The sequence below is a fragment of the Chlorobium sp. N1 genome, assembly GCF_004332115.1.
Taxonomy (GTDB): domain Bacteria; phylum Bacteroidota; class Chlorobiia; order Chlorobiales; family Chlorobiaceae; genus Chlorobium.
This window is the reverse complement of the sequence record NZ_SJPA01000006.1, coordinates 1-109983: the sequence shown is the minus strand read 5'-3', so window position 1 is coordinate 109983 and position 109983 is coordinate 1. Positions and strand designations below refer to the sequence as shown.

Here is a 109983-nt window from a genome sequence, read left to right as displayed (position 1 = left end):
AACGAGGACACTGAGAACTCGGTGCTGTCGGCGACGGGCAAGGCCATCTCCCCGGTGTTTGCGCCCTTCGGCGTGAGCGAGGAGAACTGGCCCGCCGCGGTTGGGCTCTTCACCGGCGTTTTCGCCAAGGAGGCCGTCGTCGGCACCCTCGACAACCTCTACGCCCGGATGGATGCCGATGAGGCGGCCGCGGCGGCGGGTGATGGAGGCCTCGAAGAGGAGGAGGCGTTCTCGCTTCCCGGGGCTTTCGCCGAGGCGCTCGGCACCATTCCCGATAACCTTTCCGGCGTGGCCGGTTCGATGCTCGACCCGCTCGGCATCTCGGTGGGGGATGTTTCGGATTCCGAGGCGTTCGCCGAGGAGAACGAGGTCGGTTCCTCGATCTTCGGTTCGATGGTGGGGCTCTTCGACGGCACGGCAGGCGCGTTCGCCTACCTGGTGTTCATCCTGCTCTACTTCCCCTGCGTTGCCGCCATCGCGGCGGTCTACCGGGAGACGAACCTCGCCTGGACCCTGTTTGCCGGAGCCTGGACGACCGGCCTGGCCTGGATCTTTGCGGTGCTCGCCTACCAGATCGGGACGTGGTCGGCCCATCCCGGCTCTTCGGCCGCCTGGGTGCTCTCCGTGGCGGCGGTGCTTGCCGGCTCCGTCGGCATCATGTATGCGGCCGGAAACGGCTGGTTCAAAAAGAGCGGAGCAGGGGCGAACTGAGACCCTCTTCCGCTTCCGGGAAGGGGCTCGTGTGTGGCCCCTTCCCGTTATTGTATCAACAAAACCTCGACCGCTTATGACTCTTTCGGCCATCAGGCAGTACCTCGCAGAGAACGGCGGCGCAACGCTGCCGGAGCTTTCCCGGCATTTCGATGCCGACCCTTCGCTCGTCGAGTCGATGCTCGAGCACTGGATCCGGAAAGGGCGCGTCGCCCTTGTACCTCCGAAGCCGTGCGGCCCGTCCTGCTGCGGAGGATGTTCCTCCCATGGCGCTGCGCGCTACCTGTGGTCGGGTGGAGAGGCGTGAGGGCAGGCTTTTTTTTGCCCGCCCCACTATTTATATAAAATCTAAATAAGAGGGCCCATGAACCAATCCTGTCAGTCGGGGGACCCGGATTCCGGCGTGCGCTGTTTCGTCAGCCGGTGTTCCTGCGGGGCTCATCATATCCACTACCGCCATGCGGTGGTGAAGGTCGGCCGCAACGCGCTCATGCGCATCATGGAGGAGTGCCTCCTGAGGGAGCGCAAGGGGCCCGAGCTCAACAGGGACGGCTATCGGCTTCCCTTCGTCATCATGCTGGGGATCGTGACGCTCAGCGTGCCCTGGAAGGAGTTTGCGCTCTTCAGCAGGGTCATCGGGGAGGCTGTTTCGGACGAGATCGGGATTGCCGAGCTCGCCGCCAGGCTCGCGATGCCCGGAAGCGGCATGGAGGGCTGAGTCCCGCCTGTACGGAGCGTTTTTTTTCAGACAACCATTGAACAACGAGAAACCATGAAAAGAACAGGGATTTTCTTCGGGACGCAGACCGGCAACACCGAGGCCGCCGCCAACCTCATCGCCGCGGCGTTGGGCGTCGGGGCGGCCGACGTGCGCGACATCGCTTCCGCTTCGCCGGAAGATTTTGCCGGCTACGACACGCTCATCCTCGGCACCTCGACCTGGGGGGCAGGGGAGCTGCAGGACGACTGGCGGGCGTTCCTTCCGGGGTTCGAGAGGATCGATTTCTCCTCCAGGACGGTCGCCCTTTTCGGGCTCGGGGACCAGTTCTCCTACGGCGACTGGTATCTCGACGGCATGGGGGCGATCTACGACCGGCTTGTCGAGCGGGGCGCGCGGGTCGTCGGCGCCTGGCCGGTGGAGGGATACGAGTACGCCGGGTCGCAGGCCGTGCGCGACGGGCGGTTCGTCGGCCTTGCCCTTGACGCCGACAACCAGGACGAGCTGACGGCCGACCGGGTCCAGCAGTGGGTCGGGCAGCTCCAGTCCCTTGTATAGTTCGCGCCGCGAGGCGGTTTTCTTCAACAATAAACCATGAACGCAATGCTCAAGGACACCATTCTCGAAAAACTGAACCGGCAGGTCAACCTCGAGGCCGTTTCGGCCCACCTCTACCTCCAGATGAGCTCGTGGCTGATCTCGCAGGAGCTCGAGAGCGCCGCGGCCTTCTTCCGGCGGCATGCCGATGAAGAACGCCAGCACATGATGAAGCTCTTCGACTACATCAACGAGACCGGCGCGCTCGCCCTCGTCGGCAATGTCGAGATCGCGGCCCCGACGTGGGCAACGCATATCGAACTGCTCGAGGCCGCATACGCCCATGAGCTCAAGATCACCGAAAGCATCAACGACGTGGTCGACACGGCCCTCGCGGAGAAGGATTATTCAACGTTCCAGTTCCTGCAGTGGTACGTGGCCGAGCAGCATGAGGAGGAGCACGTCTTCGGCACCCTGCTGCACAAGGCGCGCATCATCAACACCGTCGACGGCCGCGCGCTCTTCCGTTTCGACGAGGAGGTCCGCAAGTCGGTGCTCCGTCACGAGCACCACCGGCAGCAGCCGATGTTCCTGCAGATGGGTCCGGTTCCGGGGCGCCACGAGGCGCATGACGCCCATGACGGGCCGCACCATTGCGACCATCATACCCGTCGCTGAACCATAACCCGCAACGCTGCGGAGGGTCCCTGGGGCCCCCGCGGCCCTGCACAAGACAAAGGAGAATGTCATGAAAGTCCTCATCCACCACATCTACGAGTACCGCAAGGGGCTCCGCAGCCTCGTGATGCACACCCTGCCGGCTGCGTGTATCGGGGAGGCCACCGGGAAGCTCCGCCGTTTCGGCATCGAGTTCCATCTTCAGCCCTGCCTCCCCGACAAGGTCAATATCTATTTCGGGGCGCCCGAGTGCGTGGCCGTGGTGCGCGAGATCACTCGCGGCAAGAAGCTCGTGGAGATGACCCCCGAGGAGGATTTTGTCCTGGGTTCCATGCTCGGCTACGGCATCCGCAACCAGTGCGGGCGCTATCTGAAGAAGGTGGGGGCGGAGTCCGGCCCTGTCGCCATCCACCGCTGCGCCTGAATGATTTGCTTCATGCGTCCGGCGGGGAGTTTCTCCGTTTCCGTTGCCACGGCGCCTGGGGCCTTTCCCCCGGCTTCCCTCCTTTGTGCCGGGGGTGTTTTTTTTGAATACGCATAACACCGAATCCATATGCTGACAGAATCCAGCGAAATGTATCTCCAGGCGGTGTACCGCCTGACGGAAAAAACCTCCCAGACCTCGATCGGAGCCATCGCCCGGCATATGGGTTTCAGCCTCTCGACCGTTTCCGAAAAGGTCAGGCGGCTCGCCGACGAGGGCTTTCTCCGCCACGAGTGGCGGGAGCAGGTCTCCCTGACCGGGAAAGGACGGCTCCGGGCCCTCGGGACGCTCAGGAAGAGGCGGCTGCTCGAGACCTTCCTGTATGAAGAGGCCGGTTACGCCATAGAGGAGCTCCATGAAGAGGCCTGCCGCCTCGAGCATGTCATTTCGGACCGCCTGGCCGACGAGCTGAACCGGTTGCTCGGTTACCCTGAGCGCGATCCGCACGGCCACCCTGTTCCGACGCGGGACGGCTCCGTCGCCGATTCCGACCTGGCCTCACTTGCCGAAACCGGAGAGGGGGAGGAGGTCATGGTGGCGGAGCTCGGCACCTCGGATCCCGATCTGCTCAAATACGCCTTCGGCGTCGGGTTCATACCGGGCGCCCCCTGCAGGGTGTTGAAAAAGGCTCCCTTCAGGGGGCCGGTGACGGTCGAGGTGGGAGGTACTGTTGAGGCGCTCTCGTACGAGGTTGCCGAAATAGTCGGGGTGCAGGATCTCGGTAAAGGGGTGGGGAAAAAGACGGCGGAAGGGTAGGGGGCTGCCGCCGTCCCCTGTTCGGGACCGGCGGCCGTTGCCCTCGGCTTCATGCGCTTACGATGCATTCGGCCGGACAGACCGAAACGCATGCCGGGTTCTCGGCATACCCTTCGCACTGGGTGCAGGCCGCCGGATCGATCTGGTAGACGTCGTCGCCGGCGCTGATGGCGTTGACCGGGCATTCCGGTTCGCAGGCGCCGCAGTAGGTGCATTCGTTGGTGATGGTGAGTGCCATGGTCGTAATGGGCTGGGGTTGAATGGAGGCTTCGTTTTTCTTACGGTGGAAAGATACGCAGCCAACCGGCCGTTCGTCAATGGCGAAGAGAGGAAGGAGGCGGGCCGAACAGCAGGAAAGCCACCCTGATGGATGGCTTTCTCGCTTTACTGGTCCCGGCTCTCTGGAGTCCTTACTTGAAGAACTCGTCGAGCGAATAGGTCTGGCGGTCGATCTCGACGGCAAGCTGGCGCTTGATGCTGTCGTAGAAGACGGGGATGTCGCGCATGGTCCACTTGACGCCGCGGTTGTCGAAGTCGATGACGTAGCGGTTCTCGTTGTCGAGGATTTTCTGGCTGAGGTTGATGCCGATGTCGGGAAGGGTGCTCATGACGTAGAGGTCGATCTCTCCGTTCATGACCTTGTCGACCATCAGCTTGGTCGGGAGCAGTTTCCTGCGTCCTGCCGCGGGGCTGATGGAGAGTTGAAGGGCTCCGTTGCGGTCGCGCTTGGCGGAGGTGATGAAGTACTTCTCCACTTTGTGGACGGCGTTGCCGGACCAGGGGCCCGAAACGCTTGCACGAACCTGGTTGGGTGCGGTGAAGGGTCGGCTGAGCTGAGATTGCATCGCTGGTGCGGTTTGATTAGCAAAGTTGACGCCTTCTGTTCCGGCATCATGCCTTCAATAGCTTCTAAATTACTAAAACAGGAATAAATAACAAAGGGATTCCCGTAACGGAATCCCTTTGAAGGTACTGCGATGCCGGCGGCTTCGTTATTTTTCGTCGCCGTCGATCACCTCGTATTCGGCGTTCTCGACAGCGCCGTCCTGGCCTTTCTTCGAGCCGCCGTCGGACGGGGCCCCGCCCTCAGGAGCGCCGGCACCCGGTTCCTCGCCCTGGTAGAGGTTCGAGGCGACCTCGGCCCATACCTTCGAGAGCTCTTCCATCGCGCTTTTGATCGACTCGATGGTGCCGTTCTTGTGGGCGTCCTTCAGCTTCTCAAGCGCGCCTTCGACCTGGGGCTTCTTGTCGGCCGGGATCTTCTCGCCGAGCTCGGAGAGCTGCTTTTCGGTGCTGAAGATGAGTGCGTCGGCGGAGTTCTTGACCTCGATCTCCTCCTTGCGCTTCTGGTCCTCTTCGGCATGGAGCTTGGCGTCCTCCTTCATCTTCTCGACCTCGGCGTCGGAAAGCTTGCTGGAGGATTCGATCTTGATGCTCTGCTCCTTGCCGGTAGCCTTGTCCTTTGCCGAGACGTTCAGGATGCCGTTCGAGTCGATGTCGAAGGTGACCTCGATCTGGGGCATGCCGCGCGGCGCCGGCGGGATGTCGCCGAGGTGGAAGCGTCCGAGCGTCTTGTTGTCGGTGGCCATCGGGCGCTCGCCCTGCAGCACGTGGACTTCGACGGAGGTCTGGTTGTCGCCGGCCGTGGAGAAGACCTCCTGCTTGCGGGTCGGGATGGTGGTGTTTGCGTCGATGAGCCTCGTCATCACGCCGCCCATGGTCTCGATGCCGAGTGAAAGCGGGGTAACGTCGAGCAGCAGCACGTCGGTGACGTCGCCCTTCAGCACGCCGCCCTGGATGGCTGCGCCGATTGCGACGACCTCATCGGGGTTCACGCTCCTGTTGGGCTCCTTGCCGAAGAACTCCTTGACGAGGGACTGTACCTTCGGAATACGCGTCGAACCGCCCACAAGGACGATCTCGTCGATCTCCTTGAAATCCACCTTCGAGTTCTTCACCGCGCGGCGGCAGGGCTCGAGGATCTTGTCGAAAAGATCGGAACACATGCCTTCGAACTTGGCGCGGGTGAGGTTGATGACCAGGTGCTTCGGCCCCTCGGGGGTCGCCGTGATGAAGGGGAGGTTGATCTCCGTGTCGGTCCTCGAGGAGAGCTCGATCTTGGCCTTCTCTCCAGCCTCTTTCAGGCGCTGCAGCGCGATCGGGTCGTTGCGAAGGTCGACGCCCTCCTGTTTCTTGAACTCGTCGGCCAGGAAGTCGATGATCTTCTGGTCGAAGTCGTCTCCGCCGAGATGGGTGTCGCCGTCGGTGGACTTCACCTCGAAGACGCCGTCGCCGAGTTCGAGGATCGAGATGTCGAAGGTGCCGCCGCCGAGATCGAAGACCGCGACCTTCTCGTTGGACTGCTTCTTGTCGAGGCCGTAAGCCAGTGCGGCGGCCGTCGGCTCGTTGATGATGCGCTTGACCTCAAGCCCTGCGATGCGGCCGGCGTCCTTGGTCGCCTGGCGCTGCGCGTCGTTGAAGTAGGCCGGAACGGTGATGACGGCCTCGGTGACCTTTTCGCCGAGGAAGTCTTCGGCCGTCTGCTTCATTTTCTGCAGGATCATCGCCGAAATCTCCTGAGGGGAGTAGGTCTTGTCGTTGATCTTCACGCGGGCCTCGCCGCCCTCGTTGACGACCTCGTACGGTGCGATTTTCTTCTCATTGGGCACCTCGTCGAACTTGCGTCCGACGAAACGCTTGATCGAGAAGATGGTGTTCGTGGGGTTGGTGATGGCCTGGCGTTTGGCAGCCTGGCCCACAAGGCGGTCTCCGTTCTTGGTGAAGGCCACCATCGAAGGCGTGGTGCGGTTGCCCTCGGAGTTCTCTATGACGGTCGGCTGCGTACCCTGCATGACTGCGACGCAGGAGTTCGTGGTGCCGAGGTCGATGCCGATGATTTTTCCCATGATTCGTCTGTCCTTTCTGTTATGATGTTAAAACATGGGCCCCCTTTACTGCCGCGGGGGCCCTTCAGCGGTTTTCCTTTCCTCAGGAGATCGTGATCTCCTTGGTGCGGCGCACCGGTTGCGCTTTCGGCAGCGTCACGTGCAGCACGCCGTTCTGGAAGTCTGCCCCGATGTTCTCCTGGTCGATGATCTCGCCGAGGTTGAAGCTTCTCGAGAAGCTTCCGTAGGAGCGCTCGACCCTATGGTAGTTCTTGTCGTTCTCCACGCTCTCCTTCTTTCTTTCCGCTTTGATGGTGAGTACGTCGTCCTCGATGTTGAGCGCAATCTTCTCCTTCTCGATCCCGGGAAGTTCCGCGTCGAGGTGGAAGGCTTCGGCGCTCTCGGAAATATCGACCTTGAATGCCGGTGCTGCGGGCATCTGGCTTCCTGACCATATATCGTCGAAAAGCCTCAGGGGGTCTTTTGCCAACTGTACAAGCATATCTGTTCTCCTGTTTGGTTCAGCTGTTGGTGATCTTTTCTTTCACTTGATTCTGAGTACCTGACTCATCAGGAGTAATAGCTGCAAATGGCGTGCCAAACCCGATTCCGGGCTGTGATGTGTCATGTTTCGGGAGAGGTTGTCAGGTTTCTGACAGAAAAGTCCGACTTTCCTGTCAGTCGGAAACGAGTCGGGCGGCCACGTGGCCGCCCGGAAGTTCTGCTGTGGAGCTGGAGGGAGGGAGCTCAGCCGTTCATGTTGCTGTTGACCTTCTGCACCCAGCTGAGGCGGTCCTGGAGGTTTTCAACGACACTTTTCGAGATCAGGAAGCAGGCGTAGATGATGCTGTCGTCTGCGATGCGGTAGTAGCATTTGAGGCCTTCCTTGCGGCGGTTGACGACGCCGTTGTCGTGCATGAGGGCCAGGTGCTTGGAGATGTTGGCCTGGCTGGCCTGGACGGCGTTGACGATTTCCTGTACCGTGCGTTCGTTTTCACAGAGTACCCGCAGGATCTTGAGCCTCATCGGCTCGGAGAGCAGTTTGAAGCGGTTCGATACCGCTTCAAGCATTTCATCCGGCATGTTGAGGTTCCAGCGTTTTACCTCTTCTTCTGATATGCTGACCGTTTTGCTCATTTCAGGGCTGTTGTTGCGCGGCCCGTCTCCGGGCGCTGACTGTCTAGAGTGGTGCGGTTTCCCTTGTGCGGGTTTGCTTAGCTTATATAGCTATTAATTCATACAATTCAAACCAAAAAGGGATTTCGCTTCCTGCACGCTCGCCCTTCGGGGGGATCATTCGGATATCAGCGTTTTCTTTTCCTTCTTATCCATGGTGAAGGAGAGGTCCATGATGGAGTCGATGAGGGACTGGGGGGCCTTGAACCGGACGATCTTTTCCTTGACGATCATTTTTGTCTTTTTCGCCTCCTCGAACTCCCTTCTGCAGTCGCTGCAGTCGGCGAGGTGGAGGCGAAGCCCCTCTTCCTCCTTACCCGTGAGCTCTCCGTCAACTGCGGCGCTCATCAGTACGCGGGCTGTTTTACAATTCATAGATGGTTGGGTTGTGTCTGTATGGGTGTTGTGCGCTATCTGGCGGTATCGGTGTTGAAGCCGAACTTTTTCGCATACCCCTCGAGCTGCTCACGCAGCAGCTTGCGGCCGCGGTAGAGTCTGGAGCGGACTGTGCCGATGGGGCTTTCGACCATGTTGGCTATTTCTTCGTAGGTGAACCCTTCGATGTCGCAGAGCTGAATGACCTCCCGGAACTCTTCGGGGAGCGACTGCAGGGCCGTATAGACCTCTTCATGCAGCAGGGTGTGGAAATAGTCGGTTTCCGTTTCGCTCGAATCCCTGCGGGTATCCTTGATGGTATGGTAAAAATCCTTTATCAGGTCGTAATCAACTTTTCCGGGCTCCCTAGAATTCTTGCGGAAACGGTTGATGTAGTTGTTTTTCAGGATTTTGAACAGCCATGCCTTGCAGTTTGTTCCCCGCTCGAACGAGCTGAAGAATTTATAGGCCTTGAGGTAGGTTTCCTGTACCAGGTCGTTGGCGTCGTCGGGGTTCATCGTCAGGTGCAGCGCGTAGTTGTAGAGCGCGTTGAGGTGGACGACGGCCTCCTGCTGGAATTCCGACTGTTTTTTCTGTTCTTCGGGGCTGAGTGCGTTTTTTTTCTGTTCGGGGGAGCTTTTGCGGATCTGCTCTGTTCTGCTCATGTGGGTTCGGTCTTCCTGGTTCAGAAATCGTTTCTGGGAATCTGCAATTTGCTCTCAATGGTTAAAATAAATAAAATTAAATGATTTGTTTTCAGCCAGGTCCCCTGTCCACCCTTAAACTTACCCCCCATGAATGATTGCGATGCGGCTTTCGACGTCCTCGTCATCGGTGCCGGCATCGGCGGACTGACCGCCGCCGCCCTGCTCCAGGAAAGGGGGTTCAGGGTTCTCTGCCTCGAGCAGAGCCGCCACCCCGGCGGCAGCTGCTCGTCGTTCCGGCGGGAGGGCTACACATTCGACGCCGGTGCCTCGGTGTTCTACGGGTTCGCCGAAAACGGCCGGAGCGGTACGCTCAACCTCCATACGAGGGTGTTCCGCCGGCTCGGCGTGGAGGTTCCCTCGGTGCCCGATCTCGTGCAGATCCACTACCACCTGCCCGGTGGGCTCGACATCCGCGCGCATTTCCACCGGGATCGATTCCTCGGGGAGCTCACCGAGGCGTTTCCGCACGAGGCGGAGGGGATCGGCCGGTTCTACCGTGAGCTCGAGTCGGTCTACGACATCCTCAGCGCCCTGCCGGCCGGTTCTCTCGAAGATCCCCGGCACCTCCTTTCCGTCGGGGCCTCGCATCCGCTGAAGACCGGGGCGCTGGCCCTGAAGACCCTCCGCTCGATGGGCCGGGCCGCCCGCCGCCATGTCAGCGATCCGGAGCTGCTGCGCTTTTTCGATATCGAGGCCTACGCCTGGGCCCTGCAGGACGCCACGGCGACCCCGCTCGTCAACGCCGGAATCTGCCTTGCCGACCGCCACCACGGCGGGATCAACTACCCGCTTGGAGGATCGGGCTCGATCCCCGAAGCCCTCGTCGAAGGGTTCGGGAAGTTCGGAGGCCGGATCCGTTACGGGGCGAGGGTCGAGCGGATCCTCACCGAAGGTGGCCGGGCCGTCGGGGTACGCCTTGCCGACGGCTCGGAGCTCTGCGCCCGGGCGGTGATCTCCAATGCCACCATATGGGACACCTTCAACAGCCTCCTCGACGATTCCCGCCTGAGGGTGGAGGAGAGTCGCTTCATCGAGGCTCCGAGCTGGTTCCAGCTCTATCTCGGCGTCGAAGGCCGCTGCGTGCCGGAGGGGACGGAGGTCCACCACGTGCAGGTCGACGGGTGGGAGGGGTACCAGCGCCCCGGCGGGACGCTCTACTGTTCGGTCCCGAGCCTGCTCGACCCGTCGCTCGCTCCCGAAGGGCATCATGTGGTGCATGCGTTCGTCACCGACCGTGCGGAGCGCTGGAAGGGGCTCGAGCGGGGAAGCGAAGGGTACCGCCGGCGCAAGCAGGAGATGGCCTCGGAGCTCGTCGCGCGCCTGGAGAGGCTCATGCCCGGCATCGGCGGGGCGGTGAAGGTGAAGGTCTCGGCTTCTCCCTTGACCCACGAGCGGTGGCTCGCCCGTCGGCACGGCTCCTACGGACCGCTCCTGAAACCCGGCCGGAACATTCTTCTGAAGCCGCAGAACCGGACGCCGGTGAAGAGCCTTTTCGCCGTCGGGGACAGCACCTTCCCGGGCCAGGGGGTGATTGCCGTGACCTATTCCGGGGTGTCGTGCGCCTCGCTCGTCGCCTCACGGCTCGGACGGCCGCTCCGGCCCCTCGAGTAGCTTCTTCTCAGGAGGGCATGGCCCTGCCGGAGGAGGCCAGCAGCATGTCGATTTCGCGGTAGGGGAAGGGGGTGAGCCCCTCGAGGATCCTGCGCGTGACGTATCCCCTGTAGATATAGGTGCCTTTGCGGAGGCTGTGGCTCTTCCAGAGGATGTCGGAGACGGTTTCGTGCTCCGTCATCTTGAGCAGGAACGGCAGGAGCGTGTTGGTCAGGGCGAAGGATGCCGTCTTTGCGACGGCGGAGGGGATGTTCGGCACGCAGTAGTGGGTCACGCCGTGCTTGACGTAGATGGGGTTGGTGTGCGAGGTGTGCCGGCTCGTGGCGAAGCAGGCTCCCTGGTCGATAGAGACGTCGACGATGACCGATCCCGGCTTCATCGTCTTCACCACGGCCTCGCTGACCGGCGGGGTCTGCACCTTCTGCTTGGGGCTGAGCGCCCCGATCATCACGTCCGAGGTCCGGGCCAGTTCGGCTATGTAGTGGTCGTTGGCGATCGCCGTGACCAGATGGCGGTTGAAGAAGGCCTCGAACCGCCTCAGGCGGTTGATCTCCTTGTCGATCACCGTGACCTGCGCGCCGAGGCCGAGCGCGTCCTGCGCGGCGAAGAGCCCGACCGTGCCGGCTCCGATGATGGTGATGTGGGCAGGAGGTACGCCGGCGATGCCTCCGAGGAGGATGCCGCTGCCGCCGTAGCCGCTTTCGAGATACTTGGCCGCGGTCTGCACGGCCAGCGATCCGGCGATCTCCGAGAGGGTCCGCACGATCGGAAGCTCCCCGTCGCGGGTCTCGATGAACTCGAAGGCCAGCGCCGTGACGTTTTTCTCTATGAGGGTCTTCAGGAGGTTCTCCGAGAGGGTGCCGAGGTGGAGGGCGGAGATGAGCATCTGGCCCGGCATGAAGAGCGGCAGCTCTTCGGGGCGTGGAGGCGCGACCTTCACGATGAGGTTCGAATCCCGCCAGAGCTCCTCCGCACTCTCTGCGATCGCGGCTCCGGCCTCGCTGTAGTCACGGTCGGTGAAGTTGCAGTACTTTCCCGCACCCGTCTCCACGATTACCCTGACGCCCTGTTCCGTGAGAATCTGTACGCCGGCCGGAGAGATGGCCACCCGTCGTTCGTCCTGGGTCCGCTCCCTCGGGATGCCCATGACGATGTTCATCGTTTTCTCAGGCTTCAGGAGCCAGCGTTCGAGGGTCTTGACGCCGAGTTCGTACTCGATGCCGCCCATGTCGGAGGTGTAGCCCATCTCTAGCAGGGGATGGCGGGCGCCGTTCAGCGCCCGGAGATTGTTACCGTATGGACCGTGGCCTCTTCCCGGGGAGTGTGGCTCCGGCAGGTGCCGCCGGGAAGGTGCAGCGAGCCGCCGGTCACGCTGCAGAGCGTGTCGGAGGCCATGTCGTAGAGACCCTTCACTCCGCCCGCCGCCATCGAGATCGGGAGCTGCACGAAGGAGAAGGTCTCCATGAAGCTTGACGAAGCGAAGAGCGATGCGTAGCCGAGGCCGTTGCCGATCTTTCGGAGCGATTCGGCCGGGCTGAGCTCTCCCTTCCTGACCCTGTCGACGGCCGAGGAGGCGCAGGAGGGCAGCTGGTGGAGGACGTTGTAGCCGATGGTCTGGGCGTAGGTGATGAAGCCCGGGACGTTGAGGCCGAGCACGATGCGTCGGAGGTTCTCGGCGCGGGTGAGGACCCGTACGGTGCCTTCGCCGGTGATGACCGTCTGGCATGCGAGCCTTCCGCCCTCTGCAAGGAGCTTGTCGGAAATGCAGGCTTTCTCAACCTCGCTCAGGGGCGAGAGGTGCTCCATGCCTTCCTGCACATAGACGAAGCAGGACTGGCATATGCCGTTGCCTCCGCAGATGTAGCCGATGTGGCTTTTGTTGTGCTGGGCGACGCTGAGGAGGAGATCCCCCGTTTCGGCCTGGCAGGCCCTGTCGTTCACGTAGATGTTCATGGCTGCTTCCTGTGTTTGTCGGTTCCGGATCCGTTCCTTTCTCGAGGCTTCACTTCATGGGGGCGTCAGGGAAAATATAATCAATTTCACCGCACGCCCCACCGGCGGAGATTTTCCTTCTTCTGCCGGCATGCCGCTTTCTTCAGGCTGCCGAGCGCGTATCCTCTTTCGTCCGGCTGCCGCGTTCCTCTCTGGCGCAGTCTTCAGCGCACCCTTTCCCGTCGCTCCCTGCTCCGAAGAGCATGTGCCCGGCCAGCTCAATGGCTCCCGCCACCGCTCCGGCCATGTCCTGGAGGATGGCGATCGGGTTGAAGTGTCCTTCGATGGTGCGGCCGATCTGCATGGCGATGGTCGCCGGCAGGGCGACGAGGGCCTCCCAGCCCATCTTGGCCGAGTAGGCCGGAAGCTGCAGCGGATCGGATGCGGCCATTCTCCGTACCTCTTCAACGGCGGAGAGCAGGCGGATGGTGCCGGGTTTTTCGATGGTGGCCAGGCAGGCCATCCTGGTCCCCTCCTCAAGCAGACGCGCCGAAAGCATCGCTTTTTCCGGCTCCCCCGGAGCAGAGAGCAGCTCGGCGCCCTCGAGGACGGTGACGTAGCAGGTCTGGCAAGCTGCGTTGCCGCCGCAGAAGTAGCCGATGTGCGCGTGTCCGCGGCGTGCGACATCTATCAGGCGTTCGCCCTGTTCAGCTTCGTGTTCGCGGTCGTTTATGATGATTTTCATGGGGTATATGGTCTATTGTTCATGCAGTATGATCCAATAGAGACCCTAACCCGCCGCCGGCCGCAAAAAGTTGCGCGGCGGCGGCCCGATCAGTTCGATGCGGCGCTCTCTTTTTCTGCAGCGCTTTCGAGTTCTTGTAGAAGCCCTGTGTATCGGCGCAGCAGCGCCGGGGGCGCCGTGTCGGCTCCTGCCGGGTGGTGGAGGACGAGCTTCATCTTCTTCTCGAAGCTGAACGCCGGTGCATAGGGTTCGAGTACGGGCTCCTGCACGGCGGTGAAGAGGTGCTGCAGGAACGCCCTTCCCGCCAGTGGGCCCTCCTCCTTCGCTTCGGGGAGGAAGAGCGTTGCGGTTTTCGGCTGCAGGTCGATCTTTTCGAGCCCGAGCGGCGAGGCTGTGAGCTTGAGCTTCGTGAGGAGCAGGAGGGTCTGGACCTCTTCGGGCATGGGGCCGAACCGGTCGCGGAGCTCCCGGCCGATGGCGTCGACCTCCGCGGCGCCCGATGCCCGGGAGATCTTTTCGTAGAACATGAAGCGCTCGTGCGTGGCCGCAAGGTAGTGTTCGGGAATGAGCGCGTCGAACGAGAAGGCCATGTCGGTCGGCTTTTCCGGGAGGGCGGGCCGTGTCTCGCCGGTGAAGAGGTGGCTGAAGTCGCCCGACTTGAGTTCGGCGACCGTCTCTTCGAGCATCTTCTGGTAGAGGTCGAAGCCGAGGTCGTGGATGTAGCCGGACTGTTCGGCTCCGAGCAGGTTGCCTGCGCCGCGGATGTCGAGGTCGCGCAGGGCGATGGAGAAGCCCGATCCCAGCTCGGTGAAGCTTTCGATGACGGCCAGGCGCTGGACGGCCTCGCGCTTGAGGGTGTGCAGGGGAGGGGTGACCAGGTAGCAGTGCGCCTTGCGGTCGCTGCGCCCGACCCTTCCGCGGAGCTGGTAGAGGTCGGAGAGCCCGAACATGTCGGCGCGGTTGATGATGATGGTATTGGCGTTGGAGATGTCGATGCCGGAGCCGATGATGGTGGTCGAAATCAGCACATCCGCCTCACCCTGCATGACGTCCATCATGATCTTCTCGAGCTCGCGCGCCGGCATCTGGCCGTGCGCGAAGACGATGCGGGCCCGGGGGACCAGGCTGCGCAGCCGCTGCTGCATCTCCTCGAGGCCGCCGACCCGGTTGTGGAGGAAGAAGACCTGCCCGTCCCGAGAGATCTCGCGTTCGATGGCCGAGCGTATCAGCTCCTCGTCGAAGTCGGTGATGACGGTCTCGACCGGCTGGCGGTTCTTCGGAGGGGTGGAGACGATGGAGAGGTCGCGTGCGCCGAGCATGGAGAACTGCAGGGTCCTCGGGATGGGGGTGGCCGACATGGTGAGGGTGTCGACGCCGGGGAACTGTTCGCGCAGCTTCTCCTTGACCTCCACGCCGAAGTGCTGTTCCTCGTCGATGACGAGCAGGCCGAGATCGCGGAAGCGGACGTCCTTCGAGACGAGCCGGTGCGTGCCGATGACGATGTCGACCTTGCCCTCGCCGATCCGCTCGATGGCCTCCTTCTGTTCGGCCCTCGAAACGAAACGGCTGAGGATGACGATCGAGATGGGGAAGTTCTCGAAGCGTTTCCGGAAGGTCTCGAGGTGCTGGTGGGCGAGGATGGTCGTCGGGGTGAGCACGGCCACCTGCTTTTTGGATTCGACCGCCTTGAAGGCAGCCCGCATGGCGATCTCCGTCTTGCCGAACCCGGCGTCGCCGCAGATGAGCCGGTCCATCGGATGGGGGGCCTGCATGTCCTTCTTCACCTCTCCGATCGTCTTGAGCTGGTCGGGGGTCTCCTCGAAGATGAAGGAGGACTCGAACTCGCGCATGAAGATGGAGTCCTCGCCGAAGGCGAAGCCCGGCTGCATCTTGCGCTGGGCGTAGAGTTTGATGAGGTTGATGGCGATGTCGCGGATCTTCGAGCGGACCTTCTCCTTCTTGGCCGCCCATTTCGGGCTGCCGAGCTTGGAGAGGATCGGTTTCGAGCCTTCGGACGCTGCGTACTTGGAGAGCAGGTTGATGTTCTGGACGTTGACGAAGAGCTGGTCGCCACCCTCGTATTCCACCAGCACGCACTCCTGCTCGGAACCTCCTGCCGTGATGCTCTCCATCGAGCGGAAGATGCCCACCCCGTAGTCCTCGTGCACGACATGGTCGCCGACCTTCAGCTTCTGCAGGTCTTTCAGCGAGATTCCCCTGAGCTTGCGTTTCCTGCGCGCCCTGCGTGAGTGGAGCTTGCCGAAGATGTCGGCTTCGGTATAGAGGTCGATCTTTCCGAAGCGGAACCCGCTGTGGAGGTTGGCCGGCACCCATGCGATCTCCCGGAGGGTCTCTTCTCCGGCTTCAGCGGCTTCTTCGGTGAGGAAGTCGGCGAGCTCGCGGACCTCGCGTTCGGACGATGCGGCGAAGACGATCGTGCGTTCTGTTCCTTCGCGGCTGAGCCTCGTGGCGAACATGCGGAAGTTCGCGTTGATCTTCATCTGTTCGCTGGAGCCGAAGTCGACGGCGTCCTCCGCGGCAGGCCCCGTTTCGATGCGGGTGAAGCGCCGGAGAGCGTTTTCGAGCTGTTCCCCGTCCTCTTCGGCGAGGAGTTCCGAAGGGCTGTCGACGATGACGAGTGTTGCGGGGGGGAGGTAGTCGAGCATGGTCGCGCCGGCACCTTCCCCGCCGTCTGCGAGGTCCGCCGACAGTTCGGCCGAGGCGAGCGACCGGCCGGAGAGCTGGCTGTTGATGTCGAAGCTGCGCAGGGAGGTGACGGTGTCGCCGAAGAACTCGATGCGCACCGGCTCCTGCGTGCCGTAGGGGAAGACGTCGACGATGGAGCCGCGCACGGAGTACTCTCCCTCATCTTCGACGAACTCGCGGTGTTCGAAGCGGTTCTCCTCGAGGAACCCTTTCAGGGCCTCATAGCCGGCGTCCCGGTCCTTTTCAATCGCGAACACCCTTCCGGCGGCCTCTTCCGGCCGGCAGAGCGGGGTGCGCAGGTCGTCGAAGGAGGAGAGGATAAGCGGCCGGCCGCCGTTGCGCAGCGCGGCGATGGCCGCCGGCAGGCCGTCGGCGGTGCTGCAGGCCGGAGCGCCGGGCGCGAGGGCCGTGAGGTCGTGGTCGTAGAGATCGAAGGACTGGGCGCCGGCAAGCACCAGCACCGGAGCCTCGCACGCTTCGTGCAGGGCTGCGGCCAGAACGGGCCCGAGCGAGCTGCGGATGCCCGATGCCTTTACCGAATTTTTCTTCCCTCCGGCATGGGAGAGGGCCTTCAGGAGCAGGGCGAACGGTTCGGAACCGCTGACGGCTTCGGTGAGGAAGCGGGTTTTTTTTCTGACAAGCAGGGAGCTCGGGGGGGCTTGGCCCGTAATTGTTTTCATATGATGCAGACAAACCATATTTTCATCCATGATCCGCACCGGACAGGCCGTGGTGGTGCGCAACCGAGAGGGCGGGAAAGACTCCTATATATGGAAAAAATTCTGGAACTGAAAAACCTCAGGACCCACTACGCGACCGAGCGGGGCACGGCCCGTGCGGTCGACGGGGTGAGCTTCTCGATCGCCCGGAACCGCACGCTCGGTGTGGTCGGCGAGTCCGGCAGCGGCAAGTCGGTGACCGCACTCTCGATCATGCGCCTCATCCCTTCGCCTCCCGGTTTTTTCGCCGGAGGCGAGATCCTCTGGAAGGGCCGCGACCTGCTCCGGCTCCCGGAAGAGGAGATGCGCCGGGTCCGCGGCAACGAGATCGCCATGATCTTCCAGGAGCCCATGAGCTCCCTCAACCCCGTTTTCACCTGCGGACGGCAGATCACCGAGCAGATCCTCATCCACCGGGACATCCCGGCGGCTGAGGCCAGGGAGCGGGCCATCGAGCTCCTGCGCCAGGTCGGCATCGCCGATCCCGCACGTCGCTTTTCGGCCTGGCCGCACGAACTCTCCGGCGGCATGCGCCAGCGCGTGATGATCGCCATGGCGCTCTCCTGCAGCCCGTCGCTCCTCATCGCCGACGAGCCGACGACGGCCCTCGACGTCACCGTGCAGGCGCAGATACTCGACCTCATCGCCCGGCTGCAGGCCGATACCGGCATGAGCGTCATGCTCATCACCCACGATTTCGGTGTCGTTGCCGAACTCTGCGAGGATGTGCTGGTGATGTACGGCTCGAGGGTGGTGGAGAAGGGGCCGGTGAGGGAGATCTTCTCGAACCCGCTGCACCCCTACACCCGGGGGCTCCTCAAGTCCATCCCGAGGATCGGTTCGAAGGAGGAGCGGCTGCACGTGATCGAAGGGAGCGTGCCGAGCGCGGTCGACGTCCCGCCCGGCTGCCGCTTCGCGCCGCGCTGCCCGATGGCCGACGAGCGATGCCGCAGGGAGCTGCCGGAGCTCGTCTCATACGCTCCCGGCCACGAGACCGCCTGCTGGAAGGCCGGCTGAGGTCCATGGGCCGGGGTGGCGGGATAACGGAGGAATATGTGTACATTGGACTGCGAACCTAATCATCCCCCCTCTTATGCCTGATCCGCTGATTCTCGTTGTGGAGGACGACCGCAACCTGGCCAAACTGGTTGGATACAACCTGGAAAAGGCCGGATATAAATGCCAGTATTCTGAAAACGGCGAAGACGCCTTCGAGCAGCTCTCGCAGCGCAGCTTCGATCTCATCCTGCTCGATATCATGCTGCCGGGCATCGACGGCTTCGACGTCTGCCGCAAGATCCGACAGCACCAGATCTACAAGGACATCCCCATCATCATGCTGACGGCAAAGGGCGAGGAGATCGACAAGATCCTCGGCTTCGAGCTCGGCATCGACGACTACGTGGTCAAGCCATTCAGCCCGAGGGAGCTGACGCTGCGCGTCAGGGCGGTGCTGAAACGCGACCGGCGCCAGGGCGGCGTTTCCCGCGACGCGCTGCGTTCCGGCACGCTCGATGTCGATGTCTCGCGCCACGCCGTCACCCTCGACGGCCGCGAGCTGGTGCTGACCCTGATGGAGTTCAAGCTCCTCGTCGCGCTCCTCAAGCGCAAGGGGCAGGCGCAGTCGCGCGAGATGCTGCTCAGCGATGTCTGGGACGTCGACCGCAGCATCAACACCCGCACCATCGACACCCATGTCACCAGGCTCCGTGAGAAGCTCGGGGTGACGGGCGCCAGGATCAAGACGGTCCGGGGGCTCGGCTACAAGTTCGAAGAAGACGGGGACGGGGCGGATGCAGGCTAGGGTTTCCTTCCGGCTCGGTGCCGTTTTCGGCCTGATCGTCTTCATCTCCGTCATCATCAGCTACCTTGCGCTCGGCAGGCAGCTTCGCGAGGTGCTCTATGCAAGCATCGGCGCCGAGCTGCGCCGGGAGCTCGCGCTGAACCGCGAGATGCTCGACGATGCCTCCCTGCGTGCCCGGGTGGAGGCCGATCCCGATCTTTGGGCCGACCGGACCGGTGCCATTCTCGATCTTCGGGTTACCCTCATTTCCGTCGACGGCCGGGTCATCGGCGACTCCTACATCGACCGCGACAAGCTTTCGCGGATCCAAAACCACGCCGATCGGCCCGAGGTGCAGGGGGCGCTCTCATCGAGTTTCGGCGAGCATGCCCGGTACAGCAGCACCATCAAGGAGCAGATGCTCTATATGGCAGTTCCCGTCGGTTCTCCCCGCCCGTTCGCGGTGCTGCGTTTCGCCAAGCCGCTCTACGATATCCGGGCCTTCGAGGCGGGCATCAAGAAGGAGATGGAGCGCGGACTCTTTTTCGCCCTGCTCTTTTCGCTCGGCGTCGTGGTGCTGACCGCGTTCTTCATCGCCCGTCCGCTGCGCCGTATCGCCGAGATGGCCGAGCGGCGGATGCACGGGGACTTTTCCGGCTCCATCCCGGCGCATCGGCGCGACGAGATCGGCATGCTTGCCCGTGCCTGCAACTTCATGTCGGAAGAGGTCCGCAAGATGCGCCGGAGCGAGGAGTGGTACCGTGCGGTGTTCTCCGGAATCCGCGAGGCCATCGTGGTGACCGACGCCGCCGGCGACATCATCCTGCTCAATCCCGCAGCCTCGCGCATGTTCCGCCTCAGTGGAGCGATGTTCCAGTCCCGGCCGCTTTCGATGCTCGAGGACCCCGGCCTGCGGGGGATGATGGAGCGGGTGCACCGCGAGCGCACGGCCGTGGTGAAGTCGGAGATGGTGGTGACGACCGTCAAGGGAGAGCGGACCATGCAGGTCAGCTCCATGCCGGTCATCCGGGATGGCGGGTTCGACGGTTCCGTTTTCGTGCTCAACGACATCACCCGCCTGCGCAACCTCGAGCGGATCCGGCGCGACTTCGTCTCCAGCGTCTCGCATGAACTGCGCACCCCGCTCACCAGCATCAGGGGATACGCCGAAACGTTGCTCGACGGAGCCCTCGGCGATCCGGAGAACGCGCAGGCTTTCCTTCGCATCATCCTGCAGGAGAGCGAGCAGCTCACCGCGCTCGTCAACGACGTGCTCGATCTCTCCAGGATCGAGTCCGGCCGCATCGAGTACAGCTTCGCTCCGGTCGACCTCGGCCGGGTCGTCGGCCAGTCCATGGAGGTGCTCGGGCCTGCGATCGCCAAAAAAGCGGTGAAGCTCGACGTCAGCATCCCGCCGGGCCTTCCCCTCATCCACGCCGACGAGGCCTATCTCGGCATCGTCGTGCGCAACCTGCTCGACAACGCCGTGAAGTATGTCGACGCCGGCTCCGGCAGGATCCGGTTCAGCGCGTTCCGTACCGGTGATTCGGTGCAGTTCGATGTGGAGGACAACGGATGCGGCATTCCGCAGCAGGATCTCGGCAGGATCTTCGAGCGCTTCTACCGCGTCGACAAGGCCCGTTCCCGCGAGCTCGGCGGCACCGGCCTCGGCCTTTCGATCGTCAAGCACATCGTCCTGGCCCACCGGGGCGACATCAGGGTCCGCTCGCGGCTCAACCGCGGTACGACCTTCAGCGTGACGCTTCCGATGGCCACCGATTTTTCAAACGGGAAAACATGATTGACATATGATGCAGCCGATTTTCGACTTCTTCTCCTCCTACGGCATGGCCTCCGACATGGCCACACTGCTCTCCACCCTCACGGCATCGCTGCTGGCGGTCATATTCATCGCGGCCGTCGAGCTTGTCTTCAAGCGGGTGCTGCTTGAGACGATCAACCGTCTGGCCGCAAGGACGGTGACGACGTTCGACGATATCCTGGTCCGCCGCAAGGTGTTTTCCGGGCTCGCCCGCCTCCTGCCGCCGATCCTGGTGCACCTTCTCTCCGACCCTGTGCTCCATTACTATCCCGAACTGGTCTCCATCGTCAAGGACGTCGCCGTGCTCTACCTGACGTTCGCTGTCGTGCTGGTGGTCTTCGCCTCGCTCGACGCCCTGCAGGATTTTCTCGCAACCAGGCCATCGGCCGTGCGCCTTCCGGTGAAGAGTTTCATGCAGGTGCTCAAGGCCCTGGCCGTTTCGGTGGCGCTCGTCGTAATGGTCTCGAAACTGATGGGCAAGTCTCCGGTGGTCTTCCTCAGCGGACTCGGTGCGTTCACGGCGGTCCTCCTGCTGGTCTTCAAGGATTCGATCCTCGGGCTGGTGGCCGGCGTGCAGCTCTCGGCCAACAACCTCGTGCGGGTGGGGGACTGGATCGAGATGCCGCAGTACGGGGCAGACGGCGACATCATCGATATTTCGCTCGTGACGGTCTCGGTGCAGAACTGGGACAAGACCATCAGCACCATTCCGGCCTATTCGCTGATCTCCCAGGGCTTCAAGAACTGGCGCGGCATGAGCGAAGGGGGAGGGCGGCGCATCAAGCGTTCCGTGAACATCGACATGAACAGTGTCCGGTTCCTCGACGAGGAGCTGCTCGGGAGGCTTCGTGAGGTCCGGCTCCTTAAGGGGTACCTCGAGGAGAAGGAGCGGGAGCTCAGCGAGTGGAACGCGAAGTTCTCGGACGGCAACGTCTCGCCGGTCAACGCGCGCCGCCTTACCAACTTCGGCACCTTCCGGGCCTATCTTGCGGCCTACCTGAAAAACCATCCCAAGGTCAACACCTCGATGACGCTCATCATCCGACACCTCCAGCCGACGGCCGAGGGCATTCCGCTGGAGATCTATGTCTTCTCGAGGGAGAAAGAGTGGGCTGTTTACGAGGGGGTGCAGGCGGACGTCATGGACCATGTGCTGGCCGTCCTGCCTTCGTTCGGGCTGCGGGTTTTCCAGAATCCGGGCGGGTTCGATCTCGAGCGGGCCGGGCTGAGTCTCGGCGAGGCGCTCTCTTCCCGTCAGGAAAGCGGCCGGGCCTCAGCCTGAGGCCGACTCGCTCGCGCGGCGGTGCTCGTCGATGATCTGGCGGTGCAGCGGGATGCGCACTTCCGGCATGGCGTCCGGGGGGTAGAATCCCGCCTCGAACACTTCGTGGTTGATCCTGATGTTTTCGTGCGAGGCCGTAACGGCGTAGGCGACGGCGAGCAGTGAGCCGTACATGGTGCTTTCACGGTGGTAGACGCCGATGATGCGTTCCACGCGGCCCTCGATCGAAGTTTCCTCCATCAGTTCCCTGAGGCACCCCTCCTCGGGCAGCTCCCCCGACTCCAGGAACCCTCCCGGCAGCGCCCACTCGTTCAGGGCGGGTTCGTGCGCGCGTCGGATGAGCAGGATTTCGCCCTTGGGGTTCACGGTGCAGGCTATGGCCACCGGCAGCGGGTTGCGGTAGTGCACCCAGCCGCATTCGGGGCAGAGCATGCGCTCCCGGCCTTCGAGCAGTGCGGGGTTGAGGCCTTTTCCGCAGAGCGGGCAGTAGGTAAAGGGTTTCATAAGGATCTCCGGGTGTTCGGCGGGGAAACTTTTTGCGCCCCGGCCGTATTCTTACCAGTATAAATCATACAACCGCAAACATCAATAGTACAGCACTATGGCACTGCTTGAACCGGGCATGCCGGCCCCCCCTCTACACGGAAGGGACCAGGACGGCAAAGAGGTATCTCTCGAAGAGTACCGCGGAAGGAAGGTACTTATTTATTTTTATCCCAAAGACGATACGCCCGGCTGCACGGCCGAAGCTTGCGCATTTCGCGATAATTTGCCTAACTTTAACAGTGTCGGGGTGGATGTCCTGGGCGTGAGCGTGGATTCCGAGGCCCGGCACCGCAAGTTCGCCGACAAGTACCAGCTTCCCTTCCGCCTCCTTGCCGACACGGAAAAGTCGGTGGTTGAGGCTTACGGCGTCTGGGGCCCGAAGAAGTTCATGGGGCGTGAGTACATGGGGACCTCGAGGGTCTCCTACCTTGTCGACGAAGAGGGAAAGATCGAGAATGTATGGCCGAAGGTCAAGGCTGCGGATCATCCGCGCCAGGTCCTCGAATGGCTTGAATCCAAACAGTGATGGATGGGTGTTTTCAACGAATATGAGCGGCTCTCGGCAGGCAAGCTGCTGATCGCCTCGGCAAATCTTCTTGAATCGAATTTCAAGCGGACGGTGCTCATGATGTGCGAGCACAACGAAGAGGGTTCGCTCGGATTCATACTCAACCGCCCGATGGAGTTCCAGGTCCGCGAGGCCGTCACCGGCTTCGAGGAGGTGGAGGAGCCGCTGCATATGGGCGGGCCGGTGCAGTCCGATACGGTGCATTTCCTGCACCTGCGCGGCGACCTGCTCGACGGCTCGGAGGAGATCCTTCCCGGGCTTTTCTGGGGCGGAGACCGCGAGGAGCTCAGCTACCTGCTCAACACCGGCGTCATCAAGCCTTCCGAGATCCGCTTCTTCCTCGGCTACGCCGGCTGGAGCGCCGGACAGCTCGAGGCCGAGTTCGAGGAGGGCTCCTGGTACATGGCGGACGCCACCCCGGAAATGGTTTTCAGCGGGGAGTACGAGCGGATGTGGAGCCGCACGGTGCGCTCGAAAGGCGGGGAGTATCAGCTGATCGCCAACTCGCCCGAGCTGCCCGGGCTCAACTGAGCGGATCGGGCTCCTGAGGCATCACCCTCCGAAGAATACGAGCAGCACGATCAGCAGCAGCCAGGAGATGACCCCCCATAAGATGATCTTCTTTCCGTCGAGTTTTTTCAGGTCGGGGAATTGCATGGGGCTTTTCGGCGTTGTTTTGGTAGTGTATGCTGAAAAGTATATATACTATTGCCATACGGCAAGACGTTCTTTGATTTTACTGGGGATGACAGGCTTTCGACAGGGCAGGTGTAAGGTAAAGTTGCACTCCGAGTTTCAGCATGGATGGACTCGTTAAAGAAGTCTATGCAACCAATAGATGCAGACGATTATTCGTATGCAATGGCTGCCTGATTAGCAAAAGTTAATTAATCAGCCATCGTCCGGCGGCGGAGGCGCTTACTCTGAAACCGCAGGATGGCATAACCCGCGCTTGAGCTTCAGCTCGCGCAAGTAAGCCCCGTCTGTTTTCGCCCGAAGGGGCAGACGGGTACTAATTCGGGCTAGCGGAACGGCCTTTGCCGGTGCAGTTCCGGCCCGCGAAACTCCGAGCACCGGAGATGAGTGTGGTGGCTTTATCGAGCAATGTTCTGGACCCGGGTTCGACTCCCGGCATCTCCACAATCGACGGATCCAGAGACGTCTGGAAACGTCCGAAGAGCCCTGTCAACGCAGGGCTTTTTTGTTGGCTCGCTCCGGCGTGTGGCAAATGTTTTATATTTCCCATAGTTTCAAACATCGGGCGGCCGCGCCCAATGGTTTCGGTTGCTGTGCGCCCGAACCCTAAAACGAATCAGAAGGATGGAGGCGTAGTGATGAACAGGCAGCGAGCCCTGCAACTACTGGCCCATAGCAAGCCCGAGCTCCAGGCCCTTTTCGGCGTGACGCGTCTGGCTCTGTTCGGTTCCACCGCCCGTGACACGGCGAGCAGCGGAAGCGATGTCGATGTGCTGGTGGCGTTTGACGGACCGGCCACCTCCAAGCGATATTTCGGCGTGCAGTTCTATCTGGAAGACCTTCTGGGTTGTCCGGTCGATCTGGTCACAGAAAAGGCCTTGCGCCCTCAGTTGCGCTCCTCTATTGAACAGGAGCGGGTCGATGTCTGATGCCGGGCGGCGGGAATGGCGCTTCTACGTCGACGACATGATCGACTTCGCCGGAAAGGTGCTCGCCTATACCGACAGCCTCGATCAGGCGGGATTCGTGGCCAGCGGTCTCACCTACGATGCCACACTGCGGAACCTGGAGCTGATCGGCGAAGCCGCAACCCGTATTCCGGATGACGTTCGTCACACTCATCCCGAAATCCCCTGGCGGATGGTTATCGCCACCCGAAACCGCCTTATTCACGGCTATCTCGGCATCGACGACGACACCTTGTGGAGCATCATCTGCGATGACGTGCCCGAACTGCTGCGGCTGCTCAGTGCGCTGAAAGATGAGGAACGGCTATGAAGACTTCATTCTGAACTATTCAGTCAGCAGTCGAAATCAATTCCCGCATCCACACCGACGCCATCAAGACGAATGCCTGGCCAACCTCGAAAGTCTGAACGCCCATTTCGTTCACCAGGGACTGCCGCAGGCCGAGCGGCTGAAAATCCTGAACCAGACCGCCATTCAGCAGATGAAACGCCTGCTTGCCGACAGAAACGTCAAGCAGTTGGAGGACAAATAGCCATGCTGCAATACAACCCCGAACTCAACAGCGAGATTGACCAATTCTGGTACAGCGTATGTTGATGCTATGAAGGAACCCATTCCCTATACACTGAAGGTCAGCCGGCGGGCACGCAGCGCCCGGCTTCGGATGATGCCGCATGACGGGCTCGTGGTGGTGATTCCCGTCGGGTTCGACCGGCGCCCTCTTCCGGTATAAACTGTGCCGCCCTTCAGGAGGCCCGTCATCGAAACGGTTCCAGCCGGAGTGCGGCGGCGATCTTTCCTTGCTGGCGGGGGTCGACTCCCGACTCTTCTGCATACTCATTCCATTTTCCGACGACGGCACGGACCTCTTCGATGATGGTTTCCGCTCGTCCGCGCTTCATGGACGCGCTTTTGGCGCATGTCCTGAAATCTTCAAGCATGAATCCGCTCCGTTTGCCGTTGAGCGTCATTTGATGGGTGGCGGTCCATGCTCCCCCCGGCTGGTAACTGTAGGTGAGGTCAAACGCAGGGGCAAGCGACCAGTTGCCCGAACGGTCCATGAGAAAGGCGATGTTCTTGACATGGTCGTCCTGGTTGCGGGCCACAATGTTGAACACCATTCGCCTGAACTGCTCCTCGACGGCCGCCATCGGCAGCCCGAGCCGCCGGATGACCTGCAGCGCCTGTTCGTAGCCGTAAGCCCCGGCCTGGTTGAAGTCGTAATGGACCATGGCGGAGAGCGACTGCATGTGCAGTTTCGAGCCGTCTTCCAGCCGGTCGAAGCGCCTGGTCATGAAGTGTCGGCGACCGTTTTCCTCAAACAGGCGGCACGGAGTCATGGTGATGCCCGAATCCTGCGCCATGCGGTGATATGCGTGCTCGATTGCGCCATAGCCTTTCGGGTCTTCCAGCTCCTTGTCCCTGTTACCGCTTACTCCGTCGAACTTGAGCAGCCAGTATTCGAACCCCTTTCCGGCTTTTATCTGGCCCGAACGGACCTCGTTGGTTTCCGGGTTCCAGGCAATCACAGCCTTTGCCCTGGCTCCGCCAGCCGACGTCCCGACCCTGAGGATGTCCCTGAGTGCGGTCTCGCTGCCTTCGTCATGGAACCATGCCTGCAGGTCGTTTCTGTGGGTAAGGACCTCCGAGGCCAGTTCGACCAGTCCTTCGATTTCGACCGGGGCCGACTGCGGGCTTCCCAGTCGGACAGCCGGCGCGTACTCCAGGGCCCCCATTCCCCGGGCTCCCGTATAGCAGAGCCGTTCAACTGCATTCATGGAGCCGGGCGTTCGTCCGGAGCGCGCAAGCCATGCGTCGATCAGTGCATTGCCGAACCGGTCCGGCAGAGAGTCCGCCAGAAGGCCCGGAAGTCCGTGGAATGTTTCACGGCGCAGATCGGGAAACGTGTAGATGCGGCCGGACAGCGGCATTGAGATCGGGGCGATTTCGATGCCGCTTTCCGCGAAGTCCCGCTCGTACTCGAATGTGGCGGCCGGGGCGTCGCTGGCGATCGATACCGCTCCGATCCTGCGACCCCAGAGGTTTACCGTTGCAGTCGTGCTCATGACTCGTCACCCCATGTCCAGTTTTTTCTGTTTTCGGGGGTTTTCCTGCTTCGTGTCCGCTTTCGAGCTTTCCCTTCGAGTTTTACGAGATCCATCGGGCGCGGCCTTCTTTCTGGCACCAGTGCCTCCAGCCGTTCCAGGATGCCAAGGGTCCTCATGACCCTGATCATGGACGATATCTGTGTCGTGGCCCCCGATTCGATGCGCTCTACGGTCCGCTTCGATATGCCTGCCTGTTCGGCGAGTGTTTCCTGGCTGAGCTGAAGCTCCAGCCGCCGCCCGGCCAGCCGTCCGCCCAGTTCCCCGAGGATCGCCTCGTCGGTCAGCGTTCCTTCGATTTTCATCGATGCCTCTGTTTTTAACGCATTTATAAGTCGCAATATCTGACGATATATACATAAATATAGTCTTTATTCGCCATATTTGGCGAATAAAGATGCTTTGATGGGGCGCGGTGCTTCCCGTGATGGCTCCGAGCGTATCTATTCCTGTGTGCCGCTATTATTTTTCTCTGCCAGGGCGTATGTTGAGCCTATGAAGACTTCCATACCCTATACGCTGAAGGTCAGCCGCCGGGCACGCAGCGCCCGGCTCAGGATGATGCCGCACGAGGGACTCGTGGTGGTGATTCCCGTCGGGTTCGACCGGCGCGAGGTTCCCGCCCTCGTCGAACGCCACCGGGAGTGGGTGGAGCGGACGGCGGCGCGGCTCGAGCAGCACCGACGGCCTGAAGAGCCCCTGCTCGAGGGCGGCCTTCCCGGACTGCTGCGCTTCGGCCTCACGGGGGAGGAGTGGAGCCTTTCCTATGACGGGAGCCGGCGACGTCCGCTCGAGGACATCTGCTCGGCTCCCTTCGGCCTGGTGCTTCCCGTCGATCCTTCGGACGGCGAGGCAGCAATGGCGGTACTCCATCTCTGGCTGAAAAAGAGAGCCCGCCAGATCCTCTTCCCGATGCTCGGGGAGGCGGCCCGGCAGATGGGCTTCAGTTTCGTCTCCTCATCCGTGCGCCTCCAGCACTCCCGGTGGGGGAGCTGTTCCTCGAAGGGCCGCATCACGCTGAACATCAAGCTGCTCTTCCTCCCTCCGGAGCTCGTTCGATACATCATCGTGCACGAGCTCTGCCACACCGTGCACATGAACCACTCGAAAGCGTTCTGGTCGCTTGTCGCCCGTCACGAGCCCGAGTACGCGCGGCTCGACCGTGAGATGCGCCATGCGTGGAGATTCGTGCCGGCGTGGGTTGCGGCCTCATAGGCTTTTTTCAGGTGCGGTAACGTTTTTTTGCCAGGTCTCCGATTCCTGCAAAAAAGATGGCGCCGAGCGTTGTGAGGACGCCCCAGAACGCCGGGATCAGGACCGTAGCCGCGGCCGCCAGCGCTCCGTGCATGAAGGCGGATGCGGCGATTGCCGCAAGCCAGAGGAGTGCGGATGCGGCGAGCGCCGGTGTCCTGAAGCTCTTTTTTATCGCAGGGATCGAAACGGCCAAAAGAGCCAGGAAGAGAGCCGGCCACCACGATCCTTCAAGCATGAATGCAGGCATGGTCTTGTGTTTTCTGTTGCGGTTATGATGCCCTCCAGGGGGCGTTGTATCCAGGGTGTCGTTCCCGCCGAATCGGGTGTTGTTCGCCTCCGAAGCGTATATTGTGTTGTGGCGCCGAGAGCGAGCGCCTCTTCAATCCTCAACATCCAGTCATCATGAACATCGGCATCCCTCTCGAGATCAAGACGGGTGAAACCCGCGTCTCCTGCACACCTGCCGGGGTGCGCCATCTTGTCGCCGGCGGGCACCGGGTGGTGGTGCAGTCGGGGGCCGGCGCGTCGAGCGGCTTTTCCGATGACAAGTACCGCCGGGCCGGAGCCATGGTCACCGGTTCGGCCGACAAGGCCTGGCGCTGCGACCTGGTCGTCAAGGTCAAGGAGCCGCTCGAGGAGGAGTACCGCCATTTCCGCAAGGGGCTCGTGCTCTTCACCTACCTGCACCTGGCCGGCAACCCCGGACTGGCCTCGAAGCTGCTCGAAACGGAGGTCACCGCCATCGCCTACGAGACGGTGGAGGAGAACGGCCGCCTGCCGCTTCTCTCGCCGATGAGCGAGATTGCCGGGAAGATGAGCGTGCTCATGGGCGCCTACTTCCAGAGCAGCCGCTTCGGCGGCGGGGGCAAGCTGCTCGGCGGCGTGCCGGGCGTGCTTCCGGCCAGCGTCGTGGTGCTCGGCGGCGGATCTGCCGGCATGCATGCCGCCAAGGTGGCCGCCGGCCTCGGGGCCTCGGTAACCCTTCTCGAGCTCGGCCAGGAACGGATGCGCATGCTCGAGTCCTCCCTTCCCGCCCAGGTCCGTACCCTCTATTCGACCGCCCAGCATGTCGAGGAGCAGCTCGCCACGGCCGATCTCGTCATCGGGGCCGTGCTGGTGCCGGGTGCGGCGGCCCCGAAGCTGGTCACCCGCCCGATGCTCCGCCACATGAAGAAGGGGGCGGTGCTCGTCGACATCGCCATCGACCAGGGCGGTTGCTTCGAGAGCTCCCGTCCCACCACCCATGAGGATCCCGTCTTCGTTGAGGAGGGGGTGCTCCACTACTGCGTGACGAACATGCCTGCAGCCTACCCCGAGACCTCGACCGAGGCGCTGACGGGGGTGAGCCTGCCCTATGTCCGCCGGATGGCCGATCTCGGCCTGGAGAGCGCGATGGTCATGATGCCGGGTCTGGTAGGCGGTCTCAATACCTGGCAGGGCCGGCTGACCAACAGGGCGGTTGCCGAGTCGCTCTCTCTTCCGTTCGAGGAGAACCCGTTCGCCTGAAGCCTGCCTTTCAGGGTTCGAGCAGCTCGAAGCTCGAGCGTCATCGGCTTCGGCGGGCTCACCCGGCTCTCCTCCGGGCCGACGACGAGGCGGCTGCCTTTGTCGGCCGCTCCGACGGCAATCAGCGAGGCCCTCGCGATGCCGTGCTCTTCAGCGAAGGCTTCGATCTGTTCATGGAGGATATCGCCGTCTTCGAGGCGGATGACGAAGATTCTGCCGGTCCGGGCTTCGGAGTATTTCATTCGGGCGTGTCGTATGGTTCGGGGGTTCCTTTCCCCCCAAATCTAGCAAACCCCCCGGCGATCTTCAAGTGTCGGCTTCCGGCGTGTTCCGGTTGAGCCGGTAGATTCCCAGGTTGAGGTAGGTCGCGAAGAGCCCCCAGCCGAGATAGGGCAGGAGCAGCAGGGCCGCCGTGGTGCTGGCCTTCAGGAAGAGCGTGATCACGGCGATGAGGGTGAGGTCGAGAACGACGATGTCGGCGAGCGCCCAGAGGATGCGCTTGCGGCCGAAGAAGATCGAGGTCCAGCTGAACCCGGCCGTGAAGTGGACGAGGAGCAGGATGCAGGTCAGCGCGAAATGCGGCTTCAGGGGGGTGCTGAAGTAGATGGCGAGGGAGGTGAAGATAAGCAGGTAGAGGGCCCCCCAGACGGGCCCGAACACCTTCTTCGGCGGGGTGAGCGGAGGTTTTGCGAGGCTGTCGTACCAGGTCTGCATGGTTTCGGGGGACGGGGTTGGCGGTTCTCTTTTCCACAGGTCTGAACCCCGGATCCGGGGCTGATGGTTCCCCGGCCCTGGGTGTGCTGTCCTGTACCCTGGAGGGCTTAGTGGTCGAAAAACTCGATCTGCACGCTTTCGCCCTCCTGTTCCATGAGCCGGTAGGCCCCTTTCCGGGTGATGGCGATGCCTTTGCGGTCTGCGGCGGGGATGATGCTCTGTTCGATGTTTTCTGCGGTTTTCCTGGGGCACTCCCGGTTGAAGTAGAGGGAGACGGAGGGGCCCGTTTTGCCGAACTGGAGCAGGAAGTCGTTGTCGTTGATGAAGACGAGGTCGTCGTAAGCGTACGTCACTTCGTGGCCGAGCTCTTCGAGGAGCTGCATGACGGGGCCGAGCGGGCGGTAAGGGATGTCCATGGTTCGTATGCTCCTGTGTTTGATGTTGTATTGTTTCGGTTGGATCAGTATTCCTTTTTAATAATTTAAGTCAAAGGCTTATAGTTCCGAAATAAATAAAAAAAGACCGCTGTTGTCGCGGTCTTTTTCTGTTGCGGTTTCTGCCGGTTCCGTTCCGGATTGCGCTTCGCGTTCAGTTTTCGCTCTCCTCGCGTTTCACGGAAGGGACGAAGTTCCTCAGGCGGCCTTCTTTGGGGAGTCCGAGTGTTTCTCTTGCACGATCGAGCGCGTCGTCGATGTTGCCGAAGATGTTCTCTTCGCCGATCCGGTCGTAGAGGCCGTACTGCTGGAGTGCGAACATGGGCTGCGCGTGGACGCCCGAGAGGATCAAAAGCGTGCCGCTTTTCCGGCAGTCCTCGATCATGTCCTTGACCATGTTCAGGCCGGTGGCGTCGATCGACTGGACCTGGCGCATCCTGACGATGCGCACTTTCGGCGCTTTTTCGACGATGTGCATGGCGTCGCGGAACTTCGAGACGGCGCCGAAGAAGAACGGTCCGTTGATTTCGAAGACCTCGACCCCTTCGGGGACGCTTCGGGTGATGATGGTGTTCGGATCGTCTTCCTCGTCGCGATCCTTGAGCTCGCGGGTGATGACGCCGACGTTGGTGAGCTCGGCCATGCGGCGCATGAAGAGGATGACGGCCAGGAGCATGCCGATCTCGATGGCGACGGTAAGGTCGAAGAGTACGGTGAGGCTGAAGGTGGTAAGCAGGACGATGACGTCGCTTTTGGGGCTTTTCAGGAGCTGGCGGAAGACATGGTACTCGCTCATGTTCCAGGCGACGACGATGAGGATGGCCGCAAGCGCCGGCATCGGGATCAGTCCGGCCCACCGGCCGAAGAGGAGCATGATCCCGAGGAGCGTCAGGGCGTGGACGATGCCGGCGACCGGCGTCCTTCCGCCGTTCTTGATGTTGGTGGCCGTTCTTGCGATGGCACCGGTGACGGGGATGCCTCCGAAGAGGGGGGTGACGATGTTGGCTATGCCCTGTGCGATGAGCTCCATGTTCGACTTGTGCCTTCCGCCGATCATGCCGTCGGCCACGACGGCCGAGAGCAGTGCTTCAATCGCGCCGAGGATGGCGATGGTCGTTGCCGGCATGATGAGCTGGCGGACCGTCTGCAGGTCGAACGAGGGAAGCGCCGGGGCCGGGAGGGTGGAGGGGATCTCTCCGAACCGGCTTTCGATCGTGGCGACGTCGAGCTGCAGCGACTGGACGAGGACGGTGGTGGCGATGATGGCGACGATCGAGCCGGGGATCTTGCGCGATACTTTCGGCCAGAGCGCGATGATCGCCAGCGCCAGGGCTCCGGTGAGGGCCGTCGGGGGATCTATGGAGCGGATGTGGGCGGCGTAGGCGGCCCATTTTTCCAGGAAGTCGGGCGGAACCGAGGCGATGTCGAGGCCCAAAAGATCCCTGATCTGGGTGGAGAAGATGATGACGGCGATGCCGGTGGTGAAGCCGACGATGACCGGATAGGGGATGAACTTGATGAGGGAGCCGAACTGCGCCACGCCCATCAGGATGAGGATGACGCCGGCCATGACGGTGGCCACCATGAGGCCGTTGATCCCGTATTGCTGGACGATGCCGTAGAGGATGACGATGAACGCTCCGGTAGGCCCTCCGATCTGCACGCGGCTGCCGCCGAGGAAAGAGACAATGAAGCCGCCGATGACGGCGGTAATAAGGCCCTTTTCGGGCGAGACGCCCGATGCGATCGCGAATGCGATGGCAAGCGGAAGGGCGACGATGCCGACAAGGATGCCGGAGACGGCGTCCCTGGCGAGCTGTTCCTTCGTGAGCCCGGGGAGGACGGTAAAGAACTTGGGTTTGAACATGGTGTGCGCCTGGAAAATGAAAATGAACAGGCCCGCCGGCCGGTATCGTCCGGCGGCGGAAGGATTTCTATATAACTTTTTTATAAGGTTTTATCAATATAGCCGCATCCCGCCGCCGCAGTTTTTCCTCTGTCGCTTCCCTTCGGCTCTCCTTCGGGTGGGGTTTTCGCTCGCAAAGCGGTTCGGGTTTGCTGAATGTTGTTGGTATTTCAGTATGGAAAGAGTACCTATAAGTACAGGCGTCCGGCCCATTTCAGCCCGGACACCCTGCCTCTCTTCGAAAAACCTCTGCCGTTTATGCACGAATTCGACTTCCTCGGTGAACTGGTCCTGATCGGCGCCATGGCCGTGGCCATCATCCTGGTTTTCCAGCGGCTGAAGATCCCTCCGGTCATCGGACTGATTTTCACCGGCATCATCCTGGGCCCGTCTGGCATCGGTGTCGTCTACGACGAAAAGCTCATCTCGACCCTCGCCGAACTCGGTGTGGTGCTGCTGCTCTTCACCATCGGCCTCGAGTTTTCGCTCGACGACCTCAAGCGCCTCCGGCGCATCGTGCTCGTCGGCGGGGTGGTGCAGATCGTCATTACCGGTATGGCCGTCAGCTTCCTGGCCTACTGGCTGATGCTTGCCATAGGCCGCGAGATCTCGACCTCGGCCGCGATCTTCCTCGGGCTGGCCTTTTCGGTCAGCAGTACGGCCATCTGCCTGAAGATCCTGACCGACCGCGAAGAGCTTGAGCTGCCGCACGGCCGCATCGCTCTCGGCATCCTCATTTTCCAGGACCTGGCCATCGTGCCGCTCATGATCGGCATCAGTTTCCTCAATCCCGAGGTGGTCCCCTCTCTTGAGACGGTGTTCCGCAAGATCGGCTTCATCGCACTTTTCGCTTCGGGGATCTTCTTCGGCTTCCGCATCTTCATGCCGAGGATGGTGCGCATCATCGCCTCGCTGCATGCCCGCGAGGTGCTCGTCATCGGCGCGCTGGTGATCTGCTTCGGTTCGGCCTGGCTGACCTCCATGGCGGGACTTTCGCTCGCGCTCGGCTCGTTCGTCGCCGGCATGGTCATCGCCAGTACCGACGAGAGCCACCAGATCAGCGTGACGATCGACCCGTTCCGCGAGGCCTTCACCAGCATCTTCTTCATTTCCGTCGGCCTCCTGCTCGACGTCAGGATGATCGACCTGCCGCTGTTCGCGCTGATCGCCCTCGGCGTGCTGCTCGTCAAGGGGCTGCTCGTGACCATCGTCTCGGTCTTTCTCGGCAACTCGATACGGGTGAGCCTGATGGCCGGCATGGCGCTGGCCCAGATCGGAGAGTTCTCCTTCGTGCTCGCCGAGAGCGGGCTCAGCAACAACGTCATCGACCATGAGGTGTTCCAGGCGATGCTCTCCATCATCGTGGTCACGATGATCGTTACGCCGGCGATGATCGCCATCGCGCCGCGCCTGGCCGACCAGGTGGCTCCCGCCCTCGGCTTCATCCCCCTCGTCTCTCGCAATGCGCCGACGGCGCCCGTGCGTCCCGACGACAGCACCATCATCTGCGCCGGGGAGATCCATGCGGCCATCATCGGCTTCGGCGTCAACGGCCAGAACGTCGCCGCGGTGCTGCATGCCACGAACATCTCGTACTCCGTGCTCGAGATCGACCGCGAGATCGTCAGGAACATGCGCCGCAAGGGCGAGCCGATCTACTACGGCGACTGCACCGAGCGCAAGTCGCTCCTGCGCGCAGGCATCGACCATGCGCGCGCCGTTGTTCTCGGGATTTCGGATATGACGGCCGTCCGGCGCAGCATCGGCATGATCCGCCAGATCAACCCGAAAGCCTTCATTATCGTGCGCTCCCGTACGCTGGACCGCATCGACGAGCTCTATGCGGCGGGGGCCGACGTGGTGGTGACCGAGAAGTTCGAGACCTCCATCCAGATTTTCTCGCAGCTGCTCAACCACTTCACGGTCGATCCCGAGCTGATCCTCCAGCAGCAGGAGATCATCCGCCGCGAGTGCGAGAAGATCTTCCGCCACTCGCCCGGGATGCTGAGGTAGGGGGAGAAAGAGGGGTTCGGGTTTTGGCTCCGGTTCGTGTATATTACGGTAGCAGAAGCAGTTGATTCGTACACCAGACTCGACTCCACATGGCACAACTTCCCCCTTGCGCACCTCCCACCGAAAAATTCACCGCATACTGCGACCGCCTCCGCCGCCAGGCTGCTTCGGCCGACCGTGACGCTGCGCGCCGGGCCGCCTACGAGCTCGAGCTCGCCGAAGGCAGCCGGTTCATCGAAGTGAACGGCATCGTCCACCACTACCACGTCTCGGGGCCGGAGGATGCCGCCCAGACAATCGTTCTGGTTCATGGGTGGGACTGCTGGTGGATGTGGTGGCACCATGTGGTGCGCTCGCTCAACGAAGCGGGGGTGCGCACCATCGCCTACGACCTGCGCGGCCACGGCTGGTCGGCCAACGACCCCGAAAACCGCTACCGCATCGGTTCGTTCGCCCTTGACCTCTCGGCCCTGGTCGACGGGCTCAAACTCGAGCGTTTCCACCTGGCGGCGTTCTCGTTCGGCGCGCTCGTGGCGCTCGACTACGCCGGAAGCCATTCCGAGAGGCTTCGTTCGATGACCTTCTTCAACTTCGGCTACCTGCCCAACAGCGAGATGATCGCGGAGTTCGCTCCGAACGCCATCAACTTCGTCTTCAACATCATGCTGCGCAAGCTCACCTGGTGGTTTCCGGTCTACGTCTTCGCCCGCCTGGTGCTTGCCCGCAACACCGTGACGCTGCACGACATCCTGATCGGCTTCGAGAGCCTCGGGCTCTGTGATCCCGATGCCATCGAGCAGACCACCGGCCAGATCACTTCGCTGGAGACCACCGGGGCTGTGCCGGACATGGTGCGTTCGGTCGATGCGCCGATCCTGTTCGTGGCGGGGGAGGGGGATTCGATCATGACGGCCGAGAACGCCAGGAAGCTGCAGGAGATGACGGGAAAAGGCCGTTATGTCGGGGTTCCGCAGTGCGGCCACCTCATTACGCTCGAGCTTCCCGATACCGCCTCGGAGCTTATCCTCGGCCAGATGGCTTCCGTCGGCTGAAGCTCAGTTCCGGTCGGCGAGCCGTACCGCCCGGACGAAGGCCCGCATCGTTTCCGGATCCTTGATTCCCGGTGCGGACTCGACGCCGCTTGCCGTGTCGACCGCGTAGGGGCGTAGCCGTTCGACGCCTTCTGCGACGTTTCCGGGGTTCAGTCCGCCGGCAAGCACGCCGCGGCATCCTTCGGGAAGCGCGCCGAAGATCCTTCCGGCAACGCTCTCCTCCATCCGTTCTCCGGTCCCCCCTTCCATGCCCGGCCGGTAGGTGTCGAAAAGGAAGTCCTCCACTCCGGTACGCTCCCTGAAGCGGTCGACTGTTTCAGGGGTGAACTCCGCTTCTGGGCGGAACACCTTCAGCACCCTGACTCCACGCACGGCCGCCGTCTCAACCTCCCCGTACCGGCTGCCGTGCAGCTGCGCCAGCGTAAGGGATGCATGGCGGCAGATCCCGACGAGCTCTTCGGGTTCCTGATCGACGAAGACGCCGACCGCCGTGACGAACGGAGGGAGCCGGCGGACGATTTCGCGGGCCCGGTCCGGGCTGATGCATCGGGGGCTTGCCTGGCTGAAGTTGAAGCCCAGCGCGTCGGCTCCCGCCCTGCAGGCTTCGAGCGCATCTTCGGTCCGGGTGATGCCGCAGATCTTGATTCGGGTCATGGCGGAGGTGTTCTGGGGATGGTCGTTGCCCGGCGGTGTGTCCGTCAGGCGCAGTTTTTTGGAAAGATACCAGAAATGCCTTCCACTGCCAACCCCGCCCGGGGTTCGGGCTCCCCGCCCAGGTTGTGAATTTCAGCGAATATGCGTATACTTGAGCCCCGTTTTGGGGCGTCGCCAAGTGGTAAGGCATCGGCCTTTGGAGCCGACATCCGCAGGTTCGAATCCTGCCGCCCCAGCTCCTTCCCCAGCCTGCATGAGCGCAGTGGATATCCCGATTTGTCATGAAAACGGAAAAGGCGGCCCGAAAGCCGCCTTTTTCCGTATCCCCCCCCGGGGGGGGGATTGCTGTCATTCAACCTTAGTACCGGTAGTGCTCCGGCTTGAACGGGCCTTCTACCGGAACGCCGAGGTATTCGGCCTGTTCCTTGGAGAGGGTCGTGAGCTTCACGCCGATCTGCTCGAGGTGGAGGCGTGCGACCTCTTCGTCGAGCTGCTTGGGAAGGCGGTAGACGCCCACCTCGTAGTCGTTCTTCCAGAGTTCGATCTGGGCGAGCGTCTGGTTGGTGAACGAGTTGCTCATGACGAACGACGGGTGGCCGGTGGCGCAGCCGAGATTGACCAGGCGGCCTTCGGCGAGCATGTACATCGAGCGGCCGTCTTCGAAGACGTACTTGTCGACCTGCGGCTTGATGTTGATCTTCGTCGCACCCTTGAATTCGTTGAGCGCCTCGACCTGGATTTCGTTGTCGAAGTGGCCGATGTTGCAGACGATGGCCTCGTCGGGCATCTGCTTCATATGCTCGAGGGTGATGACATCCTTGTTGCCGGTGGTGGTGACGAAGATGTTGCCCTCCTTGACGGCACGGTCCATCGTGGTGACCTCGAATCCCTCCATTGCGGCCTGGAGTGCGCAGATCGGGTCGATTTCGGTCACGATCACGCGGGCGCCGTAGGAGCGCATGGAGTGGGCGCAGCCCTTGCCGACGTCTCCGTAACCGAGGACGACTGCGACCTTGCCGGCGATCATGACGTCGGTGGCGCGCTTGATGCCGTCGGCGAGCGACTCGCGGCAGCCGTAGAGGTTGTCGAACTTCGACTTGGTGACCGAGTCGTTGACGTTGATGGCGGGGAAGAGGAGTTCGCCCTTCTCCATCATCTGGTAGAGGCGGTGCACGCCGGTGGTGGTCTCTTCGGAGACGCCTTTCATTTCGGCGGCCACCTTGTGCCAGCGCTGGTTGTCCTCTTCGAAGACGGCCTTGAGCTGGCCGTAGAGCGCCCTGACTTCGGCGACCTTCTGCTCCTTGTCGAGCATCGAGGGATCGTTTTCGATCTTGTAGCCGAGCAGGATCATGAGGGTTGCGTCACCGCCGTCGTCGACGATGAGGTTCGGCCCCTTGCCGCCTTCGAACTCGAGGGCCTGGCGGGTGCACCACCAGTACTCGTCGAGGGTCTCGCCCTTCCAGGCGAAGACCGGGACGCCTGCGGCGGCGATTGCCGCGGCGGCGTGGTCCTGGGTCGAGAAGATGTTGCAGCTCGCCCAGCGGACCTCTGCGCCGAGTTCGACGAGGGTCTCGATGAGGACGGCGGTCTGGATGGTCATGTGGAGCGATCCGGAGATGCGGGCGCCCTGGAGGGGCTTTTTGCCCTCGTACTTCCTGCGGGTGGCCATGAGGCCGGGCATCTCTTTCTCTGCGATTTCGATCTCCTTGCGGCCCCATTCGGCCAGGGAGATATCGGCGACTTTATAGTCGAGCACCGGTGCTTCAGTCGTCATGATTTCAGGTATCTCGGTTATGGTTGTTGAAAAACGTGCGCCCCTGCATGTCGGCAGAGGCGCAGTCCGTTGTTGTCGTTGGCTCAGAGGCCGAATGCCTGCTTCAGCTCAGCAACCTTCTCGGTCTTCTCCCAGGGGAAGATGTCGCGGCCGAAGTGGCCGTAGGCAGCGGTCTGGCGGTAGCACCAGCCCTGGGGCTTGTCGAGGTTGAAGCGGCGGATGATGGCCAGCGGGCGGAGATCGAAGATCTTCTCGGCCTTCTCCTGGATCTGCTCGTCGGAGAGTCCGTGCTTGGCGGTCTCGTGGGTGTTGATGTAGATGGAGACCGGGCGGGCCACACCGATGGCGTAGGAGACCTGGACGGTGCACTTCTCGGCAAGTCCTGCGGCGACGATGTTCTTGGCCACGTGGCGTGCCGCGTAGGCTGCGCTGCGGTCGACCTTCGAGGGGTCCTTGCCGCTGAACGCGCCGCCGCCGTGCGGGGCTGCGCCGCCGTAGGTGTCGACGATGATCTTGCGGCCGGTCAGTCCGGTGTCGCCGTGGGGTCCGCCGATTTCAAAGCGGCCGGTCGGGTTGATGTGGAACTTGGTGTTGGCGTCGAGAAGTTCGGCGGGGATGACCTTCCTGACGACGTTCTCGATGATGTCCTTCTGGATGACCGCCTGGAAGTCGGCTTCGCTCATGCCGGCCGGTTCCGGATCGTGCTGGGTCGAGACGACGACGGCGTCGACGCGGGCGACCTTGTCGTCGATGTACTCGAGCGTGACCTGGCTCTTCGCATCGGGGCGGAGGTAGGTCATCATCTTGCCTTCCTTGCGGATGTCGGCAAGGAGCTTGACGAGCTGCTGTGCGAACTGGATGGCCGCAGGCATCAGCTCGGGGGTCTCGGTGCAGGCGTAGCCGAACATCATGCCCTGGTCGCCGGCTCCGACGCGGTCGAACTCGTCTTCGATGGTTTCCTTGCGGTCGACGCCGCGGTTGATGTCGGGCGACTGTGCGTGCAGGGCGGAGAGGATGCCGCAGGAGTTGGCGTCGAACATGTATTCGCCCTTGGTGTAGCCGATCTCGGTGATGGTCTTGCGGGCGATGGTCTGGACGTCGACGATGCCCTTGGTGGTGACCTCGCCGCCGACGATGACCTGGCCGGTGGTGACGAAGGTCTCGCAGGCTACGCGCGAGTTGGGATCCTGGCGGATGAAGTCGTCGAGGACCGCGTCAGAAATCTGGTCCGCCACTTTGTCCGGATGTCCTTCCGAAACGGACTCCGAGGTAAAGAAATACCTTGACTGTGCCATGTGTGCAATGAATGTTATGGTTAAACGAACGACAGGAACAACAGAAAAACCGGTACGGGAGGGTTTTCGGACGAGAGGGCGGCTGGGATGGGCCTACTGGACACGGAAAACCTTTCCGGCAGGCCACAGGGCGGAGTTCTCCCCCGAAAGGCCTGCGGCACCGTGTCCATAGATAATGGGAGTGCCTTTTAAATACAGATATGAAATGTAAGCATTCGGGGTGAGGTATGCAAAATTCTCTTTTTCATACGCCACCCCGGGGCGGCGGAGGGGTCAGCCGATCCGGATCTCCGAGTAGTCGCCGATGTTGATCTCGTGCGGGTTGCCCGAAATCGAGGCGTTGTTGCCGACGATCGAGCCGTGGAGCATGATGTGTGCGACACGGGCGCTGTTGCCGATGATCGAGTCCCTGGCGATGGCGTCCTTGATGACGGCGTTCTCGCCGATGGTCGTGTTGGGGCCTATGATGGCGTTTTCGAGTCGGGCGGTTGCGGCGATGTAGACCGGTTCGTTGATGACGCAGCCGGGGTAGGGCTTGGCCGGAGCGGCCCGCCGCAGCAGTATTTCATTGGTCGAGAGCAGCGTCTCGGGCTTGCCGCAGTCGTACCATCCGTTGACCGGAAAGGTGCTGAACTCCTCGCCGCCCTCGATCATCAGCTGCAGGGCGTCGGTGAGCTGGTATTCGCCCTTGGTCTTGATCTCATGGTTGATGAGATGCTCGATCGAGGAGTAGAGGGGGCCGGCCTGGCGGAGGAAGTAGAGTCCTACGATGGCCAGGTTGCTGACCGGGGTGTCGGGTTTTTCGACGAGCCTTGCGATCCTTCCTCCCTCGGTAACGGCGACTCCGAAGCGGCGCGGATCCTCGACCTCCCTGACGCCGAGCGTGGAGACCGTGCTCTGCATGACCGGGTTGAGGTCGACGTCGAAGATGGTGTCTCCGAGGATGATGAGCAGCGGCTCGTTCTCGTCGACATACGGCCGGCACATCCAGATGGCGTGGGCGAGCCCGAGCCGCTCGGGCTGCTGGACGAAGGTGAATTTGATGCCGTAGTGCTTCTTGAGCCACTCCTCGACCATGTCGCCGAGGTAGCCGACGATGACGATGGCTTCGTCGATTCCTGCGGCGATGAGCTCGTCCATGATATGGCCGATGATGGGCTTTCCCGCCACGTTCAGCAGCACTTTGGGGTGGGAGAAGGTGTGCGGGCGGAGGCGCGAGCCGACGCCGGCAACGGGGATGATGGCTTTCATGGTACTGTGTCGCTTTGGAATATTCTCCAGGGTGCCGCTGACTCGTTCCCGACGCTTTTCAGCCGCACCCTGAAGTCGAGGTTCTAACGAAGTGTACGAAAAAGAACAGAATATCAGAATGTCACTTCTGCGCCAAGTTCGGTTTTCAGGGCCGAATAGCCGTAATCGTCGATGTTCGAGTCGTTCCAGAGCTTCTGGCACTGGGCGTAAATGTTCATGTGGACCTTCCCGCCGGGTTGCAGCGGCAGGCTTTTTTCGAGCTTGACCCAGAGATTGTCGAGCAGTTCGTGTCTTGCCACTCCGCCGGTGACGACTTCGGTGTAGTCCTTGACGGCATGTTCGTAGCCGATCCTGCCGGTGATGCTGAAGGGAAGCATGCGCGAGAGCATGCAGCCGAACTCCAGGCTTTCGTAGCTGTAGCGGTCGTCGAAGAGAGGATTCAGGGCGTTGGGCTCTTCGTCAAGCCCGGTGATGGATGCGGCCCTGTCGCCAAAGTTGGTCCTCGAGAGCACGAATGTGCGCAGGCCGGTCTTCTGGTCGATGACCGGGGTGGAGAGGGTCAGCGAGTTCACCCACTGGCCGGTTTCCCGGGTGGTGGCCAGCGTTCCTGACGTCGCGGGGTCGAGGGTGTCGATGGCGGAGTCGTACTGCCGCAGCCCTGCCGCGGTGGCAATGGTGAGGGTGGCCGTGTCGACAGGCATGCACTGCAGCTTTGCGTAGATTTCGTGCTCCACGTTGTCCCATGCTCCGAGGTCTTCATACCCGGTCAGCCTTGCGCCGTAGCCGGAGAGGAGGTACATCTCCCGGTCCAGCCATACTTTCGAGTCAATGGCGGCCCGGTATTCGCCGTAGCCGTACATGGCGCCGCTGTTTTCGTCGATCCTGAACTCCCCGGCCAGCGAGCACTGCACCCACCCCTTGCGGGGAAGTGCGTGGCTGAGGGTTGCGCCGCCGACATGGAGCTGGTAGTTGTTCTCGTCGTGATTCGAGAGGCTGACGAGCGAGCCGTTATAGTACATCATGGTGCTCAGGGCTCCGTCTTTGGTGCTCCTGTCGAGCCAGAGTGATGAGCTCACCACTTCGTCTTCTTCGGGCGTGGGGGAGAGGAAGACGTTGTCTTCGCTGCTGTAGGTGATGGAGGCTCCCGCATGCGTGCCTGCATCGGCCGGCGCTGGCAGGAGAATGAGAACGAGGAGGGGGAGGAGATGTTTCATGTGGGTTTATTTTTTCCCTTGGGCCCTGCCACCCTTGCTTCCATGCAGGAGGGTGCCCTGCGGCCTGTGGATTCCGTTCTGGATAGAGCCCGGTTCATCCCGGAAGAACCTTGATGCGGGGTGAGGGCCGTTGTCGCCTTTGCCCTGGACAAGATCGTTGATGCCGTCGCCGTCGTCGTCGATGAACCGGAGTCGCCGGGGCGCCGCGTCCTCTGTTGCGCTTGCGCTCGCCTGCCGGTCTTCGGCCCGGGCTCCCGACAGAGGGAAGAGGCTCGCAAAAAAGGCCAGGACGGCTATGGATATGAGTCGGGTGGGCATGGTTTTCTGCTTTTTACGGTTGCGCCCTTGTGTGAAACGGCCGTTTCGGCGGGGCAGGTGCCCCGCCCGAAAGGCCCTGTTGTCGTTAGCGGCGGCCCATCCTCTTGGCCGATCCCTGGGCGGAAGCTCCCTTCGATCCGGCGCCGTCCATGGCACCCGAGCGTGCGCCCGTGCCTGCGCCTGCTCCTGCGCCGAGGTGCTGGCCTGCGCCGTCGGCGGGGGCCACGAAGTCGGCGTCCTGGCCGTTCGGCACCCCGTCGCCGTCAGCGTCGAGGGCGTTGTCGTTGATGCCGTCGCCGTTGAGGTCGACGAAGCCGATGCCGTACATGTTCTCGGCGGATGCGGTTGCGGGGGCGGCAGAGAATGCGACCATGCCGGCAAAGGCGATGAGGGCGATGAAGCGTTTCATGGTTTGTTCCTGTGGGTTGTTTGTTGAGGGTTTCGTGTTTTCGGCGCGGGATTCGTCCCGTACCCGCATCTGTTTTTCAAAAATCGTGCCAGTGTTAGATGCTTCCCTCAACAGGCATTTCTGTAATGGTTTAGCGGCTGTGCTTCCCGGTGCGGTTCCTTTTCCGAGACCCATGGGGGCGACCAGATGGTCGAACGGGGGGACCGGATGGTCGAACGGTGCCCTTATTTGAACCCGTATTTTCTGAGTTTGTAGCGGAGGTGCCGTTCGCTCATGCCGAGCAGGTCGGCGGCCTTCGTCTGTACTCCTCCGCTCTCCTGCATGGCCTCGCCTATCAGCTGCCTTTCGAAGGCTTCGACCCTGCCGGTGAAGCCCTCCTCACCCTCCGGTGCCGGGCCGCGGGACCCTCCGGCGGGTCCTGACAGGTCGGCAGGCAGGTCCCGGGTGCTGAGGGTCTGTTCCCTGCAAAGGACCACGGCGCGCTGGATGATGTTCTCGAGTTCCCGTACGTTGCCGGGGTAAGGGTACTTCATGAGGGCATCCATCGCTTCGCGGGAGATGCCGTCGACGCGCTTGTTGTTTTCGGCGGCGAACCGGCGCATGAAGGCTTCAGCCAGCCCGGGAATGTCCCTGCGGCGGTTGCGCAGCGGAGGGATGGCGATGGGGACGACGTTGAGCCTGTAATAGAGATCCTGGCGGAAGGAGCCTTCCCGCACCATGGCTTCCAGGTCGCGGTTGGTCGCGGCAACGATGCGGGCGCTGGTGCGGATCGGCGAGCTGCTGCCGACGCGCTCGAAGCTCCGCTCCTGCAGCACCCGCAGCAGCTTGACCTGCAGCTGCTGCGGGATTTCTCCCACTTCGTCGATGAACAGGGTGCCGTTTCCGGCAAGCTCGAAGCGCCCCTTGCGCTGTTTCTGGGCTCCGGTGAAGGCGCCTTTTTCGTGGCCGAAGAGTTCGCTTTCAAGCAGGTTTTCGGGAAGCGCCGCACAGTTGACCGCAAGGAACGGCTGGTCCTGGCGGATGCCGGAGTAGTGGATGGCCCTGGCGACGAGTTCTTTGCCGGTGCCGGTTTCGCCCGTGATGAGGACCGAGGCTCCGCTGTCTGCAACCCTGCCGGCGAGGTTGAGCACTTCGGCCATTTCCGGCGAGTCGGAGACGATGCCGGCGATGTCGGACCGTTCGGTGAGCTGGCGGCGGAGCCGTCGGTTTTCGCTCACGAGCCGCCGGCGTTCCAGGAGGTTGCGCACCAGGGTCTGCAGCCGGTAGAGGTCGACAGGCTTGGTGATGTAATCGGCCGCCCCGAGTTTCATGGCTTCGGTGGCCGATTCGATGGTCCCGAAGGCGGTCATGATGACGACGTCGATGGAGGGGTTGATTTCCTTGAGCCCCTGAAGCAGTTCGATGCCGCTCATGCCGGGCATGCGGAAATCGCTGAGGACGATGTCCAGGACCTTTTCCCTGGCGAGCCCGAGGGCTTCGGTGGGGGAGGGGGCTTTCAGGACCCGGTAGCCCTGTTTGAGGAGGAACCCGCCGAGGGCTTCGAGCTGCAGCGGTTCGTCCTCGACGACGAGGATGGCCGGTTTGAAGAGTTCGGCGGACGGCGTTTCCCGGGGTGCAGTGTCGGTCATGCTGTGGGCAGTACGATGGTGAAGGTGCTTCCCCGGCCCGGGGTGCTGGCGGCGCGCATTGCGCCTCCGTGCGACTGGACGATCTGGTTGGTGATGCTGAGCCCCAGGCCGGTTCCGTCTTGTTTCGTGGTGTAATATAAGTTGAAGACGCGGGAGAGTTCCGCGGCCGCGATACCCTTGCCTTCATCGGCCACTTCGATCTCCAGCACCCGCTCCTCCTCCCTGCAGGTGATTCGTACCGCACCTCCCGGCAGGGAGGCTTCCGAGGCGTTGCGCACGAGGTTGAGCAGGGCCTGCAGGAGCTGGTCGCGGTCGATGGATGCGGTGCAGGGCGGGGGCGTTTCGAGTTCGAGCACGCTGTTCCTGGCGGCGGCTTCGGCTTCGAGCAGTGGCCTGCAGTCGCCAAGCCACTCTTCGATCCGGGTTTGCTCGGCCTTCAGTCCGGGCGGGCGGGCGAAGCGGAGGAACCGCTGGATGATCGCGTCGACCCGGCGGACCTCCCTGACGACGGAGCCGGCCAGGGCGTGGTATTCCGCGCCGGATTCGGCGGGCTCGAACTCCATGTCGAGGCGCTGGCCGATGAGGCCGATGGCGTTGAGGGGATTGCGGATCTCATGGGCCACGCCCGAAGCGAGTTCGCCCATGGCCGTCAGCTTCTCCTTTCGTTCCACGGCTTCCTGCATGGAGCGCTCCCTGGTGATGTCGCGAAGGACGGCTACGGCTCCCCCCTTTTCTCCCCCGTCGCCTTCGAGCCGGCTGTAGCTGCCGGAGATGATAAGCGTCCGGTCGTTGATGGTGCAGCTCGATTCAGCGGCGCGCGGTGCGTCGTTGCCCTCTGCCTGTCGCTCGAGTTCGCCGGCAATTTCCGGCAGGAATGCCTCCAGGGGCTTGCCGAGGGCTTCGCCGGCCGAGAGGCCGAGCAGTTTGGCTGCGGCGGTGTTGAGCAGCCTGATCCGTCCTTCGGCGTCGGTGGCTACGACCGCGTCGGCCATGCCGCTGAGGATCGCTTCCGAAAAGAGCTGTTCCTTGCGGCAGGCTGAGGCCAGGCGCCGTTCGTTGATCTGCGAGGCCATGAGGCTGAAAATCGCCAGACCTCCGAGCAGGGCCAGGGCGAGCAGCATCAGGAGGCGCGTGCGCAGCCTGCCGGAGGCCGTGGCCAGGTGGCTGGCGTCGAGGCCTATGCGGATGACTCCGAGCGAGGTGCCCTGGAAGCTGAAGGGGCTGATGACTTCGAAGACCTTGCGGCCGCCGAAGGTGGTGAGGCGGGTCGTGGGCCCGGGCTGCGCTGTTGCCGCCGAAAGCACGGGGTCGGACTGGATGGATTCGGTGTCGGTGACGTTGGTGGTTGCCGAGATGATGGCGGTGCTGTCCTGCCAGATGATGTACTCTATGCCGGCGTCATCGGCGCCGATGCGCTGGATGAGCCGTCCGGGCCCGAGTTCCCGGCGGAGCCTGAGAAGCCTGACGGCGTCGATATTCCCTTCGAGGGCGCCCTCCTCGACCATGGCGTTGAGTTCCTGGTAGCTCTCGAGGGATGTTTCGGCGCTGCTTTTGAGCGCCTGGACGAGGATCGAGGACTCTTCGTGCATCAGGTGCTCCAGCTCGCTTCTGCGCGATTGGTACTCGAAGACGGCCGTTGCCGAAAAGGCCCCGAGGAGGAGCACGAAGAGCATGGCCAGCTGGCGGGGGTTGACGGCCCGGAGTGCTTGTGCTGAAAAGATCCTTCGCATGGTCGGGGGGAGGGGTGGTCGGTCAGCTCATTCCGGTGCAATATACAATCGTCCGGGGATTTCGGGCAGTGCGGCACCCGTTTCCTGCTGCCGCACTGCCCGCTGCGCCGGAGCTCATTCGAGCGGCAGCGCGATGGGGGTTTCGGTGGTCGTTGTCGTGGTCGTGGGCGTTTCGGTCGTGGTCGTGTTCATGCCGTTGGGGCCGCTGCCGTCCAGTTTCCTCTCGCCGGTGCCCGAGCCCCGGAATTCGGTGGCTCCTCGTCCGGTGCCGTCCTGCGGCCTTACATAGTCGGCATCCTGACCGTTGTAGATGCCGTCGCCGTCGGCGTCGGCCCTGCCGCGTCCCTTGCTCTCGCTGCTCGAACCGTAGCGGTTCATGGAGCCGCTTCCGCTCTGGCTGCCCAGTCCGCTTCCGAACCGGTTCATCGAGCCTGATCCGAACCCGCCACCCATTCCTCCTCCTCCGCGTGCATAGAGCGGCCCCTGGAGCGGGAGCGACATGATGAGGGTTCCGATGGCGAGCAGTCCGAGTTTCTTTTTCATGGCCGGTCTCCTTTTCTTCTTTTTTTTCTGATACCGTCGTCGATGTTTTTTCTGTTTCCCCGGTAAGCGTTCAAGAAGCATGCCAATTTCCCATTGATTCCGTTAAGTCTCTTTTATGGTATGCGATGCGGGGTGTTGCTCTCTGCCGGAGATGGATGGAACGGCTTTGGATATGACGGGATGGTCGACGGTTTCGACCATATGGTCGACCTTCCGGGCGCCGTTTCGTTCCGCATTTCCCCTTCTGTCGTTGACCCTGATTGGTGAAATGGCTATTTTGTGGAACAATTACAGTTGGGATCGCATTGGTAAGACGAACCGGCCGATCAGGCTCCCCATGGCGGTAAAAGCACGCAAGACAATCGAACAGTCCGGAGTGATTCCGATCTTCGAGGATCGGGTCGTGCTCGTCACGTCGCGCAAGACGCGCCGCTGGATTTTTCCGAAGGGGTATGTCGGCAAGGGGCTTTCCCCCGTGGAGTCGGCAGCCAGGGAGGCGCTGGAGGAGGCCGGACTGGTCGGCTCGATCGACGGGGCGGCTGCCGGCAGCTACCGGTACCGCAAGCAGGGGCGGAGCTATTCGGTGCAGATCTTCCCTTTCTTCGTCGAATCGATGCTCGAGGAGTGGGACGAGATGGGCCAGCGCCAGCGGGTGGTCGTTCCGCCGCTTGAAGCCATCGATATGCTGGTGCACGACGATCTCAGGGCCATCGTTTCAACGTATTTCAATATCGGGGTCGAACTGCAGCGGCTGCGTTCCTAGGCGCCGCGCTCCATCCTGGAACCATTATTACTTTCATGCCGCTCCCCAAACAGTACCGCTCCATTCTTTCAGCAGGAGCTATCGTGCTTCTCGGTTTCGCCCTTTCAGCCCTCCTGGGGCGCCAGGGTTCCCATGAGGTCAAGCCGCGGCCCGGGAAGACGCCGCTTCCGCTGCGTCTCCTCGATGTCAGCAACGCTGCGGTCGCTCTGCCTCTGGAGCTCAGCGGGCCGATCGAGGCCGTCCGCAAGATCGAACTCTATGCCGAGGTTTCCGGCGTGTTCGGCGATGCGGCTCGACCGTTCAGGGAGGGTTCGCGTTTTTCGAAAGGGGAGAGCCTGCTGCTCGTCGACGACGGCGTCTACCGCAACAGCGTGCTTGCCGAGAAAAGCCGCCTGCTCAGCCAGCTTACCCTCGTGCTTCCCGACCTGATCATCGATTTCCCCGACGAGGCTCCCAAATGGAAGGCCTATGTCGCGGCCTTCCGGGTGCCCGTCCCCCTTTCGCCCCTCCCGGAGCCTGCGACCGACCGTGAGCGCAACTATCTTGCGGCGCGGGGCGTCTACGACTCCTTCTATACGGCCCGGAGCATGGAGGAGACGCTTGCGCGCTACCGGATCCGCGCGCCTTTCGACGGCGTGGTGACCCAGTCGTCGATCAATCCCGGCACCCTGGTCCGGGTCGGCCAGAAGCTGGGCGAGTTCACGGCTTCGGGCCGCTTCGAGCTTGAAGCCCCCGTCGCCCTCAGCGATGCGATGCTCCTTCGGCCCGGCATGGAGGTAGACTTCACCTCCGCCGACATCGAGGGGAGTTTCAGGGGGCGCATCCAAAGGATCAACCGGGCCATCTCCCCCCGGACCCAGTCGGTTTCGGTTTTCGTCGCTCTCGACGATCCGCGCCTTCGTGACGGCATGTTCCTCGAAGGGAGGCGCGAGGTTACCTTCGACGGGGTGCAGCTGGTCCCCCGCAAGCTGCTCCGTCAGGGCGACAGCCTCTTCGTCGTTCGCGATTCTCTTGTGGCGCTCTTGCCTGTCAGGGTTCTCGCCGTTTCCGGAGACGAGGCGGTGGTCCGGGGCCTTGCCGACGGCCTGAAGGTCCTGCTCGATCCCACTCCCGGAACGCACGAGGGTATGGCCGCGGGCGACCTCGGCCGACCCTAGGGCGCCTCCTTTCTCATCGTTTAACCCTCAAGCAGCTGCTGTGAAAGGTCTTATCAGATATTTCGTCCGCTATCCGGTTCTCGGCAACGTCATCTTCATCGCCGTCACCCTGTTCGGCCTTGTCTCCTTCAGCCAGATCCGGACGACCTTTTTTCCCGACATCCCTCCCGCGTTCATCTACGTCAGCGCCACCTATCCGGGCGCTTCGCCCGAGGAGATCGAGGAGGCCGTCACGCTCAAGATCGAGGACGAGCTGAAGGGGGTGAGCGGCATCGACCGGGTCACCTCGGCTTCGCGCGAGAACAGCACCACCATCACCGTGGAGCTGATGAAAGGAGCCGATCCCAACGAGCTCCTCCAGGAGGTGACCAACGCGGTCAACCAGATCAGCTCATTTCCTGCAGAGCTGGAGGACCTGCGGGTCTACAAGCAGGAACGGGTCGATTTCGTCATCTCATACTCCCTGCACGGCGACGTCGACCTGCAGACCCTGAAAGGATACGCCCGTGCCCTCGAGCGTGAGCTGCGCAACCGGGGGGCCGCCACCAAGATCGAGCTGAGCGGCTTTCCCGAGGAGGAGATCGAGATCGGCCTGCGTGAGAACGCCATGCGTTCCTACGGCATCACCTTCGAGGAGATCGCTTCGGCGGTTGGCAGAGCCAACGTCAAGATCACCGGCGGCACCATCCGGGGCGAGCGGGAGGACCTGCTCATCCGTGCCGACAGCAAAGGGTACTACGCCGCGGAGCTAGAGAACCTCGTGGTCCGTTCCGACGGCAGCGGGGCGGTCGTAAGGCTCGGCGAACTGGCCGACGTGAGGGACCGGTGGGCCGAGGATCCCAACCGCAGGTGGTTCAACGGCACCCCGTCGATCATCGTCGAGGTTTCCAGGAGCGCCGACGAGGACATGTTCCGCATCAGGCAGGATGCCGAAGCGGTCGCCAGGGATTTCGACATGCGCCATCCCGACGTCGATATCGACGTGCTCTGGGACGGATCGGCCATCGTCAAGGAGCGGGCCGACATCCTGACATGGAACGGGCTGGTCGGCATGGTGCTCGTGGTGCTCTTCCTCGCGTTCTCTCTCAATCCCCGCCTGGCGCTCTGGGTCGCCGCCAGCATTCCGTTCTCGTTTGCCGGCATGTTCATGATCGGCAACCTTTACGGCCTTTCCATCAACGTGGTCTCGCTCCTCGGGATGATCCTGGTGGTCGGCATCCTGGTCGATGACGGCATCGTCATCGCCGAGAGCATCTACCAGCGCTACGAGAAAGGTGAGAAGCCGCTGCAGGCTGCCATCAACGGCACCCTCGAGGTCATTCCCTCCGTCGCTGCGGCCGTACTCACGACCGTCGTGCTCTTCCTCCTCTTCCTCTTTCTCGACGGCGACCTCGGCCAGCGCGTCAAGGATATCGCCTTCGTGGCCATGACGACGCTATTGATTTCGCTCGTCGAGGGCATTTTTATCCTGCCCGCCCACATCGCCCACTCGAAAGCCCTGCACGCAAAGCCTGAGGAGAAGAGCTGGATCCTGCGGAAGTCGGAGGCATTCCTCCATCTGCAGCGCGACGTGCTCTACGCCCCGGTGCTCCGCTTCGCCATCCGCAACCCGCTCGTGACGGCCGTGGTGCCGGTGGCGCTCCTTGTCGTCACGTTCGGTGCCATGAAGGGCGGGCTCATCAAGGCGACCTTCTTCCCGATCATCGAGCACAGCAGCGTCGACATCACCTTCGAAATGCCGGCAGGTACGCCCCAGTCGACGACCGAACGGCTCCTTGGGGAGATGGAGGCGAAAGTATGGGCGGTCGACCGGGCCTACCGCGAAGAGAGCGGCAGCCAGGACGGCCTTTTGACGGCGGTTTCCCGCTCCCTCGGCCCCCAGGCCCATCAGGGCGGCCTGCGCGTCGCCCTCGTCGACAACCGCCTGCGCTCCATCAGCAGCCTCGAGGCCGGCAACCGGTTCCGCCGGGCGATCGGCACGATCCCCGGCGCGACCAGGCTGATCATCGGCGGCGGCGGGTTCTGGGGCATGCCCGTCTCCATCGCCCTGAAGAGCGACAACCTCCGCCAGCTCGACCTTGCGCGCGCCATGCTCGAGCGCGAGCTGAAGGCGATGGAGCAGCTCAAGGATGTCGCCGACGACAGCCCGCCCGGTCTCGAGGAGGTGACGGTGCGGCTGAACGAGAAAGCCTTCGCCCTGGGGCTTACCACCGGGCAGGTGATGCAGCAGGTCCGTTCGGCCTTCTTCGGGCGCGAGGCGCAGCGGCTGCTGCGCGGCATCGACGAGGTGAAGGTGTGGGTGCGCTACGCCGAAGGGGAGCGTTCGAGCATCGGGGCCGTGGAGTCCATGTTCATCCGCCTTGACGACGGGCGGACCATTCCGCTGCGCCAGATCGCCGACCTGCAGGTCGAGCGCGGCGTGGCGACCGTCAACCATATCGATGCGCAGCGGGTCATCAAGATCGAGGCGGACATCGCCAGCCCCAAAACCTCCGTGCCCCAGCTGCTCGACCTGATCGAGGCGACGGTGATGCCGCAGGTGCTCGAGGCCTATCCCGACGTCAGCTTCAATTACGAGGGACAGAGCAGGGAGAGCGGCAAGACCACCGGCTCGATGCGCATCGCCTTTCCGGCGCTGCTCTTCATCATGTACCTGATCATCGTCGTCACCTTCCGTTCCTTCAGCCAGGCGCTTCTGGTGATGCTGCTCCTGCCGTTCACCCTCGTCGGAGTGGCCTGGGGGCATTTCATCCAGGGCTACATCCTCAGCATCCTCTCCCTCTTCGGCTTCATCGCCCTGCTCGGCATCGTCGTCAACGATTCACTGGTCTTCATCAGCACCTTCAACCGCAGGATCAAGGAGGGGGCGAGCGTGGAAGAGGCGGTCTACCAGGTCGGCCTGAGCCGGTTCCGACCGATCATCCTGACCTCCATCACCACCATCGCCGGCCTCGGTCCGCTCATTTTCGAGCAGAGCCGCCAGGCGCAGTTCCTCTCGCCGATGGCCATCTCCGTCGCCTACGGCCTGCTGTTCGGGACCACCCTGACCCTTATCGTCGTCCCCTCGCTCCTGATGCTCTTCAACGCCTCACGCCGCCATCTCTACGGTTTCTTCCGCAAACGGACCTTTACGCCGGAGGAGGTCGAGCCGGCCTGGCGTGAGGAAATATTCACCAGGGAGCAGCAGCCATGACCACCGCCATCCGACCAACCACGCCCGCACCTGTCCGGGCCGGCCTGAAAGGAGTCCTCATCTCCCTTGCCCTGGCAGCGGCTTTTCCCGGCTTCGTCGCGGCGGCAGAACCGCCGCTTCCGGCTCCGGTGACGGCCGATACCGTGCTGGCCCTTCCCCGCCTGAGCCTTTCCGAAGCCATGGTGATCGCCCTCGAGCACAACACCGACGTGCGTATCGCCAGGGGAGAGGAGCGGATCGCCCGGAACGGGGTCCATATCGGCAACGCGGGGCTCCTGCCGAAGGTCTCTGCCGTCTCGGCGCTCTCCTGGCAGGATCCCGGCAGGGGAGGACAGCTGACCCTGGTAGAGTCGACGGTAGCATCCGCGCAGCTGCAGGCCTCCTATACCCTCTTCGACGGGTTCGGCACCTACTTCACCTTCCGGCGACTGAAGAATGCAGGAGCGCTCGGTACGCTGCGGGCGCGCCAGAAGATCGAGGACGCCCTCATGGAGGTTGCCCGGGCCTATTTCGATGCCGCCGACTCGCAGGAGCAGCTCCGGACGGCCGGAAAGGGCGTTGAGATATCGGAGGAACGGCTCCGGCGCGCCAGGCTGAGGGCCGAATACGGCCAGGCCAACACCCGGGAGGTGCTCGCCGCCGAGGTCGACCGCAACAACGACCGCGTCACCCTCCTTAACGCCCGCCTCAAGAGCGAACAGTCCTTGCGGGCCCTCAACGTGCTGCTTTCCCTGCCGCTCGGGGAGCGATTCGCCCTTGCCGACACCGCCGAAGCCCGTCCCGCGGCGCCGCTCGACACGCTCAGGGCATGGGCCCACGAGTCGAACGCCGCCTGGCTCGTCAAGAGGCGGGAAGTGCGCGACAGCCGGTTCGCCCTGCTCCAGAGCCGCTCCGACCACTATCCCGAAATCGGACTCGAAGCCGCCTGGGGCCTCAGCCGCTACGCCGAGGGCCATGAGCCCACGCTTGAGGGCTCCTCTCCCGGCGCATCGGGGTCGGTCAGCCTGAGCTGGCCGATATTCAACGGGCGGCAGAGCGCCATAAAGAGCGAGAACGCGCGCATCGAATGGCTGAACAGCCGCATTGCCGAAGAACGGGCTGCCTCCGAACTCGAGCGCCAGCTGGCCGATGCGCGCCGCGCCTGGGAGAACAGCCGCCGCGTGCTCGGCTTCGAAGAGAAGAACATCGAGGCGGCCCGGCTCAATTTCGACAGGACCCGCGAGCTCTACGTGCTCGGGCAGGCCGACGCGACAACCTTCAGGGAGGCGCAGCTGAACCTGATCAACGCCGAAAAAAGCAGCGCCTCGTCGCGTTACGATCTGCGGCTTCGCGAGCTCGAGCTGCGCCGGCTCACCGGCCGCCTTCTCCGTCCGGTTGAGGGTGGTGCCGACCGGTAGGCCGTCGAGAACTTTTTTTTGCGCGTATATGGTTTTTTCTTTGATAGTTTGAGCATCGAGGCTATATTTGGAGCCTTCCGTTAAGAATACGGGGCATGGCGCAGCTGGTAGCGTGCCTGCTTTGGGAGCAGGAGGTCCCGAGTTCGAGTCTCGGTGCCCCGACTGAAGAGGTATCGGGAGTGACGACGTGCCCGTAGCTCAATGGATAGAGCATCAGCCTTCTAAGCTGAGGGTTACTGGTTCGAGTCCAGTCGGGCACACCAGGGAAGTCTGTTTTTTCGTTTTCTATGGTGATTGTAGCTCAGTTGGTTAGAGCGCCAGGTTGTGGCCCTGGAGGTCGGGGGTTCGAGTCCCCTCATTCACCCATGTTTTTTGGCCCCATCGACTAGCGGTTAGGTCACCACCCTTTCAAGGTGGCGGGACGGGTTCGAATCCCGTTGGGGTCACACTTCAAAGCTCTGTCCTTAGCCGGAACAGGGCTTTTTTTATTGTAAACGAACGCAGGTTTTCACTCCTATGAAAATATCTGTCAGCTGGCTCGGGGACTTCCTTCCCTCATTCTCTCCAGACATTCCGGCCCTTGTCGACCGTCTCACCTTTCTCGGTCTCGAGGTCGAGGAGGTGGATTCGACTCCGCTGCCAGACGAGCGGGTCGTGGTCGGCCGTGTGCTTTCGGTCGAGGCCCATCCCGATGCGGACCGACTGAGGGTCTGTATGGTCGAGGTCGGCGGAGAGGAGCCGCTGCAGATCGTCTGCGGCGCGCCGAACGTGGCCGCCGGGATGGTCGTGCCGGTGGCGACCGCCGGAGCACGCCTTGCGATGGAGGACGGAACCTCCTTCACGATCAAGCCTTCCAAGATCCGCGGCCAGCGGTCTTTCGGCATGATCTGCGCCGCCGACGAGCTCGGTCTTTCCGGGGACCACTCCGGCGTCATGGAGCTTGGCGCCGAGTGCCGGGTCGGGGAGCCTTTCGCGCGCTATCTCCATTCCGATACGGTGCTCGATATCGCCGTCACCCCGAACCGTCCCGACGTGCTTTCGCATCTCGGCATCGCCCGTGAGCTCGCCGACTCCCCGGAGAGCATCCGGCGTCCGGAGGGTGCGGCGGTCGAGTTCTCCCGGAGCGGCTCCCTCGTCGAGATCCTGGACGCCGGGGCCTGCCCGCTCTATCTCGGCACCCTCATCCGCGGCGTCACCGTGGCTCCTTCGCCCCGATGGCTCGCAGAAAGGCTCGAGTCCATCGGGCTACGTCCGAAGAACAACATCGTCGACATCACCAACTACGTCCTGCATGCGCTCGGCCAGCCGCTGCACGCCTTCGATCTCCACAAGCTCGAGGGCGGGCGCGTCATCGTGCGCAGCGACATCGAGGGCACCTTCACCGCGCTGAATGGCGAAAGCTGCTCCGTGCAGGCGGGCATGCCGGTCATCTGCGACGGGAAAAAACCGGTGGCCCTGGCCGGTGTGATGGGCGGGCTGGATTCGGCCGTCACCGAGGGAACCGTCGACATCCTGCTCGAAGCGGCGTATTTCTCCCCCTCTCCCGTCCGCCGTTCAGCCCGGCTTTCAGGGATCTCTTCCGACTCCTCCTACCGCTTCGAGCGGGGCATCGATCCTGCCGGCGTCACGGCGGCAGCCCGGGCAGCCGTCGCCCTGATCCTCGAGATCGCCGGCGGAACGGTGGAGGTTGCCCACATGCAGGGCGAGCTGGAGCCGGCCCCCTCCGTCATGCCCTTCCGGCCTTCTCGCGCCAACGAACTGCTCGGCACCGCCATCGCCCCTCAGGCGATGGCCGGGATGCTCTCCAGGATCGGTTTCAGGGTTCTCTCGGACGAGGGGGGCGTGATGCAGGTCGGGGTGCCGACCTACCGTGTCGACGTCCAGCAGGAGATCGACCTCATCGAAGAGGTTGCCCGCCTCCACGGCTACGACAACATCGAGGCCTCCCCGAGAATGGCGGCCACCTACCCCTCTTCGCGGAAACGTCCCGGGTACTTTCCCGACTTCCTGCGTTCGGTCATGGTCGGGCTCGATTTCCGCGAGGTGCTCACCAACCCGCTCATGAAGCGCGAGGAGGCGGCGGTTTTCAACGAGGATCTCATCGCCGTCCTCAACCCCATCAGCGAAGGGCTGGAGGTGCTGCGCCCCGGCCTTGTTCCGGGCATGCTGAAGGTCATCGCCCACAACATCCGCCACGGCAACCGCGACATGCGCCTCTTCGAGGTGGCCCATGGCTTCACCGCCGCCAGCGGTGCGGATGCTGACGGGAGAGGTCCGCTCGGCGCCTACCATGAAAAGGAGTGGCTGGCGATGGCGCTCACCGGCAGCCGCTACCCGCGCAGCTGGAACCAGCCTTCCGACAGGGTCGATTTCTACGACGCCGTCGGTGCCGTCGAGATGCTGCTCGGGAAGCTGAATTTGCTTGATAAATCAGCAGTTAATATTTATAATGACAAGACTGTCAGTATTGATTTGGAACTGACGGAAGGGAAGAAAAAACGGTTACTCCCCGCAGGCCGTGTCACCCGGCTCGATTCGGGTGTGCTTGCAGGGTTCGACATCGAGCAGGACGTCTTTATCGTCGAACTCGATGTTCCGGTGCTCGAAAAGGGCTACAGCCCCGATGTCGTCTACGACCCGCCTTCGAAATTCCCCGCCGTCCAGAGGGATCTTTCATTCAGCCTGCCAGGCACGGTTCCCGTACAGTCGCTTGTCGGACTCGTCCGTTCCAGCGACCCCCTCATCCGGGACGTCTCCGTCTTCGACCTGTTCGAACGGGACGCCGAGAGGAGCGTCGGGCTTTCGATCTCGATCGCCGACCACAAGGGTACCCTGCAGGAGGCCAGGATCAGTGAGATCCTTCGCACAGTCGGAGTCAATGCTGAAAGTAAGCTTGGTGCGGTAATTAGACAGGTCTGAGATACCCTTGTTCCATGCCTGAACGGAAAGGAGAGGACATACTGGCCGGCATCGGCGCCCTCGAGGGAGGCATCACCGCCCTCGTCAACCGGCTGGACGCATGCCGGAAAGAGAACGCGGCGCTGAAATCCGAACTTGCAAGCCTCCAGGAGGTCCTCCGATCGATGAAGCTTCCGGGGGGCGGCTCGACGCCGGCGCCGAAAGGCGGGGGAGCGGGTCCGGTCGGAGAGCTTGCCTACGCCGAAAAGCTGCAGGTGAAGCAGAAGCTGGTCTTGATACTCCAGAAGATCGAAATGGAACTCAGGGGCGGACAGGCCGTGTAGGACGCGATATGGAAAAGTTTGATGTAAATGTTTACGGAGATACGTACCCTCTTCGTGCCGACACCCGCGACGCCGTCGAGAAGGCTGCGGGCGAGGTCGACCAGCGGATGCGCCGTTTTGCCCAGCAGGCCCCCTCGTTCGAACCGCTGAGGCTCGCTGTTCTCTCCGCCGTTGCGCTTGCCGAGGAGAAGCTGCAGCTGGAGGATGCGCTGGCGGAACTCCAGCGGAAAATCGAGGGCCTCAACGCTTTTGTCGGGGACAATCTCGAGTAAACAGTTACATTGAGAGTAGGAAAATATCCGCACCAGAAGATCGAGGTGTCTGTAAGTAAAAGAACTAACATCAAAGAATAGGGAGCCAGACTCTTCTTTTTGATTGCAGGCCTTGCCGGTGTCCGGATCCGTCCGGAACCCGTGTGCAGTGCACGCGCTGCACCGTTGGAAGCAAGAGACGGGAAGGAGGCGCCCACCGTGTTTAACGGGTTCTTGAACTTACACATCTCGCCATGGTGCGGATTTTTTTGTTTAAAATGGTGCCCTGTCGCTGACTGCGGCACAAAAAGGAGGTACTTTTAATGGGAATTGTCATAAACCTGTTTCTGATCATTTTCGCATCGGTTGTGTTTTTCGCGGCAGGTTTTTTCATCGGGCGTTTCTTCCTCGAGCGTGTCGGTACGACGAAGGTTCTTGAAGCCGAGGAGCGTGCCGTGCAGATCGTCCAGGAGGCCCAGAAGGAGGCCAACGAGTACAAGGAGCTGAAGGTCACCGAAGTCAACCAGGAGTGGAAGAAGAAGCGCCGGGAGTTCGATCAGGAGGTGGTGATCAAGAACAACAAGTTCAACCAGATGCAGAAGCAGGTGCAGCAGCGCGAAGGACAGCTCAAGAAGCAGCTGCAGGACGTTCGCGACACCGAGCGCAAGCTCCAGGACCGCCAGAAGGAGCTCGACCAGACGATGGAGACGGCCTCGGCTCGCTCCGCAGAGCTCGAGCGCATCATCACCGAACAGAACCAGCGCCTTGAGAGCCTGAGCGGCCTGCAGGCCGACGAGGCCCGCCAGATGCTCATCGACAATATGATCTCGAAGGCCCGCCAGGAAGCGACCGAGACCATCCACAAGATCCACGAGGAGGCCGAGGAGAACGCCGGGCGCCTGGCCGAGAAGACCCTCCTGACCGCCATCCAGCGGATCTCATTCGAGCAGGCCACCGAGAACGCGCTGAGCGTCGTGCACATCCAGAGCGACGAGCTCAAGGGCCGCATCATCGGGCGCGAGGGACGCAACATCAAGGCCTTCGAGAACGCCACCGGCGTCGACATCATCGTCGACGACACCCCGGAGGTCGTCATCCTCTCCTGCTTCGATCCGATGCGCCGCGAGCACGCCAAGCTCACCCTGAAGAAACTCCTCGCCGATGGCGTGATCCATCCCGTAGCTATAGAGAAGGCCTACCAGGACGCGGGCAAGGAGATGGCGGAAGTCATCATGAGCGCTGGCGAAGAGGCTCTTTCCTCGCTCCAGATTCCCGACATGCCCGCCGAGGTCGTCAGGCTTATCGGAACCATGCAGTTCCATACCGTCTACGGCCAGAACCTCCTGCAGCACAGTCGCGAGGTGGCCATGCTTGCCGGAATCATGGCGACCGAACTCAAGCTCGATCCGCGCAAGGCCAAACGTGCCGGCCTCCTGCACGACATCGGTCTCGTCCTGCCCGATACCGACCAGCCGCACGCCCTTGCCGGCAGGGATTTCATGCAGAAGTTCAAGGAGTCGGCCGTGGTGCTCAACGCCATCGCCGCCCATCATGGCGAAGCCGAGAAGGAGTCGCCGATCGCTGATCTGGTCGACGCCGCAAACGTCATCTCTCTCTCTCGCCCCGGAGCCCGCGGTGCAGTCACCGCAGACGGCAACGTGAAGCGCCTCGAGAGCCTCGAGGAGATCGCAAAGGGGTTCCCGGGCGTACTGAAGACCTACGCCCTGCAGGCCGGCCGCGAGATCCGCGTCATCGTCGAGGGTGACAACGTCAGCGACAGCCAGGCCGACGTGCTGGCCCACGACATCGCGCACAAGATCGAGTCCGAGGCGCAGTACCCCGGCCAGATCAAGGTGTCGATCGTCCGGGAGCGCCGCTCCGTCGCCTACGCGAAGTAAGGGGGCCGGCAACGCGCCGGATACCGCAACAAAAAAGGCTGCACCTTTCGGGGATGCAGCCTTTTTCCTTTTATCTTTGCGGCCATGCCGGTTCCTACAGCACGCCTTTCGTTGAGGGGATGCCTCCTCCCTCGATCCTGACGGCGTCCTTCATCGCCAGGGCGAAGGCCTTGAACATCGCTTCGATCATGTGATGCGTGTTGAAGCCGTCGAGCACGGCCAGGTGCACGTTGGCTTTCAGCCCGGATGCGATCGAGGTGAAGAAGTGCTCGACCATCTCGGTCGACATGCCCTGGACCACCGGCCGCTGGAAGTCGGCCTTCACGACGGCGAAGCTGCGGCCTCCGAGGTCGACGGCGGCGCGGGCGAGCGACTCGTCCATCGGCACCAGGGCCGAACCGAACCTCCGGATGCCTTCGCGCGTTCCGAGTGCGTCGAGAATGGCGCTGCCGAGTACGATGGCGACGTCTTCGACCGAATGGTGGTCGTCCACCTCCAGGTCTCCGCGGCAGCTGAGTTCGATGTCTATGCGGGAGTGGCGGCTGAACGAGACGAGCATGTGGTCGAGGAACCCGACTCCCGTCGTGACGGAACTCTTGCCGCTGCCGTCAAGACAGATCGTTGCCGAAATGTCGGTTTCGCCGGTCCTGCGCGTGAGGCTGGCTTTTCTCGGGGAGGTCTTTGCTGATTCGGGCATGGGGTGTCAGTGGATGAATCTGTTGATGAGATAGGCGACGAGGGAGAGGAGTATCGAGAGCAGGATCGAGGTGCCGAGCGGAAAATAGAGGGAGAAGTTCTCCCGTTCCAGTTTCATGTCCAGCGGCAGGTGCCCGATCCAGGCCAGGAGATCCGTGTGCCCCGTCCGTGAAAGAAAGAGGAGAAAAAGTCCGCAGATAACGGCCGCCATGCCTGCAATCAGAAGAAATTTTCCTGCATCTGCAAACACCACTTGCATAGTTTTCAAAACTTTCTAAATTAAGGGCCTGTTCAGTTGAAAAGATACCGATATTTGCGAATTAATTAAAGCTGGCGGCACATGCATGTCTTCATCGTGGTTCTTGCCCTGCTCGCATCGGTGCTCCTCATCGGGGTCATCATGCTGCAGAACCCGAAGAGCGGCAGCGGACTGACCGGTGGCATCGCAAGCCTCGGAACCGTACAGACTCTCGGTGTCCGCCGTACCGGTGATTTTCTCGGAAAGGTGACCGCCGTCCTTGCAGCCGTGGTGATGCTCTTCTGCTTCATCGCAGAGTTCACCCTCCCGCAGCGGAGCGGAACGGCAGAGAGGAAAAGCGTTCTTCAGCAGGAGGCTCCGGCAGTGCCGCAGCAGCCTTCCGGCACCGCCCCGATGATTCCGGAGGCGCCGGTAAAGTAAGTTTCATGCACTCGTGGCTCAATTGGTAGAGCAAGTGACTCTTAATCACTGGGTTCCAGGTTCGAGTCCTGGCGAGTGCACCACAAGAAAGCCCTGTAATTCAATGAGTTACAGGGCTTTTTTTCTTCCTTTCCCTGGGGCGCTTTTCCTCTGGTTGTTGGTTTGTGAGTGGTTCTGGACAGCCGCTCCGCTGGTTTCCGCTGCGCCCATTTCCCGCATTGCTCCTCTTCGCGATAATGGTTTTTTTGAAATGCGTTACAATGCTGCCGCAATAGGTCGTTTTGTGTCATTCTGCCTCATGGCGTTCGTTGTGTCTCCTCTTTTGCCGCCTGTTTGAACGATGGTATCGAGCCGGCAATGCAGGGCATGCAAGGCTGACCCGTGTTTTGTTTGTTTTTGGCACGCTATGTGCTGATTTGATCCCGGGCATTTTCCCTGACAAACAAAACGTGTGTTTCCATGAAAAAAATCGTGATGGCCTTGCTGGTTGCCGGCATCTGTGCCGCCCCTTCAATTGCTTCGGCTGAGACTGATTCCTACATCAGTGTTTCTGCCGGATTGGGATTGATGCACAACCAGGACATCAAACTGTATGGCATCTCCTATGATGATGCTATCGAATTCAACTCTGGTCTTGCTCTTGAGGGTGCCCTCGGCACAAGATCCGACAATTACCGTGCAGAGTTTGCCGTCGGCTATCAGTCCAGCGATATGGATAAGGCTTTCGGCGTCACGATCAATGATTATACGATCAGCGACATCAACGTTTCAACGCTGTCCTATATGCTGAACTGCTACAAGGATTTTCATCTTGACGGCGGGGTCTCACCGTATCTGATGGGCGGCGTTGGCGCGGCAACCGTTTCAAGTACCTATGACTATCAGGATATTCACGCATCAAGTGATGACACGGTGTTTGCCTATCAGCTTGGTGCCGGAGTGTATGTTGACGTTTCTGATGATTTGGCTGTCGATCTTGGCTACCGCTACTTCGCTACTGACGAGGCGGCCATCCTTTTGGATTCAAGTCGAATGACCATGGAAAGCAGCCGGATCCTTCTCGGCATGCGGTTCAGATTCTAGCCTGTTTTCTCCAGTCCGGCACAATGCATGCGGCACCGCTTTGTCGGTGTCGCTTCATATCCTCCCTCAGAACTGCAGCGGGATGTCGAAGCCGTTTGAGCGCGGCAGCGATATGCTGATGGTCGTGCCCGTTCCCTCCTCCGTATCCACTTCAACGCAGCCGTTGCTCTGGCGAACCAGCCCGTAGACCGTCGAGAGGCCGAGGCCCTTCTGCGAGCTCGTGCCTTTTGTCGTGAAGAACGGGTCGAAGATGTGCGGGCGGAGCTCCGGGGCGATGCCGCATCCCGTGTCGGTGATGGAAATCCTGACATAGTCGCCGGGTGTCTGTATCGTGCCGGATGCCCGGATCCCGGTGGATTCGACGTGGTAGCACCCGCTGCTGATGGTGATGCTTCCGGAGCCGTCGATGGCTTCGCAGGCGTTCATGAAGATGTTCATCAGGATCAGTTCCAGCTGGCCGGGATCCATCCGGGCCCATAGCTCGTCATCGCTTAATGTCCATTCGATCCTGACGGAGTCCGGGGCGAGGTTCTGGAGCATGTCGAACATGCCGTCGATGACGGCGTTGACGTTGAGCATATCCGGATTTCCCGGCTGCTTCTCGGCAAAGGAGACCAGCTGGGAGGCCAGTTCCATGTTTCGGGCAGTGGCGTAGAGGATGGTCTCGAGCATGTTCCGGTCGGGATTGTTCTCCGGCAGTGAATCGAGCAGATGCCGGGTGTTTTCCTCTGTCACTGAGAGCATGGCGTTGAATTCGTCGACAGCTCGGGTGGCAACCCTGGCGACAAGCCCCTCTTCCTGGAACTGCCGGAAGTATTTCTGCAGGTTCTTTTCCGACTCTTCGGCCCGCTTCCGGCCGATGATGTCCCATGCCGTTTCGGCAAGGAGCCGAACCAGCTGCAGATCCTCGTCGGTATAGTCGCAGCGCTTGTTGGCGATCCCGAAGAGGGCCGTGACGCCGGTCTCTCCCATGAGCGGGACCAGTACCAGGCGCCTGATGAAACCATGGCCTTCAGGCAGGCCGGACTCCGTCGCCATGGCTCGGAAATCATTGATCACGAGCGGCTTCTGGTCCTTGATTACGGGATTGAAGAGGGGGGATTCCTTCAGGACCAGGTGGGCGTCCTCGGTTTCATCGGAGCCGAAGAGTCTCGCGGAGCCGGTCGACCATATCATGATGTGCTCCAGCCTGTGCTCCTCGGGAGTGAAGCTGCAGAATCCGCTCTGGCTGCCTGTCAGCTGTTCGGCTTCGTCCAGCGCGATGCGCAGCAGCGCTTCGATGCCCGTATGGTCCTTGAGCTCCTGCAGGCGCAGCCGGAACGCCTGCAGGGCGGCCAGGCGCTTCTGCTTGTCGATGTTGATTCCGATGGCCATGACGCACGCTTCTCCGTCGACGATGAGCCGTTTGCCGTGCAGCGCCCTCCACACGAAGTGCGGCCCTCCCCGCAGGAGTATCCTGGCTTCTCCGACGATCTCCTTCCCGTTGCGGAGGATATCGCTGAAATACTCTTCCATCAGCGGTCGGTCGTCGGGATGAATGGTCGAAAACCCGTCGACCTCACGCATCGCTTCATCCGACCCGCCGACAATGTCTTCACGCATGAATGCGTTCCAGGCGATCATCCGGCCGTCGGCGGTCATGATCGAAAACGAGCCGGGAATGTTGGCATACAGCTCCTGCAGTTCGCCGAGGCTGAAGTTCCGTTCGCCGGGAGCGCTTCCGTTCTGTTTCGAGTCGGTTGCGGCTGCCGTTTCGTTGTCCGCGTGTTTCATCAGGTGCTGCTTGAGGGTGGGGATTGCTCCGTATCCGTTCCGTTAACGGTCTCACTGTCCCTGAAGATAACAAACCGAACCGATTGAGCGGAGCTTTCTCAGTAGTGTTGCCGTGAGGGGATGACGCCCCGAACGCCCCCTTTCGGGTTTTCACTGTCGCCCTGCCTCCTCGGGATGAGGTGGATGTGGCAGTGGAAGATGGTCTGTCCCGCCGCTTCGCCTGCATTGACTCCCATATTGAACCCGATGACGGTGCGGTCCCTATGGAGGATATGGCGCCTGGCCAGGCGCAGCAGTTCCGTGCAGGATGCGTGTTCCTCGCCGCTCAGTTCGAAGTAGTCGGCCTCGTGCCGTTTCGGGATGATCAGCATGTGCAGGGGAGTGACCGGAAAGAGGTCGTAAACGGCCGTTGCGTGAGGGTTCTCGAGGACGACCTGTCCGCGCGCAATGTGGCAGAAGGGGCAGTCGGGATCGTACATGGTCGGGTGGTATGGAGTGTGTCCGCATTTCGATGTATGCCGGGCGGAGCCGCATAGGGTCGTGCTCCGTTTTCCTATGATAGCAAACGACGGGGGTTTCTGCACATCATCTCACGGAGCCGATTTTTTCCGGTGCCCCGTTCCGTCTCCTGCGCTCTGTTTTTTGTGTTATATTCTCCCAAACCCGAACAGCATATGAAACTCATCGACCGCTACATCCTCAAGTCCCTCGTCGGCCCGTTTTTCTTTGCGTTCCTGACCATCATTTTCGTTCTCATCCTCCAGTTCTTCGCCAACTTCGCGGATCGCTTCATCGGCAAGGGGATCGACATCGGCTCCCTTCTCGAGCTGATCCTGCTGCAGTCCGCATGGATGGTCGGTTTGGCGGCTCCGATGGCCGTGCTCATCGCCGTCGTCATGACCTTCGGGTCCATGACGATGACGTCGGAAATGACGGTCTTCAGGGCTTCGGGAATTTCCCTCTATCGGCTGATGGTTCCGGTGCTGATCGCCGGTTTCGTGCTCTCCCTCGTCGTCGAGCGTTTCAACAACGTGTTTCTTCCCCAGGCCAATTACCATGCCCGCTCGCTCATGACGGACATCGCGAAGGCCAAGCCGACCTTCGGCATAACGGAGAATGCTTTTTCCCCGCTTGTCGACGGGTATTCCATTATGGTGCGGAGCGCCGATGAGCGGAGCGGCAGCATCGGCGACGTGATCATCTACGACACCACCCGGCCGGATTTCCGCAGCACCATCACCGCCAAAAACGGCAGGATCGGATTCAGTTCCGACGGGCGCTACCTCGTCATGACGCTTTTCGACGGCCAGATCAACGAGGTGAAGGTGCCGGGCGGCAACCTCTACCGCAAAATGAGCTTCGAGAGGCACCGGTTCGTGTTCGAGTCCACCGGATTCGGTTTTACGAGGAGCACGGAGGGGCGGGCCCGTTCGGGCGGCCATGAGCTTTCCGCTTCGGAGCTTCTGGCGGTGGCTCGCGACTACCGGCAGCAGGTTGCCGTGGCCGAGCGGAAGATCAGCATGCCGATCGACATGCTGGAGCAGGCCATCTCGGTCATTGCGCCCGGCAATGCCGTGAACTATCCCGACGTGCGCGGATCCGGCAATGCAAGGGCCGCCGTGGCCGTCGCCGGCTTCATCGATCGCCAGCTCGGGGTCGTGCAGAGCGAGCTGAGGACCATCGACATGAACCAGATGCTCTACAACCGGTACATGGCCGAGTACCACAAGAAGTACTCGCTTGCATTCGCCTGCCTGGTGTTCGTGCTCGTCGGAGCCCCGCTCGGCGTGATTGCCCGGAAGGGCGGGTTCGGCATCGGCGCGGTCTTCTCCCTTGTTTTCTTCGTCCTCTACTGGGTCATCATGATCACCGGGGAGAAGATCGCCGAGCGAGGCATCATGGAGCCCTGGGCCGCGATCTGGATGGCCGACGCCCTTATCGGCCTCATCGGCATCTACCTGACCGTCAGTCTCACCTCCGCCGTCTTCCGTTCCAACCGTTAGCTTCCGGGCCTCTCAGGAGGCCGATTCCGGAAGCGGCGTCTTGTGCCCGTCAGCATCGACGGAGACGAACGTGATGTTGGTGCTGAAGGCCATCACCCTGTCCCCGTTCTCTATCTTCTCCGTAAAGACCTGCACCCGGTATTCCACCGAGGTGCGCCCGGCCCGCTTTTTTTCAGTCTCGAAGCAGAGGATGGTGCCCTTGCGGATGCTTTTGCGGAACTCCACCCGGTCCATGGCCACGGTGACGAAGTTGGAGCCGGGGTAGTCGAGCGTGACGGCGATGTAGCTCACCTCGTCGATCCATTTGAGGAGGTTGCCGCCGAAGAGGAACCCGTAATGGTTGAGGTGTTCTGGCAGGACGAGCTTGTAGTTTTCCATTCTGTATCGGATGATGTGGTTGGGGGTTACTCTTTTCCGTCTTTCGATGGCGTTACGAACAGCACTTTCTCGCGTTCAACAACGACCTGGCCGGCGGGAAGATTCCTGGAGCGGCGGATATGGCGGCGGAGCGCCTGGATGACGGGGACCAGGCCGGAGTGTTTGGCCGCGGAGTGCCATGCGGCGATTGAGGCGGCCCTGAGTATCTCGTCGGTATGGTCGGGGCCCGATCCCTTCAGGATGCAGTGCGAGCCGGACGCTCCGCGGGCGTGGAGCCAGATGTCGTCGGGTTTGGCATAGCCGAACGTCAGCTGCTCGTTCTCTGCCGCATTCCGGCCGATGAGGAGGGTGGCGGTCTGCGAGATCCTGACGGTTTTGAACGGGTTCCTGGCTTTCTCCGGCTTTCCTCCGCCGATGTTTCCGGCATTTTCCCCCTTTTCGCGCTGCGCCCTGATGAAGGCTTCCGTCTTGCGGGGGGAGTCGGCTTCCATCGAGCGCCGCAGGCTCTCCTGTACTTCCGATTCCTCCCGCAGCAGTTCGCTGCGCCGTTTCTCCATGGCCACCAGGCTGTTTTTCGACTTGGCCGCTTTGCGGAAGTAGCGGGCGGCGTTCTCCTGCAGGCTGAGCTCCGCCTGCAGGGGGATCTCTACGTCGGGGGTGTCGGCACGGAAGATGTCCATGACGGTGATGGAGCCGGGATCGGTGCGTTCCATGAAGAGCGAGGCGATGAGCAGGTGCCCGAAGGATTCCTGGCGCCTGGCCATCTGCTCCATTTCCGCCGGATCCATCGAGCCGAGCTCACTTTGGATTTTGCGGAGCCGCCCCTCCAGGGCGCTTCGTACCGCCTTCATGCGCCCTTCCGTGCCGATCCGGGAGAAGGTTGCCATGCTGTAGGCACTCAGTCCCTCGAGCACGCTCTCCTGCGGGACGGCCGCCTCCGGAGTGCCGGAGAGGATGCTGAATTTCGGTACGCCCCCGGCATCAGTCCATACCGATGGCGAGGGGTTGAGGAGTTCGCGGGCGATGGCGCTGAAGTGCCCGAAGCGGTTCTTTTCGTCCCTCTCCTCTCCGGTGCGCCGCCCGAGTTCCCGCTGGAGCCCGCGGTCGAATCCCGGCAGTCCGGACAGGGGGTCGCGGCCGAGCCGGGCGTTGTCTTCGAGATGGTGCATGAAGAGCTCCTGTGACTCACTCATGCGACGGAGGCGCTCCGGGATGCTCTCTTCGGCCGCTCCCGCCTCCGGCGGCGAGCTCTCCCTGCCGAAGGTTTTCAGGATCTTCCCTTCAGCCGAGAGGAGGGTGGCGGCGGTTTTGGCGGCGAATATCTGCAGGGCGATCCATGCTCCCCCCTCCATATCGATGCGGATCTGGCGGTCGGCGGGATGCATGCTGACCGCTTCGATTCCGAGACCCGCCGTTTCGCTCCAGAGGGTCGCCGAGTTGCGTTTCCTCCGGTGGTGCCCCTTTCTGGTGAACATCGAGATCTGCGGTGTCCGGGTGAAGATGACGAGCTCGAGCTCTTCTCCTTCCCCGGTGGTGAAGCTGCAGGTCATCTCCCCCCGTGCCTGCGAATGGATCCCCACGAGTTCGGCGCCCCGGAGCTTCCGGTCGAGTTCTTGCGTCGCATGCAGGAGGGTAAAGTAATTGCGGTGCATCGTGGGAGGAATGTTGCGTGTCGAGGATCTTTTTCTCTATTTTAGGAAAAATGTGCGGGTTTCTTTCACGAACGCTTGAAAATAAACGGGTTATGGGCGAAGAGCAAAGCGGCGGATGCTGCTGCGGCGGAGATCGGGGCGAAGGCCGGCAGGAGCCGGAAAAACGGCTCGGCTGGCATGAGTATTTCATGAGTGTGGCCCATCTGATCTCACGCAGGGCGACCTGCACGCGGGGCCACATCGGCGCGGTCATCGTGCGCGACAACAACATCCTTTCGACAGGGTACAACGGCGCGCCGAAGGGGCTGCCGCACTGCAACGAGACCAACTGCAAAATATACCGCAGCACCCATCCGGACGGCACGGTCGAGGAGAACTGCGTCAACACGATCCACGCCGAAATCAACGCCATCGCGCAGGCGGCCAAGCACGGGGTCTCCATCAGCGACGCCGACATCTACATCACGGCAAGCCCCTGCATCCACTGCCTGAAGGTGCTCATCAACGTCGGCATACAGACCATCTATTACGACAAGCCCTACAAGATCGAGCATATCGCTGAACTCCTGCGCCTGTCGGGCATCAAGCTGGTGCAGGTGCATGTCGACAGTTCCTCATGCTGAGTCCGGCCGATACCCGCCTGATGGCGCGATGCATTGAGCTCGCCCGACTGGGTTCCGGCTCCGTCAGCCCCAATCCCATGGTCGGTTCCCTCCTCGTCTGTGAGGGTGAGGTCGTGGGGGAGGGGTACCACGAGCGCTGCGGAGGGCCGCATGCCGAGGTGAACGCCATCGCCGCGGTAGGCGATCCCGAACTGCTCCGCCGCTCGACCCTCTACGTCAATCTCGAACCCTGTTCCCACTTCGGCCGTACCCCACCCTGTTCCGACCTCATCATTGAAAAAGGGATCCCGAGGGTGGTCGTCGGTTGCCGGGATCCGAACCCGAAGGTCGCAGGGCGCGGCATCGACCGCTTGCGCTCCGCCGGGGTAACGGTGCGGGAAGGGGTGCTCGAGGCCGAGTGCCTGCGCCTGAACGAGGCCTTCATCACAAGCCATCGGAAGGGACGCCCTTTCATCGCCCTCAAGCTTGCCGAGACCCTCGACGGCAGGATCGCCACCCGGACCGGCGCCTCGAAATGGATCACCGGCAGCGAGGCCCGCCGGGAGGTCCACCGGCTCCGGAGCGGCTGTGATGCGGTGCTTTCCTCTTCGGCGACGGTTCTGGCGGACGGCGCCCGCCTCACGGTGCGCGACGCAGCGGGAGGGAGCCCGTTGCGCGTGGTGCTCGACTCCTCGCTTTCGGTTCCTTTCGATGCGCCCGTCTTCAGCCCGGATGCCCCGACGCTTGTCTTCGCCGCCCGCCGCATGCAGGGCACCTCCCAGGCGCTTGCCGCAGGGGAGCGGGGGATCGAGGTCGTGTTCGTTGGCGAGGCGGAGGGCGGACTCGATCTTTGCGGGGTGCTCGCCGAACTCCATCGCCGGGAGGTGCTCTCGGTACTGGTCGAGGCGGGCGGACGTCTCGCATCCTCTTTCGTCCGTTCCGGGCTTGCCGACAAGCTTTTCATGTTCATCGCCCCGAAGCTTTTCGGTGCCGACGGCGCGCCGTCGTTCGGCGCTCTCGGCGTCGAGGCCCCCGATGGCGCGGCAGGCCTCCGTTTCGAACCGCCGAGGGTTTTCGGCGAAGACATCCTTCTTGAAGCCTATTTCCAGCAACCTCATCCATAAAGGGAATTTCGATGCTTGAGCGATTCGTCAACAACAGCGATCTCGGCAAGCTGCTGCTGCGGTTTTCCGTCGGAGGGCTGATGCTTTTCCACGGCATCCACAAGATCCGGCACGGGTACGCCTTTCTCGGCGGGATGCTCGAGAAGGCCGATCTTCCGGCCTATCTCTCCCACGGCATCCTCTTCGGCGAAATCGTCGCTCCCATTCTCATCGTGCTCGGCGTCTACACCCGTCCCGCCGCCCTCGTCGAGGCGTTCGTGATGGTGATGGCCGTGTATCTGGCCCACAGCAAGGACCTGACCTCCTTCTCCCAGCACGGCGGCTATGCGCTCGAGCTCCAGTTCCTCTACCTGCTCGGATCGCTGGCGGTATTTTTCCTCGGAGCGGGGAAATTCGCCTTTTCGAAAGGCGGGAGCATCTGGAAATAGGGCAGGCCGTGAACCATCCGTTCATCGACATCCGACACCTTACCGCATACCGGGGCGGGCGGCGCGTGCTCGATGATTTTTCGTTCCGCCAGGAGCGGGGCGCTCACACGGCCCTGCTCGGCCCGAACGGATCGGGGAAGACGACGCTCATGAAGCTCGTTTCCGGCGAGCTCTACGGGCTCGACCGCCCGGGAAGTTCCGTCCGGGTCTTCGGGCGCGAGCGCTGGGACGTGCACGAACTGCGCCGGCGCCTCGGCATCCTCTCCCATGACCTCCAGCGGGAGTATCTGCCGGGGGTGAGCGGTCGCGACGTGGTGCTTTCGGGTGCGTTTGCGAGCATCGACCTCTGGCGGCATCACGAGGTTCGGGAGGCTGACCGGAGCCGGGCCGGGGAACTCATGGAGGAGCTCGGCGTCACCTCGCTTGCCGATCGGCGTTTCAGCCAGATGTCGACCGGGGAGCAGCGGCGCTGCCTTCTTGCCCGTGCGCTTTTCGCCAATCCCGACGCCCTGCTCTTCGACGAGCCCACCTCCGGGCTCGACCTCCGGGCGGCATTCGCCTATCTCTGGACTCTTGGCGACATCATGCGACAGGGGCGGACGGTGCTGCTCGTCACGCACCATGTCCATGAGATCCCTCCTGAAATCAAGCGCGTGGTGCTTCTCAAAGAGGGACGCATCATGGCCGACGGTCCGAGGGAGGATGTGCTCACCGCCCCGCTCCTCTCGGACCTTTTCGAGACGCCGCTGCAGCTTGCCGAGAGGGACGGCTGGCACCAGGTCTTTCCCGCCCGGTGAGCCGGGAACTCTCAGCAGCTCCCCGGGGTTCATTACCCGTCTTCCATTGCAGAGTTTTTTTCCTAACCCGTTCAATTCCTACCCAATGGCCACCATCACCCTCAAGGGCAACACCATCCATACCTCCGGCAGCCTTCCGGCCGTCGGCAGCGAAGCTCCGTTTTTCTGCCTCGTCAGGACCGACCTTTCCGAAGCCGGCCCGGCGGATTTTGCCGGCAAGCGCATGGTTCTGAACATCTTCCCGAGCCTCGACACCGCCGTCTGCGCCGCTTCCGTCAGGCGCTTCAACCAGGAGGCCTCCTCCCTCGACAATACCGTCGTGCTCTGTATTTCTGCCGACCTTCCTTTCGCGCACAACCGCTTCTGCGAAGTCGAGGGCCTGAAGGACGTCATCCCGCTTTCCGTGTTCCGTTCCCCCGAGTTCGGTGCCGAGTACGGTGTTGCGATTACCGACGGACCGCTCAAGGGCCTGCTCTCGCGCGCCGTCGTGGTCGTCGACGCCGACGGACGCGTCGCCTACAGCGAGCAGGTTCCCGAGATCGTCCAGGAGCCCGACTATGCAGCGGCCCTCAAGGCGCTCGGCTGAGAGCCCCGCTGCCTCATGGAACATCGAGAGTGCCGGCCCCTGGCCGGCCTCTTTCGTTAAGAGGCTTTGCCGGCAAAGGTCGGCGAGATATATTGTTTTCTGAAACCGCAACAAGTGACCAAGCCATGTTTACCGGAATAATCAAGGATGTCGGACGCATCGAGTCCATCGGCCGCCGGGACGGGGGGCTTCGCCTGCGCGTCCGCCACGGCGGTGCCGAGTCGCTCGAGGGGCTCTCCCCCGACGAGAGCGTCAGCATCAACGGGGCGTGCCAGACCGTGGTTTCGGTCGACGGCCACTCCTTCGAGGTCGATACGGTCGAGGAGACGCTGCGGAAAACCAGCCTCGGTTCCCTTTCACAGGGCTCGCTCGTGAACCTCGAACGCGCCCTGAGGCCCATCGACCGGCTCGGAGGGCATTTCGTCCTCGGCCACGTCGACTGCTCTGCCCCGGTCTCCTCGGTCCGCGACCTCGGCAGCAGCCGCGAGATCAGTGTCACCTATCCCGAAGCGTTCGCACCCTACATCGTTCCGGCCGGCTCCATCACCATCGACGGCGTCAGCCTTACGGTGGCGCGCCTCGAGGGGTTGCGTTTCACGGTGGCCGTCATTCCCTTCACGTTCGCCCATACCACGATCAACGCCCTTCGGGCCGGGAGCACGGTCAACCTCGAGTTCGACATCCTCGGCAAGTACGTCGCCCGCCAGGCGGCCACAGGGCCGGGTGCCGCGGCCGCTCCGGTGATGGACGAGGCCTGGCTTCGGGAGAGGGGGTTCTAGGTGGGTGGTTCCTTCGACAGCCAGCCGGATCTTTTCGGGGCGCCTGCTCCCGCTCCGGGCGGAGGGGGGTTCCGGCCGCTCGCCGAACGGGTGCGCCCCCGCAAGATCGACGAGATGGCGGGCCAGGAGCACCTGATCGGAGCCGACGGCCCCCTTCGCCGCTTCCTTTCAGGAGGACAGCTCCCCTCCATGATCTTCTGGGGTCCTCCGGGTTCCGGCAAGACCACGCTCGCCGAGATCTGCGCTTCGGCGCTGGATTTCCGCTTCGAGCAGCTTTCGGCCATCGAGTCGGGGGTGAAGGATGTGCGGCGCGTCCTTGAAGGTGCCGCCTCCGCCCGTTCGAGGGGGTTGCGCACCCTGCTCTTCATCGACGAGATCCACCGCTTCAACAAGTCCCAGCAGGATACGCTCCTCCACGCCATCGAGCAGGGCGTGGTGGTGCTCATCGGCGCCACTACGGAGAACCCCTCTTTCGAGGTCAATGCCGCCCTCCTCAGCCGCATGCAGGTGTATACGCTCCATGCGCTCGGCTCCGAGGAGATCCGTGCCGTCGTCCTGCGTGCCCTTGAGGCCGACCCCCTCTTCGCCGGGCGAGAGGTGCAGGTGCCCGGCCTGGAGTTCCTGCTCCGCTTCGCCGGCGGGGACGCCCGCAAGGCGCTCAACGCCCTTGAGGCCGCCTATTCGCTCGTTCCCGCCGACGAGGGGCCGGCGGTAGTCGACCAGGCGCTCCTCGAGCGGGCGCTCCAGTACCGCGCGCCCATCTACGACCGGGGAGGGGAGGCCCACTACAACACGGTTTCGGCTTTCATCAAGTCCCTGCGCGGTTCCGATCCCGACGCGGCCCTTTTCTGGCTCGCCCGGATGATCGAAGGCGGGGAGGATCCCCGCTTCATTGCGCGGCGCCTCGTCATCTTCTCGAGCGAGGACGTCGGCAACGCCGACCCCTACGCCATCACCCTAGCGGTCTCGGTCTTCCAGGCCGTCAGCGTCATCGGCATGCCGGAAGCCCGCATCAACCTCGGCCAGGCGGTGACCTACCTGGCTTCATGCGCGAAGTCGAATGCCTCCTACGCCGCCCTCAACCGGGCGATGGCCGAATCCTCCTCCCGGCAGGACCTTCCGGTTCCCAAACACCTCTCGAACGCGCCGACGAAGTTCATGAAGCAGGAGGGATACGGTGCCGGGTACCGCTACCCGCACGATTTCCCGGGGCATTTTGTTCCGGAGCGCTATTTCCCGGAGGGGATGGAGCCGAAGCCCTACTACCGGCCCTCCGCCGAAGGGCGGGAGAAATACCTCGCCGAGCGCCTTCGCTCGCTCTGGCCGGATCGATACGACGACGGCGCGCCGTCGAACGCAACCACCAACTCCTGAACGACGATGTTCCGCCTCTTATCCCTTCTGACGCTCCTTGCCCTCACGATCCCGGGCTCGTCCGCTCTCCGTGCTGTTCCCGTTCACGCCGACAGCAGTTCGGCGGCGCTTCGGGTCTCGGTGGCTGATGCCGTGCAGATCGGGATGGAGAAAAGCCGCCGGCTGGAGATCGCCCGGCTCGACCGCCAGATGAGTGCCGAAAAGGTGCGCGAGGCCTGGTCGCCGGTCCTTCCGCAGATCTCGACCGGCGTTACCTACACCCGCTCGCTGAAGTCTTCGATCCTGTTTTTTCCTTCAGGGATGTTTTCCTCCACGTCCGGTGCTGATGCAACAGGGTTCACACCCATCAACATCAGTCCCGACAACTCCGGCAAGGCGACGGTGGACGTGCGGCAGTCGCTTTTCAACGGCACCGCACTGGCGGGCATCCGCGCTGCTGGGATCGTGAGGAAGATCAGCGAGGAAGCCTACCGGGACGCTGAGGCCGAGGTCGTCTCTACGATCAGGATGGCCTATTTCGATGCACTCATCTCCCGCGCCGAGCTGCAGCTCGTCCGTGACAGCATCGATCGCTGGGAGGAGGCCCGGCGCGATACCAGGGCGATGTACCGCCAGGGGGTCGCCGCAGACATCGATACCCTGAAGGCCACCCTCTCGGTCGAGAACCTGCGGCCGGATCTCATCCAGGCCGAAAGCCGGGTCTCGAACACCCTTACCCGCCTCAGGAACGCCATGGGGCTCGACCCCTCGGTCGCACTTGTCCTGACCGACTCGCTCTCAGTCGCCGGGACCGCATACCCCGCCGATGCGCAAGCGGCGTGGCACGAGGCACTTGATGCACGGCCGGATGTCCGCCAGCTCGAACTCCGGGTGCGGGCTGAGCGGGAGCAGCTCAGCGCGGCGCGCGCCGAGCGCTACCCGATGCTGACGGCCTTCGGGGAGCTTGCCTCGCAGACCGCCTTCAACGATGACACCGATCTCGGGAGCTCAGCCTGGCCGGTCTCATCTTCGATCGGCCTGCAGCTGAGCCTGCCGATATTCACCGGCTACCGGATCAGTGCGAAGGTGGAGCAGGCAAAGATCGCCCGGTTCCAGGCGATGACGCGACTTGAGGATCTCAGGGCCAACGTGCTTGCGGAGGTTGAGGTGCGGCTCTCGAACCTCAGGGAGGCCCGGCGGCGGATCGACGTGCAGTCGAAGACCATCGCCATGGCCGAGCGGAGCTACCGCATATCGCTCCTGCGCTTCAGGGAGGGGGTGGGGTCGCGCCTTGAGCTGACGGACGCCGAACTGCAGCTGAACAAGGCCCGCACCAACTACCTGCAGGCGGTTTACGACTGTCTTCGCGCCGAAGTCGAGCTCGATCGCTCGCTCGGCCGCACGCCCGTTCCCGCTCCGGCCTCCTAGGCCGGGGTCTTTTCCCCTTCCCGGCTGAAGACTCGCACGATGCCCGAGGCCTCGCAGACGTCGATCGCCCCGGCAAGGGCGAAGAGGATTCCCTTTGTGAGCGCCAGTGCCGTTTTTCCGCCATGCATTTTCCGTCCCCTTCTCCTGCATCGCAGTTTCTCGCTCAAAAGCGCGTTGAAGAGGGCGTCGGAGGTCCACTGGCGGATGGCGGAGCGCCTGAAGCCGAAGGGCTCGAGCATCCGCTCCAGCGTGCCGGGGGGGAAGTGCCACAGGTGGCGCGGGGCGTCCCAGGCCACCCAGTCGGCGCCGTAGTGTCGGGCGTCGCGGCCCGAGGGGTTGGGGAGCGCTATGACGAGCCGGCCGCCGGGCGTGAGCAGGGCGGAGACGGTTTCGAGCGAACCCTCGAGGTCGTGCAGGTGCTCGAGCGCGTGCCAGAGTACGACGGCGTCGAAGGTTCCGGTGCCTCCCCGGAGCAGCTCGACTGAAGGGTGGATCGTGACCCCGTAGCGCTCACGGGCGCAAGCGGCCGATTCCGCATCGGGCTCGATGCCGACGAGGTTCCGGCGGTCGGCGACCCTGCGTCGGGCAAGCCGGTCGAGCAGGGTGCCCCTGGCGCATCCTATTTCGAGGATGCGGGGGTTCTCCTTTCCGGTGAGGACTTTGGCGACGAGGCTCGCGCGCCGTTCGAGGAGCAGCGATGATGCGGCAAGGTAGAGCCGTTCTCCGGGCGTGCGGGCTTTCTGCAGGTGGGGGGAGTAGGCGGCGTGGCGGTAATGGCCGGCCATCTCTTCGGGTTCGGGTCGCGGGTCGAGCTTCAGGGTGCCCTTCACCGGGTCGCGGACGATCCGCCACCGGTCGCCCTCCGCAGGGTTGAAGCGGTCGGGAACGGAGATGAACGGGGGTTCGCTGCCGGCCACCGCTGCCTAGCCCGCCGTCTGTTCGAGTATCTCCGCGATCGCCTGCCTGAGGTTCCTGTACAGGGTGCGCATGTCGTTGCTGATCACCTTGGCTTCGGCAAGCACCGGCATGAAGTTCGTGTCGCCCTCCCAGCGGGGCACGATGTGGAAGTGGATGTGGCTGTCGACGCTCCCTCCGGCCACGCGGCCGAGGTTGGCTCCGACGTTGAAGCCGTGCGGGCGTATGGTGCGCTCGAGGGCCTTCATGGAGAGGTCGGTGAAGTCCATCACCTCCAGGCGGGACTGCGGGTCGAGATCGGAGAAGGACGGGGTCTGCAGGTAGGGAATCACCATCAGGTGCCCCGCATTGTAGGGGTAGAGGTTCATGATGATGAAGCAGCGCTCTCCGCGGTGGAGGACGTAACGCTCCTCGTCCTCTTCAGGGGGGATGTCGGCGAAGACCGATTTCGTCGCATCCTTCGGGGCGTTCTCGTCCTTGAAGGACTGCATGTAGGTTTCGCGCCACGGGGAGTACATTCTCTGCATCGTCACGAGGATCTTCGGGGAGTGGTTGTGGTACCAAAGGTGGGACTCGAACCCACACGGGGATTAGCCCACTGGATTTTGAGTCCAGCGCGTCTACCAGTTTCGCCACTTTGGCATAGTCGTATGATCGGGTGCGAGAGAAGGGACTCGAACCCTTACGCCTCACGGCACTAGTTCCTAAGACTAGCGTGTATACCAATTTCACCACTCTCGCGTGGGAAGTATCGAATATACGCGGTTTTTAAGTTAATAAAAATTATCTTTCCCAAATACTTCCTGAGGCGTAATACGCTGAAATTAATTGAGTTTATCCGCTTTGCCAGTTCAGTTCGACCAGCATCGTCTTGCCAACGTTATTTCCTGGGTGATCAGTCCCGTCGTTGTCGCTCCGCTGGCCTACCTCTGCGTCATCATGCTCGGTTTCAGGGCCGATCCGGAGCATCTGAGCTATCTCACCGTCCTTTTTTCCGCCAGCACCTTCGCCCCGATGGCCCTCATCTACGGCCTGAAGAAGACGGGCCGGGTTTCCGACTACAACATCTCTTTCCGCGAGCAGCGCTTCCTTCCGCTCCTGGTGCTCGTGGTGGTCAACGCCATCGGCTACGAGTTCCTGCAGCAGATGCAAGCCCCGCGACTTCTCAGCGGCATCCTGCTCTTCAACGCGGTGAACACCGTCCTCATCCTTCTGGTCACCCTGCAGTGGAAGATCAGCATCCACCTGTTCACCTACACCTCTTCGGCCGCCCTCGTCTTCCTGCAGTTCGGTTCCGATGCTCTCTGGGTGCTTCCCTTCGTGCCGCTGCTCATGTGGTCGAGGATCGTCCTGAAGGCCCATAACTTCATGCAGACGCTCGTCGGCGGTCTTCTCGGTTTCGGTGTCATGTATCTGGAGCTGCGCTGGTGGACGGGCCTGTAAGGAGGAGGCGTTATGCCGTTTTGGTCGTCACCTACGGAGAGGTCGAGAAGCTGACCCTGCGCAATCTCTGGCCGAGCTCCCGCAGGATCCTCAAGGTGATCACCAGCCAGATCGTCAAGGTTCCCCGCTTCCTCGTCTACCTCGTCGCCGACTACCGTTCCACCAAGCACTTCATAGACTGGCGCCGGAGCGGTTACCGCTCCACGCTTCTTGCCACCAACCGTGCCCAGCGGGCCCGGCTCGAGGCATGCCTCCGAAGCCGCACGGCCGAGCTTCCTCCCGATACGGATATCGACGTTCTCGATGCCTACTACTTCGTGCCGCCCTACCTCGAGGAGATGCTCGGCGAGATCAGGAGCCGTTATGACGGCATCGTCGTCGTGCCGATGATTCCCGTCGAGTCGGCGTTTTCCTGCGGAGTGGCATGCCGCATGGTCTCGGAGACTTACGGTGATGAGCGCTACAGCCGCGTCAGGCTCATGAACCGGTTCTGGTCGGACGAGGCTCTGCACCGCATATACGCCGACCATCTCTTCAGCCGGATTGCGGAGTCGCCTCTGGCGGATACTGAAGGGAAGCTCGGGCTGGTGCTCGTCATCCACGGCACGCTGGTGCGCGACCGTGCGGGCAACCCGCCGAAGGTCTTCACCGGCCTTGACGAGACCGGCCGTTTTTTCGAGATGATGAAACGCCGCATCATGGAGGATCCCCGCAACATCTTTGCCGACATCCGCCAGGGATGCATGAACCATTCGGCGGGAGGGGAGTGGACCGCCGATACCGTCGAAAAGGCCCTGGAGGCGTTCCGCCGCGAGGGGTGCCGGGGGGTGGTGATGTTCCCGTACGGCTTTTTCGCCGACAACAGCGAGACCGAGTACGAGGCCAAAAGGCTTCTCGAGTCGGCTGGCTTCCCCCGTTCGTACTATGTCCGATGCATCAACGACTCTCCGGCATTCGCCGACTGGCTCGCCGGCAGGGTGGCCGGAGAGCTCTGCATGCTGCAGCATATCCAGCAGGCCTACGAAAGCCTGGAACCGAAATCATGAACAAGACATGAACGACTCCTCCATGACTTCTTCTTCTTCCGCTTCCCGGCGCTACGACGAAGCGCTTCTGCATATCGAGCGCCAGGAGAACGAACGGGCGCTCGAACTCCTCGACGGCCTGCTTCACGACGAGCCCCGCGATGCACGGTTCCGTTATGCTCGCGCCATGGCCCACATCGCCATGGGCACCTACCGGAAGGCGGGCTGCGACCTGCTTCGCACGGTCGTGCTCGACCCGGTCTTCGTGCCCGGATGGAGCCATCTCGGGTTCGTGCAGCTGACGCTCGGCAAGGAGGAGGCTGCGCTCAAGACGCTCGGGCGAGCCCTCGAGCTCGATCCCGATTCCGCCGAGACCTGGTGCGTGCTCGGCGACGTGCAGCTCGACCTCGGCGAGTACGACGAGGCGCTGAAGGCGTTCCGGCGTGCGCTCGAGCTCGAACCCGGGAGCCCCGAGCCGCACCGCAAGATGGCCATGTACCATGTCTCGCGCGGCGACATGAAGGCGCTTCGCGGGGAATATGAACAGCTCAAGACGCTGGACGCCGACATGGCGGCCCAGATCGGGAACCTCTTTTTCGACGAACAATGAACTTCATGAAAACCGGACTTCCTGTCCTGCTTGCCCTTGTATGGGCCCCCATCGTCTGGCTCTCCGTGGGCTCCGTGCTCTCTCCGGCCTTCTTTCGCCTGACGGCCTCCCATGCCGCAGCCGGCGCACTCTCGATCCTTTCGACGGCAGCGGTCGTCTATCTGTTCCTGAGGCTGTTCGGCCGGTTGAGCCGGAGAATCGGAGGCGGGCAGGAGGATTAGGCTGATTTTCTTCGTTTTTGCTTTTTTGATGCTTGTTAGTAATTGTTAACTTCATACCGGCCTCCGCCGCCCCCGGCTCCTTTTCGTCAGCAGGTCGGGGCGTCTGATTTTTTATGGGGCGGAACCGGATTTTTTTTATATTTGCGCACCCCGACGTCAGGGGCAATCACAAAATCGAATCGCATGGACCAGACATTGAGTGATTTCGGCAATGTTTTCGTCTTTCTCCTCCTCGGTGTCGTTTTTGTCGCAGGTGGCTACCTCACCGCCCGCCTCCTTCGCCCCAGCCGCCCCAACCCCGTCAAGAGCTCGACCTACGAGTGCGGCGAAGAGGCCGTTGGATCGGCCTGGGTCAAGTTCAACATCCGTTTCTATGTCGTCGCCCTCATCTTCATCATCTTCGATGTCGAGGTCGTCTTCCTTTTCCCCTGGGCCACCGTATTCCGCCAGCTCGGCAGCTTCGCCCTCTTCGAGGCCCTGGTTTTCGCCGGGATCCTCGTGCTCGGCCTCGTCTACGCGTGGGTGAAGGGTGACTTGGACTGGGTCCGCCCGACGCCCTCGGTTCCCAAGATGCCGGAGATGCCCCCGGCCCCGAGAAAACAGGGTGAGCGCGACTGATCGTTAACCTCCTATTCCGACGTTACCATGGGTTTACTTGACGCAGGTTTTTCCAGGGACAATGTACTGGTCGCACCGGTCGACGCAGTCCTCAACTGGGCCCGCCTCTCGTCGCTCTGGCCGATGGGATTCGGCCTCGCCTGCTGCGCCATCGAGATGATGGCCACCAACGCCTCCAATTACGATCTCGAGCGTTTCGGGATCTTCCCCCGCTCCTCGCCCCGCCAGTCCGACCTCATGATCGTCGCCGGTACGGTGACCATGAAGATGGCCGAACGGGTCGTGCGCCTCTACGAGCAGATGCCGGAGCCGCGCTACGTGCTCTCCATGGGCAGCTGCTCCAACTGCGGCGGCCCCTACTGGGAGCACGGCTACCATGTACTCAAAGGCGTCGACCGTGTCATTCCGGTCGACGTTTTCGTTCCCGGCTGCCCTCCGCGACCCGAGGCGCTCATCGGCGGTCTCATGAAGATCCAGGAGCTCATCCGCATGGAGCAGATCGGCATGTCGCGAGAGGAGGCCCTCAGGAAGCTCGCCGAGAACGCCGTCGAGCCCCGGCCGCTGATCGAGCAGGAACGGAGTGCGGCGGGCGCATAATTTTCCAATTAGAAGAGAGACCACAACCACCACGATGGAAGAAGCAGCGAACGTGTCGAAAGAGGTGCAGCTCTGCGCGGCAACCTACAGCGTCATCCACGAGAAGTTCGGCGATGCCATCTCGGCATTCGACCAGAACCCCACCATGCCCTTTTTCGAGGTGCTCGATACGGCCCTCTGGACCGATATCGCCCTCTTCATGCGGGACCATCCCAAGCTGAAGTTCAACTACATGGCCTGCCTCTCGGGCGTTGATTACCCGGAGGAGGAAAAACTCGGTATCGTCTGCAACCTCGAGTCGATCGGCGTCTACCCGCACCGCATCGCCGTGAAGGTAAGGTGCGCGCGCCAGGGCGGTTCGATCCCGAGCGTCGCCTGCGTCTGGCATACCGCGAACTGGCACGAGCGCGAAGCCTACGACATGCTCGGCATCCAGTTCGACGGGCATCCCGACCTCCGTCGGATCCTCTGCCCGGACGACTGGGAAGGGTGGCCGCTGCGCAAGGACTACCGGGTCCAGGAGAGCTACCACGGCATCAAGGTGCCGTACTGATAAGGTTTAACCGATTTAAAGCCGCTTAAAGACTATGCAGGAACTGGAAATGGCCGGAAAGGGTTCTTCGGTGCGACTGACCCGGAAAAACGATAACGTGGTCGTCATCGAAAAGGACCTTGCCACCGAGGAGATGGTGCTCAGCATGGGTCCCCAGCACCCGTCCACCCATGGTGTGCTCCGCCTCGAATGCCGCACCGACGGCGAGGTGGTGACCGAAGCCGAACCCTATCTCGGCTACCTTCACCGCTGTTTCGAGAAGCACTGCGAGCATGTCGACTACCCGGCCATCGTTCCCTATACCGACCGCATGGACTACCTGGCCGGCATGAACAGCGAAATGGCTTTCGCCATCGCCGTCGAGAAGCTGCTCGACATCGAGCTTCCCCGCCGGGTCGAGTTCATCAGGGTGATCGTCAGCGAGCTCAACCGCATCGCCTCGCACCTCGTCGCCATCGGTACCTATGCCATCGACCTCGGCGCCTTCACCCCCTTTCTTTTCTGCTTCCGCGACCGCGAACACATCCTCAACCTGCTCGAGTGGGCTTCCGGCGCCAGGATGCTCTACAACTACATCTGGATCGGAGGGCTCGCCTACGACGTGCCGGCCGATTTCAACAAGCGGGTGGGGGAGTTCGTCGACTACTTCCGTCCGAAGGCGGTCGAGCTCTCCCGGCTCCTGACCGAAAACGAGATCTTCGTCAAGCGCACCCGGGGGATCGGCATCATGCCGGCGGACGTGGCCATCAACTACGGCTGGTCGGGACCCATGCTCCGCGGTTCCGGCGTCCAGTGGGACATCCGCCGCAACGATCCCTACTCGATCTATCCCGAACTCGACTTCGCCGTTCCGGTTCCGGACGGGAAGCTGAGCGATGTCGGCGACTGTCTTTCGCGCCACCTCGTGCGCGCCCTCGAGATCGAGGAGAGCCTCAAGATCATCGAGCAGTGCCTTGAGAAGATCCCTTCCAGCGAAGGGTTCGACCCCCGCGCCGCCGTACCGAAGCGCATACGGCCGAAAGCCGGCGAGGTGTACGCGCGCGCCGAGAACCCCCGCGGTGAGCTCGGCTTCTACATCCAGAGCGACGGCAAGTCGACGAGCCCGCTGCGCTGCAAGGCACGCTCCTCCTGCTTCGTTAACCTCTCGGCGATGAAGGACCTTTCTCGCGGCCAGCTCATTCCCGACCTCGTCGCCATCATCGGCAGCATCGACATCGTGCTCGGGGAGGTCGACCGATGAGCCTTTTCGCATTACCGCAATCCAGCATGCCACTTCTTATGGGTAACAGCCTCAACGCCTGGTCGGACGCCCTCGTGGGATTCTCCCCGATGGGCCTGCCCGTAGGCCTCCTCATCATCGCAGCCATTCCGCTCGTCTTCATCGCCCTCTACGCCCTCACCTACGGCGTCTACGGCGAACGCAAGATCTCGGCCTTCATGCAGGACCGCCTCGGCCCGATGGAGGTCGGCAAGTGGGGCATCCTGCAGACCCTCGCCGATATCCTCAAGCTCCTCCAGAAGGAGGACATCGTTCCGACCTCGGCCGACAAGTTCCTGTTCGTCATCGGCCCCGGCATCCTCTTCGTCGGCTCGTTCCTCGCCTTCGCCGTCCTGCCCTTCGGCCCCGCTTTCATCGGCGCCAACCTCAACGTCGGGCTCTTCTACGCCATCGGCATCGTTGCCCTCGAGGTGGTTGGAATACTGGCGGCCGGATGGGGGTCGAACAATAAGTGGGCGCTCTACGGCGCCGTGCGCAGCGTCGCCCAGATCGTCAGCTACGAGATCCCCGCCGCCCTCGCCCTCCTCACCGGAGCGATGATGGCCGGGACGCTCGACATGCAGCAGATCAACGTGCTGCAGTCGGGCCAGTGGGGATTTGCGCACTTCTTCCTCTTCCAGAGCCCGATCGCCTGGCTGCCGTTCCTCATCTACTTCATCTCGTCGCTGGCCGAAACCAACCGCGCCCCGTTCGACATTCCCGAGGCGGAGTCGGAGCTTGTCGCCGGCTACTTCACCGAGTATTCCGGCATGAAGTTCGCCGTCATCTTCCTTGCCGAGTACGGCAGCATGTTCATGGTCTCTGCCATCATCTCCATCGTTTTCCTCGGCGGCTGGAACTCCCCGCTGCCGAACCTTGGGACCCTCGCCCTCAACGACATGACCTCCGGGCCGGTCTGGGGTGCCTTCTGGATCATCATGAAGGGTTTCTTCTTCATCTTCGTGCAGATGTGGCTGCGCTGGACCCTCCCGCGCCTGAGGGTGGACCAGCTGATGTACCTCTGCTGGAAAGTTCTCACCCCGTTCGCGTTCCTGAGCTTCGTCCTCACGGCGATCTGGCTGATCTACGTCCCCTGACCTGTTAATGACAGAACACACTATGAGCGAGTATTTCAAGAATATTGCCACCGGTGCCACCACCATCGCCACCGGCATGGGGATCACCCTGAAGCATTTCTTCAACGCGGTCAGGCGCAAGGGCGACGCCGGCATCGACGACGTGGACTACTTCCGCCAGGTCGACGGCCTTGTGACCCTGCAGTATCCCCGCGAAGCGGTGCCGACCCCGTCGCACGGGCGCTACCGCCTCCATAACCAGATCGACGACTGCATCGGCTGCGGCCAGTGCGTGCGTGCCTGCCCGGTCAGCTGCATCGAGATGGAGACCATCAAGGTGATGCCGGAAGACCTCGCCGCCTGCGGCAAGACCTCCGGAGGGCAGCAGAAGAAGTTCTGGGTTCCGGTTTTCGATATCGATACGGCCAAGTGCATGACCTGCGGCATCTGCACGACGGTCTGCCCCACGGAGTGCCTCCGGCACACCCCGGTGGCGGATTTCTCCGAGTTCGACCGCCAGAACTTCGTCTACCATTTCGGCAACCTTACCCGCCACGAGGCCGAGGCGAAGCGCCGCAAGGCCGAGGAGGCCGCCCTGAAGGCCCAGGCCGAAAAGCTGCGGAAAGCCGCTGAAGCCAAAGCCGCCGCCGAGGCAGGAGCAGCGCCTGAGGCGCCGAACACTTAACACACCCTGAGCGATTATGAGCAACCCTACCTATACGGCCATCTTCTACCTCTTCGCCGCCATCACGGTGATATCGGCGGCGTTCGTCGTGTTTTCGCGCAACATCATCTATTCGGCGTTTTCGCTGCTCTTTACGTTCTTTGGCGCCGCCGCACTCTACGTCTTCCTCTCGGCAGACTTCATCGCCGTCACCCAGGTGGTGGTCTACGTGGGCGGCATCCTCGTCCTTCTGCTGTTCGGCGTGATGTTCACCCACCGCGTGATGGACACCGGGCTCCGCGCAGACGTCCTGAACCTCGTTCCGGGCCTCCTGCTCTTCGTCGGCATCCTCGGCGGGCTGCTCTACACCTTCTACACCACCAACGGATGGATGCCCTCCGAAACCATGCTCGAGGGCAGCGTGGTCGAGCGGATCGGATTTGAAACCATGTCGCGCTACGTCCTTCCGTTCGAAATGGCCTCGATACTGCTGCTTGCCGCGCTCATCGGCGCCGCGTTCCTGGCACGCCACGACGCCGGGAACGGACGGGCTGACAACGAATAATACTCAAGACACTACCGTCAACACCTGAATCATATGGAACAGCTTGCAGAGATCGGACTCAACCACTACCTGAGCATTTCGGCGATCCTTTTCTCGCTCGGCCTCTTCGCCGTCATGACGCGCCGCAACGCCATCGTCATCCTGATGGGCGTCGAGCTCATCCTGAACGCCGCCAACATCAACTTCCTGGCCTTCTCGAAGTGGAACGGCGGGATGGAGGGGGTGATGTTCAGCCTGTTCGTGATCGTGCTCGCCGCAGCGGAAGCCGCCGTGGCGCTGGCCATCATCATCAACATCTACAAGATCTTCTCGAGCGTCGACGTTTCGTCGGTCGACGCGATGAAGGAGTGAGGAATAAGGGTACAACCAGAATAACCAATAGAGGACCATGCACAGTTTAATCCAGTTGTCGATAGCCGTACTCCTGCTGCCGCTGCTCTCGTTCGTCTTCCTGATCTTCTTCAACCGGCGCCTTCCGCGCATGGGGGATTTCGTCGGCGTGGGCATGCTCGGCCTGACCTTCGGCATCTCGGCATATATCTTCTGGACCGTGATCGTCCAGCACTACGACCCGGCTTTCCGCCTGGCATGGGATTTCACCTGGCTCGATTTCGGCAACGTTCCGGGCGTCGGCCCGCTCCAGATCAAGATGGGCATCGTCGTCGACAACCTGACGGCCATCATGCTCGCCATGGTCACCCTCATCAGCTTCCTCGTCCACCTCTACTCGACCGGGTACATGAAGGGGGACAAGTACTACGGACGCTTCTTCGCCTACCTCGGCATCTTCACCTTCTCGATGCTCGGCATCGTGCTCAGCGACAACCTGTTCTCCATCTACATCTTCTGGGAGCTCGTGGGCCTTTCCTCCTACCTCCTCATCGGCTTCTTCTTCGAGAAGGACAGCGCCGCCGACGCGCAGAAGAAGGCGTTCCTGGCCAACCGGGTCGGCGACATCGGCATGTGGCTCGGCATCCTGATCCTCTATTCGCAGTTCCACACCTTCAGCTACCGCGAGATCTTCGAGCATCTTGCCGCTGGGGAATTCGGCCTCTCGAACGCCTGGCTGACCGCTGCCGGCATCCTCCTCTTCATGGGCTGCGTCGGCAAGTCCGCCCAGTTCCCGCTCCATGTCTGGCTGCCTGATGCCATGGAGGGCCCGACCCCGGTCTCCGCCCTTATCCATGCCGCAACGATGGTCGCCGCCGGCGTCTACTTCGTGGCCCGCATCTTCGTGCTCCTCACGCCCGACGCCCTGCACGTCATCGCCTTCATCGGCGCCTTCACCGCCTTCATGGCCGCCACCATCGCCATCACCCAGCAGGACATCAAGCGCGTGCTGGCCTACTCGACCGTTTCGCAGCTCGGCTACATGGTGCTCGGCCTCGGCGTCGGCGCCTACTCGGCGGCCCTCTTCCATCTCGTCACGCACGCCTTCTTCAAGGCATGCCTCTTCCTCGGTTCCGGCGCCATCATCCACGCCATGCACCACGAGCAGGACATGCGCTGGATGGGAGGGCTCCGCAAGAACATGCCCTGGACCTTCGTCACCTTCGTCATCGCCACCCTCGCCCTGGCCGGCCTTCCGCTCACCAGCGGCTTCATGAGCAAGGACGCCATCCTTGCCGGCTCGCTGGGCTTCGCAGAGACCGAAGGCTCCTGGTACTTCTACCTGGTTCCGGTGCTCGGCTTCTTCTCCGCGATGCTTACCGCCTTCTACATGGGCCGGCAGATCTGGCTCGTCTTCTTCGGCGAGAGCCGCACGCACCTCAAGCCGGCCGACCCGCACGCCCACCACGGCGCACACGGCCATGACGGCCATGAAGAGGAGCACCACGGGGTCCACGAGGTCGCCTGGAACATGCGCCTTCCGCTCGTCGTGCTCGCCACCCTCTCCGTCTTCATCGTCTACTCTCCCGATCCGCTCGACGGCGGCAAGGGGTGGTTCATGAAGATGATCCCCACTCCTGCAACCGTCGTCGGTGCCGTGCACGCTGTCGAACCCGAAGCGGCCGCTGCCGCGATGGGCCCGCTGGTCGCTGAGGCCTCGCCCCTCGAAGGGCACGATGCCGAAGCCGCCCTGCACGCCGAAACGCCCATGCATCCGGAGGCGGCGCATGCCGAAGCCTCCGGGGAGCACGGGGAAAGCCACGCGTTCGCCGATCCCCGCCAGGCCGAGATCGCGCATCTCTCGCATGCCGCGCACAACCGGGCCATCCAGATATCAAGCATCATGGTGGTGCTCGGCATCGGCCTTGCGCTCATTGTGTATGTGTTCCGATTCATCGATCCCGACGGGACCGCCGAGGCGATCCGTCCCCTGTACCTGCTCTCGTTCAACAAGTGGTACTGGGACGAGATCTACCAGGCGACCTTCATCAAAGGCTCGATGCTCATCGCCGCCATCTTCTCGTGGTTCGACCGCAACATCATCGACGGCATGGTCAACGGCGTTGCGACCCTGACACGCAAGTTCGCCTTCTTCAACGGCAGCTTCGACAAGTACGCCGTCGACGGCATGGTGAACTTCACCGCCTTTTTCGTGAACACTTCCGGCGGCGTGCTCCGCAAGCTGCAGACCGGAAAGGTGCAGACCTATGTCGTCATGGCGCTGCTGGCCGTCTTCGGCTACTTCGTCTACTACTTCGCACAACTGGTCTCCTGAGAGGATTTACTTTTCAATTGCAAACATACCGATAGGGAACATGCTGAGTTTAATTGTCTTTCTGCCCGTCATCGCCGGCCTGGTCATCCTCGCCGTGCCCTCCTCCCAGAAGCAGATCATCCGGATCGTCTCGCTGCTTGCGGCCGTCGCCCAGATGGTTCTGGCGGTCATGATCTGGCGGGCCTACGACCCTTCGATGGCCGGCATCACCGCCGCGGCTGGAGGCTCGCCTGAAGGCTCCTTCCAGTTCATCGAGCGTCTTCCCTGGATCACGCTCGACCTCGGCTCGATGGGCAGCATGAACATCGAGTACTTCCTCGGCGTCGACGGCCTCTCCATCACCATGGTGATCCTTACCGCGCTTGTTTCCACCATCGGCGTGCTCTCGAGCTGGACCATCCAGAAGCAGGTCAAGGGGTACTTCCTCCTCTACAACCTCCTGGCCACGGCCATGATGGGCTGCTTCGTCGCGCTCGACTTCTTCCTCTTCTACGTGTTCTGGGAGCTCATGCTGCTTCCGATGTACTTCCTCATCGGCATGTGGGGCGGCCCGAACCGCGAGTATGCCGCCATCAAGTTCTTCCTCTACACCCTGTTCGGTTCCGTCTTCATGCTGCTGGTGATGATCGCGCTCTACTTCAGCGTGCTCGATCCGCTTACCGGCAACCATACCTTCAGCCTCGTGGCGATGGCCGACCAGGCCAACTATGTGAAGGATTCGATCCTCGGACCCGACAACACCATGTGGCGCTACGTGGCCTTCATCGTGCTCTTCGTCGGATTCGCCATCAAGGTTCCGATGTTCCCGTTCCATACCTGGCTTCCCGACGCACACGTCGAGGCGCCGACTCCGATCTCGGTCATTCTTGCCGGCGTGCTCCTCAAGCTCGGCACCTACGGCATGATGCGCATCAACTTCCCGCTCTTCCCCGAGGTGTTCCAGGCATCGCTCTACGTGATCGGCGTGTTAGGCGCCATAAACATCATCTACGGCGCCTTCTGCGCACTGGCCCAGAAAGACCTGAAGAAGATGGTCGCCTACAGTTCGATCAGCCACATGGGCTACGTCCTGCTCGGCCTTGCCGCCGCCAACAGCGAGGGCATGACCGGCGCCCTCTACCAGATGTTCAACCACGGCACCATCACCGCCATGCTCTTCCTGCTCGTCGGTGTCATTTATGATCGCGCCCATACCCGCCAGATCGAGAAGTTCGGCGGCCTGGCCAGCTACATGCCGGTGTACGCAGGCGTCGTCATGATCGCCTGGTTCGCCTCTCTCGGACTTCCGGGCCTCTCCGGCTTCATCAGCGAGGCCTTCGTCTTCGTCGGCGCCTTCAGCGCGGAGGTCACCAGGCCCATCGCGATGGTTTCGGTGCTCGGCATCGTCTTCGGTGCGGCCTACCTGCTCTGGTCGCTGCAGCGGATGTTCCTCGGCAAGCGCCGGGAGGATGCCGCCTATGACCTCGAGATCGGCGAGGACGGCCACGAGCACATCCACTTCCACGACTGGAAGGGCAAGCTCGACCTCGACGGTCGCGAACTCGCCATGCTGGTTCCGCTCGCCGTCATCGTCATCTTCCTCGGCATCTACCCGATGCCGATCATGGGGCTCATGACCACCAGCATCAACAAGCTCGTCCAGGTGCTCTCGCCGGTGGCCATGGCTACCCTGAACTGAGCCGACGCATAGACCGAAACCAGAATAAACGAAGAGAATCATGTTCGAGCTCCCTACAGGCGCTGAAATACAGAGTATCGTCGCCGCACTGAAGTCCGGTGCGGGATACTTCATCCCGGAAATCTACCTCTCGGTGCTCTTCATGGCGCTGATCCTGGTCGATCTCGCCGTGAAGGGCCGCAAGTCGGTCCTGCTCGGCTGGCTGACCCTCGCCGGCCTCGGCGTTTCGATGTTCTTCATCCACCAGCAGCATGCGATGCCGGGCGGTGAACTCTTCTTCGGGATGTACGTCCTCGACGAGTTCGCGATCTTCTTCAAGTACTTCGCCGTCGCCTCAGGCATGCTGGCCGTCGTGGTGACGATGGCCGACCGTCGCTTCGAGATCGAGGTGAAGGGGATCGGCGAGTACTACGCCCTCCTTGTCGCCATGGTGATCGGCATGGTCATGATGGCCGCCTCTGAGGACCTCCTGATGATCTTCCTCTCGATGGAGCTCGTCGGCCTTTCGGCCTACGTCCTCTCCGGCTACTTCAAGCGCGACCCCCGATCCTCCGAGGCCGCCCTGAAGTATCTCATTTACGGGGCCGTTTCATCGGGCCTCATGATCTACGGCTTCTCCCTCATCTACGGCATGACGGGCGAGACCAACATCCTGCGCATCAGCGCCGAGCTTTCAGCCCACGGCTACGACCCGCTCGTCATGATGCTCTCCAGCCTCCTCGTCCTTGCCGGGTTCGGCTACAAGATCGGCGCCGTGCCGTTCCACTTCTGGAGCCCCGACGTCTACGAAGGATCTCCGACTCCGGTTACCGCCTACCTCTCGGTCGCCTCGAAGGCGGCAGGCTTCGCGCTTCTCATCCGCTTCTTCTACATCGCCATACCCCACGGCGGCAGCCCTTACGAGGACATCGCCGGCATGAACTGGCTGCTCATGCTTTCCGTCCTCTCCGTCGCCTCCATGATCTACGGCAACGTGGTCGCCATCTGGCAGAAGAACGTCAAGCGTCTCCTGGCCTACTCCTCGATCGCCCATGCCGGCTACCTGCTGCTCGGCCTCCTTGTCATGGACCAGATCGGCACCCAGGCCATCCTCTTCTACCTGCTCTCGTATCTCCTCATGAACTACGGAGCCTTCTACGTCGTCGTCCTCATCGCCAACCGTACCGGCAGCGAGAACCTCGACGACTACCGCGGCCTCGGCCGCAAGATGCCGCTGGCAGGAGCCGCCCTGACGGTCTTCCTCATTTCGCTCGTCGGCCTGCCGCCGACGGTCGGATTCATCGGCAAGCTCTTCATCTTCTCGGCACTGCTCTCGAAAGGCTCGCTCTTCGTCGGCCTGGCCCTCGTCGGCATCCTGACGAGCGTCATCTCGCTCTACTACTACATGCTGATCCCGCTCAACATGTTCCTGCGCGAGTCGGAGGAGCCCGGCGACCGGTCCCTGAACCCCGGTATGCTCGCAAATGTGCTGATGAGCATCCTCATGGTGCTCACCATCTGGTTCGGCCTCTTCTTCGAGCCGCTCTCGCAGTTCGCCCGCTACTCCTCGGCGATGTTCGGCCTCACGCTCTACTGAGCGAGGTTCCCTGCAGCGAAGCCGAGAGGGATCGTACCAACACAAAAACCCCGCCCTGCGAAGATGCAGCGGCGGGGTTCTCCGTTTCCGGGCGGGCGGGGGAGCGGGCTTACTGGCGGATCAGGCGCAGGAACTCGCTCCTGGTGGACTCGCTCGTGATGAACTGCCCCGACATCGCCGAGGTCGTCGTGACGGAATTGAGTTTCTCGACTCCGCGCATCACCATGCACATATGCCTGGCCTCGATGACGACGCCGACCCCCTTCGGGTTCAGGACGTCCTGTATGGCGTCGCGGATCTGCTGGGTGAGCCGTTCCTGCACCTGGAGGCGGCGGGCGAAGACCTCTACGACCCGTGCGAGCTTCGAGAGCCCGACGATCTTGCCGTCGGGGATGTAGGCGACGTGTGCCTTGCCGAAGAAGGGGAGCATGTGATGCTCGCACATCGAGAAGATGTCGATGTCGCGCACGAGCACCATTTCGTCGTAGGACTCGGTGAAGACCGCCTTCCTGAGCATCTCCTCCGGATCCTGACGGTACCCCCTCGTCAGGAACGCAAGCGAGCGGGCGACCCGTTCGGGAGTTTTCAGGAGCCCTTCGCGCTCCGGGTCCTCGCCGACGCTTTCGAGCATGGTCGATACCGCAGACTCAAGTGCGCTGGAGGCTTCCGGAGTAAGCTGCTGGGGATCCAGGGGGTATTCGTCATCGTCGCAGCAGGCGCCGCGTCCGGTGAGATGGCTGTTATTCTCCGAGATAGCTGACGCTGTTCTTTCCTGTTTCATGGATTTTTACCGCTTGGAGGGAGATTTCCCTGTTGTCGATTGATTCAATTCGTTCTTCGAGGATGTCCCAGACGAGCACCGCGAGCATTTCTGTGGTCGGCACCAGCCCTTCGAGCTCCGGGACGTCATAATTGAGGTGGCGGTGGTCGAAACGCGCCGTTACCTCCTCCTCGAGGATCCGCTTCAGCTCTTTCAGGTCGAAGAGGTAGCCGGTTTCCGGATCCATCGTGCCGCCGAGGGTGATTTCCAGCTGGTAGTTATGGCCGTGTCCGTGCAGGGAAGAGCACTTGCCGTAAACCAGGCGGTTCTTCTCGTCGCTGAAGGCGGGGTTATGGAGGCGGTGCGCCGCGTTGAATTCGATCGTGCGCGTCACGTAAAGTTTTCTCGGTCTCTCGAGGAGGGCTGAGGGGGCTTGAGGGGTGTTTTTCTCTTTCATTAGCTGCCGAGCAGTCGGGTTTCTGCCAACAATGTACTCATTTCGTGCGAGTTTCTCCGGGATGGCGTAGTTTGCATGGATGAATGTCTCGGGAAAACCAACCAGAGCGCTCCGCTATAAGTTTCACCCTGGAGTTCGAGTGTCTCTACAGGCGGGAACCCTTTCGGACACACCGGACGTTCTGTTATCCGTAACTGCCCTTTTTAGAACCGTTTCCCAGCAACCCTAAGCATACCGTAATCATGGCAGCTTCACTCGAAGAATTCATCCGTAGCAGTTCCACTCCCGTTTTCGTCGACTTCTGGGCCGACTGGTGCGGGCCCTGCAAGATGGTGGCCCCTTCCGTCAAGAAACTCGCCGGGGAGTTCAAGGGGCGCCTGACGGTGGTGAAAGTCAATGTCGACCAGCAGCCTGCCGCGGCCTCCCGCTTCCAGGTGCAGGGCATCCCTGCGCTGATGCTCTTCAAAGGCGGGGAGAAGGTCTGGAGCACGGCGGGAGCCGTGCCCTACCCGCAGCTGAAGCAGGCGGTAGAGAGCGCCCTCCGCTAGATCTTCCTCGCAATGCCCGCCAGGAGCTTCACGGTGAGGGCTTTCGGGAGGTTGGCCGGATCGAGCCCGAGTTCCCTGCCGGAATGGCCCTGCAGGCGAACATCAGAAGCAGCATCGCCGAGCACAGGGAAAAGGGGAGCATCCCGGCGAGGATGGTTGCCACCGGCCGCTACTAGACGGCGGCAAGCAGTAGCACGAAGTTGCTTCGGCTGTGGCGCCGGTTCCGAAATCCCGTTGTTCCTGACATGAGCGTCACGGCTAAGGGTGTTGAGCTGCCAATGTAATGGGTAAAAAGCAAAAGGGCCGGTCAGGATTCCGGCCTTTTGCATTGTCGGAGAATTGCAGTGGGTGCTCTGTGTGCATCGTAACGATGAGGCATTCTTTCTCCCCTCAGCCCCCCGAGTGGGATTCTGCCAAGCGAATGCTGCTGTCGTATTTCAGGCTTTCCAGAAGTTGGACAATAAACCCGCCAAACCGCAAAGTATTACTGCGGGTTAAATAAATGCATCCTTCGGATTATTCTTTGGTTTTTTTCTGTGCTGTTTTTTTCCCTTTTAGGGCTCGGACTGGCTGGCCGCTTGGCAACTGTCTCCATGCTGAACAACATGCGGACGATGCTTCTCAAAACGAAACCGTAGGTGGGACAGTTGGTCAGAATACTGCTTATGGCTAAAGTCGTTTGCACCTCATAAGTTGTCTTTTTCTGGCATGTTAACACGGTGCCTTTTTTGTTGGCATTATCCTTGCTAATAGGAAGAGTGTCGGGCATTAATGGGCCTCTCCGGTTATATAAAAAATGCCCTCATCTGCATGAGATGCATGCTATAGTAACAATCTGAGGCCTTGATTTACCGGCACATTACACAAACATACAATCAAACCATTACAGGAGTCAATTATGAAAAAGACAATCGCAGCCGTCGCATTCGCCGCAGCCATGGCAATGGGTACTTCTACCTCGTTTGCTGGAGAACTAGCTCAGATTTCTTCGGTTGGTCTCAACAGCAGCGGCATCGCAGCTGCCAGCGGCATTGCCGGGAATTTTGCGAATGTTAACAATTCGGCATTCCAGATTGTGAGCATGAACCAGTCGACTGGCGGTGGCTGGTTCAATCCGGGAAGCAGCTCGTCGGCATTCAGCCTGACTGACCTTAACACCAGCGTCAATGCTGTTTCGGGCGCACAGGCACAGACATCGTCATGGTTTGGCGGATCCTCTGCCGCTTCGCTTCTCAACGCCCAGATGCTCAGCTTCTGAGCTATAACGGAGGTGTCGTTACATTCTCAGGGCTCCAGGCATGCAGTCTGGAGCCTTGATTGTAATGATGACTTTTAAACCAGAATAGGAGCCAAAAATGAAAAAGGTTATTGCAATTGCATCGCTTGGGATGTGTTTGTTCGCCGGTAGCGCATACGCAGGCGAGGATATTATCAACGGAACTATAGGTGAAGTCAATACGTCGGAAGGATCTACCTCTAATTCGGTCGGGGTCAGTTCTGTGGCTATCGTAAATGTCCAACAGGCCTGGCTGTTATTGGCCCAATATTTTGGGTATTGACTTTTATCACCACGAATACCGCATATACAGATTTAATGAATGCGGAGTAATCATTTATGAGCTTTACTAGTGAAAAGAAAATGAAAAAAGTTATTGCTGCTGTTTCATTGTCAGTGTTGTTTGCGGCGACGTCTGTCTATGCTGAAAATGATACCATTAACGGAGACGTCGGAGCAATAAATAATTCCAATGCTGATGCATCAGCCGATAATGCCGTTGGCTCCAGTTTTGTCGACATGACATTCGAAGCGGCGAAAATGCAGCCCTATATGCCGGGAACGGTTTCCGCCCCGGTTCTCTCTCCGACGCTTTTCAGCATCATGGGCAAGCCCGCACAGATTGCTGGGCTTCCAGTGCTCTCCCAGTATTTCTTTTCCACATCATTGCATGACGTAGAGGTTGGCCGGAGCGGCAAGACCAAGGTGATTTTCAACGGAGAAAAACTGCCTGAGAGAAAGCGACTGAAGAATCGGAAGGTCAAATTCGACTTCAACGGCATAGCGACGGGAAAGGTTGTCGGTTCGCTGACAGTCCAGAGCCGCAAAAAGTCTTCTGATGAGGTTGATCTGCCATCGGTCATTTATGATGCCACCCATTACATCGCTTGTTCGAAGGCGTTCGAGGGCTACAATGTGCTTCTGCTGTCAATTCCGGACCTGATCTCCTATGCTGTCGGCGTTGATGCAAGCAGCAGGGGGGTGTCCGTTGCTCCGGTTGTTTCCGGTCTTATCAATGGCCCTCTGGGAGCTCTTACTGGTCTGTCGACAGGTCTTTCAAACACCGGTGGAGTAACGGCGCCAACAGCGCTTGTCGGCTGTACGTTTCTGATTGTAGCCGAAGATGAATCCGATAAGCCGATCAATCTTGCGCAGTGTTTCGGTCGTTCGCCGATCACGGAAAGAGTGAACAAGGATAAGGATGTTGTTGATGGTGCGGCAAATGATGGCGCCGTGGGAAAACAATATGAGTCAACCAGGCCTGAGGCATCGAAATAGCCCGTCTGTGTAACGTAACCGCATAATTTTAATAAAGGAGGTCAGCATGAAAATCGGAAGAGTGATTTCGGGAGTTGCGGTGGCTGCGGCGATTTGTCTGCAAGGGCCATCACTGCGTGCCGCTGGAGTCGAAATTCAGCACCTTGAAGCAGTCCAGCTTATGACTGTCGGAGCTGGAACCACAGCTGGTCAGGCATTCAATTTTTCCGGGGTCAATCCCAATGCCGTCGGATTGTCCAGCCCATTTGTGTCAGTGTCATTCCAGAATAACAATGCTTATGACATTTCCCTGGCCAACGCGTTTGCCTCCAGTATTGACGGAAGTGCCAGCGCCTTCGTTTTTGCAGGGAACAACGTGAAGTTCGCTCCCGACACCATCACCATCAGGTAAGCCCTCTATTCGCCCGGTTCCCCCTTACCGGCCCTCTCGCTTTCCCCTCTCTTCTACGTTCTGACGCATCTCTCCCTATTCCGGTTCCTGTTCTTGCGCGTCTTTGCGTCTCATATTTATTCAAAAGTTCCCCATTGTCTCATAACGCCACTGTATATGCCGTTACAGGACAATCTCCTGCGCGCGAGAATTATTTATGCCTGACGGTTGATGCTTGTAAGTGTTGGCTCCATGTGTTTTGATCTGTTCTATTGGCGTTTTTGGCACGATCGTTGCACTTAAGGGTCTGGCAGCCCGGATGTCTATCGGCGCTTTGGGTCAGTCAGTAGTTTTTCATCGAGAATCGTATTCAGTGTGACTGAATGTAGCGAAGCTTTTTGTTGGCAGTTTGGTCAATGCTGCTGGTTTGTATGAGTTCTGGTCAACAAAACACAGGTAGGTTATCATGAGCGTTTTGATACGGTTGCTGGTCGTAATACTATCAGCGCAATCTTTACAGTGTCTCTGGGCCGGTGGTAATGCTTTCGCTGAGACCTACGGAGCTCAATCAACAACAAGTCCTTTGTTTACCGAACAGCAGGAATCAACCACCCGGTCGGAATACAATCCCCTTGCCGGGCCGAATTACCCGATTCAGCCGAATTCCTATTTCACCGATGACAACGGTAACATCCTCATGATGGTCAATGTTCTTGGGGAAGTGCATAAACCGGGTCAGATCGTCGTCCGGGAAAATGCTGATTTTTCGACGGTTATGGCTCTTGCCGGGGGACAGACCGAGCGGGCAAACTTGAAAAAAGTCGTCGTCGCCCGTCAGGAGCCGGATGCAAAAGGGGTTCAATCCTACAAGATCAACCTCAAAGAGTATTTCAAAACTGGAAACAGGACTGATTTTATAGCTCTTCGCCCAAATGACACCATATTCGTTCCGGATAAAAAGAGGGTTGGTTTCGAAAAAATCGCAACTGTCATCGGAACAGCTGCTGCAGGATTCAGCATCTTCGCAATCCTTCAAGACTGAACGCATGAACAATGAGATGATGCCCGTGAAGCACCATGACCGTTTGTTGTTTCCCTTCCGAGCCGGTCGAGTCGGAAGAAAAAAGGAGCTTACCGCAGAGGAGCTTTTCCGGATTATTCGTCGCCGTGGGCCTGGCATGATTATGATTATGGCCGGAGCTCTCTTGCTGGCGGTGATCTTCTATTTTTTGAAGACGCCAGAGTATCACGCCGTATCTGTCGTCATGATCAAAGACGATAAGCGCTCAAGCGATCTTTTGCAGGCGATTCTCGGCCCTGAGGCTTCTGTCGATATTAATGCCTCTAAGAAAGATATTGCTCTTTTCAAGTCGATGCCGATCGCAAGACAGACCATTGAGCAACTGGAGCGGACTCAGCAGGGAAAGTCCATTGAATTGTTCGGAACCAGATCATATCACTCTCCACTGATGGCGGTTCTTATGCATTTCAAGCCGTTCAGCGTCGGCGAGGCAAGAATGGCGGAAGATGATGGCGTCGGCCGTGAGGAACTTCTTCGCCAGCGCTGCATAACACTGACAAAGCGGATTCGGGTCGAGCCGGTAAAGGACACGAACATGCTGAACATATCGGTCGCCAGTCCGTTTCCCGATGAAGCCGAACTTTTGACAAATACGCTCTGCGATGTCTATCGGCAAGCCGATATCACCAGAAACTCTGAGAAATATTCACAGGCCAACAGCTATATCGCCAAAAGCCTGGTCGAACAACAGCATAAAGTTGATGAAGCAGATCGCGCGCTGTCCGGGTTTATGACCAGGAATGAAATCTATGAGGTGTCAGGCAACACGCAGCAACTGCTCGACAAACTCGTTGATGCCGATGCGCAGTACAACGCCATCCAGGCAGAGTATCATACGGTATCCAACACACTCAGGTTTCTGGAGCAGCGGCTTTCTGAGTCTGACAAGGCAATTGGTTCACAGATCGAGCAGACGGTTAATGCAAAGCTGGGCGCCATCATGGAAGAGATTCGCGGGATGGAGGGCGGCTATGTTGCCCTGCTCAAGCAGAAAGGCGCTGATGACCCGGCGGTCAAGACAGCAAAAACTCGGCTCGATGAGGTCAAATCCAGATATGAAACGCTTCAGCGGAGCCAGATCGCTGGAGAAATCGGCTATGCGGGGCGGACGAAAAAGTTTGGTTTTGACATGATTGCCGAAAAGCTGCAGATAGAGAGAAAGCTGAATGAACTGCAATTCCGGGCAGGAGAGTTCTCAAGAATCCGGCAGTACTACGAACAGAAATTGGCCGCCCTTCCCAACAAACAGCAGGAGTTCCTGAAGCTGGAGCGGGATCGCAATGTTGCCAGCAAGACATATGAAGAACTCAAGCAGCGGTTTGATGAAACAAGCATCTTTCTCGGATCGGAGGTTGGGGGCGTATCGCTGATCGGCAAGGCATTCCGTCCATTTTTTCCCGAATCGCCTTCACTGCTGAAAAGCCTTCTGCTTGGGGTCCTTTTCGGAGGCATGCTGGCCATAGGGTATGCATACATTGAGGAGGCTATGGATGGAACTCTTCAGGATGAGGGCCTCTATGAAGAAATCGGGTTAAAGCCGCTTTCCGTCATTCCTATGGTGGGTCCCGGCAGATATCCTGCCATTCAGGCAACTGGAGCAAGCCGCCGGATTGGTCATATGGGTGGTTCCCTCAGACGTCTTCTCTCTGATGGTTCCTCTACTCAGCCACTCGAGGCGCAGGACGGTGCGGTTTTGCCTGTGCCGCTTATTACCGATAGCCTTACCTCTTCATTTGCTGAAAGCATCAGGATTCTGAGAACATCGATTCATTACAGCCGGTCGGGCAATCCGCCGCAGTCCATATTGATTTCTGGTACTGCAATGTGGGAGGGTAAATCCACGGTATGCCTGAATCTGGGTATGGCGTATGCATTGGTCGGGAAGAAAACCCTGATCATCGACTGCGACCTTCGCAGACCATCCCAGCATGTGAAGCTGAACTGTCAGAGGGGTCCAGGCTTGACCGACTGTCTGCTTGGAAGAGATGGCGATTCTTATGCCCCGAATATCCAGTCTACCGGGATGGACAACCTTTTTCTTATGAGTGCCGGTTCAAAGGTATCAGGATCGAGTGAACTCCTGGCATCGGATGAGATGCAAGGCCTTCTGGCTCTTATGAAGACGCGATTTGACTGCATCCTGCTTGACTGTCCGCCATTTTTCCTGAGTGATCCAGCCCAGCTGGCAACATGGACCGACGGCGTCGTTCTGGTTTCACGACTGCGGTACACGGAAAGAAAAATGCTTCGGAACATTATTTCGGATCCGGTTATGAAGGATTCACTTTTGGGGGTTGCCCTCATTGCCACCCCGGAGTTGAGCCGGGATGGGTATCTCGGTAAATACGGGAGCGGGATCTATGAGGAAGATCCATTGCTGCTGACTTAGTTGTTCCTCTTTCCTAACCCCCGCATGTTGTTGTTTTACGCCCCCTCCCCCTCGTGATTCGAGCAGATACGGCCGTCATGGTTATGGCTGCCACCCCTCCCCCTCCGATATTCGGAAACCTGTAAGCACCAAGAATTATGGATGGGGGAATGCCTGTGGACTGGGAGGTTCCTGAAAGCGGAACGATTTCGCGTGGTGAACATTTGAAAACACTATTGGCCGGTATTGCTCGCGCTATGATGGGGCATTGGGCGCGAGAACAGGTTCTTCGTCTGTTTGACGCCGCCGTCTGGATTGTTGGGGCCTATGTGGCTGGCAGTGTCTGGTTTGGTGTTTCTCTTGAGGCAAAGGGGTGGATCCATCTGATGCTCGCCTATGTGTTTCCCCTGGTCGCTTTTATGCTCTATACCCCCATGGGCTGTTATCGCTCATGGAGAAGTCTTGATTATTTCTCGGTTGCAAAGCCGGTTGTCCTCTCCATTATCCTGGTTGGAATCACTGCGCTGACCTTCACATTCCTGATGCATGAAATCAGCGCACTCTCACGGGTATGGTTTCTCCTGACACTGTCTTTTGTGCTCGGCACTTCTGTATCCGTGCGTATTGCCGCCGTTGCAATCATGCGGTGGCTGCGCCGCAATGGCAGTGATTTGCGTCGCATTCTGCTGGTGGGGGATGCGCAGAGCCTTGATGGTATGCGCCGGTCGGTTGCGGACAACCCGGGTTTTGGTTATTCCATTGTCTCAACGCTTGACTACGTCGAGACGGCGTCTGTTTCCATTCTTGATATAATGGCCGGAAAAAACATAGACGAAGTCTGGATGACATCCTCTCCAGTAACGATGGATTGCATGTCCCCATTAATCGCCGAGCTTTCCAGAACCCCGGTTTCAGTTCGCTGGATTCCTGATATCAAGTGGCATGCGCTCTTGAGCGCCAGGGAAGAGAACCTCATGGGCCACCCCAGCTTTCTTCTCAACGCTACGGCAATTGACGGAAGTCAGGGCCGATTGCTGAAAGCTGTTTTTGACCGATTTTTTGCACTGCTCGTGCTGGTGGTGCTTTCTCCTTTATTCCTCTGCATTGCCGTGCTCGTTAAGCTCACCTCTCCCGGACCGGTCATTTTCCGACAGGCCCGTCAGGGCATTTCGGGAAGGTCGTTCCATTGCCTCAAATTCAGGACCATGGTTACGCACAGTGAAGAAAACGGATTGACTCAGGCCACGGTGAATGACCGTCGTGTGACGCCTTTGGGGGCATTTTTGCGCAGGACGAGCCTCGATGAACTGCCACAGTTCATCAATGTCTTGCTTGGGGATATGTCGGTAGTGGGGCCAAGGCCTCACGCCATTCAGCATAACGAATTTTATACCAAGCAGGTCTACGGGTACATGCAGCGGCACAGAACCAAGCCCGGGATTACCGGATGGGCGCAGATAAACGGATACCGCGGTGAAACAGATACGCTGCAGAAGATGATCAAGCGGGTAGAGTATGACATCTACTATATGAAAAACTGGAGCTTCCTGCTGGATCTCAAAATCATATTCGCCACTGCCTTCAGCGGCTGGATGGGGCGGAATGCGTATTGACGGGAAGGAAGGGCTGATGCCGGCGGTAATCAACCAGAAGAGAGCAGGTATGAAGCAGGAAATCTATGTGACGCAGCCATTTCTTCCGCCCTTGGAAGAAATGATCCCCTATATGAAGCAAATATGGGAGAACCGCGTGCTTACCAACAGCGGCCCGTTTCATCAAGAACTGGAGACCGCATTGGCCCGCTATCTTGGCGTTACGCATATTTCGCTATTCGCCAATGCCACGATCGGATTGATTACGGCCTTGCAGGCGCTGCGAATAAGAGGAGAAGTGATCACGACGCCCTACTCATTTGTTGCGACTTCGCATTCCCTGCTCTGGAATGGCATCAAACCGATATTCGTAGATATTGATCCCGATACGCTCAACCTGGACCCGTCAAAAATCGAGGCTGCCATTACTCCTGAGACGTCGGCAATCATGCCGGTCCACTGTTATGGATGCCCCTGTGACGTCGATGCAATCCAGAAGATTGCAGACCGCTACAATCTCAAGGTTATCTATGATGCGGCACATGCTTTTGGCGTTACCGATAGCAGTGGTAGCATTCTCCATCATGGTGATCTCTCCATTCTGAGTTTCCATGCAACGAAAGTATTCAACACGTTTGAAGGAGGGGCCATTGTATCGGGTTCTTCAGGTTTGAAGCGCCATATCGATGATCTGAAGAATTTTGGAATCGCTGATGAAGTGAGCGTTGTTGCTCCAGGCATCAATGGGAAAATGAGCGAATTCAATGCTGCGCTAGGCCTCCTGCAATTGGAGTATGTCGATAAGGCTATTGCCTGTCGGAAAAGCCTGGATCAGCGATATCGCAAGGGCCTTGAGGGTATCAGGGGTATTCGCTGCCTGCATCATCATGATGGTGGCCATAAATCCAATTATGCCTATTTCCCGATATTGGTCGGTCCTGAATACGAGATCAGCCGTGACGATCTTTATTTGAAGCTTAAAGGGCATGGGATAAACTGTCGGCGTTATTTCTATCCGCTGATTTCCGACTATCCGATGTACCGCATACTTCCTTCAGCAAATCGCCACAATCTGCCTGTTGCTGTGGCGGCAACTGAGCAGGTGCTTTGTCTGCCGATATATCCTGGGCTTGATGTGTCGGTAGTTGATCAGATCGTCGAGCTCATTCGGGCGTTTGCCTCTCTGCCGGGATTACTTGCTGCTGAGGCAAGGTGAATACCAAGACTGGTTTTGCTTGAGAGTGGCCTCAATAACAAAGAACATATTCACCAACTATGCCAGTCAGTTCTATGTTTCTGGCATCGGTATCCTGATGGTGCCGTTCTATATCAGTCGCATGGGTACTGAAGCCTATGGTCTGATCGGATTCTACACGATGCTGCAGTCCTGGTTCATGTTGCTGGACATGGGGCTTACACCGACCATGCAACGGGAAACTGCGCGTTTCCATGGTGGTGCGATCGATGCTACAAGCTACCGTAACGTTGTCAGGGCACTGGAAGGACTGTTTCTCGGGGTCAGTATCATTGGTGGATGCGCACTGTTTTTCTCGGCCGGATATATAGCGGATAGCTGGCTGAATGCATCCACCCTGCCATACAGGGAACTCCATGCTGCCATCGGGATCATGGCGCTCATTATCGCCATGCGATGGATGGGCGGGCTGTATCGGGGAATCATTGTGGGCTCTGAAAAACTGGCCTGGCTTGGTGGTTTCAATGCGTTTTTGGCAACCATCAAATCATTGGGGGTGATTCCCGTTTTGCTGTTTGTCGGATCTGCCCCGAAGATGTTTTTTGGCTATCAACTGTTCATTGCATTGATCGAACTGGTCGGACTGATGCTCTATGCTTACTGGTTATTGCCCGATATGCCAGATGGAAGAGTGCTTTCCTGGGACATCAGGCATATTCGGCCGCTGTTGCGCTTTTCTCTGACTCTTGCTGTTACCTCAAGCGTATGGATCCTGACGACGCAGATGGACAAGCTTGTTTTGTCCAAGATACTTCCCCTTGCTGACTATGGCTATTTTTCCTTGGCGGTACTTGTTGCCAGCGTTGTCATTATGATAAGTACTCCGGTCGGTTCCGCAATAATGCCGCGACTCTCAAAATGTGACGCAGAGGGAGATGGTGCGGGTTTGATTCGTGTCTACAGGAAAGCCACGCAACTGGTAAGTGTCCTTGCTGGCTCGGCGGCGCTCACGTTCGCGTTTTGTGCAGAACGGCTGCTGTTCGCATGGACTAATGACCATGAACTGTCCATCCAGGCAGCACCGGTTTTAAGGGCGTATGCATTGGGGAACGGCATCCTGGCGGTCGGGGCATTTCCCTATTATCTCCAGTATGCAAAGGGCGATTTGCGGGTGCATTTCATCTGGAGTATCGGCAGCCTGATGATTCTTGTCCCTTCTGTTATCTGGGCGGCGGAGCTGTATGGTGGCGTCGGTGCCGGATACGTGTGGCTTGTTATGAATTTATTGGGTGTGGCAACACTGCCTTCGCTCATACACCATAAGTTTTTTCCGGGACTGAACCGGAAATGGTTCGCTGATGATGTGATTGGTATTATCGCTGCCGGCGCTCTCGCCGGGGTGGCTGTGAGCCTGTTCATGACCCCCGGTTCTGGTCGCTGGATTCAGCTCGTTGAAGTCGGGGTTTCCGGCTTCGCCGTATTGTTGGCCTCGGCAGCAGCCTCGGCTGAAATTCGCTGTAGCATAAAGAAACTGCGAATGCATTTTTTGCAGAGAGCAACCGTTTGATTTCAAAGAGGAGGAGGCGTTCATGAAGCTTGCCGTTAATCAGCCGTATTTTTTCCCCTATATCGGCTATTTCCAATTGATTGCTGTGGTCGACCGATTCTATCTGGCTGATAACATGCAGTTCATCAAGAGGGGGTGGGTGCATCGGAACCGAATCCTCAAAAATGGTGAGGAGTCACTCTTTAGCATATCCCTGAAAAAAGATTCGCACACGTTGCCTATTCGAGAGCGCCGGCTGTCTGAAGCTTTCGAGCGAACTCGTCTTCTTCACCGGTTTCATGTAGCATACAGCAAGGCTCCTCATTTCAGGGATGTCTATCCGCTTCTGGAGCACGTCGTCATGAATGACAATGGCAATTTGTTCGAGTACCTCCGGCATTCAATACTGGCGATTCTCGGATATTTGGGTATTCGTACCGAGATTGGCGTGCTCTCAGACGTCCCTGTTGCTGAAGGTCTTTCAAAGCAGGATCGCTTGCTCGACGTGTGCGGGAAACTGGGTGCAGGAACATACATCAACGCCATCGGAGGCATGTCGCTCTATTCAAAAGAAGCGTTTGCCCGGCGAGGCATCGAACTGCAGTTTCTCAAACCGGCACTGGATCCCTATCCCCAGTTTGGCGGAGCCTTTATTCCTGGGCTTTCCATTGTCGATGTGCTGATGTTTAATTCAGTCGGCCGCATACAGGATGAGTTGCTCACCGCGTATCAGCTGGTATGATTCATAATGAAGAATCCCTTGATCTCCTCAGCATCGAGCAGGAAAAAACCGAAACTGTCGGTCTGCGTCATAACCTACAATCATGAGAAGTACATTCGGCAGTGCCTGCAGAGTCTTGTGGATCAGCAGGTATGTTTCGACTATGATATAGTCGTCGGTGACGATGCCTCTACTGATGGCACCCGCAAGATCATCAGTGAATTCGAGGATCGATACCCGGGTAAGGTTAGGGCGTTCCTGCACGATGAAAATGTCGGCCCCTGTCAAAATTACCGTGATGTCCATTTTCAGGCACGGGGCGAATACATTGCCCATATCGACGGTGATGATTACTGGATGCCATGGAAACTTCAGCAGCAGTCTGATTTTCTTGACTCTCACCATGAGTGTGTTGCTGTGTATGGCAATGCTGTCGTTATCAGTGATGACCAGAGCCTTCTTGGAGCATTCAACGACCGCATTCCGGAGGTGTTTGATCTGGATTTTCTGCTCGCTAGAGGCAACTTTCTCAATAACAGCTCGCTCTGCTACCGGACCATCCATAGAGAGCGGGTCCTGCCCGATGGTGATTTTCTGGACTACCTGGTTCACCTGCGCCTGGGCTGCATCGGGAAGCTGGGGTATCTGAACAAGGCGCTTGTCGTGTATCGTGCTGGTTCGGCAACATCCGTTTTGCTCAATCTGTCCAATGTCTGCAGGGAGCTTTCCTGGGAAGCATTGCATGCCGCTCAGTTGATGCCGGTGAGTAAGGATGCTGAGCGAAGCGCTATGTCATTGTTTTTTTTTGATGTTCTGCATGAGGGTGTTCGGCGTTTTGATATCCCATTCATGCTTCATTGGACGCAGCGGATTTATGCTGACTCGGGCGGGATGGGCAGTAGCGCTATGCTGGCCGGTCTGTTTCGGGCAGTTCTATTCCTCGTAATGGCGCCCACTAGAAGGATGCGGCGCTTTTTTTTCGGTTCTCCTTCGTTCAGAGTGTTTCATGGTAGATAAAGTGTGGGATCTGCCAGAGACTGCTATTCGACGGCATGTGAACTCTCTGTTTGATGGACGGTTCCCGATCGCCATACAGAATCTATTTCTCGTAACGGTGACCTACGGGCATCGGCTCGACCTGCTTATGCAAACATTACATTCGGCGTTTTGTGAGGGTGTTGCGCATGCGGTCGTTGTCAATAATGCTTCAGAAGATTCCATTGAAGAGTATCTGAGTGTTGAATATGGTGAGAGGGTCACGATTGTGTCCTTCAGTTCAAATACAGGGTCTGCGAATGCCTATAAGGCGGGATTGGCAAGGGCTGTTGAACTGGGGGCTGAATTCCTTTTCCTGCTAGACGATGATAATGTTGTTGATGAAGGAGCACTCTCCATACTTGTCTCCGGATATTTGGCGAGTGTGGCCTCTATCGGTTCCGACCGTCTTGCTGTTCTAGCCTGTCGTCCAGACCATCATGCCGATGTTCTTGATGGACTAGGGCAAAAGAGGTCCAATCCGAAACCGGCTAGCTTTTTAGGGTTCCATCTTGTCGATATCCCATTCAAATTCTGGCGGCGGACGCCGTTGTTCCGCTTGTTGAATAACCAGAAGCGCATGCCTGTGAGTGTGCGTATGGATGTTGCCCCATATAGCGGGATGTTTTTCAGTGCGTCAGTGCTCATGAAGCATGGGTATCCCGATGCCCGTTTTGTCCTCTATGGTGATGATTCTGAATTCTCCTATAGGATTACACTTGCCGGAGGCTCAAATATCCTGATGACCGAGGCGCGGCTGACCGACCAGGAGTCTTCATGGAATCTCAATGCCAATAACACGTCATCATTCGGCGCATGGCTTCACGGTGATGGAGATTTTCGAGTGTACTATGCTGCACGGAATGGCGCGTATTTCGAGCATTGGATTAGGCCGCACAATAGGTTCGTGCGCCAGATTAATAAAAAGACTTACCTGTTTTTTCTTTGGCTTGAAGCCGTTCGGTCCGGGAGGCTCAAGCGGTTCAGGTTGATTATCAACAGCATTGCTGACGGAGAGGCTGGCAGGCTGGGCATGCATCCTGACTTTATTCTTTGAGGATCAATGATGAAATGGAAGAAATCCAATGACTGTGCCTATATCAGTAAAAATGCCATATGAGGTTCTACGGGAAATGTCCGGTGGCTTCATGCATACGCAGTTGCTCTATACAGCAGTGAGATTAATGGTAAGACTTGTTGGGCATCCGTGGATGGTCGGAGCATGAAAATCCTGTTTGTAAACGGCCTGTATGAGCCGTATGTCGGAGGTGGGGCCGAGATTATCCTGCATAAGCTGACGAGGGGGTTGATGGGGCTTGGCCACCAGGTGGTAGTGCTCAGCATTGGAAAGAATCCTGACCTTTCAGTAGACCGTGTTGATGGAGTGAAGGTTTACAGGGCGGGAATCCGTAATCTGTATTTCCCTTATGGACAGACAACTCCCTCGTCATTGAGCCGAACCCTGTGGCATCTTTTCGATTGCTACAACCCGCTGATGCAGGACTACGTCAGGCATGTGGTGGCAGCTGAAAAGCCCGAAGTCGCTTCATGCCATAATCTTGCAGGCTGGTCGGTGAGTGTCTGGGATGCCTTGACTGAAGCTGGCGTGCCTATCGTACAGGTCTTGCACGATCAGTATCTGCTCTGTCCTACCTCCACAATGTTTGACGGACACGCACCCTGTGCGAGACAATGTCTTCGCTGTCGAGCACTACGTATTCCCCATGCCGGTAAATCCAATCAGGTGAGCGCTGTCGTGGGTGTTAGTCGTTTCATTCTCGATAAGTTGCTGTCCTATGGGTATTTCCGTGATACTAAGACGAGGCAGGTCATCTATGATGCCCGAGCTCTTGAAGTCGAATATCGTAAATCAGGCGCAGCGTCTGTCGATGGGCTTCACGTGTTCGGTTATATCGGTACGCTTGCGCCCCATAAGGGGATTGAAATGCTTCTTGACGCTTTTTCTCGGCCCGGAGAGGGTGGCTGGCGTCTGGTTATTGCCGGAATCGGAAAACATGACTATGAGGCTGAGTTGAAAAAACGATATCGGAATGAAAATATTTTCTTTGCCGGCTACTTAAACCCGAAAGAGTTTTTTGAAAAGATTGATGTGTGCATTGTTCCGTCTCTATGGGAAGACACGTTTCCGGGGGTAGTCCTGGAGTCCCTCAGTATGGGGGTGCCGGTGATCGGTTCGGCGCGAGGCGGTATTCCCGAAATGCTGGTGCATGGCTATAACGGTATGCTGTTCAATCCGGAAGACCCTAATGGACTGTTTTCTGCAATGAGAAATATTTCAGAAAGCCTCGATGGATGGCGAGCAAAACGGGAGTCTATCGTCAATAGCGCCCCGTCTTTTTCTGATGGATACGGATGGTCAAAACAATGGGAAGCCCTTTATGCCAGTGTTGTCTGATGCCACGGTATTGTACCGGGAAGATTGGAAGGTGCGGTTTGTTCTTGTTCTTGGTGCCATGATTCTCATCACTGATGCTCTCGGCGGCGCATTGAGGTACTACGCATCCCAGCATAATCTGGAGCTTGCGCTCTACCTGCCAAAGCTACTGGTTGTCATTGCCGCATTGTTTCCGTTCGCAGGATTTTATTCATCAGATGGCACCCCGTTTGCCAATAAACCGGTTTTCTGGGTCTATTACGTGCTCGTCTTTTCCATTGGCGTTGGCGTGTTCAATTCAGTTTCACCCGGTGCGATAGCTTTTATGGGGCTCCAGTTGATGCCCTTCATTCTGGGGCTGCTCATTACCATGCCTTCTGGTGATCATCTTCGGGGCATTGCCCGTTTTGTCATGTTCTTGTGGGTGGTTACCTGTCTTGGCATATGGGCTGATTATTTTATTGATTTCCCCTGGAAGGGGGGGCTGTTTGAGATTTACGGTTCTACCATTGAACTGAGCCGATCCTGGTCAACGTTTGGCGTCGAGCGGCCTGCGGGATTTACCCGCATATCAGCCACAGCTGCCTTTTACGTAGGCATTCTGGGGCTGATGCTAATGGTTTTTTCCCGATCGTTCATGGCCCGTCTGGGGGTCGTGCTTGCGACTCTTGCGACTATGGCCGTCACCACCACAAAATCGGCGGTTGCGGCTGCTGTTGTCGTGCTCATTTTCCGTTTGCTTCATCGGTCTCCGAAAATCCGAATTGCTCTTTTCGGCGCTGTAATGGCTGCCGCTATTATTCTTCCTCTTTCCTTCCCGAAAGCGGACCAGGAACTGCCGGTGGACAGTGACCTGTCCGAACAGCTGTTTTATTCGTTCAATGATCGTACTTCACAGACCTGGCCATATTTTGTGGCGGCAATTCAGCATGGTGTTGTTGGCGAGGGCGTTGGTGGCGTGGGGACGGCCAATATGATTGCCGGGGGAGCCCTGTCGAGGCCGTCATTGAACGTAGCCGACAGTTTTCCGCTCTACCTTATGGGCTGGCTTGGTTTTGCGGGGGGGATTGCTGTGTTCCTCTGGCTCGGGTACTCTGCATACGGGTTTGCTGTTTCAGGGAATAAATGGAAAGAGGCCATAGGGACAGCCGGTTTGTTCATCTTGCTTGTTGGCATCACCATCGACGTCATTGAAACAGTTCCTGGGTGTATTCTTCTCGGCATCATGGTTCGAGGCGTGAGCGGCATGGATTCTGTCCATAGCATCGATGCTCCGGAATGATGGAACCTGAGGTGTTTGTCAACTGCCGGTTTCTGGAGAAGGAGATTACCGGTGTGCAGCGCTACAGTCTTGAAATTACCCGAGAGCTGAAGACGCTGTATCCTGCAGTAACGTGCCTGGCCCCGGATCAGATCCTCCATCCTGATCTTTGCGAAGAACTCGATGCGAAAGTCATTGGGCGCCACACCGGCCACCTATGGGAGCAGCTTGATCTGCCGGTCTATCTCCGGTCGAAGGGCTCTCCAGTGCTGCTCAATATGGGCAATTCGGGGCCGATGTTCTATGGTAATTCAATCGTCGTCATCCACGACATCGCCTATGAGCGGTATCCGGACGCCTTCTCGCTGCAGTACCGCCTGCTCTACCGGATCATGGTCCCCCGTCTGCTTCGTTCCGCCAAAGCTATTGTTACCGTAAGCGAGTTTTCCAAATCGGAGCTGGTCGCGCGCTTCAACCTTTCCCCGGATGATGTTTCTGTGGTGCATAACGCCGTCAGGGGAGTGTTCCGGAATCAAACCGCAGAATCTACGGAGCGTTACATTCTGGCGGTTTCATCAATTAACCGGCAGAAAAACTTTCATTCGCTTATACAGGCATTCAACCGCCTGAGGGACGTCGAGGTGAAGCTTTATATCGTGGGGGGCTTCAACCGGATTTTTACAGATCCTGTCCTCAAGGCGGAGGTTACCGGCAATCCCAACATTGTTTTCAAGGGAAGAGTCTCGGATGGTGAACTGATATCACTGTACTCGAACGCACTCTGTTTCGTGTTTCCTTCCTTTTATGAAGGCTTTGGTCTCCCTCCGATCGAGGCCCAGTCATGTGGCTGTCCGGTTGTTGCCTCAAATGCGGCCAGCCTTCCTGAAATCTGTGCAGACAGCGTCGTGTACTGTGATCCAGGCAGTGTTGATGATATTGCCCAAAAAATTTCGATGCTTCTTGAACATGACGAGCTGAGGCAGGAACTCGTCCGGAAAGGCTTTGCCAATAGCCGCAGGTTTTCCTGGAGCCGTTCAGCGCAGAAGATGTATTCGATAGCGCGTGCCATGATTGATGAGAACTCCGGAATGGTGCGGTCCTGAACAATCCGTAATGCCTACCGGAGGATGTAAAAAAAAGGATGCGCCAATCCGTGTCCTTCATGCGGCTGAAACCGTCATTGGCGGCATCGGTTCCTATATGGATGATCTTGTCAGTCAGCAGAGCCTGCACTATGGACAAGAATCGGTGAGGGTCGTCGTACCGGCTCGGCAGGCAGGATTCTTTGAGCGGGTTTCAGGCCAACAGGTTGCTGGTATTCAGGCGAAACGGCATCGTCTGGCCACCGCTATTGAACTGGCTAGGCGTGTCAACGCTGAAGCGCTCACATTTGCTCCGGATATTATCCATTTGCACTCCTCATATGCCGGCCTGGCGGTTCGCCCTTTCTTGATGCTGTTGCATCAGCACTCGAAGGTGGTCTACTGTCCTCATGGATGGGCATTCAGGCGGGAGACGGCCAACATGTTCAATTCCGTGGCAGCGCGGACGGAATTGGCGCTCTCACACATGACAGATGCCATTGTCTGTATTTCACACAGCGAGTATGATGCTGGTCGGGATGCGGGAATATGTCCGGATACTCTTCAGGTGATATTCAACGGTATTGCCGATCAGCCACAGGAAGAGAGTGTCGGTGAACTCCATTGGCCGGACCATCGCCTGCGTCTCCTGTTTGTCGGTCGTTTTGACCGACAGAAAGGCATAGACGTATTTCTTGATGCGATGAACCAGCTGCGCGATGTCGCCTGTGCCTATGTCGTTGGAGCTCCGGTAGTAAACGGTGAGACGCTTCCCGCTATTCCGGACAATGTCACCTGTATCGGATGGAAGAGCCGCGCCGAGGTTCAACATTGCTACCGTTCTGCTGAACTGCTGGTGATGCCTTCACGCTGGGAAGGTTTCGGCCTTGTTGCCGTTGAGGCGTTGCGTGCGGGGCTGCCGGTACTGGCCAGCAGGGTGGGTGGATTGGTCGACATTGTCGAGGACGGCGTATGCGGCAGGCTTGTGGCGCCCGGATCCACGTCTGCAATCGTTGATACTGTCCGTTCACTTGACCGAGACGGATTGAAAGAGATGGGTCGGGCGGGACGAATTCGGGCGACGAGTCTGTTTGGGGTGGAGCGCATGTTTAGTGAAATGCATGACCTGTATTGCCGTCTCCTCTGAACCTCATCCTGTCGCCGGCATTAAAATAGTGCCCTTGGCAAGCCGCCATGTCCGCGTATGTCGTCAATTCTTAACAGCTATAGTTATTTGCCATGAAAAGATATGTGCGTTGGGCTCGGGTGTTATATGGATGGAAAATCAGTAAACGTGTCGATTCGGTCTCTCCTCCCGAAGAGGTGTTTCTGGAGATTACCAACGCCTGTAACTTCAAGTGTAGCTATTGTCCTCACGCTGATCCGAATCATTTTCTGGAAGTACGCCCGGCTTCATTATCTCCGGATGATGTGGCGTTGCTATTGGGGAAGCTTCGTGATGGGGGCGTGCGGACGAGTGCCATACATCTGAATATTGATGGCGAGCCGTTCATGAACAGGCGGATCGGCGAAATCTGCACTGCCGCGATTGGGAAGGGGTGGAACACCTTTATTTTTGCGACAAACGGTTATTACGCGTCTATAGACCGGGTGAAGGCCCTGCCTGCGGTGGGCAATGACATCCGGTACCTGTTCACCATCGATTTCTGTTCCGATCCTCAGCTCTTTGAACGGTATCGCGGGGGTGCGGGTTCATGGGACGTCGTCCGCCAGAATGTCTGCGACCTGCTGAGTCATGATATACCGCATGTGTCCGTCGTGATGACGGATATCTCATCCTTTACGTATACGGGCCAGAAGGAACTGGCCTCGCGGTATGCCGCGCTGAAGCAGTTGTTTCCGGAATCGGCGAGGCTGGGGTTCAAGACCCGGGAGTTTCACGATGTAACCGCCTATGTTGCAGGTGAGGCAAATGGCCGCCAGACGAATAAAAAATACGGCCCTTCGTCGAATTTAGTGGGTCGCTCTTCGGCAAACTACTGCATTGTCAGATTGCCATGTCGAGCTTCCCGCAGTAAAACAGGATTCGGGTTCGGTAGCTTTCGAAGCTGTGGAACCCACGGGC

Annotated in this window: 113 protein-coding genes, 8 tRNA genes, 1 other RNA gene and 2 pseudogenes (1 of these 124 only partly in view); 82 read left to right on the top strand and 42 right to left on the bottom strand. The window is 60.3% G+C overall.

The genetic code is table 11. The features are described 5' to 3' along the window. The 7 genes and pseudogenes from feoB to E0L29_RS08800 form a co-directional block, all read left to right on the top strand. Nucleotides 1-711 (top strand): annotated as a pseudogene (feoB, locus tag E0L29_RS08830) (ferrous iron transport protein B) (its annotated part extends 1026 nt beyond the left edge of the window); the annotation flags it as partial. Between the two features lie 76 nt (nucleotides 712-787). Next, a complete protein-coding gene (locus E0L29_RS08825) occupies nucleotides 788-1018 on the top strand; it encodes a FeoC-like transcriptional regulator (protein WP_131357864.1) in 231 nt (76 codons plus the stop codon). A 57-nt stretch (nucleotides 1019-1075) separates the two neighbouring features. Beyond that, nucleotides 1076-1429, top strand: a complete 354-nt coding sequence (locus E0L29_RS08820; protein WP_131357861.1) for a hypothetical protein — start codon at nucleotides 1076-1078, stop codon at nucleotides 1427-1429. Nucleotides 1430-1483: 54 nt separating this feature from the next. Beyond that, nucleotides 1484-1987 (top strand): flavodoxin, encoded by a 504-nt coding sequence (locus E0L29_RS08815; RefSeq protein WP_131357858.1) that lies wholly within the window; start codon nucleotides 1484-1486, stop codon nucleotides 1985-1987. A gap of 36 nt (nucleotides 1988-2023) precedes the next feature. Beyond that, complete coding sequence (locus tag E0L29_RS08810; protein ID WP_242664341.1) at nucleotides 2024-2644, top strand: ferritin; 621 nt, start codon at nucleotides 2024-2026, stop codon at nucleotides 2642-2644. Nucleotides 2645-2714: 70 nt separating this feature from the next. Next, nucleotides 2715-3068 carry a DUF2023 family protein gene (locus E0L29_RS08805; protein ID WP_131357855.1) on the top strand — a complete coding sequence of 118 codons (354 nt, stop codon included), beginning with the start codon at nucleotides 2715-2717 and terminating at the stop codon, nucleotides 3066-3068. Between the two features lie 129 nt (nucleotides 3069-3197). Continuing rightward, nucleotides 3198-3884, top strand: a complete 687-nt coding sequence (locus E0L29_RS08800; protein ID WP_131357853.1) for a metal-dependent transcriptional regulator — start codon at nucleotides 3198-3200, stop codon at nucleotides 3882-3884. Between the two features lie 49 nt (nucleotides 3885-3933). Here E0L29_RS08800 and E0L29_RS08795 read toward each other — a convergent pair whose 3' ends face one another. From E0L29_RS08795 to E0L29_RS08765, 7 genes are all read right to left on the bottom strand, one after another. Beyond that, a complete protein-coding gene (locus E0L29_RS08795; protein ID WP_131357850.1) occupies nucleotides 3934-4122 on the bottom strand; it encodes a 4Fe-4S binding protein in 189 nt (62 codons plus the stop codon). Between the two features lie 172 nt (nucleotides 4123-4294). Further along, complete coding sequence (pscD, locus tag E0L29_RS08790) at nucleotides 4295-4729, bottom strand: photosystem P840 reaction center protein PscD (protein ID WP_131357848.1); 435 nt, start codon at nucleotides 4727-4729, stop codon at nucleotides 4295-4297. A 147-nt stretch (nucleotides 4730-4876) separates the two neighbouring features. Beyond that, nucleotides 4877-6790, bottom strand: a complete 1914-nt coding sequence (gene dnaK, locus E0L29_RS08785) for a molecular chaperone DnaK (protein WP_131357844.1) — start codon at nucleotides 6788-6790, stop codon at nucleotides 4877-4879. Nucleotides 6791-6872: 82 nt separating this feature from the next. After that, on the bottom strand, nucleotides 6873-7271 hold the full coding sequence (locus E0L29_RS08780; protein WP_131357841.1) for an Hsp20/alpha crystallin family protein: 399 nt from the start codon (nucleotides 7269-7271) through the stop codon (nucleotides 6873-6875). Nucleotides 7272-7516: 245 nt separating this feature from the next. Next, nucleotides 7517-7906 (bottom strand): metalloregulator ArsR/SmtB family transcription factor, encoded by a 390-nt coding sequence (locus E0L29_RS08775; protein WP_131357838.1) that lies wholly within the window; start codon nucleotides 7904-7906, stop codon nucleotides 7517-7519. A gap of 156 nt (nucleotides 7907-8062) precedes the next feature. Continuing rightward, a complete protein-coding gene (locus tag E0L29_RS08770) occupies nucleotides 8063-8320 on the bottom strand; it encodes an anti-sigma factor (RefSeq protein WP_131357833.1) in 258 nt (85 codons plus the stop codon). Between the two features lie 35 nt (nucleotides 8321-8355). Next, nucleotides 8356-8985 carry a sigma-70 family RNA polymerase sigma factor gene (locus tag E0L29_RS08765; protein WP_131357830.1) on the bottom strand — a complete coding sequence of 210 codons (630 nt, stop codon included), beginning with the start codon at nucleotides 8983-8985 and terminating at the stop codon, nucleotides 8356-8358. A gap of 129 nt (nucleotides 8986-9114) precedes the next feature. On the opposite strand from E0L29_RS08765, the gene E0L29_RS08760 reads away from it, so the two are divergent. Next, nucleotides 9115-10638 carry an FAD-dependent oxidoreductase gene (locus tag E0L29_RS08760; protein WP_131357827.1) on the top strand — a complete coding sequence of 508 codons (1524 nt, stop codon included), beginning with the start codon at nucleotides 9115-9117 and terminating at the stop codon, nucleotides 10636-10638. A gap of 7 nt (nucleotides 10639-10645) precedes the next feature. Here the strand turns inward: E0L29_RS08760 and E0L29_RS08755 are convergent, their stop codons facing one another. The 4 genes from E0L29_RS08755 to mfd all read right to left on the bottom strand — a co-directional run bounded on the left by E0L29_RS08755 (nucleotide 10646) and on the right by mfd (nucleotide 16701). Next, the gene (locus E0L29_RS08755; protein ID WP_165498864.1) at nucleotides 10646-11884 is read right to left on the bottom strand and encodes an alanine dehydrogenase; all 1239 of its coding nucleotides are present in this window, start codon (nucleotides 11882-11884) and stop codon (nucleotides 10646-10648) included. Nucleotides 11885-11910: 26 nt separating this feature from the next. Then, nucleotides 11911-12591 (bottom strand): 2Fe-2S iron-sulfur cluster-binding protein, encoded by a 681-nt coding sequence (locus tag E0L29_RS08750; RefSeq protein ID WP_131357824.1) that lies wholly within the window; start codon nucleotides 12589-12591, stop codon nucleotides 11911-11913. A 142-nt stretch (nucleotides 12592-12733) separates the two neighbouring features. Beyond that, complete coding sequence (locus tag E0L29_RS08745) at nucleotides 12734-13315, bottom strand: 2Fe-2S iron-sulfur cluster-binding protein (protein ID WP_131357821.1); 582 nt, start codon at nucleotides 13313-13315, stop codon at nucleotides 12734-12736. Nucleotides 13316-13404: 89 nt separating this feature from the next. Continuing rightward, a complete protein-coding gene (gene mfd, locus E0L29_RS08740) occupies nucleotides 13405-16701 on the bottom strand; it encodes a transcription-repair coupling factor (protein WP_242664340.1) in 3297 nt (1098 codons plus the stop codon). 90 nt (nucleotides 16702-16791) lie between these two features. On the opposite strand from mfd, the gene E0L29_RS08735 reads away from it, so the two are divergent. The 4 genes from E0L29_RS08735 (at nucleotide 16792) to E0L29_RS08720 (ending at nucleotide 21627) form a co-directional block, all read left to right on the top strand. Further along, entirely contained in the window at nucleotides 16792-17757 is a 966-nt protein-coding gene (locus tag E0L29_RS08735; protein WP_131357815.1) for an ABC transporter ATP-binding protein, read from the top strand. A 76-nt stretch (nucleotides 17758-17833) separates the two neighbouring features. After that, the gene (locus E0L29_RS08730) at nucleotides 17834-18544 is read left to right on the top strand and encodes a response regulator transcription factor (RefSeq protein ID WP_131357812.1); all 711 of its coding nucleotides are present in this window, start codon (nucleotides 17834-17836) and stop codon (nucleotides 18542-18544) included. Beyond that, the gene (locus E0L29_RS08725) at nucleotides 18534-20324 is read left to right on the top strand and encodes an ATP-binding protein (RefSeq protein ID WP_131357809.1); all 1791 of its coding nucleotides are present in this window, start codon (nucleotides 18534-18536) and stop codon (nucleotides 20322-20324) included. Before E0L29_RS08730 ends, E0L29_RS08725 begins: the two co-directional genes overlap by 11 nt. A 7-nt stretch (nucleotides 20325-20331) precedes the next feature. Then, nucleotides 20332-21627 carry a mechanosensitive ion channel family protein gene (locus E0L29_RS08720; RefSeq protein ID WP_347564599.1) on the top strand — a complete coding sequence of 432 codons (1296 nt, stop codon included), beginning with the start codon at nucleotides 20332-20334 and terminating at the stop codon, nucleotides 21625-21627. Here the strand turns inward: E0L29_RS08720 and E0L29_RS08715 are convergent. Continuing rightward, nucleotides 21619-22131, bottom strand: coding sequence for an NUDIX hydrolase (locus E0L29_RS08715; RefSeq protein ID WP_131357806.1), 513 nt, complete (start codon nucleotides 22129-22131; stop codon nucleotides 21619-21621). The two genes, E0L29_RS08720 and E0L29_RS08715, sit on opposite strands and share 9 nt — an antisense overlap. A gap of 97 nt (nucleotides 22132-22228) precedes the next feature. Between E0L29_RS08715 and bcp the strand changes: the two genes are divergently transcribed. From bcp to E0L29_RS08680, 7 genes are all read left to right on the top strand, one after another. Then, entirely contained in the window at nucleotides 22229-22699 is a 471-nt protein-coding gene (gene bcp, locus E0L29_RS08710; RefSeq protein WP_131357803.1) for a thioredoxin-dependent thiol peroxidase, read from the top strand. A gap of 3 nt (nucleotides 22700-22702) precedes the next feature. After that, entirely contained in the window at nucleotides 22703-23272 is a 570-nt protein-coding gene (locus E0L29_RS08705) for a YqgE/AlgH family protein (protein ID WP_131357799.1), read from the top strand. 210 nt (nucleotides 23273-23482) lie between these two features. After that, nucleotides 23483-23884, top strand: a transfer-messenger RNA (tmRNA) gene (gene ssrA, locus E0L29_RS08700). Nucleotides 23885-24075: 191 nt separating this feature from the next. After that, the gene (locus E0L29_RS08695; protein ID WP_131357796.1) at nucleotides 24076-24366 is read left to right on the top strand and encodes a nucleotidyltransferase family protein; all 291 of its coding nucleotides are present in this window, start codon (nucleotides 24076-24078) and stop codon (nucleotides 24364-24366) included. Beyond that, nucleotides 24359-24715, top strand: a complete 357-nt coding sequence (locus E0L29_RS08690; protein ID WP_131357793.1) for a DUF86 domain-containing protein — start codon at nucleotides 24359-24361, stop codon at nucleotides 24713-24715. Before E0L29_RS08695 ends, E0L29_RS08690 begins: the two co-directional genes overlap by 8 nt. Further along, nucleotides 24699-24938: a hypothetical protein gene (locus E0L29_RS11565; protein ID WP_207387767.1), complete on the top strand. Its 240-nt coding sequence runs from the start codon at nucleotides 24699-24701 to the stop codon at nucleotides 24936-24938. The genes E0L29_RS08690 and E0L29_RS11565 overlap by 17 nt, the downstream gene beginning before the upstream one ends. A gap of 69 nt (nucleotides 24939-25007) precedes the next feature. Beyond that, complete coding sequence (locus E0L29_RS08680) at nucleotides 25008-25139, top strand: hypothetical protein (protein ID WP_347564598.1); 132 nt, start codon at nucleotides 25008-25010, stop codon at nucleotides 25137-25139. 25 nt (nucleotides 25140-25164) lie between these two features. On the opposite strand, the gene E0L29_RS08675 is transcribed toward E0L29_RS08680, so the two are convergent. Together E0L29_RS08675 and E0L29_RS08670 are read right to left on the bottom strand one after the other, a co-directional pair. Continuing rightward, nucleotides 25165-26472, bottom strand: a complete 1308-nt coding sequence (locus tag E0L29_RS08675; protein WP_131357790.1) for a type II toxin-antitoxin system HipA family toxin — start codon at nucleotides 26470-26472, stop codon at nucleotides 25165-25167. After that, nucleotides 26469-26816 (bottom strand): helix-turn-helix transcriptional regulator, encoded by a 348-nt coding sequence (locus tag E0L29_RS08670; RefSeq protein WP_131357787.1) that lies wholly within the window; start codon nucleotides 26814-26816, stop codon nucleotides 26469-26471. The genes E0L29_RS08675 and E0L29_RS08670 overlap by 4 nt, the downstream gene beginning before the upstream one ends. 190 nt (nucleotides 26817-27006) lie before the next feature. On the opposite strand from E0L29_RS08670, the gene E0L29_RS08665 reads away from it, so the two are divergent. Beyond that, entirely contained in the window at nucleotides 27007-27726 is a 720-nt protein-coding gene (locus E0L29_RS08665) for a SprT family zinc-dependent metalloprotease (protein WP_131357784.1), read from the top strand. A gap of 7 nt (nucleotides 27727-27733) precedes the next feature. On the opposite strand, the gene E0L29_RS08660 is transcribed toward E0L29_RS08665, so the two are convergent. Further along, nucleotides 27734-28012, bottom strand: coding sequence for a hypothetical protein (locus E0L29_RS08660; RefSeq protein WP_131357781.1), 279 nt, complete (start codon nucleotides 28010-28012; stop codon nucleotides 27734-27736). 155 nt (nucleotides 28013-28167) lie between these two features. Here E0L29_RS08660 and ald point away from each other — a divergent pair, with 155 nt between their 5' ends. Beyond that, a complete protein-coding gene (gene ald / locus E0L29_RS08655) occupies nucleotides 28168-29271 on the top strand; it encodes an alanine dehydrogenase (protein ID WP_131357778.1) in 1104 nt (367 codons plus the stop codon). A 29-nt stretch (nucleotides 29272-29300) separates the two neighbouring features. Here ald and E0L29_RS08650 read toward each other — a convergent pair. The 4 genes and pseudogenes from E0L29_RS08650 to sulP form a co-directional block, all read right to left on the bottom strand. Further along, nucleotides 29301-29513 (bottom strand): annotated as a pseudogene (locus tag E0L29_RS08650) (DUF296 domain-containing protein); the annotation flags it as partial. Between the two features lie 64 nt (nucleotides 29514-29577). Further along, nucleotides 29578-29985, bottom strand: a complete 408-nt coding sequence (locus E0L29_RS08645) for a TspO/MBR family protein (protein ID WP_131357775.1) — start codon at nucleotides 29983-29985, stop codon at nucleotides 29578-29580. 107 nt (nucleotides 29986-30092) lie between these two features. Beyond that, nucleotides 30093-30401, bottom strand: a complete 309-nt coding sequence (locus E0L29_RS08640; RefSeq protein WP_131357772.1) for a hypothetical protein — start codon at nucleotides 30399-30401, stop codon at nucleotides 30093-30095. A 172-nt stretch (nucleotides 30402-30573) separates the two neighbouring features. Next, entirely contained in the window at nucleotides 30574-32286 is a 1713-nt protein-coding gene (gene sulP, locus E0L29_RS08635; protein ID WP_131357769.1) for a sulfate permease, read from the bottom strand. 297 nt (nucleotides 32287-32583) lie between these two features. Here sulP and E0L29_RS08630 point away from each other — a divergent pair, with 297 nt between their 5' ends. Both E0L29_RS08630 and E0L29_RS08625 read left to right on the top strand, forming a co-directional pair. Further along, nucleotides 32584-34338, top strand: coding sequence for a cation:proton antiporter (locus E0L29_RS08630; protein WP_131357766.1), 1755 nt, complete (start codon nucleotides 32584-32586; stop codon nucleotides 34336-34338). An 89-nt stretch (nucleotides 34339-34427) separates the two neighbouring features. After that, nucleotides 34428-35390, top strand: a complete 963-nt coding sequence (locus tag E0L29_RS08625) for an alpha/beta hydrolase (RefSeq protein ID WP_131357763.1) — start codon at nucleotides 34428-34430, stop codon at nucleotides 35388-35390. Nucleotides 35391-35393: 3 nt separating this feature from the next. Here E0L29_RS08625 and E0L29_RS08620 read toward each other — a convergent pair whose 3' ends face one another. Continuing rightward, nucleotides 35394-36044 (bottom strand): phosphoribosylanthranilate isomerase, encoded by a 651-nt coding sequence (locus E0L29_RS08620; RefSeq protein WP_131357760.1) that lies wholly within the window; start codon nucleotides 36042-36044, stop codon nucleotides 35394-35396. 164 nt (nucleotides 36045-36208) lie between these two features. On the opposite strand from E0L29_RS08620, the gene E0L29_RS08615 reads away from it, so the two are divergent. After that, nucleotides 36209-36280: transfer RNA gene (locus E0L29_RS08615), tRNA-Gln, on the top strand. 122 nt (nucleotides 36281-36402) lie between these two features. Here E0L29_RS08615 and ahcY read toward each other — a convergent pair. From ahcY to E0L29_RS08570, 9 genes are all read right to left on the bottom strand, one after another. Beyond that, complete coding sequence (ahcY, locus tag E0L29_RS08610) at nucleotides 36403-37818, bottom strand: adenosylhomocysteinase (RefSeq protein ID WP_131357757.1); 1416 nt, start codon at nucleotides 37816-37818, stop codon at nucleotides 36403-36405. An 83-nt stretch (nucleotides 37819-37901) separates the two neighbouring features. Next, a complete protein-coding gene (gene metK / locus E0L29_RS08605) occupies nucleotides 37902-39113 on the bottom strand; it encodes a methionine adenosyltransferase (RefSeq protein WP_131357754.1) in 1212 nt (403 codons plus the stop codon). A gap of 273 nt (nucleotides 39114-39386) precedes the next feature. Next, on the bottom strand, nucleotides 39387-40364 hold the full coding sequence (locus E0L29_RS08600) for a sugar phosphate nucleotidyltransferase (protein ID WP_131357751.1): 978 nt from the start codon (nucleotides 40362-40364) through the stop codon (nucleotides 39387-39389). Between the two features lie 113 nt (nucleotides 40365-40477). Beyond that, a complete protein-coding gene (locus E0L29_RS08595) occupies nucleotides 40478-41578 on the bottom strand; it encodes a hypothetical protein (protein ID WP_131357748.1) in 1101 nt (366 codons plus the stop codon). Nucleotides 41579-41584: 6 nt separating this feature from the next. Further along, nucleotides 41585-41896, bottom strand: coding sequence for a hypothetical protein (locus E0L29_RS08590; protein WP_131357745.1), 312 nt, complete (start codon nucleotides 41894-41896; stop codon nucleotides 41585-41587). Between the two features lie 85 nt (nucleotides 41897-41981). Then, on the bottom strand, nucleotides 41982-42305 hold the full coding sequence (locus E0L29_RS08585) for a hypothetical protein (protein WP_131357741.1): 324 nt from the start codon (nucleotides 42303-42305) through the stop codon (nucleotides 41982-41984). Nucleotides 42306-42529: 224 nt separating this feature from the next. After that, complete coding sequence (locus E0L29_RS08580) at nucleotides 42530-43933, bottom strand: sigma-54 dependent transcriptional regulator (RefSeq protein WP_131357738.1); 1404 nt, start codon at nucleotides 43931-43933, stop codon at nucleotides 42530-42532. Then, on the bottom strand, nucleotides 43930-45663 hold the full coding sequence (locus E0L29_RS08575; RefSeq protein ID WP_131357735.1) for an ATP-binding protein: 1734 nt from the start codon (nucleotides 45661-45663) through the stop codon (nucleotides 43930-43932). Before E0L29_RS08575 ends, E0L29_RS08580 begins: the two co-directional genes overlap by 4 nt. Nucleotides 45664-45777: 114 nt before the next feature. Then, on the bottom strand, nucleotides 45778-46206 hold the full coding sequence (locus E0L29_RS08570; protein WP_207387766.1) for a hypothetical protein: 429 nt from the start codon (nucleotides 46204-46206) through the stop codon (nucleotides 45778-45780). Between the two features lie 337 nt (nucleotides 46207-46543). Here E0L29_RS08570 and E0L29_RS08565 point away from each other — a divergent pair, with 337 nt between their 5' ends. From E0L29_RS08565 to rny, 12 genes are all read left to right on the top strand, one after another. After that, nucleotides 46544-46969: an NUDIX hydrolase gene (locus E0L29_RS08565; protein WP_131357733.1), complete on the top strand. Its 426-nt coding sequence runs from the start codon at nucleotides 46544-46546 to the stop codon at nucleotides 46967-46969. Nucleotides 46970-47004: 35 nt separating this feature from the next. Beyond that, nucleotides 47005-48126 (top strand): HlyD family efflux transporter periplasmic adaptor subunit, encoded by a 1122-nt coding sequence (locus E0L29_RS08560; RefSeq protein ID WP_131357730.1) that lies wholly within the window; start codon nucleotides 47005-47007, stop codon nucleotides 48124-48126. Between the two features lie 40 nt (nucleotides 48127-48166). Continuing rightward, nucleotides 48167-51319: an efflux RND transporter permease subunit gene (locus E0L29_RS08555; RefSeq protein WP_131357727.1), complete on the top strand. Its 3153-nt coding sequence runs from the start codon at nucleotides 48167-48169 to the stop codon at nucleotides 51317-51319. Continuing rightward, nucleotides 51316-52716: a TolC family protein gene (locus E0L29_RS08550; RefSeq protein WP_131357724.1), complete on the top strand. Its 1401-nt coding sequence runs from the start codon at nucleotides 51316-51318 to the stop codon at nucleotides 52714-52716. Before E0L29_RS08555 ends, E0L29_RS08550 begins: the two co-directional genes overlap by 4 nt. 89 nt (nucleotides 52717-52805) lie before the next feature. Further along, nucleotides 52806-52878, top strand: a tRNA-Pro gene (locus tag E0L29_RS08545). 25 nt (nucleotides 52879-52903) lie between these two features. After that, nucleotides 52904-52979, top strand: a tRNA-Arg gene (locus tag E0L29_RS08540). Between the two features lie 26 nt (nucleotides 52980-53005). Next, a tRNA-His gene (locus tag E0L29_RS08535) sits at nucleotides 53006-53081 on the top strand. Nucleotides 53082-53090: 9 nt separating this feature from the next. Beyond that, nucleotides 53091-53162 (top strand) — tRNA-Glu (locus tag E0L29_RS08530). Nucleotides 53163-53232: 70 nt separating this feature from the next. Next, nucleotides 53233-55635, top strand: a complete 2403-nt coding sequence (pheT, locus tag E0L29_RS08525) for a phenylalanine--tRNA ligase subunit beta (RefSeq protein ID WP_131357722.1) — start codon at nucleotides 53233-53235, stop codon at nucleotides 55633-55635. 14 nt (nucleotides 55636-55649) lie between these two features. Further along, nucleotides 55650-55958: a hypothetical protein gene (locus E0L29_RS08520; RefSeq protein WP_131357718.1), complete on the top strand. Its 309-nt coding sequence runs from the start codon at nucleotides 55650-55652 to the stop codon at nucleotides 55956-55958. Between the two features lie 8 nt (nucleotides 55959-55966). Next, nucleotides 55967-56230: a cell division protein ZapA gene (locus E0L29_RS08515; RefSeq protein WP_131357716.1), complete on the top strand. Its 264-nt coding sequence runs from the start codon at nucleotides 55967-55969 to the stop codon at nucleotides 56228-56230. Nucleotides 56231-56532: 302 nt separating this feature from the next. Next, on the top strand, nucleotides 56533-58107 hold the full coding sequence (rny, locus tag E0L29_RS08510; RefSeq protein WP_131357713.1) for a ribonuclease Y: 1575 nt from the start codon (nucleotides 56533-56535) through the stop codon (nucleotides 58105-58107). A gap of 94 nt (nucleotides 58108-58201) precedes the next feature. On the opposite strand, the gene hisB is transcribed toward rny, so the two are convergent. Both hisB and E0L29_RS08500 read right to left on the bottom strand, forming a co-directional pair. Beyond that, nucleotides 58202-58804: an imidazoleglycerol-phosphate dehydratase HisB gene (gene hisB, locus E0L29_RS08505; protein WP_131357710.1), complete on the bottom strand. Its 603-nt coding sequence runs from the start codon at nucleotides 58802-58804 to the stop codon at nucleotides 58202-58204. Between the two features lie 6 nt (nucleotides 58805-58810). Further along, complete coding sequence (locus E0L29_RS08500) at nucleotides 58811-59062, bottom strand: DUF2905 domain-containing protein (protein ID WP_131357707.1); 252 nt, start codon at nucleotides 59060-59062, stop codon at nucleotides 58811-58813. A gap of 81 nt (nucleotides 59063-59143) precedes the next feature. Between E0L29_RS08500 and secG the strand changes: the two genes are divergently transcribed. From secG to E0L29_RS08480, 4 genes are all read left to right on the top strand, one after another. Next, nucleotides 59144-59482 carry a preprotein translocase subunit SecG gene (gene secG, locus E0L29_RS08495; protein ID WP_131357704.1) on the top strand — a complete coding sequence of 113 codons (339 nt, stop codon included), beginning with the start codon at nucleotides 59144-59146 and terminating at the stop codon, nucleotides 59480-59482. 7 nt (nucleotides 59483-59489) lie between these two features. Next, nucleotides 59490-59565: transfer RNA gene (locus E0L29_RS08490), tRNA-Lys, on the top strand. A gap of 20 nt (nucleotides 59566-59585) precedes the next feature. Then, nucleotides 59586-59819 carry a hypothetical protein gene (locus tag E0L29_RS08485; protein WP_131357701.1) on the top strand — a complete coding sequence of 78 codons (234 nt, stop codon included), beginning with the start codon at nucleotides 59586-59588 and terminating at the stop codon, nucleotides 59817-59819. A 122-nt stretch (nucleotides 59820-59941) separates the two neighbouring features. Then, a complete protein-coding gene (locus E0L29_RS08480; protein ID WP_131357698.1) occupies nucleotides 59942-60565 on the top strand; it encodes an outer membrane beta-barrel protein in 624 nt (207 codons plus the stop codon). Between the two features lie 66 nt (nucleotides 60566-60631). On the opposite strand, the gene E0L29_RS08475 is transcribed toward E0L29_RS08480, so the two are convergent. Both E0L29_RS08475 and E0L29_RS08470 read right to left on the bottom strand, forming a co-directional pair. Further along, complete coding sequence (locus E0L29_RS08475) at nucleotides 60632-62338, bottom strand: ATP-binding protein (protein WP_131357695.1); 1707 nt, start codon at nucleotides 62336-62338, stop codon at nucleotides 60632-60634. Between the two features lie 98 nt (nucleotides 62339-62436). Then, nucleotides 62437-62817, bottom strand: a complete 381-nt coding sequence (locus E0L29_RS08470; protein ID WP_131357692.1) for an HIT family protein — start codon at nucleotides 62815-62817, stop codon at nucleotides 62437-62439. A gap of 195 nt (nucleotides 62818-63012) precedes the next feature. Here E0L29_RS08470 and E0L29_RS08465 point away from each other — a divergent pair, with 195 nt between their 5' ends. After that, nucleotides 63013-64341, top strand: coding sequence for an LptF/LptG family permease (locus E0L29_RS08465; RefSeq protein ID WP_131357689.1), 1329 nt, complete (start codon nucleotides 63013-63015; stop codon nucleotides 64339-64341). 12 nt (nucleotides 64342-64353) lie between these two features. Here E0L29_RS08465 and E0L29_RS08460 read toward each other — a convergent pair whose 3' ends face one another. Next, nucleotides 64354-64719 (bottom strand): hotdog domain-containing protein, encoded by a 366-nt coding sequence (locus E0L29_RS08460; protein WP_131357686.1) that lies wholly within the window; start codon nucleotides 64717-64719, stop codon nucleotides 64354-64356. 26 nt (nucleotides 64720-64745) lie between these two features. Further along, on the bottom strand, nucleotides 64746-66371 hold the full coding sequence (locus E0L29_RS08455; RefSeq protein WP_131357683.1) for an NFACT RNA binding domain-containing protein: 1626 nt from the start codon (nucleotides 66369-66371) through the stop codon (nucleotides 64746-64748). A 92-nt stretch (nucleotides 66372-66463) separates the two neighbouring features. Here E0L29_RS08455 and E0L29_RS08450 point away from each other — a divergent pair, with 92 nt between their 5' ends. The 8 genes from E0L29_RS08450 to E0L29_RS08415 all read left to right on the top strand — a co-directional run bounded on the left by E0L29_RS08450 (nucleotide 66464) and on the right by E0L29_RS08415 (nucleotide 73468). Next, nucleotides 66464-66994, top strand: a complete 531-nt coding sequence (locus tag E0L29_RS08450; RefSeq protein ID WP_131357680.1) for a dCMP deaminase family protein — start codon at nucleotides 66464-66466, stop codon at nucleotides 66992-66994. A 20-nt stretch (nucleotides 66995-67014) separates the two neighbouring features. Further along, on the top strand, nucleotides 67015-68097 hold the full coding sequence (ribD, locus tag E0L29_RS08445) for a bifunctional diaminohydroxyphosphoribosylaminopyrimidine deaminase/5-amino-6-(5-phosphoribosylamino)uracil reductase RibD (protein WP_242664339.1): 1083 nt from the start codon (nucleotides 67015-67017) through the stop codon (nucleotides 68095-68097). A gap of 11 nt (nucleotides 68098-68108) precedes the next feature. Continuing rightward, nucleotides 68109-68525 (top strand): DoxX family protein, encoded by a 417-nt coding sequence (locus E0L29_RS08440; RefSeq protein ID WP_131357674.1) that lies wholly within the window; start codon nucleotides 68109-68111, stop codon nucleotides 68523-68525. Between the two features lie 8 nt (nucleotides 68526-68533). Continuing rightward, nucleotides 68534-69322 (top strand): ATP-binding cassette domain-containing protein, encoded by a 789-nt coding sequence (locus E0L29_RS08435; RefSeq protein WP_131357671.1) that lies wholly within the window; start codon nucleotides 68534-68536, stop codon nucleotides 69320-69322. A gap of 85 nt (nucleotides 69323-69407) precedes the next feature. Continuing rightward, on the top strand, nucleotides 69408-69908 hold the full coding sequence (gene tpx, locus E0L29_RS08430) for a thiol peroxidase (RefSeq protein WP_131357668.1): 501 nt from the start codon (nucleotides 69408-69410) through the stop codon (nucleotides 69906-69908). Between the two features lie 125 nt (nucleotides 69909-70033). Beyond that, nucleotides 70034-70687: a riboflavin synthase gene (locus E0L29_RS08425; protein ID WP_131357665.1), complete on the top strand. Its 654-nt coding sequence runs from the start codon at nucleotides 70034-70036 to the stop codon at nucleotides 70685-70687. Then, a complete protein-coding gene (locus E0L29_RS08420) occupies nucleotides 70688-72061 on the top strand; it encodes a replication-associated recombination protein A (protein WP_131357662.1) in 1374 nt (457 codons plus the stop codon). A gap of 6 nt (nucleotides 72062-72067) precedes the next feature. Continuing rightward, the gene (locus E0L29_RS08415) at nucleotides 72068-73468 is read left to right on the top strand and encodes a TolC family protein (protein ID WP_131357660.1); all 1401 of its coding nucleotides are present in this window, start codon (nucleotides 72068-72070) and stop codon (nucleotides 73466-73468) included. On the opposite strand, the gene E0L29_RS08410 is transcribed toward E0L29_RS08415, so the two are convergent. From E0L29_RS08410 to E0L29_RS08395, 4 genes are all read right to left on the bottom strand, one after another. Continuing rightward, a complete protein-coding gene (locus tag E0L29_RS08410) occupies nucleotides 73465-74385 on the bottom strand; it encodes a class I SAM-dependent methyltransferase (protein ID WP_131357657.1) in 921 nt (306 codons plus the stop codon). The two genes, E0L29_RS08415 and E0L29_RS08410, sit on opposite strands and share 4 nt — an antisense overlap. Nucleotides 74386-74391: 6 nt before the next feature. After that, nucleotides 74392-74910: an HIT domain-containing protein gene (locus tag E0L29_RS08405; RefSeq protein WP_131357655.1), complete on the bottom strand. Its 519-nt coding sequence runs from the start codon at nucleotides 74908-74910 to the stop codon at nucleotides 74392-74394. A 28-nt stretch (nucleotides 74911-74938) separates the two neighbouring features. After that, nucleotides 74939-75025, bottom strand: a tRNA-Leu gene (locus tag E0L29_RS08400). Between the two features lie 17 nt (nucleotides 75026-75042). Then, nucleotides 75043-75124: transfer RNA gene (locus E0L29_RS08395), tRNA-Leu, on the bottom strand. A gap of 102 nt (nucleotides 75125-75226) precedes the next feature. On the opposite strand from E0L29_RS08395, the gene E0L29_RS08390 reads away from it, so the two are divergent. From E0L29_RS08390 to E0L29_RS08320, 15 genes are all read left to right on the top strand, one after another. Then, on the top strand, nucleotides 75227-75826 hold the full coding sequence (locus E0L29_RS08390; RefSeq protein WP_131357653.1) for a hypothetical protein: 600 nt from the start codon (nucleotides 75227-75229) through the stop codon (nucleotides 75824-75826). Then, nucleotides 75808-76872, top strand: a complete 1065-nt coding sequence (locus E0L29_RS08385) for a ferrochelatase (protein WP_131357650.1) — start codon at nucleotides 75808-75810, stop codon at nucleotides 76870-76872. Before E0L29_RS08390 ends, E0L29_RS08385 begins: the two co-directional genes overlap by 19 nt. Before the next feature lie 7 nt (nucleotides 76873-76879). Further along, on the top strand, nucleotides 76880-77461 hold the full coding sequence (locus tag E0L29_RS08380) for a tetratricopeptide repeat protein (protein WP_131357647.1): 582 nt from the start codon (nucleotides 76880-76882) through the stop codon (nucleotides 77459-77461). A gap of 5 nt (nucleotides 77462-77466) precedes the next feature. Next, on the top strand, nucleotides 77467-77682 hold the full coding sequence (locus E0L29_RS08375; RefSeq protein ID WP_131357644.1) for a hypothetical protein: 216 nt from the start codon (nucleotides 77467-77469) through the stop codon (nucleotides 77680-77682). A gap of 183 nt (nucleotides 77683-77865) precedes the next feature. Further along, nucleotides 77866-78300 carry an NADH-quinone oxidoreductase subunit A gene (locus tag E0L29_RS08370; RefSeq protein WP_131357641.1) on the top strand — a complete coding sequence of 145 codons (435 nt, stop codon included), beginning with the start codon at nucleotides 77866-77868 and terminating at the stop codon, nucleotides 78298-78300. A gap of 27 nt (nucleotides 78301-78327) precedes the next feature. After that, on the top strand, nucleotides 78328-78897 hold the full coding sequence (locus E0L29_RS08365) for an NADH-quinone oxidoreductase subunit B (protein ID WP_131357638.1): 570 nt from the start codon (nucleotides 78328-78330) through the stop codon (nucleotides 78895-78897). A 34-nt stretch (nucleotides 78898-78931) separates the two neighbouring features. Then, a complete protein-coding gene (locus E0L29_RS08360; protein WP_131357635.1) occupies nucleotides 78932-79450 on the top strand; it encodes an NADH-quinone oxidoreductase subunit C in 519 nt (172 codons plus the stop codon). Nucleotides 79451-79484: 34 nt separating this feature from the next. Further along, complete coding sequence (locus tag E0L29_RS08355) at nucleotides 79485-80690, top strand: NADH-quinone oxidoreductase subunit D (protein WP_131357632.1); 1206 nt, start codon at nucleotides 79485-79487, stop codon at nucleotides 80688-80690. Next, on the top strand, nucleotides 80687-81805 hold the full coding sequence (nuoH, locus tag E0L29_RS08350; protein WP_131357629.1) for an NADH-quinone oxidoreductase subunit NuoH: 1119 nt from the start codon (nucleotides 80687-80689) through the stop codon (nucleotides 81803-81805). Before E0L29_RS08355 ends, nuoH begins: the two co-directional genes overlap by 4 nt. A gap of 22 nt (nucleotides 81806-81827) precedes the next feature. Further along, on the top strand, nucleotides 81828-82469 hold the full coding sequence (locus E0L29_RS08345) for a 4Fe-4S binding protein (RefSeq protein WP_131357626.1): 642 nt from the start codon (nucleotides 81828-81830) through the stop codon (nucleotides 82467-82469). A 16-nt stretch (nucleotides 82470-82485) separates the two neighbouring features. Then, entirely contained in the window at nucleotides 82486-83013 is a 528-nt protein-coding gene (locus E0L29_RS08340) for an NADH-quinone oxidoreductase subunit J (protein ID WP_131357623.1), read from the top strand. Nucleotides 83014-83046: 33 nt separating this feature from the next. Further along, a complete protein-coding gene (gene nuoK / locus E0L29_RS08335; protein WP_131357620.1) occupies nucleotides 83047-83364 on the top strand; it encodes an NADH-quinone oxidoreductase subunit NuoK in 318 nt (105 codons plus the stop codon). A 37-nt stretch (nucleotides 83365-83401) separates the two neighbouring features. Further along, nucleotides 83402-85678, top strand: a complete 2277-nt coding sequence (gene nuoL / locus E0L29_RS08330; protein ID WP_131357617.1) for an NADH-quinone oxidoreductase subunit L — start codon at nucleotides 83402-83404, stop codon at nucleotides 85676-85678. Nucleotides 85679-85718: 40 nt separating this feature from the next. Then, nucleotides 85719-87356 carry an NADH-quinone oxidoreductase subunit M gene (locus E0L29_RS08325; RefSeq protein WP_131357614.1) on the top strand — a complete coding sequence of 546 codons (1638 nt, stop codon included), beginning with the start codon at nucleotides 85719-85721 and terminating at the stop codon, nucleotides 87354-87356. A gap of 40 nt (nucleotides 87357-87396) precedes the next feature. Beyond that, a complete protein-coding gene (locus E0L29_RS08320; protein WP_131357611.1) occupies nucleotides 87397-88932 on the top strand; it encodes an NADH-quinone oxidoreductase subunit N in 1536 nt (511 codons plus the stop codon). A gap of 109 nt (nucleotides 88933-89041) precedes the next feature. Here E0L29_RS08320 and folE read toward each other — a convergent pair whose 3' ends face one another. Together folE and E0L29_RS08310 are read right to left on the bottom strand one after the other, a co-directional pair. Then, nucleotides 89042-89713 carry a GTP cyclohydrolase I FolE gene (folE, locus tag E0L29_RS08315; protein ID WP_131357608.1) on the bottom strand — a complete coding sequence of 224 codons (672 nt, stop codon included), beginning with the start codon at nucleotides 89711-89713 and terminating at the stop codon, nucleotides 89042-89044. Beyond that, nucleotides 89673-90149 (bottom strand): 6-carboxytetrahydropterin synthase, encoded by a 477-nt coding sequence (locus E0L29_RS08310; protein WP_131357605.1) that lies wholly within the window; start codon nucleotides 90147-90149, stop codon nucleotides 89673-89675. The genes folE and E0L29_RS08310 overlap by 41 nt, the downstream gene beginning before the upstream one ends. Before the next feature lie 242 nt (nucleotides 90150-90391). On the opposite strand from E0L29_RS08310, the gene trxA reads away from it, so the two are divergent. Beyond that, nucleotides 90392-90697: a thioredoxin gene (gene trxA / locus E0L29_RS08305; protein ID WP_131357602.1), complete on the top strand. Its 306-nt coding sequence runs from the start codon at nucleotides 90392-90394 to the stop codon at nucleotides 90695-90697. Here the strand turns inward: trxA and E0L29_RS11690 are convergent. Further along, nucleotides 90694-90822 (bottom strand): hypothetical protein, encoded by a 129-nt coding sequence (locus tag E0L29_RS11690; RefSeq protein ID WP_278248907.1) that lies wholly within the window; start codon nucleotides 90820-90822, stop codon nucleotides 90694-90696. The genes trxA and E0L29_RS11690 overlap by 4 nt on opposite strands. A 773-nt stretch (nucleotides 90823-91595) precedes the next feature. Here E0L29_RS11690 and E0L29_RS08300 point away from each other — a divergent pair. From E0L29_RS08300 to E0L29_RS08225, 17 genes are all read left to right on the top strand, one after another. Further along, nucleotides 91596-91955 carry a hypothetical protein gene (locus E0L29_RS08300; protein ID WP_131357599.1) on the top strand — a complete coding sequence of 120 codons (360 nt, stop codon included), beginning with the start codon at nucleotides 91596-91598 and terminating at the stop codon, nucleotides 91953-91955. Nucleotides 91956-92052: 97 nt separating this feature from the next. Further along, a complete protein-coding gene (locus E0L29_RS11530) occupies nucleotides 92053-92256 on the top strand; it encodes a hypothetical protein (protein WP_165498863.1) in 204 nt (67 codons plus the stop codon). Between the two features lie 56 nt (nucleotides 92257-92312). Then, a complete protein-coding gene (locus E0L29_RS08295) occupies nucleotides 92313-93251 on the top strand; it encodes a hypothetical protein (protein ID WP_131357596.1) in 939 nt (312 codons plus the stop codon). A 46-nt stretch (nucleotides 93252-93297) separates the two neighbouring features. After that, nucleotides 93298-93642 (top strand): hypothetical protein, encoded by a 345-nt coding sequence (locus E0L29_RS08290; protein WP_131357592.1) that lies wholly within the window; start codon nucleotides 93298-93300, stop codon nucleotides 93640-93642. A gap of 445 nt (nucleotides 93643-94087) precedes the next feature. Next, a complete protein-coding gene (locus tag E0L29_RS08285) occupies nucleotides 94088-94663 on the top strand; it encodes an SLBB domain-containing protein (RefSeq protein WP_131357589.1) in 576 nt (191 codons plus the stop codon). A gap of 4 nt (nucleotides 94664-94667) precedes the next feature. Then, complete coding sequence (locus tag E0L29_RS08280; RefSeq protein ID WP_242664338.1) at nucleotides 94668-97091, top strand: polysaccharide biosynthesis tyrosine autokinase; 2424 nt, start codon at nucleotides 94668-94670, stop codon at nucleotides 97089-97091. Between the two features lie 137 nt (nucleotides 97092-97228). Continuing rightward, a complete protein-coding gene (locus E0L29_RS08275; protein WP_242664337.1) occupies nucleotides 97229-98683 on the top strand; it encodes an undecaprenyl-phosphate glucose phosphotransferase in 1455 nt (484 codons plus the stop codon). A 49-nt stretch (nucleotides 98684-98732) separates the two neighbouring features. Further along, nucleotides 98733-99878, top strand: coding sequence for a DegT/DnrJ/EryC1/StrS family aminotransferase (locus E0L29_RS08270; RefSeq protein ID WP_207387765.1), 1146 nt, complete (start codon nucleotides 98733-98735; stop codon nucleotides 99876-99878). 25 nt (nucleotides 99879-99903) lie between these two features. Beyond that, nucleotides 99904-101424, top strand: a complete 1521-nt coding sequence (locus E0L29_RS08265) for an oligosaccharide flippase family protein (protein WP_131357583.1) — start codon at nucleotides 99904-99906, stop codon at nucleotides 101422-101424. 22 nt (nucleotides 101425-101446) lie between these two features. Further along, nucleotides 101447-102145 carry a WbqC family protein gene (locus tag E0L29_RS08260; protein ID WP_131357579.1) on the top strand — a complete coding sequence of 233 codons (699 nt, stop codon included), beginning with the start codon at nucleotides 101447-101449 and terminating at the stop codon, nucleotides 102143-102145. A 6-nt stretch (nucleotides 102146-102151) separates the two neighbouring features. After that, the gene (locus E0L29_RS08255; RefSeq protein ID WP_131357576.1) at nucleotides 102152-103141 is read left to right on the top strand and encodes a glycosyltransferase; all 990 of its coding nucleotides are present in this window, start codon (nucleotides 102152-102154) and stop codon (nucleotides 103139-103141) included. Next, entirely contained in the window at nucleotides 103131-104216 is a 1086-nt protein-coding gene (locus E0L29_RS08250; protein ID WP_131357574.1) for a glycosyltransferase, read from the top strand. The genes E0L29_RS08255 and E0L29_RS08250 overlap by 11 nt, the downstream gene beginning before the upstream one ends. A gap of 165 nt (nucleotides 104217-104381) precedes the next feature. After that, the gene (locus tag E0L29_RS08245) at nucleotides 104382-105575 is read left to right on the top strand and encodes a glycosyltransferase family 4 protein (protein ID WP_131357571.1); all 1194 of its coding nucleotides are present in this window, start codon (nucleotides 104382-104384) and stop codon (nucleotides 105573-105575) included. Next, nucleotides 105523-106836, top strand: a complete 1314-nt coding sequence (locus E0L29_RS08240; protein WP_131357568.1) for a hypothetical protein — start codon at nucleotides 105523-105525, stop codon at nucleotides 106834-106836. Before E0L29_RS08245 ends, E0L29_RS08240 begins: the two co-directional genes overlap by 53 nt. Continuing rightward, nucleotides 106833-107918, top strand: coding sequence for a glycosyltransferase family 1 protein (locus E0L29_RS08235; RefSeq protein ID WP_131357565.1), 1086 nt, complete (start codon nucleotides 106833-106835; stop codon nucleotides 107916-107918). Before E0L29_RS08240 ends, E0L29_RS08235 begins: the two co-directional genes overlap by 4 nt. 10 nt (nucleotides 107919-107928) lie before the next feature. Further along, nucleotides 107929-109044, top strand: coding sequence for a glycosyltransferase family 4 protein (locus E0L29_RS11630; protein WP_165498862.1), 1116 nt, complete (start codon nucleotides 107929-107931; stop codon nucleotides 109042-109044). Nucleotides 109045-109136: 92 nt separating this feature from the next. Continuing rightward, on the top strand, nucleotides 109137-109983 hold an 847-nt coding region (locus E0L29_RS08225; RefSeq protein WP_131357559.1), incomplete at its 3' end, for a radical SAM protein.

What these genes read in the sequence shown, in the direction of transcription:
- pscD (WP_131357848.1), bottom strand. Translation starts at nt 4,729, where the DNA reads ATGCAATCTCAGCTCAGCCGACCCTTCACCGCACCCAACCAGGTTCGT.
- E0L29_RS08780 (WP_131357841.1), bottom strand. Translation starts at nt 7,271, where the DNA reads ATGCTTGTACAGTTGGCAAAAGACCCCCTGAGGCTTTTCGACGATATA.
- E0L29_RS08355 (WP_131357632.1), top strand. Translation starts at nt 79,485, where the DNA reads ATGCAGGAACTGGAAATGGCCGGAAAGGGTTCTTCGGTGCGACTGACC.
- E0L29_RS08475 (WP_131357695.1), bottom strand. Translation starts at nt 62,338, where the DNA reads ATGAAACACGCGGACAACGAAACGGCAGCCGCAACCGACTCGAAACAG.
- E0L29_RS08300 (WP_131357599.1), top strand. Translation starts at nt 91,596, where the DNA reads ATGAAAAAGACAATCGCAGCCGTCGCATTCGCCGCAGCCATGGCAATG.
- sulP (WP_131357769.1), bottom strand. Translation starts at nt 32,286, where the DNA reads ATGTTCAAACCCAAGTTCTTTACCGTCCTCCCCGGGCTCACGAAGGAA.
- E0L29_RS08590 (WP_131357745.1), bottom strand. Translation starts at nt 41,896, where the DNA reads ATGCCCACCCGACTCATATCCATAGCCGTCCTGGCCTTTTTTGCGAGC.
- E0L29_RS08755 (WP_165498864.1), bottom strand. Translation starts at nt 11,884, where the DNA reads ATGGGCTACACCTCCGACATGGGCGGCATCGAGTACGAACTCGGCGTC.
- E0L29_RS08575 (WP_131357735.1), bottom strand. Translation starts at nt 45,663, where the DNA reads ATGCGAAGGATCTTTTCAGCACAAGCACTCCGGGCCGTCAACCCCCGC.
- rny (WP_131357713.1), top strand. Translation starts at nt 56,533, where the DNA reads ATGGGAATTGTCATAAACCTGTTTCTGATCATTTTCGCATCGGTTGTG.
- E0L29_RS08325 (WP_131357614.1), top strand. Translation starts at nt 85,719, where the DNA reads ATGCTGAGTTTAATTGTCTTTCTGCCCGTCATCGCCGGCCTGGTCATC.
- E0L29_RS08405 (WP_131357655.1), bottom strand. Translation starts at nt 74,910, where the DNA reads ATGCAGAGAATGTACTCCCCGTGGCGCGAAACCTACATGCAGTCCTTC.
- E0L29_RS08695 (WP_131357796.1), top strand. Translation starts at nt 24,076, where the DNA reads ATGAACAGGCAGCGAGCCCTGCAACTACTGGCCCATAGCAAGCCCGAG.
- E0L29_RS08460 (WP_131357686.1), bottom strand. Translation starts at nt 64,719, where the DNA reads ATGGAAAACTACAAGCTCGTCCTGCCAGAACACCTCAACCATTACGGG.
- E0L29_RS08580 (WP_131357738.1), bottom strand. Translation starts at nt 43,933, where the DNA reads ATGACCGACACTGCACCCCGGGAAACGCCGTCCGCCGAACTCTTCAAA.
- E0L29_RS08680 (WP_347564598.1), top strand. Translation starts at nt 25,008, where the DNA reads ATGAAGGAACCCATTCCCTATACACTGAAGGTCAGCCGGCGGGCACGC.
- tpx (WP_131357668.1), top strand. Translation starts at nt 69,408, where the DNA reads ATGGCCACCATCACCCTCAAGGGCAACACCATCCATACCTCCGGCAGC.
- E0L29_RS08375 (WP_131357644.1), top strand. Translation starts at nt 77,467, where the DNA reads ATGAAAACCGGACTTCCTGTCCTGCTTGCCCTTGTATGGGCCCCCATC.
- E0L29_RS08450 (WP_131357680.1), top strand. Translation starts at nt 66,464, where the DNA reads ATGGGCGAAGAGCAAAGCGGCGGATGCTGCTGCGGCGGAGATCGGGGC.
- E0L29_RS08365 (WP_131357638.1), top strand. Translation starts at nt 78,328, where the DNA reads ATGGGTTTACTTGACGCAGGTTTTTCCAGGGACAATGTACTGGTCGCA.
- E0L29_RS08720 (WP_347564599.1), top strand. Translation starts at nt 20,332, where the DNA reads ATGATGCAGCCGATTTTCGACTTCTTCTCCTCCTACGGCATGGCCTCC.
- E0L29_RS08665 (WP_131357784.1), top strand. Translation starts at nt 27,007, where the DNA reads ATGAAGACTTCCATACCCTATACGCTGAAGGTCAGCCGCCGGGCACGC.
- secG (WP_131357704.1), top strand. Translation starts at nt 59,144, where the DNA reads ATGCATGTCTTCATCGTGGTTCTTGCCCTGCTCGCATCGGTGCTCCTC.
- E0L29_RS08345 (WP_131357626.1), top strand. Translation starts at nt 81,828, where the DNA reads ATGAGCGAGTATTTCAAGAATATTGCCACCGGTGCCACCACCATCGCC.
- E0L29_RS08660 (WP_131357781.1), bottom strand. Translation starts at nt 28,012, where the DNA reads ATGCCTGCATTCATGCTTGAAGGATCGTGGTGGCCGGCTCTCTTCCTG.
- E0L29_RS08735 (WP_131357815.1), top strand. Translation starts at nt 16,792, where the DNA reads ATGGAAAAAATTCTGGAACTGAAAAACCTCAGGACCCACTACGCGACC.
- E0L29_RS08340 (WP_131357623.1), top strand. Translation starts at nt 82,486, where the DNA reads ATGAGCAACCCTACCTATACGGCCATCTTCTACCTCTTCGCCGCCATC.
- E0L29_RS08480 (WP_131357698.1), top strand. Translation starts at nt 59,942, where the DNA reads ATGAAAAAAATCGTGATGGCCTTGCTGGTTGCCGGCATCTGTGCCGCC.
- E0L29_RS08550 (WP_131357724.1), top strand. Translation starts at nt 51,316, where the DNA reads ATGACCACCGCCATCCGACCAACCACGCCCGCACCTGTCCGGGCCGGC.
- trxA (WP_131357602.1), top strand. Translation starts at nt 90,392, where the DNA reads ATGGCAGCTTCACTCGAAGAATTCATCCGTAGCAGTTCCACTCCCGTT.
- E0L29_RS08630 (WP_131357766.1), top strand. Translation starts at nt 32,584, where the DNA reads ATGCACGAATTCGACTTCCTCGGTGAACTGGTCCTGATCGGCGCCATG.
- E0L29_RS08600 (WP_131357751.1), bottom strand. Translation starts at nt 40,364, where the DNA reads ATGAAAGCCATCATCCCCGTTGCCGGCGTCGGCTCGCGCCTCCGCCCG.
- E0L29_RS08645 (WP_131357775.1), bottom strand. Translation starts at nt 29,985, where the DNA reads ATGCAGACCTGGTACGACAGCCTCGCAAAACCTCCGCTCACCCCGCCG.
- E0L29_RS08730 (WP_131357812.1), top strand. Translation starts at nt 17,834, where the DNA reads ATGCCTGATCCGCTGATTCTCGTTGTGGAGGACGACCGCAACCTGGCC.
- E0L29_RS08380 (WP_131357647.1), top strand. Translation starts at nt 76,880, where the DNA reads ATGAACGACTCCTCCATGACTTCTTCTTCTTCCGCTTCCCGGCGCTAC.
- hisB (WP_131357710.1), bottom strand. Translation starts at nt 58,804, where the DNA reads ATGCCCGAATCAGCAAAGACCTCCCCGAGAAAAGCCAGCCTCACGCGC.
- nuoK (WP_131357620.1), top strand. Translation starts at nt 83,047, where the DNA reads ATGGAACAGCTTGCAGAGATCGGACTCAACCACTACCTGAGCATTTCG.
- E0L29_RS08715 (WP_131357806.1), bottom strand. Translation starts at nt 22,131, where the DNA reads ATGAAACCCTTTACCTACTGCCCGCTCTGCGGAAAAGGCCTCAACCCC.
- E0L29_RS08320 (WP_131357611.1), top strand. Translation starts at nt 87,397, where the DNA reads ATGTTCGAGCTCCCTACAGGCGCTGAAATACAGAGTATCGTCGCCGCA.
- E0L29_RS11630 (WP_165498862.1), top strand. Translation starts at nt 107,929, where the DNA reads ATGCCTACCGGAGGATGTAAAAAAAAGGATGCGCCAATCCGTGTCCTT.
- E0L29_RS08425 (WP_131357665.1), top strand. Translation starts at nt 70,034, where the DNA reads ATGTTTACCGGAATAATCAAGGATGTCGGACGCATCGAGTCCATCGGC.
- E0L29_RS08245 (WP_131357571.1), top strand. Translation starts at nt 104,382, where the DNA reads ATGAAAATCCTGTTTGTAAACGGCCTGTATGAGCCGTATGTCGGAGGT.
- E0L29_RS08235 (WP_131357565.1), top strand. Translation starts at nt 106,833, where the DNA reads ATGATGGAACCTGAGGTGTTTGTCAACTGCCGGTTTCTGGAGAAGGAG.
- E0L29_RS08640 (WP_131357772.1), bottom strand. Translation starts at nt 30,401, where the DNA reads ATGGACATCCCTTACCGCCCGCTCGGCCCCGTCATGCAGCTCCTCGAA.
- E0L29_RS11530 (WP_165498863.1), top strand. Translation starts at nt 92,053, where the DNA reads ATGAAAAAGGTTATTGCAATTGCATCGCTTGGGATGTGTTTGTTCGCC.
- E0L29_RS08620 (WP_131357760.1), bottom strand. Translation starts at nt 36,044, where the DNA reads ATGACCCGAATCAAGATCTGCGGCATCACCCGGACCGAAGATGCGCTC.
- E0L29_RS08560 (WP_131357730.1), top strand. Translation starts at nt 47,005, where the DNA reads ATGCCGCTCCCCAAACAGTACCGCTCCATTCTTTCAGCAGGAGCTATC.
- pheT (WP_131357722.1), top strand. Translation starts at nt 53,233, where the DNA reads ATGAAAATATCTGTCAGCTGGCTCGGGGACTTCCTTCCCTCATTCTCT.
- E0L29_RS08625 (WP_131357763.1), top strand. Translation starts at nt 34,428, where the DNA reads ATGGCACAACTTCCCCCTTGCGCACCTCCCACCGAAAAATTCACCGCA.
- E0L29_RS08280 (WP_242664338.1), top strand. Translation starts at nt 94,668, where the DNA reads ATGAACAATGAGATGATGCCCGTGAAGCACCATGACCGTTTGTTGTTT.
- E0L29_RS08585 (WP_131357741.1), bottom strand. Translation starts at nt 42,305, where the DNA reads ATGAAACGCTTCATCGCCCTCATCGCCTTTGCCGGCATGGTCGCATTC.
- E0L29_RS08360 (WP_131357635.1), top strand. Translation starts at nt 78,932, where the DNA reads ATGGAAGAAGCAGCGAACGTGTCGAAAGAGGTGCAGCTCTGCGCGGCA.
- bcp (WP_131357803.1), top strand. Translation starts at nt 22,229, where the DNA reads ATGGCACTGCTTGAACCGGGCATGCCGGCCCCCCCTCTACACGGAAGG.
- E0L29_RS08810 (WP_242664341.1), top strand. Translation starts at nt 2,024, where the DNA reads ATGAACGCAATGCTCAAGGACACCATTCTCGAAAAACTGAACCGGCAG.
- E0L29_RS08820 (WP_131357861.1), top strand. Translation starts at nt 1,076, where the DNA reads ATGAACCAATCCTGTCAGTCGGGGGACCCGGATTCCGGCGTGCGCTGT.
- E0L29_RS08240 (WP_131357568.1), top strand. Translation starts at nt 105,523, where the DNA reads ATGGATACGGATGGTCAAAACAATGGGAAGCCCTTTATGCCAGTGTTG.
- E0L29_RS08290 (WP_131357592.1), top strand. Translation starts at nt 93,298, where the DNA reads ATGAAAATCGGAAGAGTGATTTCGGGAGTTGCGGTGGCTGCGGCGATT.
- E0L29_RS08805 (WP_131357855.1), top strand. Translation starts at nt 2,715, where the DNA reads ATGAAAGTCCTCATCCACCACATCTACGAGTACCGCAAGGGGCTCCGC.
- E0L29_RS08705 (WP_131357799.1), top strand. Translation starts at nt 22,703, where the DNA reads ATGGGTGTTTTCAACGAATATGAGCGGCTCTCGGCAGGCAAGCTGCTG.
- nuoL (WP_131357617.1), top strand. Translation starts at nt 83,402, where the DNA reads ATGCACAGTTTAATCCAGTTGTCGATAGCCGTACTCCTGCTGCCGCTG.
- E0L29_RS08260 (WP_131357579.1), top strand. Translation starts at nt 101,447, where the DNA reads ATGAAGCTTGCCGTTAATCAGCCGTATTTTTTCCCCTATATCGGCTAT.
- E0L29_RS08595 (WP_131357748.1), bottom strand. Translation starts at nt 41,578, where the DNA reads ATGAAACATCTCCTCCCCCTCCTCGTTCTCATTCTCCTGCCAGCGCCG.
- E0L29_RS08800 (WP_131357853.1), top strand. Translation starts at nt 3,198, where the DNA reads ATGCTGACAGAATCCAGCGAAATGTATCTCCAGGCGGTGTACCGCCTG.
- dnaK (WP_131357844.1), bottom strand. Translation starts at nt 6,790, where the DNA reads ATGGGAAAAATCATCGGCATCGACCTCGGCACCACGAACTCCTGCGTC.
- E0L29_RS08270 (WP_207387765.1), top strand. Translation starts at nt 98,733, where the DNA reads ATGAAGCAGGAAATCTATGTGACGCAGCCATTTCTTCCGCCCTTGGAA.
- E0L29_RS08725 (WP_131357809.1), top strand. Translation starts at nt 18,534, where the DNA reads ATGCAGGCTAGGGTTTCCTTCCGGCTCGGTGCCGTTTTCGGCCTGATC.
- E0L29_RS08815 (WP_131357858.1), top strand. Translation starts at nt 1,484, where the DNA reads ATGAAAAGAACAGGGATTTTCTTCGGGACGCAGACCGGCAACACCGAG.
- E0L29_RS08415 (WP_131357660.1), top strand. Translation starts at nt 72,068, where the DNA reads ATGTTCCGCCTCTTATCCCTTCTGACGCTCCTTGCCCTCACGATCCCG.
- E0L29_RS08500 (WP_131357707.1), bottom strand. Translation starts at nt 59,062, where the DNA reads ATGCAAGTGGTGTTTGCAGATGCAGGAAAATTTCTTCTGATTGCAGGC.
- E0L29_RS08770 (WP_131357833.1), bottom strand. Translation starts at nt 8,320, where the DNA reads ATGAATTGTAAAACAGCCCGCGTACTGATGAGCGCCGCAGTTGACGGA.
- E0L29_RS08775 (WP_131357838.1), bottom strand. Translation starts at nt 7,906, where the DNA reads ATGAGCAAAACGGTCAGCATATCAGAAGAAGAGGTAAAACGCTGGAAC.
- E0L29_RS08455 (WP_131357683.1), bottom strand. Translation starts at nt 66,371, where the DNA reads ATGCACCGCAATTACTTTACCCTCCTGCATGCGACGCAAGAACTCGAC.
- E0L29_RS08255 (WP_131357576.1), top strand. Translation starts at nt 102,152, where the DNA reads ATGAAGAATCCCTTGATCTCCTCAGCATCGAGCAGGAAAAAACCGAAA.
- E0L29_RS08760 (WP_131357827.1), top strand. Translation starts at nt 9,115, where the DNA reads ATGAATGATTGCGATGCGGCTTTCGACGTCCTCGTCATCGGTGCCGGC.
- E0L29_RS11565 (WP_207387767.1), top strand. Translation starts at nt 24,699, where the DNA reads ATGAGGAACGGCTATGAAGACTTCATTCTGAACTATTCAGTCAGCAGT.
- metK (WP_131357754.1), bottom strand. Translation starts at nt 39,113, where the DNA reads ATGGCACAGTCAAGGTATTTCTTTACCTCGGAGTCCGTTTCGGAAGGA.
- E0L29_RS08250 (WP_131357574.1), top strand. Translation starts at nt 103,131, where the DNA reads ATGGTAGATAAAGTGTGGGATCTGCCAGAGACTGCTATTCGACGGCAT.
- E0L29_RS08690 (WP_131357793.1), top strand. Translation starts at nt 24,359, where the DNA reads ATGTCTGATGCCGGGCGGCGGGAATGGCGCTTCTACGTCGACGACATG.
- E0L29_RS08745 (WP_131357821.1), bottom strand. Translation starts at nt 13,315, where the DNA reads ATGAAAATCATCATAAACGACCGCGAACACGAAGCTGAACAGGGCGAA.
- E0L29_RS08765 (WP_131357830.1), bottom strand. Translation starts at nt 8,985, where the DNA reads ATGAGCAGAACAGAGCAGATCCGCAAAAGCTCCCCCGAACAGAAAAAA.
- E0L29_RS08295 (WP_131357596.1), top strand. Translation starts at nt 92,313, where the DNA reads ATGAGCTTTACTAGTGAAAAGAAAATGAAAAAAGTTATTGCTGCTGTT.
- E0L29_RS08285 (WP_131357589.1), top strand. Translation starts at nt 94,088, where the DNA reads ATGAGCGTTTTGATACGGTTGCTGGTCGTAATACTATCAGCGCAATCT.
- E0L29_RS08570 (WP_207387766.1), bottom strand. Translation starts at nt 46,206, where the DNA reads ATGAAAAAGAAACTCGGACTGCTCGCCATCGGAACCCTCATCATGTCG.
- E0L29_RS08670 (WP_131357787.1), bottom strand. Translation starts at nt 26,816, where the DNA reads ATGAAAATCGAAGGAACGCTGACCGACGAGGCGATCCTCGGGGAACTG.
- E0L29_RS08795 (WP_131357850.1), bottom strand. Translation starts at nt 4,122, where the DNA reads ATGGCACTCACCATCACCAACGAATGCACCTACTGCGGCGCCTGCGAA.
- E0L29_RS08515 (WP_131357716.1), top strand. Translation starts at nt 55,967, where the DNA reads ATGGAAAAGTTTGATGTAAATGTTTACGGAGATACGTACCCTCTTCGT.
- mfd (WP_242664340.1), bottom strand. Translation starts at nt 16,701, where the DNA reads ATGAAAACAATTACGGGCCAAGCCCCCCCGAGCTCCCTGCTTGTCAGA.
- E0L29_RS08750 (WP_131357824.1), bottom strand. Translation starts at nt 12,591, where the DNA reads ATGAACATCTACGTGAACGACAGGGCCTGCCAGGCCGAAACGGGGGAT.
- E0L29_RS08275 (WP_242664337.1), top strand. Translation starts at nt 97,229, where the DNA reads ATGGATGGGGGAATGCCTGTGGACTGGGAGGTTCCTGAAAGCGGAACG.
- ribD (WP_242664339.1), top strand. Translation starts at nt 67,015, where the DNA reads ATGGCGCGATGCATTGAGCTCGCCCGACTGGGTTCCGGCTCCGTCAGC.
- E0L29_RS08370 (WP_131357641.1), top strand. Translation starts at nt 77,866, where the DNA reads ATGGACCAGACATTGAGTGATTTCGGCAATGTTTTCGTCTTTCTCCTC.
- E0L29_RS08310 (WP_131357605.1), bottom strand. Translation starts at nt 90,149, where the DNA reads ATGAAAGAGAAAAACACCCCTCAAGCCCCCTCAGCCCTCCTCGAGAGA.
- E0L29_RS08485 (WP_131357701.1), top strand. Translation starts at nt 59,586, where the DNA reads ATGAGTTACAGGGCTTTTTTTCTTCCTTTCCCTGGGGCGCTTTTCCTC.
- E0L29_RS08520 (WP_131357718.1), top strand. Translation starts at nt 55,650, where the DNA reads ATGCCTGAACGGAAAGGAGAGGACATACTGGCCGGCATCGGCGCCCTC.
- E0L29_RS08675 (WP_131357790.1), bottom strand. Translation starts at nt 26,472, where the DNA reads ATGAGCACGACTGCAACGGTAAACCTCTGGGGTCGCAGGATCGGAGCG.
- E0L29_RS08470 (WP_131357692.1), bottom strand. Translation starts at nt 62,817, where the DNA reads ATGTACGATCCCGACTGCCCCTTCTGCCACATTGCGCGCGGACAGGTC.
- E0L29_RS08825 (WP_131357864.1), top strand. Translation starts at nt 788, where the DNA reads ATGACTCTTTCGGCCATCAGGCAGTACCTCGCAGAGAACGGCGGCGCA.
- E0L29_RS08465 (WP_131357689.1), top strand. Translation starts at nt 63,013, where the DNA reads ATGAAACTCATCGACCGCTACATCCTCAAGTCCCTCGTCGGCCCGTTT.
- E0L29_RS08565 (WP_131357733.1), top strand. Translation starts at nt 46,544, where the DNA reads ATGGCGGTAAAAGCACGCAAGACAATCGAACAGTCCGGAGTGATTCCG.
- ahcY (WP_131357757.1), bottom strand. Translation starts at nt 37,818, where the DNA reads ATGACGACTGAAGCACCGGTGCTCGACTATAAAGTCGCCGATATCTCC.
- folE (WP_131357608.1), bottom strand. Translation starts at nt 89,713, where the DNA reads ATGAAACAGGAAAGAACAGCGTCAGCTATCTCGGAGAATAACAGCCAT.
- ald (WP_131357778.1), top strand. Translation starts at nt 28,168, where the DNA reads ATGAACATCGGCATCCCTCTCGAGATCAAGACGGGTGAAACCCGCGTC.
- nuoH (WP_131357629.1), top strand. Translation starts at nt 80,687, where the DNA reads ATGAGCCTTTTCGCATTACCGCAATCCAGCATGCCACTTCTTATGGGT.
- E0L29_RS08440 (WP_131357674.1), top strand. Translation starts at nt 68,109, where the DNA reads ATGCTTGAGCGATTCGTCAACAACAGCGATCTCGGCAAGCTGCTGCTG.